At 58.0% G+C, this 115,343-nt stretch carries 106 protein-coding genes, 4 tRNA genes, 3 rRNA genes and 1 pseudogene (2 of these 114 running past the window's edge); 53 read left to right on the forward strand and 61 right to left on the reverse strand.

Features of this window, described 5'->3' with window-relative positions; translation table 11 throughout:
• Positions 1-33 carry the start of a Na(+)-translocating NADH-quinone reductase subunit A gene (locus tag KB890_RS09440; RefSeq protein ID WP_002889702.1) on the reverse strand. The gene continues 1,311 nt to the left of window position 1, outside the view, so the window shows 33 of its 1,344 coding nt (coding positions 1-33); the start codon lies at positions 31-33; the stop codon falls past the left edge of the window.
• A gap of 411 nt (positions 34-444) precedes the next feature.
• Here KB890_RS09440 and dpaA point away from each other — a divergent pair, with 411 nt between their 5' ends.
• A complete protein-coding gene (gene dpaA, locus KB890_RS09445) occupies positions 445-1,185 on the forward strand; it encodes a peptidoglycan meso-diaminopimelic acid protein amidase (RefSeq protein ID WP_002889699.1) in 741 nt (246 codons plus the stop codon).
• Here dpaA and KB890_RS09450 read toward each other — a convergent pair.
• Positions 1,156-1,923 (reverse strand): class II glutamine amidotransferase, encoded by a 768-nt coding sequence (locus KB890_RS09450; protein WP_002889696.1) that lies wholly within the window; start codon positions 1,921-1,923, stop codon positions 1,156-1,158. The genes dpaA and KB890_RS09450 overlap by 30 nt on opposite strands.
• Before the next feature lie 74 nt (positions 1,924-1,997).
• Positions 1,998-2,579, reverse strand: coding sequence for a D-sedoheptulose 7-phosphate isomerase (gene lpcA / locus KB890_RS09455; protein ID WP_004145825.1), 582 nt, complete (start codon positions 2,577-2,579; stop codon positions 1,998-2,000).
• Between the two features lie 239 nt (positions 2,580-2,818).
• Here lpcA and fadE point away from each other — a divergent pair, with 239 nt between their 5' ends.
• Positions 2,819-5,263 carry an acyl-CoA dehydrogenase FadE gene (gene fadE / locus KB890_RS09460; RefSeq protein WP_002889690.1) on the forward strand — a complete coding sequence of 815 codons (2,445 nt, stop codon included), beginning with the start codon at positions 2,819-2,821 and terminating at the stop codon, positions 5,261-5,263.
• Positions 5,264-5,440: 177 nt separating this feature from the next.
• Positions 5,441-6,211, forward strand: a complete 771-nt coding sequence (locus KB890_RS09465; RefSeq protein ID WP_004178673.1) for an amidohydrolase — start codon at positions 5,441-5,443, stop codon at positions 6,209-6,211.
• A gap of 30 nt (positions 6,212-6,241) precedes the next feature.
• Here the strand turns inward: KB890_RS09465 and eamB are convergent, their stop codons facing one another.
• A complete protein-coding gene (gene eamB / locus KB890_RS09470) occupies positions 6,242-6,832 on the reverse strand; it encodes a cysteine/O-acetylserine transporter (RefSeq protein WP_004178672.1) in 591 nt (196 codons plus the stop codon).
• A gap of 103 nt (positions 6,833-6,935) precedes the next feature.
• On the opposite strand from eamB, the gene KB890_RS09475 reads away from it, so the two are divergent.
• Positions 6,936-7,817: a LysR family transcriptional regulator gene (locus KB890_RS09475; protein WP_020323781.1), complete on the forward strand. Its 882-nt coding sequence runs from the start codon at positions 6,936-6,938 to the stop codon at positions 7,815-7,817.
• 59 nt (positions 7,818-7,876) lie between these two features.
• Here KB890_RS09475 and KB890_RS09480 read toward each other — a convergent pair.
• Together KB890_RS09480 and dnaQ are read right to left on the reverse strand one after the other, a co-directional pair.
• A tRNA-Asp gene (locus KB890_RS09480) sits at positions 7,877-7,953 on the reverse strand.
• Positions 7,954-8,086: 133 nt separating this feature from the next.
• On the reverse strand, positions 8,087-8,818 hold the full coding sequence (dnaQ, locus tag KB890_RS09485) for a DNA polymerase III subunit epsilon (RefSeq protein ID WP_004152034.1): 732 nt from the start codon (positions 8,816-8,818) through the stop codon (positions 8,087-8,089).
• Between the two features lie 64 nt (positions 8,819-8,882).
• Here dnaQ and rnhA point away from each other — a divergent pair, with 64 nt between their 5' ends.
• Positions 8,883-9,350 carry a ribonuclease HI gene (gene rnhA / locus KB890_RS09490; protein WP_002889686.1) on the forward strand — a complete coding sequence of 156 codons (468 nt, stop codon included), beginning with the start codon at positions 8,883-8,885 and terminating at the stop codon, positions 9,348-9,350.
• Here rnhA and KB890_RS09495 read toward each other — a convergent pair.
• Positions 9,347-10,069, reverse strand: coding sequence for a class I SAM-dependent methyltransferase (locus tag KB890_RS09495; RefSeq protein WP_002889685.1), 723 nt, complete (start codon positions 10,067-10,069; stop codon positions 9,347-9,349). The genes rnhA and KB890_RS09495 overlap by 4 nt on opposite strands.
• Before the next feature lie 32 nt (positions 10,070-10,101).
• Here KB890_RS09495 and gloB point away from each other — a divergent pair, with 32 nt between their 5' ends.
• Positions 10,102-10,857 (forward strand): hydroxyacylglutathione hydrolase, encoded by a 756-nt coding sequence (gene gloB, locus KB890_RS09500; protein WP_004145833.1) that lies wholly within the window; start codon positions 10,102-10,104, stop codon positions 10,855-10,857.
• A 71-nt stretch (positions 10,858-10,928) separates the two neighbouring features.
• Positions 10,929-12,296 (forward strand): murein transglycosylase D, encoded by a 1,368-nt coding sequence (gene mltD, locus KB890_RS09505; RefSeq protein ID WP_002889632.1) that lies wholly within the window; start codon positions 10,929-10,931, stop codon positions 12,294-12,296.
• Positions 12,297-12,353: 57 nt separating this feature from the next.
• Here the strand turns inward: mltD and KB890_RS09510 are convergent, their stop codons facing one another.
• The 3 genes from KB890_RS09510 to KB890_RS09520 all read right to left on the reverse strand — a co-directional run bounded on the left by KB890_RS09510 (position 12,354) and on the right by KB890_RS09520 (position 15,306).
• Positions 12,354-13,124, reverse strand: a complete 771-nt coding sequence (locus KB890_RS09510) for a class I SAM-dependent methyltransferase (protein ID WP_004178668.1) — start codon at positions 13,122-13,124, stop codon at positions 12,354-12,356.
• A gap of 91 nt (positions 13,125-13,215) precedes the next feature.
• Positions 13,216-14,013, reverse strand: coding sequence for an endonuclease/exonuclease/phosphatase family protein (locus KB890_RS09515; RefSeq protein WP_002889629.1), 798 nt, complete (start codon positions 14,011-14,013; stop codon positions 13,216-13,218).
• A gap of 102 nt (positions 14,014-14,115) precedes the next feature.
• Positions 14,116-15,306 carry an MFS transporter gene (locus KB890_RS09520; protein ID WP_004178665.1) on the reverse strand — a complete coding sequence of 397 codons (1,191 nt, stop codon included), beginning with the start codon at positions 15,304-15,306 and terminating at the stop codon, positions 14,116-14,118.
• A 104-nt stretch (positions 15,307-15,410) separates the two neighbouring features.
• Between KB890_RS09520 and yafC the strand changes: the two genes are divergently transcribed.
• On the forward strand, positions 15,411-16,316 hold the full coding sequence (gene yafC / locus KB890_RS09525) for a DNA-binding transcriptional regulator YafC (protein WP_002889616.1): 906 nt from the start codon (positions 15,411-15,413) through the stop codon (positions 16,314-16,316).
• Between the two features lie 45 nt (positions 16,317-16,361).
• Here yafC and dkgB read toward each other — a convergent pair whose 3' ends face one another.
• The 8 genes from dkgB to gmhB form a co-directional block, all read right to left on the reverse strand.
• Positions 16,362-17,165: a 2,5-didehydrogluconate reductase DkgB gene (gene dkgB / locus KB890_RS09530; RefSeq protein WP_004178664.1), complete on the reverse strand. Its 804-nt coding sequence runs from the start codon at positions 17,163-17,165 to the stop codon at positions 16,362-16,364.
• A 164-nt stretch (positions 17,166-17,329) separates the two neighbouring features.
• Positions 17,330-17,406: transfer RNA gene (locus tag KB890_RS09535), tRNA-Asp, on the reverse strand.
• Positions 17,407-17,463: 57 nt separating this feature from the next.
• Positions 17,464-17,579, reverse strand: a 5S ribosomal RNA gene (gene rrf, locus KB890_RS09540).
• Positions 17,580-17,768: 189 nt separating this feature from the next.
• A 23S ribosomal RNA gene (locus KB890_RS09545) occupies positions 17,769-20,670 on the reverse strand.
• Between the two features lie 177 nt (positions 20,671-20,847).
• Positions 20,848-20,923 (reverse strand) — tRNA-Ala (locus tag KB890_RS09550).
• 105 nt (positions 20,924-21,028) lie between these two features.
• Positions 21,029-21,105: transfer RNA gene (locus KB890_RS09555), tRNA-Ile, on the reverse strand.
• Positions 21,106-21,176: 71 nt separating this feature from the next.
• A 16S ribosomal RNA gene (locus tag KB890_RS09560) occupies positions 21,177-22,716 on the reverse strand.
• The 16S, 23S and 5S rRNA genes sit together here with 3 tRNA genes alongside, the layout of an rRNA operon.
• Positions 22,717-23,084: 368 nt before the next feature.
• Complete coding sequence (gene gmhB / locus KB890_RS09565; protein ID WP_002889452.1) at positions 23,085-23,651, reverse strand: D-glycero-beta-D-manno-heptose 1,7-bisphosphate 7-phosphatase; 567 nt, start codon at positions 23,649-23,651, stop codon at positions 23,085-23,087.
• A 188-nt stretch (positions 23,652-23,839) separates the two neighbouring features.
• On the opposite strand from gmhB, the gene metN reads away from it, so the two are divergent.
• From metN to KB890_RS09600, 7 genes are all read left to right on the forward strand, one after another.
• Positions 23,840-24,871 carry a methionine ABC transporter ATP-binding protein MetN gene (metN, locus tag KB890_RS09570; protein ID WP_002889450.1) on the forward strand — a complete coding sequence of 344 codons (1,032 nt, stop codon included), beginning with the start codon at positions 23,840-23,842 and terminating at the stop codon, positions 24,869-24,871.
• Positions 24,864-25,517: a methionine ABC transporter permease MetI gene (locus KB890_RS09575; protein ID WP_002889448.1), complete on the forward strand. Its 654-nt coding sequence runs from the start codon at positions 24,864-24,866 to the stop codon at positions 25,515-25,517. The genes metN and KB890_RS09575 overlap by 8 nt, the downstream gene beginning before the upstream one ends.
• Before the next feature lie 43 nt (positions 25,518-25,560).
• The gene (gene metQ / locus KB890_RS09580; protein WP_002889445.1) at positions 25,561-26,376 is read left to right on the forward strand and encodes a methionine ABC transporter substrate-binding lipoprotein MetQ; all 816 of its coding nucleotides are present in this window, start codon (positions 25,561-25,563) and stop codon (positions 26,374-26,376) included.
• 107 nt (positions 26,377-26,483) lie between these two features.
• A complete protein-coding gene (gene rcsF, locus KB890_RS09585; protein ID WP_002889443.1) occupies positions 26,484-26,891 on the forward strand; it encodes an Rcs stress response system protein RcsF in 408 nt (135 codons plus the stop codon).
• A complete protein-coding gene (tsaA, locus tag KB890_RS09590; protein ID WP_004178661.1) occupies positions 26,888-27,595 on the forward strand; it encodes a tRNA (N6-threonylcarbamoyladenosine(37)-N6)-methyltransferase TrmO in 708 nt (235 codons plus the stop codon). Before rcsF ends, tsaA begins: the two co-directional genes overlap by 4 nt.
• 112 nt (positions 27,596-27,707) lie before the next feature.
• Positions 27,708-29,426 carry a proline--tRNA ligase gene (gene proS, locus KB890_RS09595; RefSeq protein ID WP_004151928.1) on the forward strand — a complete coding sequence of 573 codons (1,719 nt, stop codon included), beginning with the start codon at positions 27,708-27,710 and terminating at the stop codon, positions 29,424-29,426.
• Between the two features lie 59 nt (positions 29,427-29,485).
• The gene (locus KB890_RS09600; RefSeq protein ID WP_020324043.1) at positions 29,486-30,328 is read left to right on the forward strand and encodes a YaeF family permuted papain-like enzyme; all 843 of its coding nucleotides are present in this window, start codon (positions 29,486-29,488) and stop codon (positions 30,326-30,328) included.
• Positions 30,329-30,459: 131 nt separating this feature from the next.
• Here the strand turns inward: KB890_RS09600 and nlpE are convergent, their stop codons facing one another.
• From nlpE to KB890_RS09615, 3 genes are read right to left on the reverse strand one after another with little or no spacing between them, the layout of a single operon-like run.
• Positions 30,460-31,158 carry an envelope stress response activation lipoprotein NlpE gene (nlpE, locus tag KB890_RS09605; protein WP_002889435.1) on the reverse strand — a complete coding sequence of 233 codons (699 nt, stop codon included), beginning with the start codon at positions 31,156-31,158 and terminating at the stop codon, positions 30,460-30,462.
• 42 nt (positions 31,159-31,200) lie between these two features.
• A complete protein-coding gene (arfB, locus tag KB890_RS09610) occupies positions 31,201-31,614 on the reverse strand; it encodes an alternative ribosome rescue aminoacyl-tRNA hydrolase ArfB (protein ID WP_002889433.1) in 414 nt (137 codons plus the stop codon).
• Positions 31,611-32,156: a YaeQ family protein gene (locus tag KB890_RS09615; protein WP_002889431.1), complete on the reverse strand. Its 546-nt coding sequence runs from the start codon at positions 32,154-32,156 to the stop codon at positions 31,611-31,613. The genes arfB and KB890_RS09615 overlap by 4 nt, the downstream gene beginning before the upstream one ends.
• Positions 32,157-32,352: 196 nt before the next feature.
• Between KB890_RS09615 and KB890_RS09620 the strand changes: the two genes are divergently transcribed.
• Positions 32,353-32,553, forward strand: coding sequence for a YaeP family protein (locus KB890_RS09620; protein ID WP_002889429.1), 201 nt, complete (start codon positions 32,353-32,355; stop codon positions 32,551-32,553).
• Positions 32,540-32,800: a Rho-binding antiterminator gene (gene rof, locus KB890_RS09625; protein ID WP_002889424.1), complete on the forward strand. Its 261-nt coding sequence runs from the start codon at positions 32,540-32,542 to the stop codon at positions 32,798-32,800. The genes KB890_RS09620 and rof overlap by 14 nt, the downstream gene beginning before the upstream one ends.
• Positions 32,801-32,813: 13 nt before the next feature.
• Here rof and tilS read toward each other — a convergent pair whose 3' ends face one another.
• From tilS to rpsB, 20 genes are all read right to left on the reverse strand, one after another.
• Positions 32,814-34,127 (reverse strand): tRNA lysidine(34) synthetase TilS, encoded by a 1,314-nt coding sequence (gene tilS / locus KB890_RS09630; protein ID WP_004178654.1) that lies wholly within the window; start codon positions 34,125-34,127, stop codon positions 32,814-32,816.
• Positions 34,128-34,180: 53 nt separating this feature from the next.
• Positions 34,181-34,570: a VOC family protein gene (locus tag KB890_RS09635; RefSeq protein ID WP_002889387.1), complete on the reverse strand. Its 390-nt coding sequence runs from the start codon at positions 34,568-34,570 to the stop codon at positions 34,181-34,183.
• A gap of 46 nt (positions 34,571-34,616) precedes the next feature.
• Positions 34,617-36,770, reverse strand: coding sequence for a lysine decarboxylase LdcC (locus KB890_RS09640; protein ID WP_004194933.1), 2,154 nt, complete (start codon positions 36,768-36,770; stop codon positions 34,617-34,619).
• A 113-nt stretch (positions 36,771-36,883) separates the two neighbouring features.
• Positions 36,884-37,843, reverse strand: a complete 960-nt coding sequence (gene accA / locus KB890_RS09645; protein WP_004145855.1) for an acetyl-CoA carboxylase carboxyl transferase subunit alpha — start codon at positions 37,841-37,843, stop codon at positions 36,884-36,886.
• A 12-nt stretch (positions 37,844-37,855) separates the two neighbouring features.
• Complete coding sequence (gene dnaE / locus KB890_RS09650; RefSeq protein WP_004177353.1) at positions 37,856-41,338, reverse strand: DNA polymerase III subunit alpha; 3,483 nt, start codon at positions 41,336-41,338, stop codon at positions 37,856-37,858.
• A gap of 17 nt (positions 41,339-41,355) precedes the next feature.
• Complete coding sequence (rnhB, locus tag KB890_RS09655) at positions 41,356-41,955, reverse strand: ribonuclease HII (protein ID WP_002889376.1); 600 nt, start codon at positions 41,953-41,955, stop codon at positions 41,356-41,358.
• Complete coding sequence (lpxB, locus tag KB890_RS09660; RefSeq protein ID WP_004178649.1) at positions 41,952-43,103, reverse strand: lipid-A-disaccharide synthase; 1,152 nt, start codon at positions 43,101-43,103, stop codon at positions 41,952-41,954. The genes rnhB and lpxB overlap by 4 nt, the downstream gene beginning before the upstream one ends.
• Positions 43,103-43,891, reverse strand: a complete 789-nt coding sequence (lpxA, locus tag KB890_RS09665; RefSeq protein WP_004178647.1) for an acyl-ACP--UDP-N-acetylglucosamine O-acyltransferase — start codon at positions 43,889-43,891, stop codon at positions 43,103-43,105. The genes lpxB and lpxA overlap by 1 nt, the downstream gene beginning before the upstream one ends.
• A 3-nt stretch (positions 43,892-43,894) precedes the next feature.
• Entirely contained in the window at positions 43,895-44,350 is a 456-nt protein-coding gene (gene fabZ / locus KB890_RS09670) for a 3-hydroxyacyl-ACP dehydratase FabZ (RefSeq protein ID WP_004145858.1), read from the reverse strand.
• A 105-nt stretch (positions 44,351-44,455) separates the two neighbouring features.
• Complete coding sequence (gene lpxD / locus KB890_RS09675; protein WP_002889327.1) at positions 44,456-45,481, reverse strand: UDP-3-O-(3-hydroxymyristoyl)glucosamine N-acyltransferase; 1,026 nt, start codon at positions 45,479-45,481, stop codon at positions 44,456-44,458.
• Between the two features lie 3 nt (positions 45,482-45,484).
• Positions 45,485-45,970, reverse strand: a complete 486-nt coding sequence (gene skp / locus KB890_RS09680; protein ID WP_004178645.1) for a molecular chaperone Skp — start codon at positions 45,968-45,970, stop codon at positions 45,485-45,487.
• Between the two features lie 121 nt (positions 45,971-46,091).
• Positions 46,092-48,521, reverse strand: coding sequence for an outer membrane protein assembly factor BamA (gene bamA, locus KB890_RS09685; protein WP_004145860.1), 2,430 nt, complete (start codon positions 48,519-48,521; stop codon positions 46,092-46,094).
• A gap of 31 nt (positions 48,522-48,552) precedes the next feature.
• A complete protein-coding gene (gene rseP / locus KB890_RS09690) occupies positions 48,553-49,905 on the reverse strand; it encodes a sigma E protease regulator RseP (RefSeq protein ID WP_004177358.1) in 1,353 nt (450 codons plus the stop codon).
• A gap of 11 nt (positions 49,906-49,916) precedes the next feature.
• The gene (cdsA, locus tag KB890_RS09695; protein WP_002889318.1) at positions 49,917-50,774 is read right to left on the reverse strand and encodes a phosphatidate cytidylyltransferase; all 858 of its coding nucleotides are present in this window, start codon (positions 50,772-50,774) and stop codon (positions 49,917-49,919) included.
• Between the two features lie 12 nt (positions 50,775-50,786).
• Positions 50,787-51,545, reverse strand: coding sequence for a (2E,6E)-farnesyl-diphosphate-specific ditrans,polycis-undecaprenyl-diphosphate synthase (ispU, locus tag KB890_RS09700; RefSeq protein WP_002889316.1), 759 nt, complete (start codon positions 51,543-51,545; stop codon positions 50,787-50,789).
• A 237-nt stretch (positions 51,546-51,782) separates the two neighbouring features.
• Complete coding sequence (ispC, locus tag KB890_RS09705) at positions 51,783-52,985, reverse strand: 1-deoxy-D-xylulose-5-phosphate reductoisomerase (RefSeq protein WP_004178642.1); 1,203 nt, start codon at positions 52,983-52,985, stop codon at positions 51,783-51,785.
• 228 nt (positions 52,986-53,213) lie between these two features.
• Positions 53,214-53,771, reverse strand: coding sequence for a ribosome recycling factor (frr, locus tag KB890_RS09710; protein WP_002889308.1), 558 nt, complete (start codon positions 53,769-53,771; stop codon positions 53,214-53,216).
• Positions 53,772-53,921: 150 nt separating this feature from the next.
• On the reverse strand, positions 53,922-54,647 hold the full coding sequence (gene pyrH / locus KB890_RS09715; RefSeq protein WP_002889306.1) for a UMP kinase: 726 nt from the start codon (positions 54,645-54,647) through the stop codon (positions 53,922-53,924).
• A 150-nt stretch (positions 54,648-54,797) separates the two neighbouring features.
• Positions 54,798-55,649 carry a translation elongation factor Ts gene (tsf, locus tag KB890_RS09720; protein WP_004151930.1) on the reverse strand — a complete coding sequence of 284 codons (852 nt, stop codon included), beginning with the start codon at positions 55,647-55,649 and terminating at the stop codon, positions 54,798-54,800.
• A gap of 119 nt (positions 55,650-55,768) precedes the next feature.
• Positions 55,769-56,494 (reverse strand): 30S ribosomal protein S2, encoded by a 726-nt coding sequence (gene rpsB, locus KB890_RS09725; RefSeq protein ID WP_002889299.1) that lies wholly within the window; start codon positions 56,492-56,494, stop codon positions 55,769-55,771.
• A gap of 322 nt (positions 56,495-56,816) precedes the next feature.
• Here rpsB and map point away from each other — a divergent pair, with 322 nt between their 5' ends.
• From map to KB890_RS09745, 4 genes are all read left to right on the forward strand, one after another.
• A complete protein-coding gene (map, locus tag KB890_RS09730) occupies positions 56,817-57,611 on the forward strand; it encodes a type I methionyl aminopeptidase (protein ID WP_002889297.1) in 795 nt (264 codons plus the stop codon).
• A gap of 57 nt (positions 57,612-57,668) precedes the next feature.
• The gene (gene glnD / locus KB890_RS09735; RefSeq protein WP_022631279.1) at positions 57,669-60,332 is read left to right on the forward strand and encodes a bifunctional uridylyltransferase/uridylyl-removing protein GlnD; all 2,664 of its coding nucleotides are present in this window, start codon (positions 57,669-57,671) and stop codon (positions 60,330-60,332) included.
• Positions 60,333-60,362: 30 nt separating this feature from the next.
• Complete coding sequence (dapD, locus tag KB890_RS09740) at positions 60,363-61,187, forward strand: 2,3,4,5-tetrahydropyridine-2,6-dicarboxylate N-succinyltransferase (protein ID WP_002889295.1); 825 nt, start codon at positions 60,363-60,365, stop codon at positions 61,185-61,187.
• A gap of 107 nt (positions 61,188-61,294) precedes the next feature.
• Positions 61,295-61,681 carry a DUF3461 family protein gene (locus KB890_RS09745; protein ID WP_002889292.1) on the forward strand — a complete coding sequence of 129 codons (387 nt, stop codon included), beginning with the start codon at positions 61,295-61,297 and terminating at the stop codon, positions 61,679-61,681.
• A 118-nt stretch (positions 61,682-61,799) separates the two neighbouring features.
• Here KB890_RS09745 and cdaR read toward each other — a convergent pair whose 3' ends face one another.
• The 3 genes from cdaR to dgt all read right to left on the reverse strand — a co-directional run bounded on the left by cdaR (position 61,800) and on the right by dgt (position 66,206).
• Positions 61,800-62,957 carry a DNA-binding transcriptional regulator CdaR gene (cdaR, locus tag KB890_RS09750; RefSeq protein ID WP_002889289.1) on the reverse strand — a complete coding sequence of 386 codons (1,158 nt, stop codon included), beginning with the start codon at positions 62,955-62,957 and terminating at the stop codon, positions 61,800-61,802.
• 166 nt (positions 62,958-63,123) lie between these two features.
• Positions 63,124-64,557, reverse strand: coding sequence for a serine endoprotease DegP (degP, locus tag KB890_RS09755; RefSeq protein WP_002889286.1), 1,434 nt, complete (start codon positions 64,555-64,557; stop codon positions 63,124-63,126).
• Between the two features lie 134 nt (positions 64,558-64,691).
• Positions 64,692-66,206, reverse strand: coding sequence for a dGTPase (gene dgt / locus KB890_RS09760; RefSeq protein ID WP_004145871.1), 1,515 nt, complete (start codon positions 66,204-66,206; stop codon positions 64,692-64,694).
• An 83-nt stretch (positions 66,207-66,289) separates the two neighbouring features.
• Here dgt and mtnN point away from each other — a divergent pair, with 83 nt between their 5' ends.
• Genes mtnN through KB890_RS09775 form a run of 3 tightly spaced genes read left to right on the forward strand, consistent with a single transcriptional unit; the run spans position 66,290 to position 68,441 of the window.
• Positions 66,290-66,988: a 5'-methylthioadenosine/S-adenosylhomocysteine nucleosidase gene (gene mtnN / locus KB890_RS09765; protein ID WP_002889282.1), complete on the forward strand. Its 699-nt coding sequence runs from the start codon at positions 66,290-66,292 to the stop codon at positions 66,986-66,988.
• Complete coding sequence (gene btuF / locus KB890_RS09770) at positions 66,981-67,781, forward strand: vitamin B12 ABC transporter substrate-binding protein BtuF (protein ID WP_002889279.1); 801 nt, start codon at positions 66,981-66,983, stop codon at positions 67,779-67,781. Before mtnN ends, btuF begins: the two co-directional genes overlap by 8 nt.
• Positions 67,782-67,817: 36 nt before the next feature.
• Positions 67,818-68,441 (forward strand): TRIC cation channel family protein, encoded by a 624-nt coding sequence (locus tag KB890_RS09775; RefSeq protein WP_004178633.1) that lies wholly within the window; start codon positions 67,818-67,820, stop codon positions 68,439-68,441.
• A 71-nt stretch (positions 68,442-68,512) separates the two neighbouring features.
• Here KB890_RS09775 and erpA read toward each other — a convergent pair whose 3' ends face one another.
• Both erpA and clcA read right to left on the reverse strand, forming a co-directional pair.
• Positions 68,513-68,857, reverse strand: coding sequence for an iron-sulfur cluster insertion protein ErpA (erpA, locus tag KB890_RS09780; RefSeq protein ID WP_002889275.1), 345 nt, complete (start codon positions 68,855-68,857; stop codon positions 68,513-68,515).
• An 81-nt stretch (positions 68,858-68,938) separates the two neighbouring features.
• Complete coding sequence (gene clcA / locus KB890_RS09785; protein ID WP_004194884.1) at positions 68,939-70,357, reverse strand: H(+)/Cl(-) exchange transporter ClcA; 1,419 nt, start codon at positions 70,355-70,357, stop codon at positions 68,939-68,941.
• A gap of 180 nt (positions 70,358-70,537) precedes the next feature.
• On the opposite strand from clcA, the gene hemL reads away from it, so the two are divergent.
• Together hemL and KB890_RS27680 are read left to right on the forward strand one after the other, a co-directional pair.
• Entirely contained in the window at positions 70,538-71,818 is a 1,281-nt protein-coding gene (hemL, locus tag KB890_RS09790; protein WP_002889272.1) for a glutamate-1-semialdehyde 2,1-aminomutase, read from the forward strand.
• Positions 71,819-71,827: 9 nt separating this feature from the next.
• Positions 71,828-71,959, forward strand: coding sequence for a hypothetical protein (locus KB890_RS27680; protein WP_020324422.1), 132 nt, complete (start codon positions 71,828-71,830; stop codon positions 71,957-71,959).
• On the opposite strand, the gene fhuB is transcribed toward KB890_RS27680, so the two are convergent.
• The 5 genes from fhuB to mrcB form a co-directional block, all read right to left on the reverse strand.
• Positions 71,956-73,938 (reverse strand): Fe(3+)-hydroxamate ABC transporter permease FhuB, encoded by a 1,983-nt coding sequence (fhuB, locus tag KB890_RS09795; protein ID WP_004178629.1) that lies wholly within the window; start codon positions 73,936-73,938, stop codon positions 71,956-71,958. The two genes, KB890_RS27680 and fhuB, sit on opposite strands and share 4 nt — an antisense overlap.
• On the reverse strand, positions 73,935-74,825 hold the full coding sequence (fhuD, locus tag KB890_RS09800) for a Fe(3+)-hydroxamate ABC transporter substrate-binding protein FhuD (protein WP_004178627.1): 891 nt from the start codon (positions 74,823-74,825) through the stop codon (positions 73,935-73,937). The genes fhuB and fhuD overlap by 4 nt, the downstream gene beginning before the upstream one ends.
• Entirely contained in the window at positions 74,825-75,622 is a 798-nt protein-coding gene (fhuC, locus tag KB890_RS09805; RefSeq protein ID WP_002889212.1) for a Fe3+-hydroxamate ABC transporter ATP-binding protein FhuC, read from the reverse strand. The genes fhuD and fhuC overlap by 1 nt, the downstream gene beginning before the upstream one ends.
• Positions 75,623-75,667: 45 nt before the next feature.
• Positions 75,668-77,875 (reverse strand): ferrichrome porin FhuA, encoded by a 2,208-nt coding sequence (fhuA, locus tag KB890_RS09810; RefSeq protein ID WP_004178624.1) that lies wholly within the window; start codon positions 77,873-77,875, stop codon positions 75,668-75,670.
• 233 nt (positions 77,876-78,108) lie between these two features.
• Positions 78,109-80,661 carry a bifunctional glycosyl transferase/transpeptidase gene (mrcB, locus tag KB890_RS09815; protein ID WP_002889208.1) on the reverse strand — a complete coding sequence of 851 codons (2,553 nt, stop codon included), beginning with the start codon at positions 80,659-80,661 and terminating at the stop codon, positions 78,109-78,111.
• 390 nt (positions 80,662-81,051) lie between these two features.
• On the opposite strand from mrcB, the pseudogene KB890_RS27575 reads away from it, so the two are divergent.
• Positions 81,052-81,123, forward strand: a pseudogene (locus KB890_RS27575) (hypothetical protein); the annotation flags it as partial.
• A 125-nt stretch (positions 81,124-81,248) separates the two neighbouring features.
• On the forward strand, positions 81,249-81,623 hold the full coding sequence (gspS, locus tag KB890_RS09820) for a type II secretion system pilot lipoprotein GspS (protein WP_004194926.1): 375 nt from the start codon (positions 81,249-81,251) through the stop codon (positions 81,621-81,623).
• A 38-nt stretch (positions 81,624-81,661) separates the two neighbouring features.
• On the opposite strand, the gene gspB is transcribed toward gspS, so the two are convergent.
• A complete protein-coding gene (gene gspB / locus KB890_RS09825; RefSeq protein WP_004178622.1) occupies positions 81,662-82,219 on the reverse strand; it encodes a type II secretion system assembly factor GspB in 558 nt (185 codons plus the stop codon).
• A gap of 256 nt (positions 82,220-82,475) precedes the next feature.
• Complete coding sequence (pulA, locus tag KB890_RS09830; protein WP_004178620.1) at positions 82,476-85,784, reverse strand: pullulanase-type alpha-1,6-glucosidase; 3,309 nt, start codon at positions 85,782-85,784, stop codon at positions 82,476-82,478.
• 184 nt (positions 85,785-85,968) lie between these two features.
• On the opposite strand from pulA, the gene KB890_RS09835 reads away from it, so the two are divergent.
• Genes KB890_RS09835 through KB890_RS09900 form a run of 14 tightly spaced genes read left to right on the forward strand, consistent with a single transcriptional unit; the run spans position 85,969 to position 97,709 of the window.
• Positions 85,969-86,106 carry a hypothetical protein gene (locus KB890_RS09835; protein WP_020324418.1) on the forward strand — a complete coding sequence of 46 codons (138 nt, stop codon included), beginning with the start codon at positions 85,969-85,971 and terminating at the stop codon, positions 86,104-86,106.
• Complete coding sequence (gene gspC, locus KB890_RS09840) at positions 86,091-86,933, forward strand: type II secretion system protein GspC (RefSeq protein ID WP_004177377.1); 843 nt, start codon at positions 86,091-86,093, stop codon at positions 86,931-86,933. Before KB890_RS09835 ends, gspC begins: the two co-directional genes overlap by 16 nt.
• A gap of 9 nt (positions 86,934-86,942) precedes the next feature.
• Positions 86,943-88,916: a GspD family T2SS secretin variant PulD gene (gene pulD, locus KB890_RS09845; protein WP_004194880.1), complete on the forward strand. Its 1,974-nt coding sequence runs from the start codon at positions 86,943-86,945 to the stop codon at positions 88,914-88,916.
• Complete coding sequence (gspE, locus tag KB890_RS09850) at positions 88,913-90,406, forward strand: type II secretion system ATPase GspE (RefSeq protein WP_004145888.1); 1,494 nt, start codon at positions 88,913-88,915, stop codon at positions 90,404-90,406. The genes pulD and gspE overlap by 4 nt, the downstream gene beginning before the upstream one ends.
• Before the next feature lies 1 nt (position 90,407).
• Positions 90,408-91,622, forward strand: coding sequence for a type II secretion system inner membrane protein GspF (gspF, locus tag KB890_RS09855; RefSeq protein ID WP_004177382.1), 1,215 nt, complete (start codon positions 90,408-90,410; stop codon positions 91,620-91,622).
• 20 nt (positions 91,623-91,642) lie between these two features.
• Complete coding sequence (gspG, locus tag KB890_RS09860) at positions 91,643-92,065, forward strand: type II secretion system major pseudopilin GspG (protein WP_002889054.1); 423 nt, start codon at positions 91,643-91,645, stop codon at positions 92,063-92,065.
• Positions 92,065-92,580: a type II secretion system minor pseudopilin GspH gene (gene gspH / locus KB890_RS09865; RefSeq protein ID WP_004194939.1), complete on the forward strand. Its 516-nt coding sequence runs from the start codon at positions 92,065-92,067 to the stop codon at positions 92,578-92,580. The genes gspG and gspH overlap by 1 nt, the downstream gene beginning before the upstream one ends.
• A complete protein-coding gene (gspI, locus tag KB890_RS09870) occupies positions 92,577-92,942 on the forward strand; it encodes a type II secretion system minor pseudopilin GspI (RefSeq protein ID WP_002889025.1) in 366 nt (121 codons plus the stop codon). The genes gspH and gspI overlap by 4 nt, the downstream gene beginning before the upstream one ends.
• A complete protein-coding gene (gene gspJ, locus KB890_RS09875) occupies positions 92,939-93,535 on the forward strand; it encodes a type II secretion system minor pseudopilin GspJ (protein WP_004178612.1) in 597 nt (198 codons plus the stop codon). The genes gspI and gspJ overlap by 4 nt, the downstream gene beginning before the upstream one ends.
• On the forward strand, positions 93,532-94,518 hold the full coding sequence (gene gspK, locus KB890_RS09880; protein ID WP_004178610.1) for a type II secretion system minor pseudopilin GspK: 987 nt from the start codon (positions 93,532-93,534) through the stop codon (positions 94,516-94,518). The genes gspJ and gspK overlap by 4 nt, the downstream gene beginning before the upstream one ends.
• Positions 94,505-95,698, forward strand: coding sequence for a type II secretion system protein GspL (gspL, locus tag KB890_RS09885; RefSeq protein ID WP_004194919.1), 1,194 nt, complete (start codon positions 94,505-94,507; stop codon positions 95,696-95,698). The genes gspK and gspL overlap by 14 nt, the downstream gene beginning before the upstream one ends.
• A complete protein-coding gene (locus KB890_RS09890; RefSeq protein WP_004145896.1) occupies positions 95,691-96,176 on the forward strand; it encodes a type II secretion system protein M in 486 nt (161 codons plus the stop codon). The genes gspL and KB890_RS09890 overlap by 8 nt, the downstream gene beginning before the upstream one ends.
• On the forward strand, positions 96,166-96,912 hold the full coding sequence (locus KB890_RS09895; RefSeq protein ID WP_004178605.1) for a type II secretion system protein N: 747 nt from the start codon (positions 96,166-96,168) through the stop codon (positions 96,910-96,912). The genes KB890_RS09890 and KB890_RS09895 overlap by 11 nt, the downstream gene beginning before the upstream one ends.
• Positions 96,909-97,709, forward strand: a complete 801-nt coding sequence (locus KB890_RS09900; RefSeq protein ID WP_004145898.1) for a prepilin peptidase — start codon at positions 96,909-96,911, stop codon at positions 97,707-97,709. The genes KB890_RS09895 and KB890_RS09900 overlap by 4 nt, the downstream gene beginning before the upstream one ends.
• A gap of 47 nt (positions 97,710-97,756) precedes the next feature.
• Here KB890_RS09900 and hrpB read toward each other — a convergent pair whose 3' ends face one another.
• Positions 97,757-100,186, reverse strand: coding sequence for an ATP-dependent helicase HrpB (hrpB, locus tag KB890_RS09905; RefSeq protein ID WP_004177388.1), 2,430 nt, complete (start codon positions 100,184-100,186; stop codon positions 97,757-97,759).
• Between the two features lie 72 nt (positions 100,187-100,258).
• On the opposite strand from hrpB, the gene thpR reads away from it, so the two are divergent.
• The 9 genes from thpR (at position 100,259) to panD (ending at position 107,254) form a co-directional block, all read left to right on the forward strand.
• Entirely contained in the window at positions 100,259-100,795 is a 537-nt protein-coding gene (gene thpR / locus KB890_RS09910) for an RNA 2',3'-cyclic phosphodiesterase (RefSeq protein ID WP_004177389.1), read from the forward strand.
• Positions 100,795-101,511, forward strand: a complete 717-nt coding sequence (sfsA, locus tag KB890_RS09915) for a DNA/RNA nuclease SfsA (RefSeq protein ID WP_020324420.1) — start codon at positions 100,795-100,797, stop codon at positions 101,509-101,511. The genes thpR and sfsA overlap by 1 nt, the downstream gene beginning before the upstream one ends.
• 162 nt (positions 101,512-101,673) lie before the next feature.
• Complete coding sequence (gene dksA / locus KB890_RS09920; protein ID WP_002888845.1) at positions 101,674-102,129, forward strand: RNA polymerase-binding protein DksA; 456 nt, start codon at positions 101,674-101,676, stop codon at positions 102,127-102,129.
• A gap of 59 nt (positions 102,130-102,188) precedes the next feature.
• Entirely contained in the window at positions 102,189-103,070 is an 882-nt protein-coding gene (gluQRS, locus tag KB890_RS09925; protein WP_004145903.1) for a tRNA glutamyl-Q(34) synthetase GluQRS, read from the forward strand.
• Positions 103,071-103,132: 62 nt separating this feature from the next.
• The gene (gene pcnB, locus KB890_RS09930; protein WP_071526609.1) at positions 103,133-104,527 is read left to right on the forward strand and encodes a polynucleotide adenylyltransferase PcnB; all 1,395 of its coding nucleotides are present in this window, start codon (positions 103,133-103,135) and stop codon (positions 104,525-104,527) included.
• Complete coding sequence (gene folK / locus KB890_RS09935; RefSeq protein ID WP_009485787.1) at positions 104,524-105,003, forward strand: 2-amino-4-hydroxy-6-hydroxymethyldihydropteridine diphosphokinase; 480 nt, start codon at positions 104,524-104,526, stop codon at positions 105,001-105,003. The genes pcnB and folK overlap by 4 nt, the downstream gene beginning before the upstream one ends.
• A 120-nt stretch (positions 105,004-105,123) precedes the next feature.
• Positions 105,124-105,915, forward strand: coding sequence for a 3-methyl-2-oxobutanoate hydroxymethyltransferase (gene panB, locus KB890_RS09940; protein WP_002888841.1), 792 nt, complete (start codon positions 105,124-105,126; stop codon positions 105,913-105,915).
• Positions 105,916-105,926: 11 nt separating this feature from the next.
• Complete coding sequence (gene panC, locus KB890_RS09945) at positions 105,927-106,781, forward strand: pantoate--beta-alanine ligase (protein ID WP_002888835.1); 855 nt, start codon at positions 105,927-105,929, stop codon at positions 106,779-106,781.
• Between the two features lie 92 nt (positions 106,782-106,873).
• Positions 106,874-107,254, forward strand: coding sequence for an aspartate 1-decarboxylase (gene panD, locus KB890_RS09950; RefSeq protein ID WP_002888834.1), 381 nt, complete (start codon positions 106,874-106,876; stop codon positions 107,252-107,254).
• 35 nt (positions 107,255-107,289) lie between these two features.
• Here the strand turns inward: panD and KB890_RS09955 are convergent, their stop codons facing one another.
• From KB890_RS09955 to KB890_RS09970, 4 genes are all read right to left on the reverse strand, one after another.
• Positions 107,290-108,543 carry a polysaccharide deacetylase family protein gene (locus tag KB890_RS09955; RefSeq protein ID WP_004145907.1) on the reverse strand — a complete coding sequence of 418 codons (1,254 nt, stop codon included), beginning with the start codon at positions 108,541-108,543 and terminating at the stop codon, positions 107,290-107,292.
• Positions 108,544-108,601: 58 nt separating this feature from the next.
• Positions 108,602-109,042: a PTS sugar transporter subunit IIA gene (locus tag KB890_RS09960; RefSeq protein WP_004177394.1), complete on the reverse strand. Its 441-nt coding sequence runs from the start codon at positions 109,040-109,042 to the stop codon at positions 108,602-108,604.
• A 122-nt stretch (positions 109,043-109,164) separates the two neighbouring features.
• Positions 109,165-109,935 (reverse strand): ABC transporter permease, encoded by a 771-nt coding sequence (locus KB890_RS09965; RefSeq protein ID WP_002888827.1) that lies wholly within the window; start codon positions 109,933-109,935, stop codon positions 109,165-109,167.
• Positions 109,932-110,858 carry an ABC transporter ATP-binding protein gene (locus KB890_RS09970; protein ID WP_002888823.1) on the reverse strand — a complete coding sequence of 309 codons (927 nt, stop codon included), beginning with the start codon at positions 110,856-110,858 and terminating at the stop codon, positions 109,932-109,934. The genes KB890_RS09965 and KB890_RS09970 overlap by 4 nt, the downstream gene beginning before the upstream one ends.
• A gap of 184 nt (positions 110,859-111,042) precedes the next feature.
• On the opposite strand from KB890_RS09970, the gene can reads away from it, so the two are divergent.
• On the forward strand, positions 111,043-111,705 hold the full coding sequence (can, locus tag KB890_RS09975; RefSeq protein WP_002888821.1) for a carbonate dehydratase: 663 nt from the start codon (positions 111,043-111,045) through the stop codon (positions 111,703-111,705).
• Between the two features lie 59 nt (positions 111,706-111,764).
• Here the strand turns inward: can and hpt are convergent, their stop codons facing one another.
• A complete protein-coding gene (gene hpt, locus KB890_RS09980) occupies positions 111,765-112,301 on the reverse strand; it encodes a hypoxanthine phosphoribosyltransferase (RefSeq protein WP_002888819.1) in 537 nt (178 codons plus the stop codon).
• Between the two features lie 4 nt (positions 112,302-112,305).
• Positions 112,306-112,425 carry a hypothetical protein gene (locus tag KB890_RS09985; RefSeq protein ID WP_012542835.1) on the reverse strand — a complete coding sequence of 40 codons (120 nt, stop codon included), beginning with the start codon at positions 112,423-112,425 and terminating at the stop codon, positions 112,306-112,308.
• 80 nt (positions 112,426-112,505) lie between these two features.
• Here KB890_RS09985 and KB890_RS09990 point away from each other — a divergent pair, with 80 nt between their 5' ends.
• On the forward strand, positions 112,506-114,896 hold the full coding sequence (locus KB890_RS09990) for a glucose/quinate/shikimate family membrane-bound PQQ-dependent dehydrogenase (RefSeq protein ID WP_002888816.1): 2,391 nt from the start codon (positions 112,506-112,508) through the stop codon (positions 114,894-114,896).
• Positions 114,897-114,979: 83 nt separating this feature from the next.
• Here the strand turns inward: KB890_RS09990 and cueO are convergent, their stop codons facing one another.
• Positions 114,980-115,343, reverse strand: the 3' portion of a protein-coding gene (gene cueO / locus KB890_RS09995) for a multicopper oxidase CueO (RefSeq protein WP_004894197.1). 1,235 nt of this gene lie beyond the right edge of the window; the window shows 364 of its 1,599 coding nt (coding positions 1,236-1,599); its start codon lies beyond the right edge, outside the window — the gene reads right to left on this strand; it ends in the stop codon at positions 114,980-114,982.

The following is a 115,343-nucleotide window of genomic DNA, read 5'->3' on the forward strand; positions in this document are numbered from 1 at the left end:
GGGCAAATCCAGCCCTTTCGTGATTTTAATCATATCGTTAGCAGGTATCCGTAACCTCAACCCCGACGCAGGTCAGGGCCAGCTTATTGACAGAATGGCAGAGAAGAAAGGGCGAAACGGCGCCAGTAGCGCTCAGGACGGAAGAGAAGCATACTTTCTTACTCTGATGATGAACCGGCGCAAGTGTAACATTTCGTGAGCGGCGGCTGTAGCGCAAGGGGCGATAAGTGCTTCTAAAATGCGAGCTATTGCGCAAAGTTCTCACTGTGTTTTCGTCGCTGGCAGGGTATAAAGTGAGGCTGATTTGTAAACGCCGCCACGTCGCCCTTGCGAAAAAATGCCGTGATGCTAATGTGAGCGCTCTAAATCCAGAAAACTCTGATTTCGGGTCTCTCTTGCCGTCCTGGCAATGTGGCTATTTTGTTTTATCAAGGAACAAGCAGTATGCGCAAAATCGCATTATTTATTGCGATGCTTCTGTTGCCGTGCGTGTCATTTGCCGGGCTGCTCAGCAGCAACAGCCCGACGACGCCGGTAAGCAAAGAATATAAGCAGCAATTAATGGGTTCACCGGTTTACATTGAGATCTTTAAAGAAGAGCGCATGCTCGACCTTTACGTCAAAATGGGTGAAACCTACCAGCTCCTCGACAGCTACCGGATCTGCAACTACTCCGGTGGCCTCGGTCCGAAACAGCGCCAGGGCGATTTCAAGAGTCCGGAAGGGTTCTATAACGTCACCCGCAGCCAGCTCAAACCCGACAGCCGCTTCTATAAAGCGATAAACATCGGCTTCCCGAACGCCTACGATCGCGCCCATGGTTATGAAGGGAAATACCTGATGATCCACGGCGACTGCGTCTCAGTCGGCTGCTACGCCATGACCGACAGCGGTATCGATGAGATCTTCCAGTTCGTGACCGGCGCTTTAGTCTTCGGCCAGCCAAGCGTGCAGGTGAGTATCTATCCGTTCCGCATGACCAACGCCAACATGGAACGCCACAAATACTCCTACTACGCGGATTTCTGGAAACAGCTCAAGCCTGGCTATGACTATTTCCAGCAGACCCACAAACCGCCGGTCGTATCAGTGACCGACGGCCGCTATGTGGTGAGCAAGCCGCTCAGCCACGAGGTTGTCCAGCCGCAGCTGGCCTCAAACTACACGCTCCCCGAGACAAAATAACGCCCACTCGCCTGGCATGATCTTATGCCAGGTTTCATTGGCCGTCAGCGGCTGCGTGGCGATAACCGTGACCACATCGTTGGGTGTGGTCTCGCGTTGAAAGTCGATCTCCACATCCTGGTCCAGCAGTTTTGCCACGCCGAACGGCGCTCGCCGGGTGATCCAGTGCAGATTGGTCGAGCAGAACGCCATTACGTAGCGCCCGTCCGACAGCAGCATGTTGAACACCCCTTTCTCACGTAGTTCACCCGCGAGGGTGGCGATATACTTGAAAACGCCCAGCATATTGCCCGGCGTGCGCGGATAGCGCTCGGTTAAACGGTGCAGCAGCCAGCAAAACGCTTTTTCACTGTCGGTTTCACCTACCGGATGAAAATTACCGGTTTTCAGCGACTTATAGCCTTTTAGCTGCCCATTGTGCGCATAGGTCCAGTTGCGCCCCCACAGTTCGCGGGTGAAGGGATGGGTGTTCTCCAGGGCCACCCTCCCGCGGTTGGCCTGACGAATATGGGCGACGACGGAACAGGACTTAATGGGGTAATCCTGAACCAGTTTCGCGATCGGCGACTGAAAGCTCGGCTGGGGATCCTTGAATGTGCGACAGCCTTTACCTTCATAGAAGGTGATGCCCCAGCCGTCTTTATGCGGCCCCGTCCCGCCGCCGCGCTGCACCAGCCCGGTAAAGCTAAAACAGATATCGGTTGGCACATTGGCGCTCATCCCGAGCAGTTCGCACATAGATCACCTCACCCTCACAAATCACGACGGCGCCGGAGCGAGGCCACCGTCAACAGTACACACTCACCTGCCTGTTAGCCTTTCGCCATCTCTTTTTCGATCAGCATAATCAGAATGTGGATCACTTTGATATGGATCTCCTGGATGCGGTCGGCGTAGCCAAAGTGCGGCACGCGAATTTCAACATCAGCGCTACCGGCCATTTTACCGCCGTCTTTACCGGTCAGGGTGATCACTTTCATCCCCTGCGCCCGCGCGGCCTCAATGGCCTTAATCACGTTGCCGGAGTTGCCAGACGTGGAGATACCGAGCAGCACATCGCCTGCGCGGCCAACGGATTCAACGTAGCGGGAGAACACATACTCATAGCCAAAATCATTGCTCACGCAGGAGAGGTGGCTGACGTCGGAGATCGCGATGGCCGGGTAACCCGGGCGGTTTTCGCGATAACGTCCGGTCAGCTCTTCCGCAAAATGCATCGCATCGCAATGGGAACCGCCGTTACCGCAGGACAGCACTTTCCCACCCGCCTTAAAGCTATCCGCCAGCAGGACAGCGGCACGCTGGATAGCATGGATATTGGCTTCGTCCTGCAGAAAGTTAGCCAGCGTTTCCGCGGCTTCGTTCAGTTCGTTACGAATAAGATCCTGGTACATGAGGATAATCCTTCAGTATGAGTGGAATAACCCCGGCAGTGTACCGGATAGCCGTCGAAGCGAGAAGCAGCAGGCAGCGTTATCCCTCGCTCTTTTGATTTTATGTGCCGCTTTTGCATACAACAATGTGAGCAAGGTTGTAATTATTTTGTAAACACATTGCTAAATAAAAACGCATGCACTACAACCAATACATCACAAGTGGTCAGACCTCCTACAAGATCAGGGAGCATTTCTCTATGATGATTTTGAGTATTGTTGCAACCGTCGTTTTACTCGGCGCGCTCTTCTATCACCGGGTCAGCCTGCTGCTCAGCAGCGTGATTTTGCTCGCCTGGACCGCGGCGCTCGGCGCGGCCGGAGTGTGGAATATCTGGCTGCTGCTGCCGCTGGCGATCATACTGTTGCCGTTTAACTTTGCGCCTATGCGTAAATCCATGATTTCCGCACCGGCGTTTCGCACATTCCGCAAGGTGATGCCGCCGATGTCGCGCACGGAAAAAGAAGCCATCGACGCCGGCACCACCTGGTGGGAAGGCGATCTGTTTCGCGGCAATCCTGACTGGCAAAAGTTACATAACTATCCGCAGCCGCGGCTGACCGCCGAAGAGCAAGCTTTCCTCGACGGCCCAGTTGAAGAAGCCTGCCGGATGGCTAACGACTTCGCCATCACCCACGAAATGGCCGATTTGCCGCCGGAGCTGTGGGCCTATCTGAAAGAGCACCGCTTCTTCGCGATGATTATTAAGAAAGAGTATGGCGGACTTGAGTTTTCCGCTTACGCTCAGGCACGAGTACTGCAGAAACTCTCTGGCGTCTCCGGCATCCTGGCGATCACCGTCGGCGTCCCGAACTCGCTGGGCCCGGGCGAACTGCTGCAGCATTACGGTACCGAAGAACAGAAGAATCATTATCTGCCGCGTCTGGCACGCGGCCTGGAAATCCCTTGCTTCGCTCTCACCAGCCCGGAAGCGGGCTCTGACGCCGGCGCCATCCCGGATACCGGCGTGGTGTGCATGGGCGACTGGCAGGGTCAACAGGTGCTGGGGATGCGCCTGACCTGGAACAAACGTTATATCACGCTGGCGCCTATCGCCACCGTGCTGGGGCTGGCTTTCAAACTCTCTGACCCGGATCGTTTGCTGGGCGGAGAAGAAGAGCTGGGTATCACCTGCGCGCTGATCCCCACCTCCACCCCGGGCGTGGAAATCGGCCGTCGCCACTTCCCGCTGAATGTGCCGTTCCAGAACGGTCCAACCCGCGGCAAAGATATCTTCGTGCCTATCGATTACATCATCGGCGGCCCAAGCATGGCCGGTCAGGGCTGGCGCATGTTGGTTGAATGTCTATCGGTCGGCCGCGGTATTACTCTGCCGTCCAACGCCACCGGTGGTCTGAAATCCGTTGCCATGGCGACTGGCGCTTACGCCCATATTCGCCGCCAGTTCAAAATCTCCATCGGCAAAATGGAAGGGATTGAAGAGGCGCTGGCGCGTATCGCCGGTAACGCCTATGTGATGGACGCTGCGGCGTCGCTGATCACCTACGGCATCATGCTCGGCGAGAAACCTGCAGTGCTGTCCGCTATCGTGAAATATCACTGCACCCACCGCGGCCAGCGCTCCATTATCGACGCGATGGATATTACCGGCGGGAAAGGCATTATGCTGGGCGAAGGCAACTTCCTCGCCCGGGCCTATCAGGGCGCGCCTATCGCCATCACCGTGGAAGGCGCAAACATTCTGACCCGCAGCATGATGATCTTCGGTCAGGGGGCGATTCGCTGCCATCCGTACGTACTGGAGGAGATGGCCGCCGCGCAGAATAATGACCTGAACGCTTATGACAAGCTGCTGTTCAAACACATCGGCCATGTCGGCAGTAATAAAGTGCGGAGTTTCTGGCTGGGCCTGACCGGCGGGCGCACCAGCAGCGCGCCGACCCGTGACGCCACCCGTCGCTACTATCAGCAAATGAATCGTCTGAGCGCCAACCTGGCACTGCTGTCAGACGTCTCAATGGCGGTGCTCGGCGGCAGCCTCAAGCGACGCGAACGTATCTCCGCCCGTCTGGGGGATGTGTTAAGCCAGCTGTATCTGGCCTCGGCGGTGCTGAAACGCTATGACGATGAAGGACGCAATGAAGCCGATCTGCCGCTGGTTCACTGGGGGGTACAGGACGCGCTGCACCAGGCCGAGCAAGCCATTGACGATCTGTTGGACAATTTCCCGAACCGTCTGGTGGCAGGCGTAATGCGCCTGGTCATCTTCCCGACCGGCCGTCATCATCATGCGCCGTCGGATAGGCTGGACCACCAGGTCGCCAAAATTCTGCAGGTGCCCAGCGCCACGCGCTCCCGCATCGGCCGCGGTCAGTATCTGACGCCGAGCGAGCATAACCCGGTAGGCCTGCTGGAAGAGGCCCTGCTGGAAGTGATGGCGGCCGATCCTATCCACCAGCGGATCTGCAAAGAGTTGGGTAAAAATCTGCCGTTCACCCGTCTGGATGAGCTGGCCCACAACGCGCTGGCCAAAGGATTAATCAGTCAGGATGAGGCCGCCATTCTTACCCGTGCAGAGCATAGCCGTCTGCGCAGCATTAACGTCGACGACTTTGCGCCAGAGGAGCTGGCGACAAAGCCGGTAAAGCTGCCGGAAAAAGTTCGTAAAGTTGAAGCTGCATAATAAAACCACTACCACATCACACGCCGGGCGGGGAACTTTCCCCGCCTTTTTTCGCCCTCTCCTCCCCTTTCGTTTCCATCAGTAGCATTTTTTTAACAAAATATTCCGCGGACCGCCGCGCGGCTGATATGGTGTTACAGTTAACCTAACCCCCTCATGAGAATGGAGTTGACCATTGTGCCTGGCCTGAAAATTTCGCTGTTGCAACAACCGCTGGTCTGGATGGACGGCCCTGCCAACCTGCGCCATTTTGATCGCCAACTGGAAGGAATCACCGGGCGCGATGTGATTGTTTTACCAGAGATGTTTACCACCGGCTTTACCATGGAAGCGGCAAAACAGTCTTTACCCGAGGCCGACGTGGTGGAGTGGATGCATGCCCGGGCTGCGCAATCCCAGGCGCTGATTGCCGGCAGCGCTGCGCTGCAAACTGAACACGGCGCTGTTAACCGCTTCCTGCTGGTCGAGCCTGACGGTACGGTGCACCATTATGATAAACGGCACCTGTTCCGTATGGCCGATGAACATCATCACTATGAGGCCGGAAACCAGCGCGTGGTCTTTGAATGGCGTGGATGGCGGATCCTGCCGCTGGTCTGTTACGACCTGCGCTTTCCGGTATGGTCGCGTAATCAGAACGACTATGATTTGGCGCTGTATGTCGCCAACTGGCCGGCGCCGCGCTCGCTGCACTGGCAGTCGCTGCTGATCGCCCGCGCGATTGAAAACCAGGCCTATGTCGCCGGCTGTAACCGGGTTGGCACTGACGGCAACGGCCATCATTACCGCGGCGATAGTCGGATTATCAATCCCCAGGGGGAGATTATCGCCACCGCCGATCCGCATCAGGCCACTCGTCTTGATGCCGAGCTGTCGCTGAGCGCCCTTCAGGAATATCGTGAAAAATTCCCCGCCTGGCGCGATGCCGATCCTTTCACGATCGGCTAATCACCCTTCGGGAGCCGCTGCGCTCCCTTTTTATTCCACCACGATCCGCACAGCACAGTAGACCAATAACGCAGCCAGCATCCAGTTCAGTTGCCGCCCGTACAGCAAAAACAGGCGTTGAAACAGATGCCCCGCCAGCGCCCAGCACAGATTTCCCAGCGCGCCAATCGCCGCCAGCAGCAGACTCACGCTGATAAGCCAAACAGGCTCGCGAGTAACGGGCAGAACAAAGGTAGAAAGCGCGGTGATGCCATACAGAATAATTTTAACGTTGACGAACTGTAGCCCCAGACTTGCCCAAAAGCCTACCGGTTCTACACTCGGCGTCCCTGTCGCCGGTTTGCTTTTGGCAATCTGCCAGGCCAGCCACAGGATGTACGCCGCGCCAATCCATCCCAATACCAGGGTAAAGCGTGAGTCGAGTTCAACCAGCGAAAAGGTTAAAGCCGCGCAAATCAACATAGTGATAATAAACCCGACGCTCATCCCGGCCAGCACCCGCAGGCTGCGGCGTAGACCATGGGAGGTGACGCTGCTCAGCGCCAGGATATTGTTGGGCCCGGGTGTCAGGGCGGTGATCAAAGTGTAAGTTAAAAAGGCGCTAATCAGGGTAGGTGTCACGGGTTTTCTCCTCTTGTCTGGCAGACACTACCCGAAGCTGATAATTTAAAAAAATGAATATTTTTTCATTCTCGCTTCGATAATATCGATACAAAGAGGAAATATGGATCTGCGACGCTTCATCACCTTCAAAACTGTTGTCGAAGAAGGTTCCTTTCTGCGCGCGGCGCAGAAACTATGCTGCACTCAGTCCACCGTGACTTTTCATATCCAGCAGCTGGAGCAGGAGCTTGCCATCCCGCTGTTTGAGAAAATCGGCCGGCGGATGTGTCTCACCGCCGCCGGTAAGAAGGTCCTGCCGCATGTCTACGACCTGACTAAAGTGATGGCCTCGATACGTCAGGCGGCACGCCAGGACGATGAGCCCGGTGGCGAACTTCGCGTCGCCACTGGCGAAACGCTGCTGGCGTATAAAATGCCGCGGGTGCTGCAGCGTTTTAAGCAACGCGCTCCGAAAGTGCGCCTGTCGCTGCAGTCGCTCAACTGCTACAGCATCCGCGATGCGCTGCTTGCCGACGAGGTCGATTTGGGGGTGTTTTACCGGGTGGGTAACGATGACGCGCTCACGATAATGGAGCTTGGCCAGCAGTCGCTGGCGCTGGTCGCATCGGTCGAGCAGGCGCAGGTAGACTTCATGCGCCCGCGGCAGCATATCCCGCTGAGCTTTATCATCAACGAACCCCAGTGCGTGTTCCGGCAGATTTTTGAAAGCACCCTGCGCCAGCGCGAAATTACTCTGGAGAACACCATTGAGCTGTGGAGTATTGAGAGTATCAAGCAGTGCGTGGCGGGAAATCTGGGAGTGAGTTTTCTGCCACGCTTTGCGGTGGAGGACGAGCTCAAGCGCGGGACGCTGGTTGAGCTGCCATTCAGCGAGACGCCGTTGACGATCCATGCGCTCTGCGCCCACCATGCCGGGAAGGCTATCAGTCCGGCGATGCGGGTATTTATGCAGTGCATGCAGGAGGAACAAGAGGTGCGCTGAAATTCGGCGACGAAAACGACGAAAGCCTGAATCATTGCTGACTCAGGCTTTCTGAATAGTGGCGGAACGGACGGGACTCGAACCCGCGACCCCCTGCGTGACAGGCAGGTATTCTAACCGACTGAACTACCGCTCCGCGTTGTTGTTCCGTTGGGAACGAGGCGAATATTACGGATTCCCCTCTACCCCGTCAACGCTTTTTCTACCATTTTGAATCGTTTGCTGCAAAAATCACCCAACCGCCTATTTTTAATTCATTTTAGTGGCTATCAGGCACGCCACAGGCAGCTTCCGCCTTTCTTTTGTACCAGGTCGAGGCGGGATTCATGGTTCGCCAGTTCTTCATCTGAGGCATAAACCACGCGTAACTGACTGCCGGCGCGGACGACGCGCTGAATTCCCATCTCTCCCGCCTGCTGCTGGCTTTCGCCTTCCATAGAGAACGCCATCGAAGTCTGGCCGCCGGTCATCATCAAATAGACATCGGCAAGGATCTGGGCATCGAGCAACGCCCCGTGCAGCGTACGCTTGCTGTTATCTATTTCGTAACGCGAACATAGCGCATCGAGGCTGTTGCGCTTGCCTGGAAACATTTTCCGCGCCAGCGCCAAACTGTCGGTGATTTTACAAAAGGTCTCGGTTTTTCCGATGCCGCGGTTTAGCTTACTGAATTCATAATCCATAAAGCCGATATCGAACGAGGCGTTATGGATCACCAGCTCCGCGCCGCGGATGTAATCCATAAACTCATCAGCCACGTCGGCAAAGGTAGGTTTATCCAGCAGGAACTCATCGGCGATCCCGTGTACGCCGAATGCTTCAGGATCCACCAGCCGATCGGGCTTCAGATAGACGTGAAAATTGTTACCGGTCAGGCGGCGGTTGATCACCTCCACGGCGCCGATCTCAATGATCTTGTGTCCTTCGTAGTGTGCCCCGATCTGGTTCATACCGGTGGTTTCGGTATCGAGAACAATCTGGCGCGTAATTGCAGTGCTCATAGCGGTCATTTATGTCAGACTTATCGTTTACAAATCGATTTCAATTACAGGAAGTCTACCAGAGATGCTCAAACAGGTAGAAATTTTCACCGACGGCTCTTGCCTGGGTAATCCAGGACCTGGCGGCTACGGCGCCATCATGCGCTACCGCCAGCACGAAAAAACCTTCAGCGCTGGCTACCGTCTGACCACCAATAACCGCATGGAACTGATGGCGGCAATTGTTGCCCTGGAAGCGTTAAAAGAGCATTGCGAAGTGGTGCTCAGCACTGACAGCCAGTATGTTCGTCAGGGGATCACCCAGTGGATCCACAACTGGAAAAAGCGCGGCTGGAAAACGGCAGAGAAAAAGCCGGTGAAAAATGTCGACCTCTGGCAGCGGCTGGACGCCGCGCTTGGCCAGCATAAAATTAAATGGGAATGGGTAAAGGGCCACGCCGGCCATCCTGAAAATGAACGCTGCGACGAGTTGGCGCGCGCGGCGGCCTCCCACCCCACACTGGACGATGTCGGCTACCTGCCTGAGAGTTAATTCTGCCCTTTGCGCCACTGCCGGGTGGCGCCCACCGCCGGCCGCAGCTGAGTTTTCGCTTTGCCGGATTTCATCGGATTGAGCGTCAGCGGAATGGTCCGTTTGCGGGCGACAATCAATTGCAAACAGCCCAGCGCCGGCAGATGGGTGCTCAACAATTTGCCGCCATGGCGCGACCAGGGCAAAACCTGGTAACGTCCATAGTGCAGCACTTCAAAGTTGAGCAGCGCCAGCCAGTCCAGCTGGCGCATCAGCGTAAACATACGGCTATTATAAGGCGTTCCTTTGCGCAGGACCGGCACCAGCTTACGCAACCCCATCAGGCTCACCGGATTAAACCCGGTCAGGATCATCCAGCCATCATCGATCAGTACACGATCGGCTTCCCGCAGCAGACGATGCGGATCGCTACACCACGGCAGGGTGTGCGCCAGCAGGCAGGCGTCAACGGACTTTTCGGCAAAGGGTAAATGCAGCGGGTCAGCCCGGACCTGCATTGGATTTCCCGCCAGCGAGACATTCACCTGGTGCGAGATGGCGCAAGCTTCGGTATTGATTTCCGCGCTCAGATTGCCAATCTTAAGCAGATGAAAGCCATATAATTTAGCCAGCCACGGTTTCATCTGCTGCTCCAGCGTTTCGCGATAGTATTCGCCCCACGGCATACTGGACCAATGCTCAGGCGCTGTCACTGTGTGAGGTATCCTTGCCGGCTTCATTGCCACCTTCCGCTACGCTTTAGAGGTAATTTATGAATCTTATCAGTATTCCCGCGTTTCAGGACAACTACATCTGGGTTCTCAGTGAGAATAACGGCCGCTGCATCATCGTAGATCCAGGCGAAGCCGCGCCGGTTCTGGCAGCCATCGAGGAAAACCAGTGGCAGCCCGAGGCTATTTTATTGACCCATCATCATCAGGATCACGTCGGCGGCGTAAAACAATTACGTGAAAAATTCCCTTCTATAGTGGTTTACGGGCCGGCGGAAACCCAGGATAAAGGCGTCACTCAGGTGGTAGGCGATGGCGATCGGCTGTCAATTCTCGGGCACGATTTTTCCATTTTCTCTACGCCAGGTCACACATTAGGACATATCTGTTACTACAGCGAACCTTATCTGTTCTGTGGCGATACGATGTTTTCCGGCGGCTGCGGAAGGCTGTTCGAAGGTACAGCAGAGCAGATGTATCAATCATTTATGAAAATTAACGCCCTTCCTGAAGAAACCCTCATATGTTGCGCACATGAATATACGTTAGCGAATATGAAGTTTGCATTGAGTATCCTGCCAGATGATAGGGACATAAACGATTACTATCATAAAGTTAATGAGTTACGTGCAAAAAAACAAAAAACACTACCCGTAACTCTGAAAAATGAGCGGCGTATAAATTTATTTTTACGCGTAAATGATATTGATTTAATTGATAAAATTAACAAAGAAACAAATTTGCAACACTCTGTGGCGCGATTTGCATGGTTAAGGTCAAAGAAAGATGACTTCTGATATTTAATTCTTGTCATCGGCCAACTTCGCCGTTATCCTTGGTCGTCTTTTAAGCAACTATTGACACACACATGAAGGCACGAGCGATATTACTCGCCTCTGTCCTGCTGGTGGGGTGCCAGGCGTCTAAGCACGATGGCACCGTCGAACAGCGAGCACAGAGCCTTTCTGCGGCTGGTCAAGGGGAAGCAGGCAAGTTCACAAGTCAAGCGCGCTGGTTAGATGATGGAACCTTCTACGCGCAAGACCAGGATCTGTGGACTTCCATAGGCGACGAGCTAAAGATGGGAATACCGGATAATCCCCGGATTCGCGAACAGAAACAGAAGTACTTAAGAAATAAGAGCTATCTCCACGATGTAACTTTACGGGCAGAGCCGTATATGTACTGGATAGCCGGGCAGGTTAAGAAACGTAACATGCCAATGGAACTGGTATTACTACCCATAGTGGAGAGCGCTTTTGACCCACACGCGACGTCTGGCGCCAATGCCGCAGGCATTTGGCAGATCATTCCGAGCACAGGGCGCAATTATGGTTTAAAACAGACCCGCAGTTACGATGCGCGTCGTGATGTCGTCGCGTCTACTACCGCGGCGCTGGACATGATGCAACGTCTGAACAAAATGTTCGACGGCGACTGGTTGTTAACGGTCGCAGCCTATAACAGCGGCGAAGGCCGGGTCATGAAGGCAGTAAAAGCGAACCGTTCGCGTGGCAAACCCACCGATTTCTGGTCGCTGTCTCTGCCGCATGAAACGAAAATCTACGTCCCGAAAATGCTGGCATTGAGCGACATTCTCAAAAACAGCAAACGTTACGGCGTAAAGCTGCCTACGGCTGATGAAAGCCGTGCGCTGGCGCGCGTTCGCCTCGACAGTCCGGTTGATATTTCTCAGCTCGCGGACATGGCCGGTATGCCGGTCAGCAAGCTGAAGACGTTCAATGCGGGCGTAAAAGGGTCAACGCTGGGCGCGAGCGGGCCAAAGTACGTCATGGTGCCGCAGAAGCACGCCGCACAGCTGCGTGAATCGCTGGCCTCTGGCGACATTGCCGCCGTGCAGCCGACGCAGCTCGCGGACAATACGCCGCTGACCAGCCGTAGCTATAAGGTGCGTTCCGGCGACACCATTTCCGGGATAGCTTCCCGTCTTGGTGTGACGACCCGCGATCTGCAGCAGTGGAATAACCTGCGCGGCTCTGGATTAAAGGTTGGGCAGAATCTGGTTATTGGCGCAGGCAGCAGCGCCCAGCGTCTGGCGAACAACAGCGATAGCATCACCTATCGCGTTCGTAAAGGCGATTCGCTGTCGAGCATCGCCAAACGTCACGGCGTTAATATTCGTGACGTGATGCGCTGGAACAGCGATACCGACAACCTGCGCCCAGGCGATCAGCTAACGTTGTTTGTGAAAAACAGCGATCGACCAGAGTCCTGATACCTCTGGTTCGACAAAAAGGCACCGACTTCCCCGGTGCCTTTTTTATTGCCTAAATTAAACTGCTTTATGCGCTTCGAACAGAATGGTATCGCTGGTAAACGATCCGTCCTCCTGTAACTCGAAGTACGCTTTGACCTCCGCCGAAGCGCTCTGCTGATATAAGCGAATCGCCTCCACCAGCGGCTCAGGAGTACGCATCCGCGCCACCCATGGACTGAACTCCAGCGGCAGGCGATCGGTCAACAACTGGTTAACCACCAGCCCCGCTTCAGTCGCCAGCGTCAACCACTCGCCGCTGGAATAATTACGCACATGCGAGGTGTCGCGCAGGGCTTCCACCGTCTGCAGCCAGACATCACGTACCGGATGACCCGGCGACATCACGTCCATCACGATAATCACCCCGCCCGGCTTGAGAACACGTTTCACCTCACGCAGCGCCTGGCCAACGTCATGCCAGTGGTGAGCAGAGTAGCGGCTAATCACCACATCAAAGCTGGCATCAGCGAACGGCAGCGTTTCGGCGTACCCCTGCTGGGTCACGATATTGCTAAAACCTTTCTCCTTTGCCGCGGCGGCAACGACCTCCAGCATCTGGCTCGATAAATCATAGGCGGTCACCTCGGCAACCTGTCCCGCCGCGGTAAAGCTGGCGTGCCCTGCCCCGCAGCCCATATCCAGCACTTTCGCCTGAGGAAAATCAGCCAGCCGTTCCGCCAGCCGCTGCAGATCGCGACCAGAGGCGTGTACGGCGCTGGTCAGATAGGCGCTGGCCTGGGAGCCGAACTGCTTTTCGACATTGTCATGGTGAGAGCGTGTTGTCATGTTGTCTTGTCCTTACGGTTTTTTTTGAGTAATAAAAGGCAGCACCATGCATGCGCAGGCCTGCCCCATGGCAGGCCTGACCAACCTTAAATTAATCAGGCTTGCCGGGACTGAATTCGACTAGTAGCGGGTTGTGGTCGGAGGCGCGGGTCACCAGCACGGAAGCATCGTGCACGCTTAACCCACGGTAGAACACAAAATCGAGGGGACGACCAAACGCGCGGCGGCGCTGATCGTCTGAGAAACGAACTTCGCGTAACGACATCTCACGCGCAAAGCGGTACAGCGCATTCATCCGCGGCCGGCTCCAGGCATTGAAGTCGCCGGCCATGATCACCGGCCCGCTGTGATGGGCGATCTGATCGCCAATTGGCAGCAGCTGTTTGCTGTAGACGTCGACGCCAAGGCTAAAGTTGACGGCATGGATATTGACTACCATCAACAACCGCGCATCGGGCAGCGGATAGACCGTCACTAATGCTGATTTCGGCAGGCGCAAAATAGGCTCACGCTCGCGCAGTGGGCAGCAATAGATGGGGTGCGCGGAGGCCAGCGTCATTACGCCGGAAGGATGCTGCGGCAATACCAGCGCCGGCACCTGATCGGCGGCCAGATAGTTTGAAGTCGCGAACCGGACCAGTTCTGGGGTGGTTTGCGCCTCCTGCAACAGGACCAAATGCGCATCTTTGCCGAAATTTTTGAGGACCGACTGCCACTCTGCGCGCTGCTGCTTGAAGATATTCCATACCAGCACGCGGATCTTCTCATCGCTGCTTAATGGCGTACCGGCGGGATAAACCGGACTTACGCCCGCAAACGCCCCCGGAGGCAATATTCTCTCCGCAGGTTGTCCGGCGACATAGCGCATGGCGTAGGTGTTCTTTCGCAATTTGGGCATTAATCCTCGATAACAGAAACCAGCCCGACGACGACTGGTTATTCTGTTATAGGGATTTTCCCATACACTTTCAATGCAAATTGCGAGAAACCCTTAGCCTTCGGGAGAAAGCGCTGCCGAACGGCGTGGCAATTTATCTAAACGTCCGCTCAGGACCACCAACAGCAAAGCGACCAGCACAATCATCGCGCCAATCCACGGCGTCTGCGCCAGACCGTACCGCTCGACCGTCTGTCCGCCGACGATGGACCCCAGAGCAATGCCGACGTTAAAGGCGGCAATATTCAGGCCGGAAGCGATGTCGACAGCCCCCGGGGTATACTGCTCTGCTTTTTGCACCACATAGACCTGCAGACCCGGCACGTTGCCGAAGGCGAAAACGCCCATCACCAGCACTGTCGCCAGCGCGGCATAGTGAACGCTGGCGGTCAGCTGGAAGACCAGCAGCAGTAGCACCAGCGCGGCGAAGATAAACTTCAGCGCGGAGACGGCGCCATGCTTATCGGCCAGTTTGCCGCCCCACACGTTACCTATAGCCACCGAGACACCATAGCCCAGCAGGATCCAGCTCACCGCTGACGGGCTGAAGCCGGCCAGCTCCTGCATCATCGGCGCCAGGAAGGTAAAAGCGGTAAACACGCCGCCATAGCCCAGCGCGGTAATGGCGTAGATCATCAGCAGGCGCGGATGGGTTAATACTTTCAGCTGATCGCGCAGGCTGGCGCTGGCGCGGCCCGGAATATTATTCGGCACCAGAAGCAGACTGCTGATTAGCGCAATCACCCCGAGAATCGATACCGCGAGGAAGGTTTCCCGCCAGCCGAAATGCTGGCCAATAAAGGTGCCAAAGGGAACGCCGGTCACCAGCGCGACCGTCAGGCCACCGAACATAATGGCGATGGCCGAGGCTGCTTTCTCTTTTGCCACCAGGCTGGTGGCGATTGTCGAGCCGATAGAAAAGAACACGCCGTGCGCCAGACCAGTTAGCAGTCGCGCCAGGATCAGCGTTTCATAGCCAGGGGCCTGCCAGGCCAGTATGTTACCCGCCGTAAACAGCACCATCAGCGCCAGCAGCAGCTGTTTACGCGGCATACGCCCGGTCAACGCCGTCAGTACCGGGGCGCCGATCGCCACGCCCAGCGCGTAGATAGAGACCAGCAGTCCCGCCGAAGGCAGGGAGATAGAGAGTTGCTGAGCAATGCTCGGGACCAGGCCGACAATCACAAATTCAGTGGTGCCAATTGCGAAGGCACCGATGGTTAAGGCAAATAGCGCCAGTGGCATAATTTACTCCGTAGCATCAGGATTAAGATGACACGTAGTATGAAGGGTTGTATAAATAACAAAAACTATCAAAGTATCAATAGAATTTTGCTATAGGTGCAATAATGAGAGCCACATCAGAGGAGATCGCCATCTTTGTGGCGGTGGTGGAAAGCGGGAGTTTCAGCCGGGCGGCCGAGCAGCTCGGACAGGCCAACTCCGCCGTCAGCCGAGCGGTCAAAAAGCTGGAATCAAAGCTAGGCGTAAGCCTGCTCAATCGGACCACCCGCCAGCTCAGCCTGACAGAAGAAGGCGAGCGCTATTTTCGCCGGATGCAGGTGGTCTTGCAGGAAATGGCGGCGGCAGAGAACGATCTGCTGGAGACGCGCACGACGCCGCGGGGCCTGCTGCGGGTTGATGCCGCGACGCCGGTGATGCTGCATTTTCTCATGCCGCTGGTGAAGCCATTTCGCGAGCGCTACCCGGAAATGACGCTGTCGCTCGTCTCGTCTGAGACGTTTATCAATCTGATTGAACGGAAAGTGGATGTGGCCATTCGGGCCGGGACCTTAACGGATTCCAGCCTGCGCGCCCGACCGCTGTTTACCAGCTATCGTAAGATCGTCGCCTCGCCCGACTATGTCGCGCGCTACGGTATGCCGCAGCATCCATCCGATCTGAAACAGCATCACTGCCTCGGCTTCACCGAGCCGGTATCGCTGAATACCTGGCCGGTCTCCTGTTGCGATGGCCAGCTGTTAGAGATCGAAGCGGCGGTGTCATCCAATAGCGGCGAAACGCTCAAGCAGCTGTGCCTGACCGGCAACGGTATTGCCTGCCTGTCGGATTACATGGTGGATAAAGAGATTGCCAGCGGAGAGTTTGTCGAGCTACTGGCGGATAAGCGCTTACCGGTGGAAATGCCTTTCAGTGCCGTCTATTACAGCGACCGGGCGGTCAGCACTCGCATCAGGGCATTTATTGATTTTCTGAGCGACCACGTAAAACAGCTCCCGAAGGAGCTGTCGTAATACCTTCTCGGGCGGCAGGGTGAACGGCATACCGGTAGCGAGTGATTAATCCCACTGCGGCGCCAGACCTTCCGGGCTCACCAGCCGATCGTTGCAATCCAGCGCAGCGATCGCCTGTCGATCTTCATCATCCAACTGCAGATCCAGCGCCTTCAGGTTGCTGGCCAGGTTATCACGCTTCGTCGAGGACGGGATCACCGCGTACCCCTCGCCCATCGCCCATGCCAGGATAACCTGCGCCGGAGTCGCATTATGTTTCGCCGCGATACGGGCAATCACTTCATCTTTCAGCGCCTTACCATAAGCCAGCGTCATGTAAGAGGTGATGTGGATGCCGTGCTCACGTGCCCAGTCGACGACTTTGCTGTTTTGCAGATACGGCGAGAGTTCAATCTGGTTGGTCGTAATGTTTTCAGCGCCAACGGCGGCAATCGCGCGCTCCATCAGTGGAATAGTGAAGTTGGAGATACCAATCTGACGGGTAAGACCCAGCTTCTTCGCTTCCATCAGGGCTGCCATAAACTCTTCAACGGCAACCGCATCGTTCGGTGACGGCCAGTGGATGAGCGTCAGGTCAACATAGTCCGTGCGCAGCTTCTGCAGACTTTCTTGCAGGCTGGCGATGAGTTTGTCTTTGCTCAGGTTCTCGATCCAGATTTTGGTAGTGATGAACAGCTCATCACGCGGCACGCCGCTTTCGGCGATAGCCTGACCCACCGCGGCTTCGTTGTCATAGATTTGCGCGGTGTCGATAGCACGATAGCCCAGCTCCAGCGCGGTTTTTACGGATGCGATAACAACATCATCTTTCAGACGGAAGGTGCCAAGACCAAATGCAGGGATTGCCATGATTTTCCTCGTTATTTCTTCATTTCGGTTAACGGATGAAATTATGGCTGATGGTGTGGAGGGGAAAAAGAGCGATTAATGCAGAGGATTTTTGCTGAATTAGCAATAATAGAGAACAGATCAAACAAAAAAGCCCTGAGCAAATGCTCAGGGCTCTTAATAAGTGGCGGAACGGACGGGACTCGAACCCGCGACCCCCTGCGTGACAGGCAGGTATTCTAACCGACTGAACTACCGCTCCACCGAATTTCTTCGCTTTATTACCACCGGTTGTCACCCCGGCTTACTGCAATTTGATGCCTGGCAGTTCCCTACTCTCACATGGGGAGACCCCACACTACCATCGGCGCTACGGCGTTTCACTTCTGAGTTCGGCATGGGGTCAGGTGGGACCACCGCGCTAGTGCCGCCAGGCAAATTCTTTGTGCTCGTCCTGTGTCTTTTGCGCTCATACTGCGTTGGCTGCTCTCGCGAGTGTCAGTCACATACTTATGTATGCTCCTTCCATCGCGTCGTTTGCCGCCTTGTCTCAGCGCAAAATCCTTCGGACTCTGAATCAGAGCTGAAAATTCTCTCAATCCGCCAAAACATCTTCGGCGTTGTAAGGTTAAGCCTCACGGTTCATTAGTACCGGTTAGCTCAACGCATCGCTGCGCTTACACACCCGGCCTATCAACGTCGTCGTCTTCAACGTTCCTTCAGGAGACTTAAAGTCTCAGGGAGAACTCATCTCGGGGCAAGTTTCGTGCTTAGATGCTTTCAGCACTTATCTCTTCCGCATTTAGCTACCGGGCAGTGCCATTGGCATGACAACCCGAACACCAGTGATGCGTCCACTCCGGTCCTCTCGTACTAGGAGCAGCCCCCCTCAATTCTCCAGCGCCCACGGCAGATAGGGACCGAACTGTCTCACGACGTTCTAAACCCAGCTCGCGTACCACTTTAAATGGCGAACAGCCATACCCTTGGGACCTACTTCAGCCCCAGGATGTGATGAGCCGACATCGAGGTGCCAAACACCGCCGTCGATATGAACTCTTGGGCGGTATCAGCCTGTTATCCCCGGAGTACCTTTTATCCGTTGAGCGATGGCCCTTCCATTCAGAACCACCGGATCACTATGACCTGCTTTCGCACCTGCTCGCGCCGTCACGCTCGCAGTCAAGCTAGCTTATGCCATTGCACTAACCTCCTGATGTCCGACCAGGATTAGCTAACCTTCGTGCTCCTCCGTTACGCTTTAGGAGGAGACCGCCCCAGTCAAACTACCCACCAGACACTGTCCGCAACCCCGGTAAGGGGCCAACGTTAGAACATCAAACATTAAAGGGTGGTATTTCAAGGTTGGCTCCACGCAGACTGGCGTCCACGCTTCAAAGCCTCCCACCTATCCTACACATCAAGGCTCAATGTTCAGTGTCAAGCTATAGTAAAGGTTCACGGGGTCTTTCCGTCTTGCCGCGGGTACACTGCATCTTCACAGCGAGTTCAATTTCACTGAGTCTCGGGTGGAGACAGCCTGGCCATCATTACGCCATTCGTGCAGGTCGGAACTTACCCGACAAGGAATTTCGCTACCTTAGGACCGTTATAGTTACGGCCGCCGTTTACCGGGGCTTCGATCAAGAGCTTCTCCTTACGGATAACCCCATCAATTAACCTTCCGGCACCGGGCAGGCGTCACACCGTATACGTCCACTTTCGTGTTTGCACAGTGCTGTGTTTTTAATAAACAGTTGCAGCCAGCTGGTATCTTCGACTGGTCTCAGCTCCACCCGCAGGGGCTTCACCTACACACCAGCGTGCCTTCTCCCGAAGTTACGGCACCATTTTGCCTAGTTCCTTCACCCGAGTTCTCTCAAGCGCCTTGGTATTCTCTACCTGACCACCTGTGTCGGTTTGGGGTACGATTTAATGTTACCTGATGCTTAGAGGCTTTTCCTGGAAGCAGGGCATTTGTTACTTCAGCACCGTAGTGCCTCGTCATCACACCTCAGCCTTGATTATCCGGATTTGCCTGGACAACCAGCCTACATGCTTAAACCGGGACAACCGTCGCCCGGCTAACATAGCCTTCTCCGTCCCCCCTTCGCAGTAACACCAAGTACAGGAATATTAACCTGTTTCCCATCGACTACGCCTTTCGGCCTCGCCTTAGGGGTCGACTCACCCTGCCCCGATTAACGTTGGACAGGAACCCTTGGTCTTCCGGCGAGCGGGCTTTTCACCCGCTTTATCGTTACTTATGTCAGCATTCGCACTTCTGATACCTCCAGCAACCCTCACAGGTCACCTTCGCAGGCTTACAGAACGCTCCCCTACCCAACAACACATAGTGTCGCTGCCGCAGCTTCGGTGCATGGTTTAGCCCCGTTACATCTTCCGCGCAGGCCGACTCGACCAGTGAGCTATTACGCTTTCTTTAAATGATGGCTGCTTCTAAGCCAACATCCTGGCTGTCTGTGCCTTCCCACATCGTTTCCCACTTAACCATGACTTTGGGACCTTAGCTGGCGGTCTGGGTTGTTTCCCTCTTCACGACGGACGTTAGCACCCGCCGTGTGTCTCCCGTGATAACATTCTTCGGTATTCGTAGTTTGCATCGGGTTGGTAAGTCGGGATGACCCCCTAGCCGAAACAGTGCTCTACCCCCGAAGATGAGTTCACGAGGCGCTACCTAAATAGCTTTCGGGGAGAACCAGCTATCTCCCGGTTTGATTGGCCTTTCACCCCCAGCCACAAGTCATCCGCTAATTTTTCAACATTAGTCGGTTCGGTCCTCCAGTTAGTGTTACCCAACCTTCAACCTGCCCATGGCTAGATCACCGGGTTTCGGGTCTATACCCTGCAACTTAACGCCCAGTTAAGACTCGGTTTCCCTGCGGCTCCCCTATACGGTTAACCTTGCTACAGAATATAAGTCGCTGACCCATTATACAAAAGGTACGCAGTCACACCCGAAGGTGCTCCCACTGCTTGTACGTACACGGTTTCAGGTTCTTTTTCACTCCCCTCGCCGGGGTTCTTTTCGCCTTTCCCTCACGGTACTGGTTCACTATCGGTCAGTCAGGAGTATTTAGCCTTGGAGGATGGTCCCCCCATATTCAGACAGGATACCACGTGTCCCGCCCTACTCTTCGAGTTCACAACCTGTGCATTTTGGTGTACGGGACTATCACCCTGTACCGTCGGACTTTCCAGACCGTTCCACTAACACACAAGCTGATTCAGACTCTGGGCTGCTCCCCGTTCGCTCGCCGCTACTGGGGGAATCTCGGTTGATTTCTTTTCCTCGGGGTACTTAGATGTTTCAGTTCCCCCGGTTCGCCTCGTTAACCTATGTATTCAGTTAACGATAGTGCAACGAATTGCACTGGGTTTCCCCATTCGGACATCGCCGGTTATAACGGTTCATATCACCTTACCGACGCTTTTCGCAGATTAGCACGTCCTTCATCGCCTCTGACTGCCAGGGCATCCACCGTGTACGCTTAGTCGCTTAACCTCACAACCCGAAGATGTTTCGTAAAACATCATCGTGTCGCGAAAATTTGAGAGACTCGAACACACATTAACTGTGTGTCGTTTCAATTTTCAGCTTGATCCAGATTTTTAAAGAGCAAAACTTCGCAGTGCACCTTTTCAGGTTCACTCTGAAGTTTTCTTGTGTTCTCAGTAAAGATGGTGGAGCTATGCGGGATCGAACCGCAGACCTCCTGCGTGCAAAGCAGGCGCTCTCCCAGCTGAGCTATAGCCCCATCGAATGAATCTCTTTAACCTTAATTCGTTTTCGGGCGCGGCGTGGTGAAGCGAAGCATACTGAAGTATGCGAGCTTTGCCACAACAAAGCACGAGAGCGAATTTGGTAGGCCTGAGTGGACTTGAACCACCGACCTCACCCTTATCAGGGGTGCGCTCTAACCACCTGAGCTACAAGCCTGCAGAGATTACTTACTGCTCTATTTTCATCAGACAATCTGTGTGAGCACTACAAAGGCAGGTTCTTTAAGGTAAGGAGGTGATCCAACCGCAGGTTCCCCTACGGTTACCTTGTTACGACTTCACCCCAGTCATGAATCACAAAGTGGTAAGCGCCCTCCCGAAGGTTAAGCTACCTACTTCTTTTGCAACCCACTCCCATGGTGTGACGGGCGGTGTGTACAAGGCCCGGGAACGTATTCACCGTAGCATTCTGATCTACGATTACTAGCGATTCCGACTTCATGGAGTCGAGTTGCAGACTCCAATCCGGACTACGACATACTTTATGAGGTCCGCTTGCTCTCGCGAGGTCGCTTCTCTTTGTATATGCCATTGTAGCACGTGTGTAGCCCTGGTCGTAAGGGCCATGATGACTTGACGTCATCCCCACCTTCCTCCAGTTTATCACTGGCAGTCTCCTTTGAGTTCCCGGCCGGACCGCTGGCAACAAAGGATAAGGGTTGCGCTCGTTGCGGGACTTAACCCAACATTTCACAACACGAGCTGACGACAGCCATGCAGCACCTGTCTCACAGTTCCCGAAGGCACCAATCCATCTCTGGAAAGTTCTGTGGATGTCAAGACCAGGTAAGGTTCTTCGCGTTGCATCGAATTAAACCACATGCTCCACCGCTTGTGCGGGCCCCCGTCAATTCATTTGAGTTTTAACCTTGCGGCCGTACTCCCCAGGCGGTCGATTTAACGCGTTAGCTCCGGAAGCCACGCCTCAAGGGCACAACCTCCAAATCGACATCGTTTACGGCGTGGACTACCAGGGTATCTAATCCTGTTTGCTCCCCACGCTTTCGCACCTGAGCGTCAGTCTTTGTCCAGGGGGCCGCCTTCGCCACCGGTATTCCTCCAGATCTCTACGCATTTCACCGCTACACCTGGAATTCTACCCCCCTCTACAAGACTCTAGCCTGCCAGTTTCGAATGCAGTTCCCAGGTTGAGCCCGGGGATTTCACATCCGACTTGACAGACCGCCTGCGTGCGCTTTACGCCCAGTAATTCCGATTAACGCTTGCACCCTCCGTATTACCGCGGCTGCTGGCACGGAGTTAGCCGGTGCTTCTTCTGCGGGTAACGTCAATCGGTGAGGTTATTAACCTCACCGCCTTCCTCCCCGCTGAAAGTGCTTTACAACCCGAAGGCCTTCTTCACACACGCGGCATGGCTGCATCAGGCTTGCGCCCATTGTGCAATATTCCCCACTGCTGCCTCCCGTAGGAGTCTGGACCGTGTCTCAGTTCCAGTGTGGCTGGTCATCCTCTCAGACCAGCTAGGGATCGTCGCCTAGGTGAGCCGTTACCCCACCTACTAGCTAATCCCATCTGGGCACATCTGATGGCATGAGGCCCGAAGGTCCCCCACTTTGGTCTTGCGACATTATGCGGTATTAGCTACCGTTTCCAGTAGTTATCCCCCTCCATCAGGCAGTTTCCCAGACATTACTCACCCGTCCGCCGCTCGTCACCCGAGAGCAAGCTCTCTGTGCTACCGCTCGACTTGCATGTGTTAGGCCTGCCGCCAGCGTTCAATCTGAGCCATGATCAAACTCTTCAATTTAAGTTTGATGCTCAAAGAATTAAACTTCGTAATGAATTACGTGTTCACTCTTGAGACTTGGTATTCATTTTTCGTCCGAGGACGTTAAGAATCCATGTCACTTTGAGTGCCCACACAGATTGTCTGATAAATTGTTAAAGAGCAGTTGCGACGCGCTTTAGCGCTCTGTCGCGAGGTGGCGTATATTACGCTTTCCTCTTTCAGAGTCAACCCGTTTTTCAGGATTTTTCTCTGCAACCGAACCGGCTGTTTGTGTGAAGTGATTCACATCCGCCGTGTCGATGGAGGCGCATTATAGGGAGCTCTCCGGGAATGACAAGCGGAAAAATACAATTTTATTTCAACCGCTCATCTTTTAAACGCAACGCTTATTTTTGCTGCTTTTTAATCGCCGCCGGCAGCTCTGCCAGGCTATTTAGCACCCAATCCGCCGCTTTTTCCGCTTCTTCAGTCAGGGGTTTACCGGTGCGCACCAGTACTTTAGTCCCGACATCCGCAGCCGCTGCCGCCTGCATATCTTCCAGTTTGTCCCCTACCATATAAGAAGCAGCCATATCGATATGCAGATAGTCGCGGGCGGAAATCAGCATCCCCGGATGCGGTTTACGACAATCACAGGTCTGGCGGTACTCCTCAACCGCACCCTGCGGGTGATGCGGGCAATAGTAGATACCGTCGAGGTCGACGCCGCGGTCTGCCAGAGACCAGTCCATCCATTCGGTCAGCGTTTCAAACTGGGCTTCGGTAAATTTACCGCGGGCAATACCGGACTGGTTAGTGACCAGCACCAGCGCGTAGCCCATCTCTTTTAGTTCGCGCATCGCGTCAATGACGCCATCGATAAATTCAAAATTGTCGATTTCGTGGACGTAGCCATGATCGACATTAATAGTGCCGTCACGGTCGAGAAAAATTGCGGGTACTGACTTTGCCACCGGTTTGCTCCTGAAAAAGACTAGTGCCGCTAGTATCGCATGTTTCCGCATGCAAGAAAGTGCTCATTATAAAGAGTCAGATTGATTTAGACGTCTGGATGCCTTAACATCCATTTCATTGCCAGGCATCGCCTGGATACGGCAGAAGAAAATGCCACGGCAAACGGCTAAACGATAATAAATAACTGATGATTAAACTTTCCAATATCACCAAAGTATTCCAGCAGGGGAATCGCAGCATTCAGGCGCTGAATAACGTCAGCCTGCATGTCCCTGCCGGACAGATTTACGGCGTCATCGGTGCCTCCGGCGCCGGTAAAAGTACGCTGATTCGCTGCGTGAACCTGCTGGAGCGCCCGACCGAGGGCAGCGTACAGGTTGACGGTCAGGAACTGACTGCCCTGTCGGAGAAAGAGCTAACCCGCGCTCGCCGTCAAATTGGCATGATTTTCCAGCATTTTAACCTGTTGGCCTCGCGGACCGTTTTCGGCAACGTGGCATTACCCCTGGAGCTGGATAACACGCCGCAGGCTGAAATCAAACGCCGTGTCACGGAGCTGCTGGATCTTGTCGGTCTGGGTGATAAGCACGACAGCTACCCGGCCAACCTCTCCGGCGGCCAGAAACAGCGCGTGGCGATTGCCCGCGCGCTGGCCAGCAATCCTAAAGTATTGCTGTGCGATGAAGCCACCAGCGCCCTGGATCCGGCCACTACCCGTTCCATTCTCGAACTGCTGAAAGACATTAACCGTCGTCTGGGGCTGACCATCCTGTTGATCACCCATGAAATGGACGTGGTTAAACGTATCTGCGACTGCGTGGCGGTCATTAGTAATGGTCAACTGATCGAGCAGGACACCGTGAGCGAAGTCTTCTCCCATCCGAAGACGCCGCTGGCTCAGCAGTTTATTCAGTCCACTCTGCACCTCGATATTCCGGATGACTATCAGGCGCGCCTGAAACCTACCGCCACAGCGGATAGCGTACCGATGCTGCGCATGGAATTTACCGGCCACTCCGTCGATGCGCCGCTGCTCTCTGAAACCGCGCGTCGCTTCAATGTGAATAACAACATTATCAGCGCGCAGATGGATTATGCCGGCGGGGTGAAGTTCGGCATCATGCTCACCGAAATGCACGGTACACAGGAAGACACTCAGGCGGCCATCGCCTGGCTGCAGGAACATCATGTAAAAGTAGAGGTATTGGGTTATGTCTGAGGCAATGATGTGGCTGCTGTTGCGCGGCGTATGGGAAACGCTGGCAATGACTTTTGTCTCTGGCTTCTTCGGTTTTGTCCTCGGCCTGCCGGTGGGCGTGCTGCTGTACGTTACCCGTCCGGGGCAAATCGTCGCCAATGCCAAACTGTACCGCACGCTGTCGGCGCTGGTGAATATTTTCCGCTCCATCCCGTTCATTATCCTGCTGGTCTGGATGATTCCGTTTACCCGCGTGATCGTCGGTACCTCTATCGGCCTGCAGGCAGCGATTGTGCCATTAACAGTTGGCGCCGCGCCGTTTATCGCCCGCATGGTGGAGAACGCCCTGCTGGAAATCCCCACCGGCCTTATTGAAGCCTCCCGCGCGATGGGTGCCACGCCGCTGCAGATCGTGCGCAAAGTCCTGCTACCTGAAGCATTGCCGGGTCTGGTCAACGCCGCCACCATCACGCTCATCACGCTGGTGGGTTATTCCGCAATGGGCGGCGCGGTGGGCGCCGGTGGCCTGGGTCAGATTGGTTATCAGTATGGCTATATTGGATATAACGCCACCGTGATGAATACCGTACTGGTATTGCTGGTTGTTCTGGTTTATTTAATTCAATTCTCTGGCGATCGCATCGTCCGGGCTGTGACTCACAAATAACGTTATTGGCAGACAACACTCATTCTTACAGGAAGGAAATAACATGGCCTTTAATTTCAAAACTTTTGCGGCAGTTGGCGCGTTAATCGGTTCTCTGGCGCTGGTGGGTTGCGGTCAGGATGAAAAAGATCCGAATCATATTAAAGTCGGCGTTATCGTCGGGGCGGAACAGCAGGTCGCTGAAGTTGCACAGAAAGTAGCAAAAGAGAAGTATGGCCTTGACGTAGAACTGGTGACCTTCAACGATTACGTTCTGCCGAACGAAGCGCTGAGCAAAGGCGATATCGACGTGAACGCCTTCCAGCATAAACCGTATCTCGATCAGCAGATTAAAGACCGCGGCTATAAGCTGGTGGCTGTCGGTAACACCTTCGTCTACCCGATCGCGGGTTATTCGAAGAAAATCAAATCGCTGGACGAACTGCAGCCGGGCTCACAGATCGCCGTCCCTAACGATCCGACCAACCTCGGTCGTTCTCTGCTGCTGCTGCAGCAGGTAGGTCTGATTAAACTGAAAGACGGCGTGGGCCTGCTGCCGACCTCGCTGGACATCGTCGAGAACCCGAAAAACCTGAAGATTGTTGAACTGGAGGCGCCGCAGCTGCCGCGTTCCCTGGACGATGCGCAGATTGCGCTGGCCGTTATCAACACCACTTACGCCAGCCAGATTGGCCTGACCCCGGCGAAAGACGGCATCTTTGTTGAAGGTAAAGAGTCTCCTTACGTGAACCTGATTGTGGCGCGTGAAGACAATAAAGATGCTGAGAATGTGAAAAAATTCGTTCAGGCTTACCAGAGCGATGAAGTTTACGAAGCAGCGAACAAGATCTTTAACGGCGGTGCCGTGAAAGGCTGGTAATCTTTTCTCACCGTAATATCATTCAGGACGGGCTTCACGCCCGTCTTGTCATTTATGCAAGCACCTGATTCAATAACGCCCTGTTTTTTATTCATTGAGGAAATACTATGCGTGCTTTACCGATCTGTTTGTTAGCACTCATGTTAAGCGGTTGTTCCATGCTAAGCAGATCTCCCGTTGAGCCTGCTCAAAGCACTGCAACCCCGCCAGTTAAATCTGAGCCGAGCAAACCGCGCGCCACCCGCCCGGCCCCAGTACGTATTTACACCGATGCGTCAGAGCTGGTTGGTAAACCGTTCCGCGATCTGGGTGAAGTATCTGGCGAGTCCTGCCAGGCTTCGAATCAGGATTCTCCGCCGAATATCCCCACCGCGCGCAAGCGCCTGCAAATTAATGCCGCGCGTATGAAAGCCAATGCCGTCCTGCTTCACCGCTGCGAAGTGACCAGCGGTACGCCAGGCTGCTACCGTCAGGCCGTTTGCCTGGGTTCAGCGCTTAACGTCTCGGCGCAATGAGCGCATTTCAGTTCGCGCAGATAGGCGTCATCCGTTCGCCGTATAAAGAGAAGTTTGCCGTTCCTCGCCAGCCAGGCCTGGTGAAACACGGCGGCGGAGAACTCCATCTGGTCGCGCCCTATAACCAGGCCGACGCCGTGCGTGGCCTGGAGAGCTTCAGCCATCTGTGGATCCTGTTTGTGTTTCATCAGACAATGGAAGGCGGTTGGCGTCCGACGGTGCGACCTCCCCGACTGGGCGGCAATGCGCGGATGGGCGTCTTCGCCACCCGTTCAACGTTTCGCCCTAATCCCATCGGCATGTCGCTCGTTGAGCTCAAGGGCATTCGCTGTCAGAAAGATCAGGTAATACTGGAACTCGGCAGCCTCGATCTCGTCGACGGGACGCCGGTGGTTGATATCAAACCGTATCTTCCTTTCGCCGAAGCCCTGCCGGACGCCAGCGCCAGCTATGCACAGCAGGCGCCGCTGGCGGGTATGAACGTCAGCTTTACGCCGGAAATAGACGCACAGTTACTCACGCTGGAAAAACGTTACCCACATATCAAAGCGTTTATCCGCGAGGTGCTGGCGCAGGATCCGCGTCCGGCCTACCGAAAAGAGGAACAAGCGGGAAAAACGTATGCCGTCTGGCTGCTGGATTTCAACGTCCGCTGGCGGGTGATTGCCTCCGGTTTTGAAGTCTTTGCCCTCGAAGCGCGCTAATTTTATTTTCCTCTCTTTTGGCATCTTTGCCACACTGGTAAACTAAACCACTTTTTTTGTTTCAGGCTGGGCAACCAGCCTGTTCCGCTCGTTTAACTGGAACCGTTACAACATGCGTACTAGCCAATATCTGCTCTCCACTCTGAAGGAGACACCTGCCGACGCCGAGGTAATCAGCCATCAGCTGATGCTGCGCGCCGGGATGATCCGCAAGCTGGCCTCCGGGTTATACACCTGGCTGCCGACCGGCGTGCGCGTCCTGAAAAAAGTCGAAAACATCGTGCGTGAAGAAATGAACAACGCCGGTGCGATCGAGGTGTTAATGCCGGTCGTTCAGCCATCTGAACTGTGGCAGGAGAGCGGGCGCTGGGAGCAGTACGGCCCGGAACTGTTGCGCATTGCCGATCGCGGCGATCGTCCGTTCGTCCTCGGCCCAACCCACGAAGAGGTCATTACCGATCTGATCCGTAACGAGCTGAACTCCTATAAACAGCTGCCGCTGAACTTCTATCAGATCCAGACCAAATTCCGCGACGAAGTACGCCCGCGTTTCGGGGTGATGCGCTCCCGTGAATTCCTGATGAAAGATGCCTACTCTTTCCATACTTCGCAGGAATCGCTGCAGGAAACCTACGACGCGATGTATGCCGCTTACAGCAAAATCTTCAGCCGTATGGGGCTGGATTTCCGCGCGGTACAGGCTGACACCGGTTCTATCGGCGGCAGCGCCTCTCATGAATTCCAGGTGCTGGCGCAGAGCGGCGAAGACGATGTGATCTTCTCCGACAGCTCCGACTACGCGGCAAACATCGAGTTTGCGGAAGCCGTTGCGCCGAAAGAGCCGCGCGCAGCCGCCACCCAGGAGATGACCCTGGTCGATACGCCGAACGCCAAAACCATCGCCGAGCTGGTGGAGCAGTTCAACCTGCCGATCGAAAAAACCGTGAAAACTCTGCTGGTGAAAGCGGTTGAAGATAGCGCTTCCCCGCTGGTTGCCCTGCTGGTGCGCGGCGATCACGAGCTGAACGAAGTGAAAGCGGAAAAACTGCCGCAGGTCGCCAGCCCGCTGACCTTCGCCACCGAAGAAGAGATCCGCGCCCTGGTGAACGCCGGTCCGGGCTCCCTGGGCCCGGTGAACATGCCGGTTCCGGTGATTATCGACCGTACTGTAGCGGTGATGAGCGATTTCGCCGCTGGCGCCAATATCGATGGCAAACACTACTTCGGCATCAACTGGGACCGCGATGTCGCGACGCCGGAAGTGGCCGACATCCGTAACGTCGTCGCCGGCGACCCGAGCCCGGACGGTAAAGGTACCCTGCTTATTAAGCGCGGTATCGAAGTGGGTCATATCTTCCAGCTGGGGACGAAGTACTCCGAGGCGATGAAAGCCGCGGTCCAGGGCGAAGATGGGCGTAACCAGATCCTGACCATGGGCTGCTATGGTATCGGGGTGACTCGCGTGGTAGCGGCGGCGATTGAGCAGAACTTTGACGATCGCGGTATCGTCTGGCCGGATGCGATTGCGCCGTTCCAGGTGGCGATCCTGCCGATGAACATGCACAAGTCTTACCGTGTGCAGGAGCTGGCGGAGAAACTGTACGCCGAGCTGAGCGCCCAGGGTATTGAAGTGCTGATGGACGATCGTAAAGAGCGTCCGGGCGTGATGTTCGCCGATATGGAGCTGATCGGTATCCCGCACACCATCGTGCTGGGCGATCGTAACCTCGACAACGATGATATCGAATACAAGTATCGTCGCAACGGTGAGAAGCAGCTGATTAAGACCGGAGATATTGTGGAATATCTGGTTAAAGCGATAAAAGGCTAACACCCACCTCAGGGCCCTGAACGGATGTCAGGGCCTTTTTTTTTACAAGGACAGTACCAATGACTGCACATCTCCTCCGCAGCGGACTGCTTACTTTTGCCCTGCTCCTGCTTACCGCCTGTACCCTGGACGTCGGCCGCAGCTCGCCTTCCACATCTGCTGCCGATGACCATTCATCATCCTGGGCTGTTACCCTCCAGCGTCAAAGCTCGATTGCCGGCAGCGGACTGCGCGAAATCGCCGAAAGCGACCTGCGCTCCGGCGACCTGCTGTTCTCCTCCAGCCTGGGCGTCACATCGCTTGGGATCCGCGCCTTCAGCGCCTCTTCCGTAAGCCACGTCGCGCTGTATGTTGGCGAAGGTCAGGTTGCGGAAGCCACCGGCGCCGGCGTACAAGTGATTAGCCTTCAGCAGGCGCTGGCGCACAGCGATAAACTCTTTGCTCTCAGGGTGCCTGACCTGACGCCGGACCAGGCGACGGCGATGAAAAGTTTTGCCTGGCAGGTCAAAGACAGCGGGTATAACTATCGCGGCATTATTCAGTTTATCCCTTATATGGTCACCAAACCGCTCTGCTCGCTCAACCCCTTCTCACGAGACTTTCGCCAGCAGTGCGTCAGCGGCCTGGCCAAAGCGCAGCTGGGCGATGCGGCAAGCGGCGACAAGAAAGCGTGGTTTTGCTCGGAGTTTGTCAGCGAGGCCTTTGTCCGAGCCGGGCATCCGCTGACGCTCGCGCAGACGGCGTGGATCAGTCCTTCCGATCTGCTGCACATGCGGGAAGGAGACGTCGCCACGTTTAAACCCGAAACGCAGCTCCAGTATGTCGGGCATTTGAAACTGGGAGTTTATCTTCAGGCCGGTAAGCTGGTGGGGCTGAACAAACCGAAGGACGGTGCGGAGTAAAGAAACGATTGACGCTTTTCCACCAGCCAGATCCACGCTCACTCTTGATGTGACAGGGCTAATAACAGGAGGAAGTAGGTGGTACTGCGCGGGATCATCCCCTGCCCGTTACCCGGACAGGGGCCTGACAATCAATGGCTGCAGTCTTTACCGGGAATAAATTTGCCGGCTTGATCCGTCATCAGCGTTTTCATCATCTCGCCGGTATCCGGGTTCGCTTCGAGAGTAAAGTGCCCTTCTACCACCAGCAGTACCGGGCGAGTATCGGTCCCGCGCGCGGCGGCATAATCCCGTTCAAGCTGGGCATTGTTCGCCACCGCGACGCGTTTACCGGTCGCACAATCGGTAAAGGTTGCCGCATCGGCCATATAGAAATACATGCCGCGCATCGCCATCGGCGTCGTCGGCAGGCTGGCCTTCACTGGCTCCAGGGTATAGTTGAGAGGAGACTGAATGGGGCTTCCGTTGCGGTCGAGCATCTCCAGCTTGTCGCCTTTCGCGCGAAAGTAAGATTTCTCGCCCTTGCTGTTGGTCAGCACCAGCTTATCCGCGGTACGTGCCCAGGTGCCGTACGAGGCAAAGGATGACGGCTCACGACGGGCGCCCTGGTAGTGCTCATTCATCACCCAGGTCCCGTCTTTTTCCAGGAACAGCGAGGTGTCGATACCTTCGCAATCCGCGCAAGGCAGCACGCCTCGCCAGCTTTGCTGCATCGGCTTGAGCTCTTCCATCGCCGCTGGCTGGACCGTGTCAGTCTCGGCGCGATGGTTACAACCAAACAGCGCGAACAGCGAACAGGCCGCTATCACGGAGAATACGATTTTCTTCACTTTGCTTTCCTTATCATCCATTTCACCCGTTCGCCGACGCCTTCACTGGCGAACTTTCCCACGCAGCGCCTTGACTGAGGACTTCTGTGCCTTGGAAGCAAGGCGTCGCTCTTTCGATGCCCGAGTCGGTCGCGTCTCCCGGCGACTTTTTTGCACTGCGGTTAATTCTTTAATAAGGGCCACCAGCCGGGCGATCGCCGCTTCACGGTTCATCTCCTGGCTGCGGTATTCCTGAGCCTTAATGATAACCACACCGTCAGCAGAAATTAAGTGGTGGCTGGCGGCGAGCAGGCGCTCTTTGTAAAACTCCGGCAGGCTTGAAGCTTTAATATCAAAGCGCAGATGGATCGCCGTCGACGCTTTGTTCACATGCTGCCCCCCTGCTCCCTGGGCGCGAATGCCTGACAAGACGATCTCGTCGTCGGCGAGGGCTACGCTGCGGCTAATAGTAATCATGCCGACGCTTGCCAGGCGGTAAGCTGAATTTCCAGATTATTCCGAGCGTCGGATAACCAGATACTGCCCTCCTGCAGAGTGGCCTGCAGCGTCATGGTACGGTCGGCAAAGGCGCTAAGCAGTGCCAGTTGCGCATCATCAAGATACCAGATGGTCAGCTTCGGGTACGCCGCAAGCTTGCTCTGATTCTGCTGCCACCAGATTTCAGCTGCCCGGCTATTATAAGCAAACAGCGCCACCGCCTGCGCCCGTGAGCAGGCTTTCTTAATCCGCCGCTCATCCGGCAGACCCAGTTCGATCCACAGATCGACCCCGAGATGATCGTTAAGCAGCCACAGCTCCGGCTCGTCATCCGACGACAGACCGCGGGTAAACTGTAGCCGTTCATCGGCATATTTGATCCATGCCAGCAGGCGCAGCATCATGCGCTCCTGGGTTTCTGACGGATGCTGAGCCAGCGTCAGGTTAGCATCCAGAAACTGGTTGCGATCCAGATCGGCTACATTTACCGCAGCTTTATATATTGTCGCTTTCAGCGCCATGAATAAACTCCTGAAAAGAATGGCGTACATTGTAGCGAAACTGGCGGCAAAAGGCTGTCGTCAATCGCAGCAACCTGTTTCATCCTGCTGAAATTGCTTAAATGACTATGATATAGTTCCCTTGCTAAACAGAGTTTATCTTCGTAGGCTTAAACTTGCATCCCACGGTTGAGTCAGAACGCTGACAGGAGGGCATGTGGACCACTATTGTGAGTTAATACGCAAGCGGTATGCGGAAATAGCCAGCGGAGACTTAGGGTATATCCCGGATGCGCTGGGTTGCGTGTTGAAAGTATTGAATGAGATTGCGGCGGATGAGGCCCTTTCGGAGTCAGTCAGGGAAAAGGCCGCTTATGCGGCAGCAAACTTACTGGTGAGCGATTATGTCAATGAATGATACTTATCAACCCATTAACTGCGATGATTACGACAACCTGGAGCTGGCCTGCCAGCATCACCTGGTGCTGACGCTGGCGCTGAAGGATGGCGAACAGCTGCAGGCAAAGGCCAGCGATCTTATCTCGCGAAAAAATATCGAGTATCTGGTGGTCGAACTCGCCGGCAACGTCCGCGAGCTGCGCCTGGATAAAATCGCCAGCTTCAGTCACCCGGAAATCGGCACCGTGGTGGTGAGCGAATCCTGAATCAAAAACGGGCTTAATCGCCCGTTTTCCTCCACATCAGCCTGACCCCTTCCCCGTCCTTCACTTCACCTTCTGTGGTCACAAACAGATCGTCCGCTGCGGCAATCGGCGTTTCGCCGTAAAACAGCAGCGGCGTGGTGTCTCGTCGCCACGGAGCAACGCCCAGCTCCTGCCAGAGCTTCTTAAGCTTGCGTCCGCCATGGCGCCCGACAATATGCAGGTGGCCGCTGGCGCGAAAGCGGACGGTGACCGGCTCATCCGCCGACGGCGGGCGCAGCCTGCCGCCGGGCTGCAGCGTCAGCTCGCCGAGACCGTCCGCCAGCCGCAGCGGCTGGCGCCAGTCGGGCCAGCGCTGAACGCTGTCCGTCTGACCGGGAAGATACTTCACCCAGTACAAACGCTGTTGAAAACGGCGGACGGTAAATTCCCCCAGCCGCAGACAGGGGCTGGCATCTTCCCGCGCCAGCGCCACCTCGTGCCAGAGGCGCTCAGGCACCTCGCGGGCGGGCATCGGCGCCTGCTGCCCGGCGAGCCAGCGACGCAGCAGCGCCGCTCGGCGCGGCGGACTCATCGTCGCCAGCGGCGCGATAGCCAGCGAGCCATCTTCGGCCACCAGCGACGCCAGCTCCGCCGCCAACATCTCGTCCAGCAGTTGTTCCTGCTCGGCGCACAGGCTGGCGCTGCGGGCGACGGCCTCGCTAAAGTGCGGCCAACGCTCGCGCAGCACCGGGATCACCCGCAGGCGCAGGAAATTGCGGTCATAGGTATCATCCTGATTACTCTCATCTTCGATCCACGACAGCTGATGGGCGAGCGCCCACTGGCGTAGTGATTCGCGGGTTTCATTGAGGAGAGGACGCAGCAGTCGACTGCCGGCAAAGGCAGAGGATGGCGCCATCGCCGACAGGCCGGTAGGACCGCTGCCGCGTTTTAACGCCAGCAGCAGGGTTTCGCACTGATCGTCCTGGTGCTGGGCGGTCACTAACACCTCGCCGGCATTGAGCGTATCCTGAAAGGCCTGATAGCGCGCCGCACGAGCGTGGGCCTCGACGCCCAGCCCTCCCCGGGCTAACGTCACGTGATGCACCACCAGCGGCACCTGCCACTGCTGGCAAATCTGCCGACAATGCGCCACCCAGTCGTCTGCGTGGGCGCTAAGGCCGTGGTGAACATGCACCGCCCGCAGCGTCAGCGAGGGATCCTGTTCCCGCAGCAGCACCAGCTGATGCAGAAGAACCGTCGAGTCCAGACCGCCGCTGAAGGCCACCAGCAGCTGGCGATGGGGATGAAGCGTATGCGCAATATCAGCCGTCATATCCACGAACATACCGAGAAGTGATGGCCCGGCACGTTACCGGGCCAGGGCCGCGCTGGCAAGATTTACTGCTGATATATTTCCAGCGGCAGGTCGTCCGGATCGCTAAAGAAGGTAAAGCGTTTACCGGTAAAGGGATCGACACGAATCGCTTCGCACTCCACGCCATGCGCGGTGAGATGGGCTACCGCGGCGTCGATATCATCCACGCTAAAGGCCAGATGACGCAGCCCGCAGGCTTCCGGACGACTGGGGCGGGCTGGCGGAAACGGGAACGAGAACAACTCAATTACATACTCGCCGTTGAGCGCCAGATCGCCTTTCCAGGAATCGCGCTCGGCGCGATAAAACTCACTTTGCAGCGTAAACCCCAGAATATCGCAATAGAACGCTTTACTGCGGGCGTAGTCGGTCGCAATGATGGCAATATGGTGAACCCGTTTCAAACCCAGCATGGTTAAACTCCTTCTGTTAAGCCAGCCACGTTACTCGTGCGCGCCGTTAACGCGCAAGCCTTTCGTCATTTTTTAAGACTCGTACCCGATACACACCGTCCTCATCGCGCTTGGCGCCGTGAATATCGGTCTCAAAGCCCGGGTAATGACGGCCGATAGAGCAAAGCATCAGCAGAAAATCGAGCACCGCCCGGCTTTCCTCGGTGATCATCTCTCCCGGCATCAGCAGCGGAACCCCCGGCGGATAAGGGAGGATCATGTTGGCCGAAATCCGCCCCACCAGGTTCTCCAGTTCAATAGTTTCCACCTCCCCCTTGATCTGGCGCTGCCAGGCGTGATGCGGCGTCATTTTCATTTCCGGCAGGACGTCAAAGGCGCTGAGCATCAGCTGCGGCAGCTGATGCTGACGGATCAAGCGGTGGATCCCCTGCGCCAGATCCTGGATCCGCATGTTGCGGTAGAAGTCGGGATCTTCGGCGTACAGATCCGGCAGCATATTTTTCACCCGCAGATTGAGATCGTAGGCGCGTTTAAACTCGGTCAGGCCGCGCAGCAGCCCCATCGCCCGGGTTTTATCGATGCCGATACTGAACAGGAACAGCAGATTGTAGGGGCCTGTTTTCTCTACCACCACGCCCCGCTCGTCGAGGAACTTCGCCACCAGCGCCGCCGGGATCCCCTCTTCATCCATATTCCCCTGCTCGTCCATGCCCGGCGTCAGAATGGTGACCTTCACCGGATCGAGATACATATGATCCGCATCGGCATCTTTGAAACCGTGCCAGTCCTCGCCCGGCGCTACCGGCCAGCACTCGGCTTTATCCACGGCATCCGGCTGCCAGATATCAAAGAACCAGCCGTCCGACTCCTCGCGCAGTCGCTGCACCTCTTTGCGGAAGTCCAGCGCCCGCTCAATGGAGCGCTGGATCAGACGTTTACCGGAGTTGCCGCGCAGCATCGCCGCCGCGGTCTCAATCGACGCGACGATGGGGTAGCTCGGCGACGTAGAGGTATGCATCATAAAGGCTTCGTTAAAGGTCTCTTCATCATAGTTGCCTTTAATGTGGATCAGCGAGGCCTGCGACAGCGCGGCCAGCATCTTATGCGTCGACTGCGTCTCGAAGATGACTTTCCCGGGGATCCGCTCCCCGCTCATACCGCTTTTCCCCTGATATATCGGATGGAAATGGGTATAGGGCACCCAGGCGGAATCGAAATGGATCGACGGGACATCGAGCGTCTCCTTAAGCCAGGTGGTGTTATAGAGCAGACCATCGTAGGTGGAGTTGGTGATCACCGCATGCACGGGCCACTGCGCCCCGCCCGTGTCGCGCACTTTCTGCTGAATGCTGTCGCGGGTAAATTCGCGCCGGGGGATACCGCCGAGGATCCCCAGCGCGTTGCGGGTCGGCTTCAGCCACAGGGGAACCACATCGCTCATCATCAGCAGGTGGGCCAGCGATTTGTGACAGTTACGGTCAATCAGCAGGGTGCTGCCGGCGGGCGCCGAGTACATGCCGACAATTTTATTGGACGTCGAGGTGCCGTTGGTCACCATATAGCTTTGCTCGGCGCCAAAGGCGCGCGCGATATACTCCTCCGCCTCCAGGTGCGGGCCGGTATGATCCAGCAGGGAGCCCAGCTCGGTGACCGAAATCGAGACATCCGCCTTCAGCGTATTCCCGCCAAAAAAATCATAGAACAGGCAGCCCACCGGGCTTTTCTGATAGGCGCTGCCGCCCATATGGCCCGGCGTACAGAAGGTATATTTTCCCTCCTGGACATAGTTGAACAGCGCGCGGGTAAACGGCGGAGTGATATTCTCCAAGTACTCGCGGGTGTACTGCCCAATGCGGGTGGCGATCTCTTCGGAGAGTCCCAGCGCATATTCGAAGAACCACAGCGTCATGCGCAAATCCTGACTGCTGACATCCATCGTCGAGTGGGCGTTAATAAAGGCGTACAGAGGAAGGTATTCATTGAGCTGATTGATATCGCTGCACAGATCGACGCTGTATTCATCCCAGTCGAAGATCACCCCGCAGATGCGCGGGTTGTGCTCGATAAACTGCAGCAGGTCGGCGCTGTTTTGCGGCCAGATGGTCTGGAAGCCCTGGCGCTGCAGCGCCGCTTCCAGTTCTTTGATCGGCTCGTCTTTGTGGTAGACGCCGTGAGGCCCCATGATGGCGATGATATTCACGCTTTCCTCCTGGTATTCACCTAAGTCAAGCATCATAGCAATCCCCCGGGCGCATCGCACATAAAAAAAGGGCCGGAAAATCCGGCCCTTAGTGTTAAGTCCTGACGAAAAAGTTAAGCGTAACCGTAGCTCATCAGACGCTGATAACGGCGGTTCAGCAGCTCTTCTTCGCTGAGCAGATCGAGGTCGGCCAGGTCTGCCAGCAGCTGCGCCTTCAGGCTTGCCGCCATCGCTTCCGGGTTGCGGTGAGCGCCGCCCAGCGGTTCCGGAACGATAGAATCGATCAGCTTCAGCTCTTTCAGACGCGGGGCGATAATGCCCATTGCTTCCGCAGCCAGCGGCGCTTTATCCGCGCTCTTCCACAGAATGGAGGCGCAGCCTTCCGGCGAAATGACCGAATAGGTGCTGTACTGGAGCATGTTGACCTTGTCGCCCACGCCGATCGCCAGCGCGCCGCCGGAGCCGCCTTCACCGATTACGGTGCAGATAACCGGCACGCTCAGACGCGACATCTCACGCAGGTTGCGGGCGATCGCTTCCGACTGGCCACGCTCTTCCGCGCCGACGCCCGGGTAGGCGCCCGGGGTGTCGATAAAGGTGATGATCGGCATTTTAAACCGCTCAGCCATCTCCATCAGGCGTAGCGCTTTGCGGTAGCCTTCCGGCGCCGGCATCCCAAAGTTGCGGCGAATTTTCTCTTTGGTTTCACGACCTTTCTGGTGGCCGATGATCATCACCGGACGACCGTCAAGACGCGCGATACCGCCGACAATCGCTTTATCGTCAGCGAAGGCGCGGTCACCGGCCAGTTCGTCAAATTCGTCGAACGCCAGGCGGACATAATCCAGGGTGTAAGGACGGCGCGGGTGGCGCGCCAGTTGCGCAACCTGCCATGCACCGAGATCGGCGAAGATTTTGCGCGTCAGCTCTACGCTTTTCTCACGCAGACGATGCACTTCTTCGTCGATGTTAATATCCAGTTTCTCATCCTGACGGCTTACCGCAGTCAGGGAATCGATTTTCGCTTCCAGCTCTGCAATCGGCTGTTCAAAATCTAGGAAATTCAGACTCATAGTATTCCTGTATTAGTCAAACTCCAGTTCCACCTGCTCCGAGCCGATAAGGCCCCGCAGATCGTTAAGTAAACGATCGCTCGGAGAGACGCGCCATGTTGCGCCGAAACGCAACCGCGCGCGTGCATCCGCCCTCTGATAGTAGAGGTGCACTGGAATGGTTCCCGAACGGTGGGGTTCCAGAGACTGACGGAGTCGGTTTAAAAGCTGGTCATCAATTTGCCTGTCCGTCAGCGAGATAGCAAGCCCGCGAGCATATTTTTCCCGGGCTTCGTCAATGTCCATGACTTCACGGGCGGTCATTTTAAGCCCCCCGCTAAAGTCATCAAAGCTGACCTGTCCGCTGACGATAAGTATGCGGTCTTTTTCCAGCAACTGCTGATATTTATCCAGCGCGTCGGTGAATAACATCACTTCCAGCCGCCCGGAACGGTCATCCAGGGTACAGATGCCGATACGATTGCCGCGCTTGGTGACCATTACCCGCGCCGCAATCACCAGCCCCGCCGCCGTGGTGACTTTCCCACGTTCGGTCGGATGCATGTCTTTGAGCCTCACGCCGCCGACGTAGCGCTCAATCTCCTTCAGATACTGGTTAATCGGGTGTCCGGTGAGGTATAGCCCCAGGGTCTCCCTTTCACCATCCAGCACCACCTGCTCAGGCCATGGCTGGCAGCTGGCGTAGGATTGCTCAATTTGCTCGGGCTCTTCCGCCAGCACGCCGAACATATCAGCCTGGCCGATGGCCTCGGCTTTCGCGTGCTGGTCAGCGGCTTTCAACGCATCGCCCAGCGAATTCATCAGCGCCGCGCGATGTGGGCCGAGACGATCGAACGCCCCGGACATAATCAGCTTTTCCAGCACCCGACGGTTGAGCTTTTTAATATCGGTTCGCGCGCAGAGGTCGAACAGCTCGCGGAAATAGCCGCCATTGTTGCGCGCCTCAATAATCGCTTCGATCGGTCCTTCGCCGACGCCCTTGATGGCGCCAATGCCGTAGACGATCTCGCCATCGTCGTTGACGTGGAAATGGTACAGGCCGGAGTTAATATCCGGGGGCAGGATTTTTAGCCCCATTCGCCAGCACTCATCCACCAGGCCAACCACTTTCTCGGTGTTGTCCATATCCGCGGTCATCACCGCCGCCATAAACTCGGCCGGGTAGTGCGCCTTAAGCCACAGCGTCTGGTAGGAGACCAACGCGTAGGCGGCGGAGTGCGATTTGTTAAATCCGTAACCGGCGAATTTCTCCACCAGGTCGAAGATTTTCATCGCCAGTTCGCCGTCAATGCCGTTTTTCTTCGCCCCATCCTCAAAGATAGAACGCTGCTTGGCCATCTCCTCCGGCTTTTTCTTACCCATCGCACGACGCAGCATGTCCGCGCCGCCGAGGGTATATCCGGACAGCACCTGGGCAATCTGCATGACCTGTTCCTGATACAGGATGATGCCGTAGGTTGGCTCCAGCACCGGTTTCAGGCTTTCATGCTGCCACTGCACGTCCGGATAAGAGATCTCCTCGCGGCCATGCTTACGGTCGATAAAGTTATCTACCATCCCCGACTGCAGCGGGCCCGGGCGGAACAGAGCCACCAGCGCGATCATATCTTCGAAGCAGTCCGGCTGCAGGCGTTTAATCAGATCTTTCATGCCGCGCGATTCAAGCTGGAAGACCGCGGTGGTTTCCGAGCGCTGCAGCATGTCGAAGCTTTTCTTGTCATCCAGCGGGATGGCGGCGATATCCAGCGGCCCTTCGCCGTTCTTCTCACGGCGCTTGTTGATCATCTCCAGCGCCCAGTTAATGATAGTGAGCGTACGCAGACCGAGGAAGTCGAATTTCACCAGCCCGGCGTATTCCACGTCGTTCTTATCAAACTGGGTAACCGGATGCAGCCCCTGCTCATCGCAATACAGTGGCGCGAAATCGGTGATTTTGGTTGGAGCGATAACTACCCCACCGGCATGTTTACCGGCGTTTCGCGTCACCCCTTCCAGCTTACGCGCCATGTCGATCAGCGCTTTCACTTCCTCGTCCGCCTCGTAGATCTCCGGCAGCTGCGGCTCGGCCTCAAAGGCTTTCGCCAGCGTCATGCCCGGATCGGGCGGCACCAGCTTGGAGATACGATCGACAAATCCGTACGGGTGACCCAGCACGCGACCGACATCGCGGATGACCGCTTTCGCCGCCATGGTACCGAAGGTGATGATCTGCGATACCGCGTCGCGGCCGTACATATCCGCCACGTGCTCAATAACCTGGTCGCGTTTCTCCATGCAGAAGTCAACGTCGAAGTCGGGCATCGAGACACGCTCCGGGTTAAGGAAACGTTCGAACAGCAGGTCGAATTCCAGCGGGTCAAGATCGGTGATCTTCAGCGCGTAGGCCACCAGCGAACCGGCGCCGGAACCGCGTCCCGGGCCAACCGGCACGCCGTTATCCTTCGACCACTGGATAAACTCCATCACAATCAGGAAGTAGCCCGGGAACCCCATCTGGTTGATAACCTGGAGCTCAATATCCAGACGCTGGTCATACTCCGGGCGCTTTTCAGCACGGACGGCAGGATCCGGGAAGAGGAATTCCAGCCGCTCTTCCAGACCCTCTTTCGATTTCATGACCAGGAAATCTTCCGTGGTCATATCGCCGGTCGGGAACTGCGGCAGGAAATATTCGCCAAGCCGCACGGTGACGTTGCAGCGCTTGGCAATTTCAACGCTGTTCGCCAGCGCTTCCGGAATATCGGCGAACAGCTCGCACATCTCTTCCTCGCTGCGCATATATTGCTGCGGCGAGTAGTTGCGCGGCCGTTTCGGGTCGTCGAGCGTAAAGCCGTCGTGGATCGCGACGCGGATTTCATGGGCGTCGAAATCGCTGGTGTCGAGAAAGCGGACATCGTTGGTCGCCACCACCGGCAGGCCGCGCGCTTCCGCCAGCGCCACGGCGGCGTGGAGATAGGCCTCTTCATCCTGTCGACCGGTACGGATCAGCTCCAGAAAATAGCGGTCCGGGAAATGCTCTTCGTAGAAGGCGACGCACTGTTCAACCAGCGGCATATTGCCGCGGATCAGGCTGACGCCGACGTCACCTTTCCGGCCGCCGGAGAGCAGAATCAGCCCTTCCTGATGTTCCACCAGCCAGTCGCGATCGATCCACGGCCCCAGGGCGCCGTAGCCGCGCTGATAGGCGCGGGAAATCAACAGGGTCAGGTTCTGGTAGCCGGTGTTGTTCGCCGCCAGCACGGTCAGCTCGGTAAATTCGTCGCCGAGCAGGTCGCACTGCACGTGAAAGTCGGCGCCGACGATCGGCTTAATCCCCGCGCCGTGTCCCGTCCCGTAGAACTTCACCAGTCCGCAGAGGTTGGTGAAATCGGTGATCGCCAGCGCTGGCATGCCAAGCGAGGCCGCCTTCTTCACCAGCGGCCCGGTCTTTGCCAGCCCATCGATCATGGAATAGTCGCTGTGCACCCGCAGGTGTACGAAACGTGGTTCAGCCATCTTTAGATCCCGGTGACTTAGTTGGACGCCAGGCCCAGGGCACGCTTCACCGGGCCAAAACTGCGCCGGTGATGCTCTGTTGCGCCGTGTTCCTGCAGCTTCTGCAGGTGAACAGCGGTGGGATAGCCTTTATGCTGGGCAAATCCGTAGTGGGGAAATGCGAGGTCCAGCGTGGCCATTTCGGCGTCACGAGTGACTTTTGCCAGAATAGACGCTGCGCTGATTTCTGCCACCCGGCTGTCGCCTTTCACCACCGCCTGGGAGGGCATCGGTAGCGACGGACAGCGGTTGCCATCGATCAGGACAAACTCAGGAACAATGCTCAGGCCGGCGACGGCGCGCTGCATCGCCAGCATAGTGGCATGCAGAATATTCAGCTCGTCGATTTCGTGCGGCTCGGCGCGCCCCAGGCTCCAGCACAGCGCTTTCTCTTTAATCTCATCGAACAGCGCCAGACGACGCTTCTCGCTGAGTTTTTTGGAATCATTCAGACCCACAATCGGCTTCGCCGGATCGAGGATCACCGCCGCGGTCACCACCGCGCCAACCAGGGGGCCACGCCCGACCTCATCGACGCCGGCAACCAGATGGGTATGCGGATAGACGAACTCCATCATTGTTTTGCTAACTCCAGTACGGCGTCCGCCGCCTGCTCATCGGCGTTGCAGCGGATCTGCTGATGCAGGGCGCGGAACGTCTCATGCATCTCATGGCTGGTTTTGCCATCGGCCAGCAGCGGCTGCAGAGCGGCTGCCAGCGCCTGGGGCTCGCACTCATCCTGCAGCAGCTCTTTAACCAGTTCGCGACCGGCCAGCAGGTTCGGTAACGAGACGTAGTCGGTTTTTACCAACCGCTTCGCCAGCCAGAAGGTGAACGGCTTCATCCGGTAGCCAACCACCATCGGGCATTTCGCCAGCATACACTCCAGCGCTGCCGTCCCGGAGGCCAGCAGCGCGGCGTCGCTGGCGATCATCGCATCGCGCGCCTGACCGTCCAGCATATGCACGATCATACCCGGCGCCGTCTCAGCTTTAATACGCTCAAACTGCTCCCGCCGTTTAGCATTAACCAGCGGCACCACCACCTGCAGATCGGGATAGGTGGCGCGCAGAAGCTGCGCGGTTTTCAGGAAGTCGGCGCTAAGCATTTCGACTTCCGCGCCGCGGCTGCCGGGTAGCAGAGCGAGGCAGCGCACGCTGTGCGGGATCCCTAACCGGTCGCGCGCAGCGCCTTTGTCAGGATCCAGCGGCATCGCATCCGCCATGGTATGGCCAATAAAGCGGCAGGGGACGTTAAATTTGTCATAAAACGCTTTTTCGAAAGGCAGAAAGGCTAGCACCAGATCGGTGGATCTGCCGATTTTGAAAACGCGTTTTTGTCGCCAGGCCCAGACCGACGGGCTGACGTAGTGAATGGTTTTGATGCCCTGCTTTTTCAGATTTCCTTCGAGGGTGATATTAAAGTCAGGGGCGTCGATGCCGACGAAGACATCGGGACGCAGCTCGCCGAAGCGGCGGGTCAAATCGGCGCGAATATGGAGTAAGCGACGCAGGCGACCGAGCACTTCAACAATGCCCATCACCGCCAGCTCTTCCATTTCATACCAGGCTTCGCACCCTTCCGCCTGCATTAGCGGCCCCGCCACGCCGACAAAGCGCGCATTCGGGATGCGTGCTTTAAGCGCGCGGATGAGACCAGCGCCTAGAATATCGCCGGAGGTTTCTCCGGCGACCAGGGCAATCGTCAGGGGACGCTGTTCAGCCATTAACGAATCAAGCCGCGGGTAGAACGAGCGAAGAAATCGACAAACGGCTGAACCTCAGGATGCTGAGCAGCCAGTTCGGCGATTTCCGGCTTGGCTTCTTCCAGCGTTTTGCCGCTGCGGTACAGCAGTTTATACGCGTTGCGGATCGCGGTGATTGCTTCCCGGCTGAAGCCGCGGCGTTTCAGTCCTTCGATGTTAACGCCGAACGGCGTCGCATGGTTGCCCTGGGCAATTACGAACGGCGGAACGTCCTGCGCCACGCCGGAGCAGCCGCCAACCATAACGTGTGAGCCAATGACGCAGAACTGATGCACCGCCGTCATGCCGCCGATAATGACATAATCATCCAGCGAAACATGGCCCGCGAGCGTCGCGTTATTGGCCAGAATGCAGCGATCGCCAAGCGTACAATCGTGCGCCACGTGGGCGTTGATCATCAGCAGGTTATCGTTGCCCACCTTTGTTAATCCACCGCCCTGTACTGTGCCGCGATGAATGGTGACGCTTTCGCGAATGCGGTTGCGATCGCCAATTTCCACCCGGGTCGGTTCGCCAGCATATTTCAGATCCTGGTTAACTTCGCCGATGGAAGCGAACTGATAGATCTCATTGTCACGGCCGATTTTGGTGTGGCCGTTAACGACAACGTGAGACTTCAGCACGGTGCCTTCGCCGATTTCGACGTTAGCGCCAACAATACAAAACGGACCAATGTGGACGTTAGCGCCAATCACGGCGCCTTCTTCTACAATGGCGGTAGGATGAACAAAAGCGGTTTTATCAATCACGTATCAGGCCTCCCGGCTACGCGCACACATCATCGTCGCTTCGCAAACCACTTTACCGTCAACCAGCGCAACGCCTTTGAAACGGGTCAGGCCGCGGCGGGTTTTCTCGAAAGTGACTTCCATAATCATCTGATCGCCTGGTACTACCGGGCGTTTGAAGCGTGCTTCATCGATACCCGCGAAGTAGTACAGCTCGCCTGGTTCCAGTTTTCCGACGCTTTTGAACGCCAGAATCCCGGTGGCTTGCGCCATTGCTTCCAGAATCAGGACGCCCGGCAAAATCGGCTTACCAGGGAAGTGCCCCTGGAAAAACGGCTCGTTTACAGAAACATTTTTTACTGCGCGCAGAAAACGACCTTCTTCAAAATCCAGCACGCGGTCTACCAGCAGGAACGGGTAACGGTGAGGCAGAAGTTCCAGAATCTCTTCAATGTGCAGAGTATGAGTGTCAGTAGTCAAAATACTCTTCCTGTCTAAATGTACTAAAAGGCAATAATAACACGGCCTGCGGCAATCTTTTAGCGAATGCAACAGGCCGGAAATGTCATGTGACCAAATGATGAATTAGTCTTGTTGATTAACCTTGCGCTCAATCGCTTTCAGGCGCTTGCTCATCTCGTCAATATTCATCACCAGCGCAGCGGTTTTACGCCACGCCTTGTTCGGCTGCAGCGGAATACCGGAGGAATATACGCCAGGTTCGCTGATAGGACGCATCACCATCCCCATCCCCGTGACGGTGACCTTATCGCAGATTTCCATATGGCCGTTAATCACGCTGGCGCCGCCAATCATGCAGTAGCGGCCAATTTTCAGGCTGCCCGCCATGATAACGCCGCCAGCGACCGCGGTATTGTCGCCAATCACCACGTTATGCGCAATCTGGCACTGGTTATCAATGATAACCCCGTTGCCAATCACGGTATCGTCCAGCGCACCACGGTCAATCGTGGTGCAGGCGCCAATCTCCACGCGATCGCCAATAATGACGCGACCCAACTGCGGGATCTTTACCCAGTTACCGCGATCGTTAGCGTAGCCGAAGCCATCCGCGCCAATCACCGTGCTGGACTGAATCAGGCAATTCTCGCCGATCTCAATCTCATGGTAAACGGTCACATTAGCCCACAAACGCGAGCCGGCGCCTATTTTCGTATTTTTCCCAACGAAGCAGCCTGCGCCGATAACTACGTTATCGCCCAGCACTACGCCGGATTCGATAACCGCGTTGGCGCCGATGGCAACGTTGCTACCCAGCTTCGCCGACGGATCGATGACCGCGCTCGGCGCGATATCCTGAGCCGGCTGCGGCGTGGTATCAAGAATTTGAGCCATGCGCGCGTAGGTCAGGTAGGGGTTACGCACTACCAGCGCGGCGCTATGGGCAAAAGGTAAATCATCCTGCGTCATCACAACGGCAGAAGCCTGGCAAGCGGCCAGGTGCTCACGGTACTTAGGGTTGACCATGAAAGTGATTTGGCCCGTTTTCGCGCTCTGCATGGACGCAACGCCGGTGATGACGATATCGCCATCACCGTGTAATTCTGCATCCAACTGCTGCGCGAGATCAGCCAGTCGAATTGAAGGCATTACTTATTTAACCTGTTTCAGCACATCAGCGGTGATGTCTTTTACATCGCTGCTGTTATATGCAACGGCATTCGCGTCAACCACCAGATCGATGCTCTGATCTTTCGCTACGCTCTGTACGGCAGTCTGGATACGGGTAACCAGTTTGCCACGCTCTTCGTTGGAACGACGTGCGCGATCCTGTTCAAACGCCTGCGCTTTCTGGGAGAAGGTCTGGCGCTGAGCCATCACGTCTTTTTCCAGTTTGGTACGTTCGGCGCCCGGCTTCATGGACTGCAGACGCTGCATTTTGGATTGCAGGTCGCCTTCCATACGCTGCAGTTCGCTAGCGCGGCCTTTGAACTCGTTTTCCAGCGTGTTGGAAACGCCAGTTTTCTGGGCAACCTGTTGGAACAGGCTGTTCATGTTCACCAGGGCAATTTTATCTGCCGCCTGAGCGGAAGTTACCATTGCCAAACCCAGACCTGCAGCTAATAACCACTTTTTCACAATAAACTCCTTACCATCCCATGAGTACCCAGGGGTACCGTTATTTGCGTGGCGAGGCGATAAACGCGTTATCGCCTACAGTCAGCGCTATACTGCACTTGCATTCCGTTGCCGCCAACAATTACCAGGTTTTACCAATGTTAAACTGGAACTGTTCGGCTTTGTCTCCATCGTACTTTTTGAACGGTTGGGCGTAGGAGAAGACCAACGGCCCCAACGGCGACATCCACTGTACGGCAATACCCGCAGACATACGGATGTTGCTCGGATCGCTGTAATCCGGATAACCAGCGTACGCGCTCGAATCCCAGTGAGTATCCCATACGGTACCCATATCCCAGAAGACGGAAGTACGGACCGAGTTCGCATATTTGTCACTAATAAACGGCGTCGGGGTAATCAGCTCAAGGCTGGCCACCGCCATCGCGTTACCGCCCACCGCATCATCGGATTTACACGGTGCTGATTCGGTGCTCTTACATTCATTATCGTAACTATCGTCATCATCATGACGACTGCTTGCCGGGAAGTACACCGCCTTCGGACCAATGGTGTTCGACTGGAAGCCACGCACGGTGCTGGAACCACCGGCATAGAAGTTCTCATAGAACGGCATCTCTTTGCCGCCGATACCATCGCCATAACCAAAGCGCGTACGACCCAGTACTACCCACTGATGATCGTTGTCGATCGGCACGTAGGTCGCGGTATCCAGCGTCGCTTTGTAGTACTCGTTGTCTGAGCCCGGAATGGTCACCTTACCGTTCAGGTTGACGCGCGAACCTTCCGTTGGGAAGAAGCCGCGGTCAAGCTTGTTATAGGTCCAACCGTAGTTGAAGGTGAAGTCATTCGCACTGAACGAGTTCCGGTCGTTGGTGTTGTCCGGATACTGGCCCATCGAGTTAAGGTAACGCCACATTGCCACCTGCGGCTGCATATTGGACAGGGAGTTATGCACATAACCGACGCCGGCGCGCAGCGTGTTGTATTCATTGACCGGGAAGCCCAGCGTAATGTCTGTACCATAGCTTTTGTTGGTATAGTCAGACAGATCCGCATCGTTCGCATCAAAGTCATTATAGAAGACACGACCGCCGAGGCTTACACCGTCTACGGTGAAGTACGGGTTGGTCACCGACAGCTCGGTATAGGTCTGGTAGTCGTTTTTGGTACCGTTGATCCCGACAGCATAGCCAGTACCTAACCAGTTATCCTGCTGAACGCCCGCCTGGAAGCTGACGCCGCTCTCGGTGCCGTAGCCGATACCGAAGTTGAAGCTACCGGTGTTACGCTCTTTCACCTTGTAGACAACGTCGACCTGGTCCGGGCTGCCCGGCACGCGCTGGGTATCAGTGTCCACCGTTTCAAAGAAACCTAAACGGTTGAGACGGTCTTTACCCTGATCGACGAGGTCGCTCCCCAGCCATGCGCCTTCCATCTGGCGCATTTCGCGGCGCAGTACGGCATCTTTAGAGGTGTCGTTGCCTTCGAAGCGAATTTTACGCACGTAATAACGGTTGCCTGCGTCGACGTTAACGTGCAGCTTAACGGTTTTATCGCTGTCGTTGATCTCCGGCTGCGACTGCACGCGCGGATAGGCGTAACCATAACGACCCAACAGTTTCTTGATGTCGTTTTCCATCTTGGTCACTTTCGCGCCGTTGTACAGTTCGCCTGGCTCAACTTTAGTCAGCGCTTCGATTTCCGCGGAATGGCCAGCGAGGTTGCCCGTCACCTGCACTCCGGAAAATTTGTACTGATCGCCTTCGGTGATGTTGACGGTGATGTAGATCCCTTTCTTATCCGGCGTCAGGCTGACCTGGGTAGAATCGATGTTGAAACGGGCATAGCCGCGATCCAGGTAGTAGCTGCGCAGGGTTTCAAGGTCGCCCGCTAGCTTCTGCTTCTGGTATTTACGGTCGCCGACCACGTTCCACCACGGCACCTCATCGCGCAGCTGGAAGTGGGAGATCAGCTCATCGGTCGAAAACGCATGGTTGCCGACGATGTTGATCTGTTGAATTTTTGCGGAGACGCCTTCCTGGAAGACCAGCTTCAAATCGACACGGTTACGCGGCAGCGGCGTAACGACTGCTTTGACGCTGGCGCTGTATTTACCGACGCTGTAGTAGAAGTCTTCAAGACCCTTCTCGATATCCGCGATGGTCGTGCGGTCAAGCGACTCGCCCACCCGAACGCCTGAGGCCTCAAGGTTCTGCTTGAGCATGTCATCTTTCACCGACTTGTTGCCGGAGAAGGTGATGCTGGCGATCGTCGGACGCTCTTTCACCTGCACCAGCAGGGTATCACCATCGCGCAGGACGCGGACGTCCTCGAAGTTGCCAGTGGCAAACAGCGCGCGAATAGTGTTACTGATATCATCGTCGGTCACCGTATCGCCAGGACGCACTGGCATACTGAGGAGGGCCGCACCAACAGCGACACGCTGCAAGCCTTCGAAATGAATGTCCTTCACCACGAACCCTTCAGCACCGTATACAGTCGCGCTGCTAAACAGCAGCGACGCTATGAGCAACTTTTTCATCGCCATCGTTATTATGCGTTCTTCCTAACAAACTCTCTTATAACCGAGAGAAATCATTGAAAAGTGCAAGCCCCATTAACAGCACCAGCAGTATTGAGCCAATGCGATAACTAAAGTCTTGAACTCGCTCGGATACCGGCCCGCCCTTCAGCTTTTCAATCGCTAAAAACAGCAGATGTCCCCCATCCAGTACGGGTAGAGGGAACAGGTTGATGATTCCGAGGTTCACGCTAATCAGCGCCAGGAACATCAGATAATAAATCAACCCAAACTCCGCTGACATTCCAGCCCCCTGAGCGATAGAGATCGGCCCACTGAGGTTGTTCAGTTTGACATCACCGGTTATCAATTTACCCAGCATCCTGACCGTCAGCGACATCAGCTGCCAGGTTTTATCCGTGGCTTCAGCGATGGCGGCAAACGGTCCGTACTGACGTACTGTCTTGTATTCTTCAGGCAGCGGGATGACCTTTGGCACCACCCCTGCGAACCCTTCCGCCTTACCTTTCACCGTTTTCGCATCCGGCGTCAGGGTTAACGGCAACGCACTCCCCTGCCGTTCAATCTCCAGCGCCAGCGCTTTGCCCGGATTATCGCGCACCAGATTAACAAACGTCATCCACTGCGTTAACGGTTGACCATCGACTTTAACGATCCGGTCGCCCGCTTGCAAACCCGCTTTCTGGGCTGCCGATCCCGCCTGAACCTCAGCCAGCACCGTATCAATCTGCGCGCTGCGCGGCTGGATCCCCAGCGAGGTCACGGGATCTTGCTTGTCTGGCTCAAACGACCAGTGCCGCAGATCGACGATTTTATCCTGGCGCTGATTGGTCCCGAAAGGGGCGACGGTAACTATTGTTTGCGGGTTGCCGATTTTGGCCACCAGCTGCAGACGCACCGCATCCCAATCAGGCGTTTCGATACCATCTATCGCTTTAAGTTCCGTTCCTTTTGCAATTTGTGCTTGCGCGGCAACCGAATTGGGCGTTATTTCACCCACCACCGGCCGCACGCCGGGAACGCCGATGATAAAGACCAGCCAGTAAGCAAAGATAGCGAAAATGAAGTTAGCGATGGGGCCGGCGGCAATCACCGCCGCACGCTGACCGACGGTTTTATTGTTGAAGGCGTAGTGACGCATCTCCGGCGCCACCGCTTCAACACGCTCATCCAGCATCTTGACGTAGCCGCCCAGTGGGATCAGGGCGATGACGAACTCTGTGCCCTGCTTATCCATCCGCCGCCACAGCGCTTTGCCGAAGCCGATAGAAAAACGCTCAACCCGGATACCGCAGCGGCGCGCCACCCAAAAATGGCCAAACTCATGCACCGTAATCAGTACGCCAAGCGCAATGATAAAAGCCGCCAGATTCCAGAGCACGCTCAGCATATAACCTTCCGTCAAATCGTCCTGAAGACCAACAGTAGCAGACAGGCGAAGACCGGTACCGCCGCCGTCAGGCTGTCGATACGATCGAGAATACCACCATGTCCGGGAATCAAGTGCCCGCTATCCTTAATGCCGGCCTCGCGCTTAAACATACTTTCCGTCAGGTCGCCCAGCACCGAAGCCAGGGCCGCCACCACCGAACAGACCAGCAGCACCGTCGGCGTGACGTCAAGATGGGCCCACACGCCGTAGGCCCAGGAAATCACCGCTGCGGTCAGCAAACCGCCAAAAAAGCCCTGCCAGGTTTTACCCGGTGAGACCTTCGGCGCCAGCTTGTGCTTGCCAAACATTTTACCAAACATATAGGCGCCAGAGTCTGCGCCCCATACCAGGATCATGACGTACAGCAGCCACAGCGCGCCGCTATAGTGGTTATCGGCATAGTGCCAGGCGCGCAGCGCCAGCATGCCCCAGAAAAACGGGACGATGGTCAGGATGCCGAAGATGAGGCGCAGCACCTTAGAGTGGCGCCAGAATGCCGCCGAGGCCGGGTATGAGAGCACCAGCAGTAACGCGACGATCCACCAGGCAAAAGAGGCCCATAGCGACCCTTCAACCATCGGTTGATGAACGTCATAATGGTATTCAGGCAGCAGAAAAAGCATCGCCGCCAGCAGAAGGCCGCACAGCACCGCCAGCCAAACCCGCTGCGACGTCGAGGTAAAACCGCTCAGTTGTCCCCACTCCCAGGCGGCGAGCATACAGACCACCAGGGTGACGATAGCAAAGCCCATCGGCGGCAATAAAAACAATGCCGCAATGACGATGGGGATTAAGACGAAAGCAGATATCAGGCGATACTTCAGCAAAAGTGACCCCCATCAGGCATGACTGCCACCCGGCTCAGTGCCGCCGAAACGACGCTCTCGATTAACAAAGGCATGGAGTGCACCTTCAAAGTCCTGTTCAGCAAAATCGGGCCAAAGAACATCCGTAAAGTAAAGTTCGGCATAGGCAATTTGCCAAATCAGAAAGTTACTTATTCGGTGCTCTCCCCCGGTCCTAATAACTAAATCAACGGGAGCCAGTTCATGCATGCAGACCTGCTGACTCAGCATGTCTTCCGTGATCTGCTCAGGCAGCAGCGTCCCGTCCTGTACCTGTTTCGCCAGCAAACGAACGCCCTGGGTAATATCCCAGCGACCGCCGTAATTGGCTGCAATATTCAGCGTTAAGCCGGTATTGTTTGCGGTTAGCGCTTCCGCTTTGCGGATCCGCTCCTGCAGGCGCGCATTGAAGCGCGTGGTGTCGCCAATAATCCGCAGACGCACATTGTGTCGGTGCAGGCTTTTGACTTCGCTATCCAGCGCCCAGACGAACAGTTCCATCAGCGCACTGACTTCCTGAGCCGGACGGTTCCAGTTTTCGCTGCTGAACGCGTATAACGTTAACGCCTCAATCCCATTATTCGCCGCGAAGGAGACCGCGCGACGCACGGATTTCGCCCCGGCCTTATGCCCGAAAGCGCGAATTTTACCTTGCCGTTTCGCCCAACGGCCGTTGCCATCCATAATAATGGCGACATGACGGCAGCCATGGGTGGGCGATATTTCGCTGACAGTTTGATTAGCAGACAACATCACGCGTTTTAAGTCCATAATAAGGATTAACTAGCCACCAAACAGAGGCCACCGGGCCGCGCTGGATACGCATTTTTATCCGGTGCCGGGGCTGCAGCCAATCGCAGAGAACAACCAAAAGCTTTACGCAAAAAAGCCGTGTTTTGTCACGGCCACCGTAATCTTTAACAACAAAATGCAACGATCGGGTGGCGCAGACTATATCACCGAAGCCTTGCGCCCACAAATATCACCGCGTTACGCCTGCGCAACCAACCGCTGCAGCTGCTGGTGAGCGATTGCGCGCGCCTCGGCGTCGATAACCAGAACATCATCAATGCTTTGCGGCTCCTGCAGGTCCATCTTATCCAGCACCGCCAGGTTAACCGCCGCAATATCGGTAAAGCGGATATCGCCATGCAGAAACGCGGCAACCGACTCTTCATTAGCCGCATTCAGCGTCGTGGTCGCGGCCTGGCCGACGTCAAACGCGTCCATCGCCAGCTTCAGGCACGGATATCGCGTATAGTCCGGCGCGGAGAAGCTCAGATTGCTCAACTGACAGAAGTCCAGCGGTTTAACGCCGGAATTCAGTCGCTGCGGCCAGCCCATGGTATGGGCGATCGGCGTACGCATATCCGGCTCCCCAAGCTGGGCCAGCACGCTGCCATCCTGATAGCGAACCATCGAGTGGATCACCGACTGCGGATGGATCAGCACTTCCATCTGCTGGGCCGAGGCGTTAAACAGCCAGCGCGCTTCAATATATTCCAGGCCTTTGTTCATCATCGTGGCCGAATCGACGGAGATCTTGCGCCCCATCGACCAGTTGGGATGACGGCAGGCCTGATCCGGGGTCATCGCCGCCAGTTCAGCCACGGCCGTCTCGCGGAAAGGCCCACCGGAGCCGGTCAGCAGGATTGACGAGACGCCATTCCGGGCAAGATCAGCGTATCCCAGATGCTGCTGAATTGTCTCCGGCATACTCTGAAAAATAGCGTTATGCTCGCTATCGACCGGTAGCAATCGCGCCCCCGACTGTTGCACCGCCTCCATGAATAAGCGACCGCAGGTCACCAGCGATTCTTTATTCGCTAACAATACCGTTTTCCCGGCGCGGATCGCCGCCAGCGTCGGCACCAGTCCCGCCGCGCCGACGATTGCCGCCATGACCTGATCGACCTCATCCAGCGCCGCGACCTCGGCCGCCGCCTGCTGGCCGCTTAGCACCTCGGTGCGACAGCCATGCTCATGCAGACGGGTGCGCAACCGCTCAGCGCTTTGCGCATCGTCCATCACCGCGTAACGGGGGGTAAATTCCAGGCATTGTTCAACCATACGGTCAACGTTTTTCCCCGCGACCAGCGCGGCGACGGAAAAGCGACCAGGGTTATGGCGCACCACGTCCAGCGTGCTACAGCCAATGGAGCCGGTCGAACCGAGAACGGTTAATTGCTTCATGAGACGTCCAGAAGAGTGGAAACAGAATAAAAAGCAAAACGCCGCCAGCAAGCCCCTACGCAGCAACTATCGGGGATGAGACGGCGGCATTAGGCCTTCAACTAAGCGCTAAAGGCTACAAGGCCAGCGGTTGCAACGCAATCCCGAGAATTGAGCGTACAGTCTTCTGTACGGCGTTTCAGATTTTACTCAGGCCAGAGCCTGTCTGGCCCGAGTAAGGGCAGAGCATTAGAACTGCATCAGTTCCGCTTCTTTGTCTGCCAGCGCCGCGTCAACTTTTTTGATGGCGGCGTCAGTCATTTTCTGCACGTCATCCTGAGAACGGCGATCGTCATCTTCGCTGATCTCTTTTTCTTTCAGCAGCGCTTTGACTTTATCGTTGGCGTCACGGCGAACGTTACGCACGGCAACGCGCGCCTGCTCGGCTTCACCACGCACGATCTTGGTCAGGTCTTTACGACGCTCTTCGGTCAGCGGCGGCAGCGGGACACGAATATCGCTGCCGGCAGAGCTTGGGTTCAGACCGAGGTCTGACGCCATGATCGCTTTTTCAACGGCCGCGGACATAGAACGGTCAAAGACGTTGATTTTCAGGGTACGGGAGTCTTCGACGGTGACGCTGGCCAGCTGGCGCAGCGGGGTCGGAGTACCGTAGTATTCAACAACAATCCCGTCCAGCAGGCTCGGAGAAGCACGACCCGTGCGAATTTTGCTGATTTGGTTTTTGAATGCTTCGACGCATTTTTCCATGCGGATTTCAGCATCTTTTCTGATATCGCTAATCACGTTACGAATCCTTGAAAGCTTGTCTCAGTCAGACCAGACGGGGCACCCGTCGGAAAATGAGCTAAGTATAGTCAGATTTAATGAAAATCACCGGGCAATATCCCCGCGAAAGTAAAGCGGAATATTACCCGGATTTGGCGCTGACGGGAATTATTCCGTGATCAATGTGCCTTCTTTTTCGCCCATCACCACGCGACGCAGGGCGCCAGGTTTGTTCATGTTGAAGACGCGAATCGGTAATTTATGGTCACGCGCCAGGGTGAAGGCCGCCAGATCCATGACTTTCAGCTCTTTTTCCAGAACTTCGCTGTAGGTCAGCTGATCGTACATGGTGGCAGAAGGATCTTTTGCCGGGTCAGCGGTGAATACGCCGTCAACCTTGGTGGCTTTCAGCACCACATCGGCTTCAATTTCGATACCGCGCAGGCAGGCTGCGGAATCGGTGGTAAAGAACGGGTTGCCGGTACCAGCGGAGAGGATCACTACGCGGTTGTTGCGCAGCAGGCTGATCGCCTCTGCCCAGCTGTAGTTGTCGCATACGCCGTTCAGCGGAATGGCGGACATCAGACGAGCGTTCACATAGGCGCGGTGGAGCGCATCACGCATTGCGAGGCCGTTCATGACCGTTGCCAGCATGCCCATGTGGTCGCCCACAACGCGGTTCATACCCGCTTTCGCCAGACCAGCACCACGGAACAGGTTACCGCCACCAATTACTACGCCAACCTGAATACCCAGCTCAACCAGCTCTTTGATCTCCTGAGCCATGCGGTCAAGTATGCTTGCATCAATACCGAAGCCTTCTGAGCCCTGCAGCGCTTCGCCACTTAATTTCAGCAGAATACGTTTGTAGACGGGTTTTGCATTGGTAGCCATGTTTCTTTCCTGAGACTGTCAACGAATGAGATGTGTTAATTCCGGCGACATTGTATGTCGCATTTCAGCGCGGCCACTATAAGCAGTTGGCTGAATTTACAAAATGGGCGCAAAAAGAAGCCGCCCTCAGGCGGCTCCTTTTTTTAAAAATTAAGACTGCTTGGACATCGCAGCAACTTCTGCTGCAAAGTCAGTCTCAACTTTCTCAATGCCTTCGCCCACTTCAAAGCGGATGAAGCCAGTCACGTCAGCGTTGTGCTCTTTCAGCAGCTGGCCAACAGATTTGCTCGGCTCCATAACGAAAGGCTGACCAGTCAGAGAAACTTCGCCGGTGAATTTCTTCATGCGGCCTTCAACCATTTTCTCTGCGATTTCTTTCGGCTTACCGGACTGCATCGCGATGTCCAGCTGAACCTGGTACTCTTTCTCTACCACTTCAGCAGACACGTCTTCCGGCTTAACGAATTCCGGCTTGCTTGCAGCAACGTGCATTGCCAGCTGCTTAACCAGCTCTTCGTCAGCGCCTTTAGCGGCAACCAGAACGCCGATACGCGCACCGTGCTGGTAGCTGCCCAGAACGTCGCCTTCCAGAACAGCGATACGACGGATGTTGATGTTCTCGCCGATTTTAGCAACCAGCGCAACACGTTCTTCTTCGAACTGCGCTTTCAGAACTTCAACGTCGGAGATTTTACCTGCAACAGCGGCGTCCAGTACTTTGTCGGCAAATGCCTGGAAACCACCATCTTTAGCAACGAAGTCAGTCTGGCAGTTAACTTCCAGAATGTAACCGTAGTTGCCTTCGATTTTGGTTTTGATCACGCCGTCAGCAGCCACGTTGCCTGCTTTCTTCGCCGCTTTGATCGCGCCGGATTTACGCATGTTTTCGATTGCCAGCTCGATGTCGCCATTCGCTTCAGTCAGCGCTTTTTTGCAATCCATCATGCCTGCGCCAGTACGTTCGCGCAGCTCTTTTACCAGGGAAGCGGTAATTTCAGCCATTCTAAAATCCTCGGGAGATGTGGATACTGCCCGGCCAACGGCCAAACAGCGTAAATTGAAAAAAGGGGCCGATAATGGGCCCCTATTCATACACGGTACTAATAAGGGCTTAAACCTTATTATTCAGCTTCTACGAAGCTTTCTTCCGCCTGAGAAGCCAGGTCCTGAGAGCGACCTTCACGAACGGTAGCAGCAACAGCGCCCAGGTACAGGCTTACTGCGCGGATTGCATCGTCGTTACCCGGGATAACGAAGTCTACGCCGTCCGGATCAGAGTTGGTATCAACGATAGCAAATACCGGGATGCCCAGGTTGTTTGCTTCTTTGATAGCGATGTGCTCGTGGTCAGCGTCGATAACGAACAGTGCGTCCGGCAGGCCGCCCATATCTTTGATACCGCCCAGGCTGTTTTCCAGCTTGTCCAGCTCACGAGTGCGCATCAGCGCTTCTTTCTTGGTCAGCTTGTCGAAAGTACCGTCCTGGGACTGAGTTTCCAGGTCTTTCAGACGTTTGATGGACTGACGAACGGTTTTCCAGTTAGTCAGCATACCGCCCAGCCAGCGATGGTTCACGAAGAACTGATCGCAGCTCAGAGCAGCGTCTTTTACCGCTTCGCTTGCAGCGCGCTTAGTACCAACGAAAAGGATTTTACCTTTACGAGCAGCGATCTTGTTCAGTTCAGCCAGAGCTTCGTTGAACATCGGTACGGTTTTCTCAAGGTTGATGATGTGAACTTTGTTACGCGCGCCGAAGATGAAAGGCTTCATTTTCGGGTTCCAGTAACGGGTCTGGTGACCGAAGTGAACACCAGCCTTGAGCATGTCGCGCATGGAAACAGTTGCCATGTTTAAAACCTCTATAGATTAAATTGGGGTTATGCCTCCACGTATCCCATATTACCGACCCCGAAGGGCACCCCGGAATATGTGCCGATACGTGTGTGTTATTACACAAAGTGAGCTATGTCGCTTACGTCCATCCTTGTGTATCTGAGATGGAACGGAAGTCCGGCGCGCTTTATACCACAAAATCCATCCAGACACCAACTCTTGTTGACGTCGCGTGCTGTTAATGATTCTCAGTTTGGCACCAGCCTGCCCGGACTGTTACCATTGACAGGACTTACTCTATTATTGTCGAAAATATCGACACTGCTGGACATACTCCATGGCTATCTCTATTAAGACATCTGAAGACATCGAAAAAATGCGCGTTGCCGGCCGCCTGGCCGCCGAAGTGCTGGAAATGATCGAACCCTACGTCAAACCGGGCGTCAGCACCGGCGAACTGGACCGCATCTGTAACGACTATATCGTTAACGAGCAGAAGGCCATTTCCGCCTGCCTCGGCTATCACGGCTATCCGAAATCCGTCTGCATTTCGGTCAATGAAGTGGTCTGTCACGGTATCCCTGATGACGGCAAGCTGCTGAAAGATGGCGATATCGTGAATATCGACGTGACCGTCATTAAAGATGATTTCCATGGCGATACCTCCAAAATGTTTATCGTTGGCAAACCGACGATTCTCGGCGAGCGCCTGTGCCGCATCACTCAGGAAAGCCTGTACCTGGCGCTGAGAATGGTGAAGCCAGGCATCAACCTGCGCACCATCGGCGCGGCGATCCAGAAATTTGTGGAAGCCGAAGGTTTCTCCGTGGTTCGCGAGTACTGCGGGCACGGTATCGGCCGCGGCTTCCATGAAGAACCTCAGGTGCTGCACTACGATTCGCCGGAGACCAACGTCGTACTCAAACCAGGCATGACCTTCACCATCGAGCCGATGGTCAACGCCGGTAAAAAAGAGATCCGCAGCATGAAAGACGGCTGGACGGTGAAAACCAAAGACCGGAGCTTGTCTGCGCAGTACGAGCATACTATTGTGGTGACAGACAACGGCTGCGAAATTCTGACGCTACGCAAGGATGACACCATCCCGGCGATAATCTCGCACGATGAATGATGAAAAGCCGGCGCCCGCCGGCTTTTTTATTAGATAGTTTTTTCTTATGGTGACGCGATGAGCAACTTATTACCTGACACAGCCTCCCCTCTCCTGCCCGTCCCGCCGGAACACCCGGTGAGTTGGCCGCAGGGCGATCTGAACTGTGCCGCAATCAAGGCGCACATCGATACCTTCCAGCACTGGCTGGGCGAGGCGTTTGACTCCGGCATCGTCGCGGAGCAGCTCATCGCGGCGCGCACCGAATTTATCGACCAGTTGCTGCAGCGATTATGGATCGCCTGCGGTTTTGAATCTGTCAGCGACCTGGCGCTGGTCGCCGTCGGCGGCTATGGCCGTGGCGAACTGCACCCGCTCTCAGACGTCGATCTGCTGATCCTCAGTCGTAAAAAACTGCCGGACGACCAGGCGCAAAAAGTCGGCGAACTGCTCACCCTGCTGTGGGACGTCAAGCTGGAGGTAGGCCACAGCGTACGCACCCTCGAAGAGTGCCTGCTGGAAGGTCTCTCGGATCTGACCGTTGCCACCAACTTAATCGAATCGCGCCTGCTGATCGGCGACGTCGCGCTGTTCCTTGAACTGCAAAAACATATTTTTAGCGACGGCTTTTGGCCATCGGAAAAGTTCTTCGCCGCCAAGGTCGAAGAGCAGAACGTCCGTCATCAGCGCTATCATGGCACCAGCTATAACCTCGAGCCGGACGTGAAAAGCAGCCCCGGCGGCTTGCGCGATATCCATACGCTACAGTGGGTGGCTCGCCGCCATTTCGGCGCCACCTCAATGGATGAGATGGTCGGCTTCGGCTTTCTGACCGAAGCCGAGCGCAATGAACTCAATGAGTGTCTGCATCAGCTGTGGCGCATCCGTTTCGCGCTGCATCTCGAACTCACGCGCTATGACAACCGTCTGCTTTTCGACCGCCAGCTCAGCGTGGCCCGCCGGCTAGGCTATGAAGGCGACGGCAACCAGCCGATTGAACACATGATGAAGGACTTCTTCCGCGTTACCCGCCGGGTGAGCGAGCTGAATCAGATGCTGCTTCAGCTGTTTGAGGAGGCTATCCTCGCCCTGACCGAGGATGAAAAACCACGCCCGATCGATGATGATTTCCAGCTGCGCGGCACCCTTATCGATCTGCGTGACGACACGCTGTTTATTCGCGAACCGCAGGCCATTCTGCGCATGTTTTATATCATGGTGCGCAATAGCACCATCACCGGCATCTACTCAACAACGTTGCGCCATCTGCGCCACGCCCGCCGTCATCTCACCCAGCCGCTGTGCTATATCCCGGAGGCGCGCACGCTCTTTCTTAGTATGCTGCGCCATCAGGGGGCGGTAAGTCGCGGGCTGCTGCCGATGCATCGCCACAGCGTACTGTGGGCCTATATGCCGCAGTGGTCGCATATCGTCGGCCAGATGCAGTTCGACCTGTTTCACGCCTACACCGTCGATGAACACACCGTCCGGGTGATGCTCAAGCTGGAAAGCTTTGCCAAAGAAGAAACCCGCAGCCGCCACCCGCTGTGCGTGGAGCTGTGGCCGCGCTTAACGCACCCGGAGCTGATCTTAATTGCCGCCCTGTTCCACGACATCGCCAAAGGGCGCGGCGGCGACCACTCGATCCTCGGCGCGCAGGATGTGCTGAAGTTTGCCGAGCTGCACGGGCTGAACTCGCGCGAAACGCAGCTGGTCGCCTGGCTGGTGCGTCACCACCTGCTGATGTCGGTCACCGCCCAGCGGCGCGATATTCAGGATCCGGAGGTGATTAAGCAGTTCGCCGAGGAGGTGCAAACGGAAAATCGTCTGCGCTATCTGGTGTGTCTGACCGTCGCCGATATCTGCGCCACCAACGAAACCTTATGGAACAGCTGGAAGCAGAGCCTGCTGCGTGAACTCTATTTCGCCACCGAGAAGCAGCTGCGTCGCGGCATGCAAAGCACCCCGGACATGCGCGAACGAGTGCGTCACCATCAGCTGCAGGCGCTGGCCCTGCTGCGGATGGACAATATTAATGAAGAGGCGCTGCATCAGATCTGGAACCGCTGCCGCGCCAACTATTTCGTGCGACATACGCCGACGCAGCTCGCCTGGCACGCCCGCAACCTGCTGCGCCACGATCTGAATAAGCCGATGATCCTGCTGAGCTCGCAGGCCACCCGCGGCGGTACGGAGATTTTTATCTGGAGCCCGGATCGCCCTTACCTGTTCGCCGCGGTGTGTGGCGAACTTGACCGTCGCAACCTCAGCGTCCACGACGCGCAGATCTTCACCACCCGCGACGGTATGGCGATGGATACCTTTATCGTCCTTGAGCCCGACGGCAGCCCCCTTTCCGCCGACCGCCACGAGGCGATCCGCCAGGGGCTGGAGCAGACCATCACTCAGCGCAGCTGGCAGCCTCCGGCCCCGCGTCGTCAGGCGGCAAAGCTACGCCATTTTTCCGTGGACACCGAGGTGAATTTCCTGCCGACCCATACCGACCGAAAATCGTTTCTGGAGCTGATAGCGCTCGACCAGCCCGGGCTGCTCGCCCGCGTCGGGCAGGTGTTCGCCGACCTCGGGATATCGCTTCACGGGGCGCGAATTACGACAATTGGTGAGCGAGTAGAAGATTTATTTATAATCGCCACCGCCGACCGGCGTGCCCTTAATAATGAGCTGCAACAAGAAGTGCAACAACGGTTGACAGCGGCCCTCAATCCAAACGATAAAGGGTGACGTATTTTTTTTAGTGAATGGAAAGAAACAATGCAGCAGTTACAGAACGTTATTGAGTCCGCTTTCGAGCGTCGCGCCGACATTACGCCGGCTAATGTGGATACCGTGACCCGCGAAGCGGTTAACCAGGTTATCGCCCTTCTTGATTCCGGCGCGCTGCGCGTCGCTGAGAAGATCGACGGTCAGTGGGTGACGCATCAGTGGCTGAAGAAGGCGGTACTGCTCTCTTTCCGTATTAACGATAACCAGGTTATCGATGGTGCGGAAAGCCGCTACTTCGATAAAGTGCCGATGAAATTCGCTGACTACGACGAAGCGCGTTTCCAGAAAGAAGGTTTCCGCGTGGTGCCGCCGGCCGCCGTGCGCCAGGGCGCGTTCATCGCCCGCAACACTGTGCTGATGCCGTCCTACGTTAACATCGGCGCCTACGTTGACGAAGGCACCATGGTTGATACCTGGGCCACCGTCGGCTCCTGCGCACAGATCGGTAAAAACGTGCATCTGTCCGGCGGTGTCGGCATCGGTGGCGTACTGGAGCCGCTGCAGGCGAACCCGACCATCATCGAAGATAACTGCTTCATCGGCGCGCGCTCTGAAGTGGTTGAAGGGGTGATTGTCGAAGAAGGCTCCGTCATCTCCATGGGCGTTTACCTCGGTCAGAGCACCAAAATCTACGATCGCGAAACCGGCGAAGTCTTCTACGGCCGCGTACCGGCTGGCTCGGTGGTAGTCTCAGGCAACCTGCCGTCGAAAGATGGTAAATACAGCCTGTACTGCGCGGTGATTGTGAAGAAAGTCGATGCCAAAACCCGCGGCAAGGTCGGCATTAACGAACTGCTGCGCACCATCGACTAAAGCAAATAAAAAGCGGGAGATATCCCGCTTTTTTTATATTTGATGCTGGCGAAAATGGATTTTTTCGTTAATTATTCAATGGTTATGATGCTATCAAAGGTACCGTTATGTACGATAATCTGAAAAGTCTTGGCATTACCAACCCTGATGAGATCGATCGCTATAGCCTGCGGCAGGAAGCTAACAACGACATTCTGAAAATCTATTTTCAGAAAGACAAAGGCGAATTCTTCGCCAAGAGCGTGAAGTTCAAATATCCGCGTCAGCGCAAAACCGTCGTCGCCGACGGCGTCGGCCAGGGCTACAAAGAGGTCCAGGAGATCAGCCCCAATCTGCGCTACGTTATCGACGAGTTAGATCAGATCTGCCAGCGCGATCGCACTGAAATCGATCTCAAGCGTAAAATCCTCGACGATTTACGCCATCTGGAAAGCGTGGTCACCAATAAGATCAGCGAAATCGAAGCCGATCTGGAAAAGCTCACCCGTAAGTAAGAGCATCCCGGCGGCGCGTTGCCTGGCCGGGCTGGTGGTCTCTATCCACTCCAGACAGCATGCATCGTCCAGGCCGGGTATGGCGCGTCGCTACCCGGCATTTTTTTGCCTCCACGTCTTAGCGTTGTTCGTCCAGCTGCAGCGCGATATACAGCAGCAGCCTGTCGTCAAAGCTACCGAGATCCAGGCCGGTCAGCTCCGAGATACGGTTCAACCGGTACTCCAGCGTATTGCGATGAATAAACAGCGCCTTTGACGTCGCCAGCGGCTGCACGTTATGGCGAAACCACGCCTGCAGCGTCCGCCGCAGCAGCCCGTTGTTGTCCATGGCCTTCAAACGCGCCAGCGGACGGGCCAGCTCATTGGCCTGCCAGCCGCCGCGCAGGCTGTCAAGCAGCACCGGCAGCATTAGATCCTGATAGAAATAACTGCGGCTCTCCGGCATCCGCTGCTTGCCAACCATCATCGTCGTCCGTGCGGTACGGTAAGAGCGGGCGATACTTCCTGGGCCGGTGAAGAAATTGCCCAGCGCCACGCGAAAGCGCAGCTGGCCATTCTCTTTCATCCTGGCGATAAGCTGCTCGACGCGCCGGACGTGATCGTCAGCGTCCCAGCGGCCAAAGCTGTTCAGCGCCGGTTTCAGCACCACCATTTCCGTGAGCGAGACAATGGCCACCAGATTATTGCGATCGGGGGTGGTCAGCGCGTTCTGTAACTGTTGCAGTTCCGCCATCGCGCTGTCCACGCCGAGCTGACCGCTGTCTACCTCAATCATCGCCACCACGCGCGGCTGATTGAGATCGATGCCTAAACGCTGAGCCCATTCGTTCAGCGCCGGGGTATGCTCTTCCGCCTGAATCAGGTTCATCACCAGCTCTTCGCGCAGACGGCTGTCCTGGGCCAGGAGATGCATCAGCCGCGACTGCTCCAGCATCATCTCTGCTGTCATGCACACCAACTCGCCATATTTTCGCAGCGACTCCGGCTCGCCGGTCAGGCCGATCACCCCGACGATCTCCCCCTCCAGGCGCAGCGGCAGGTTAATCCCCTGGCGAACCCCGTGCAGATGGCGAGCGACCGCGTCGTCGATATCCACCACCCGCCCCTGGGAGAGGACCAGCAGCGCACCTTCGTGCAATTCACCAATCCTTTCCCGATCGCCGCTGCCGATGATCCGCCCGCGGGCATCCATCACGTTGATATTGGTATCGATGATGCGCATGGTCCGCGCCACAATATCCTGCGCCATTTTGGTATCAAGATGCCAGCCAGCCATGTAGTCCTCCCCTTTGCTGGGCACCAGCATAAAAGAGTCATCGTCGCGCTGCATTGTGCATTTGCACTAAGCCGGGGTGAGATATGTGGAGTTGTGGGGGCGGTCACAGAACGAAAAAAGCCCCTGCCCTCGGCGAGGGAAGGGGCTGGGAAGCGAGCGCTGGCGGTTACTGCAACAGCAGATAGATAGAGGCGTCGCCGCGCTGAATGTTCAGCGCCAGTACGGACGGTTTGGCGTCGAAGATTTTCCGCAGATCGGCGATGTTTTTCACCGGCTGCTGATTCGCCCCGACGATGACGTCGCCTTTCTTGAGGCCAATCTGTGCCGCCGGGGTACCGGCTTTCACATTATTGACCACCACGCCCTTATCCTGACCCTTATTGCTCATTTCCGCCCCTTCAATCCCGTTGAAGATGGTGCTGGAGTCAACCTGGGTCTGGTTGCTCTGCTGCAGTTCGACGGTCACGGTCACCGGTTTGCCGTCGCGCAGCAGACCAAGCTCAACTTTGCTGCCGATAGGCATGGTGCCGACCTGGGCACGCAGCGCGGCGAAGCTGCTGATCGCTTTCCCGTTGAGGGAGGTGATGACATCGCCGGCTTTAATGCCCGCTTTTGCGGCCGCCGAACCTGGCATTACCTGGCTGACGAAGGCCCCACGCTGGGCATCGACTTTCATCGCTTTCGCCAGCTCAGAGTTCAGTTCGGTGCCCATAATGCCGAGCTCACCGCGTTTCACCTGGCCATATTTCACCATCTGCTCGGTCAGGTTTTTCACCATGTTGCTCGGGATAGCAAAACCGATACCGATGTTGCCGCCGTCCGGCGCCAGAATGGCGGTGTTGATACCGATCAGCTCGCCGTTGAGGTTCACCAGCGCACCGCCGGAGTTCCCGCGGTTAATCGCCGCATCGGTCTGGATAAAGTTTTCGTAGTTTTCCACGTTGAGGCCGCTACGGCCCAGCGCGGAGACAATCCCGGAGGTCACGGTTTCGCCCAGACCGAACGGGTTGCCGATAGCCACGGTGTAATCACCGACGCGCAGCGCATCGGAGTCGGCAAGCTTAATCGCCGTCAGGTTTTTTGGATCCTGAATCTGAATCAGCGCGATATCAGAGCGCGGATCTTTGCCGACGACTTTGGCATCAAACCTACGGCCATCGCTCAGCTGAACCTTAATCGTGGTGGCGTTGTCCACGACGTGGTTGTTGGTCACCACATACCCTTTGGCGGCATCAATGATGACGCCGGAGCCCAGCGCCATAAATTTCTGCTGCTGGCCGCCGTCAGGCTGACCGCCCTGTCCGCCGCCCTGGCAAAACGGCGAACTCTGGAAAGGAGACCCATCCTGGCAGAACGGCGAATTATCGCCAAAGAACTGCTGGAAGTTACGTGGCATCCGTGGGGTATTAACGGTGGTGCTACCTTCAACGTTAATGCTCACCACCGACGGCATCACCTTCTCCAGCATCGGGGCCAGGCTTGGCATCTGCTGTGCATTAGTGGCCGAAGATGCCGTTTCTGCCGCGCTCGCAGAGAGCGGGGACAACGCCAGACCTAAACTCAGAGCCAGTGCACTCATTGCTAACGTGGTTTTTTTCATCAGTTTCAATCTCAATATCAGGTAACGAAAGTTGCTGTGTACGTGACTATCAGAGTCGTTTTATAACGCTAAGTTCCGGAATTAAGTTTCTGGAAAAAGTAAAAATTTATTGTCCATCTTTACAAAACTCCAGCCTATTCCACCGCCATGAGTCGCCGATATTCATCCCACGCATACAAATCCGTCATCCCGCTGATATAGTCCTGAATCAGACGGCAGCGATAATAGTATTCCATCAGCGCAAATTCGGGCGCCGTACGCGCCAGTTTATTTACCGCTTCAACATAGGCCAGCCGGTGACGGGTCGAAAGTTTCTGATACAGCCGGGAGGCAATGGGTAAACGTCGTACCCGCTCCTGCGCTACTAATTCGCTGAAATCCTCCAGCGATAATTTCAGCAGCGGCTGATAGATATCCAACAGGCCGCTGATCACCCGGTAGCCCTGCAATTCCAGCTGCTCAACATCCGGATGGCTAAAGACCTGTTTCATCGCCACATTTTTATAGAGTTCCAGTAGCTGACTGCAATCGCTGTCGTCCTCCAGCAACGCATGATTAAAGTCCCCGGTGAAGATTGCCGGCAGGTTGTCAATAAATCGGCGCGCCGCGTAGGGCACCAGCTTATTCAGCGTATTCACCCGCAAATACATAAAAAACTGATCTTCCGCGCTCTGCTTCAGATAATTGGCTCGCGATTTCTCCCAGGCATTTTCTACTACCTGCGAAAATAACGAGCCTTTTTCATGACTGCCCCAGGCGTCGTAAAGATGCTGATAGAGCTGTTCTGCGCTAAAAATACGTTTTTCCACCGCGTCCTCGAGATCCGCGACGCAATATGAGATGTCATCCGCAGCCTCCATAATCCAGGTTAATGGAAACCGATTGTAAGGCGCGAGATCCAGTTCTTTACGCAAACGCGCGACATACTCTTCTTCGGCTAAATAATAGCCAGGTTTCTTCATTAAATAACTGTGGCTGGCCGGCGTCTCCTCAGACCACCACGCCGGACGAGTATATTTCAGGATACATCCCACCTGCGCCCAGGTCAGGTTCATACGCATTAGCGTATGGACCAGACGAATGCCCTGCGCGTTGCCCTCAAAGCTGCAGAGATCCTGGCGCACTTTACGGCGCAGCGCATTAAGCGATGTCTCTCCGTCATGCAGGCGTAAGGCCTGCACTTCGCAGCGATCGTCGGTCAGCGGCTGCCCGAGCGCATCGCCGGGCGCCAGGCGCTGACGGAACCAGTCGTTAATCGCCGCTTCGCCAAAATGGCCAAACGGGGGATTGCCGATATCGTGCATCAGGCAGGCCATCTCCACCACGCTCTCGAATGGCCCGGTCAGCTCTTCCAGGCCATACTCTTCCAGCAGCCTCAGCTCTTTCAGCCGGCTCAGCACCTCTTTGGCGATATAGCGCCCCACCTGCTGCACCTCCAGCGAGTGGGTCAGGCGAGTGCGCACCGCCGCGTTGCGCTCGAGCGGGAAGACCTGAGTTTTTTGCTGCAGGCGGCGGATTGCCGGCGAGTTGACGATCCGTCCCCGATCGCTTTCAAAGATCCGCAGGATGTCGCGCTCCGTCTCCACCCGCGGCGGCGAACGGAAGCGTCGACGCCAGTTTATCTTGTTGCGAAAATCAATCTTTGCCATAGCCTCTCCCGCGCGAGCAATACGCTTCCCCTTAAGCGCATGATAGACTATGCAACTAAACCTGACACATCGCGAGTAAATCTATGAAAATTGGCATTATTGGCGCTATGGAAGAGGAAGTTACCCTTCTGCGCGACAAAATCGAAAACCGCCAGACCATCACCATTGGCGGAAGCGAAATCTATACCGGCCAACTTCACGGCGTTGACGTCGCTCTGCTGAAGTCTGGTATCGGAAAAGTAGCGGCGGCGATGGGCGCGACCCTGCTGCTGGAGCGCTGCCAGCCTGACGTGATCATTAATACCGGTTCTGCCGGCGGCCTGGCGTCGACGCTGAAGGTCGGCGATATCGTCGTCTCCGATGAAGCGCGCTACCACGACGCCGACGTCACCGCCTTCGGCTATGAATACGGCCAGCTCCCTGGCTGCCCGGCGGGTTTTAAGGCGGATGAAAAACTGGTGGCCGCCGCAGAGAGCTGCATTAAAGCGTTAGATCTCAACGCCGTTCGCGGCCTCATCGTTAGCGGGGATGCCTTCATTAACGGCTCTGTCGGTCTGGCGAAGATCCGCCATAATTTCCCGCAGGCGATCGCCGTGGAAATGGAAGCGACCGCCATCGCCCACGTCTGCCATAACTTTAAGGTTCCCTTCGTGGTGGTTCGCGCTATCTCCGACGTGGCCGACCAGCAGTCCCACCTCAGCTTTGAGGAGTTCCTTGCGGTCGCCGCCAGACAGTCCACCCTGATGGTGGAGAATCTGGTACAGAACCTGGCACGTGGCTAAGTCGCTATCCTTCGCGCTTGCCGCGCTGCTGTTACTCGCCCCGGCGTGGCTGCTGGCCGCGCCGCGGGTGATCACCCTCTCCCCCGCCAATACCGAACTGGCCTTTGCCGCCGGGATCACGCCGGTCGGCGTCAGCAGCTATTCCGATTATCCTTCGCAGGCCAAAACGATCGAACAGGTTGCCAGCTGGCAGGGAATGAACCTGGAACGCATCGTGGCGCTCAAGCCAGACGTGGTGCTGGCCTGGCGCGGGGGCAATGCCGAACGCCAGGTTAACCAGCTGCAGTCTCTGGGTATTCACGTCCTGTGGGTACAGACCTCGACCATAGAAGAGATCATCGCTACCCTGCGTGAGCTGGCGCAGTGGAGCCCGCAGCCGGAAAAAGCACAGCAGGCGGCGCAGGCGATGCAGCAGGAATACGATGCGTTGAAAGCGCGCTATGCCAACGCGCCGAAGAAACGCGTCTTCCTCCAGTTCGGCTCCGCACCGCTGTTCACCAGCGGCCCCGGTTCGATTCAGGATCAGGTGCTAAGGCTTTGCGGCGGCGAGAATATCTTCGCCACCAGCCGCGTTCCCTGGCCGCAGGTGAGCCGCGAACAGGTGCTGGCCCGCCAGCCGCAGGCGATCGTGGTGACCGGGGATGCCAGCCGCATTGCCGAAGCGCAGCGCTTTTGGCAACATCAGCTCACCATTTCGTTGATTGCGTTACACAGCGACTGGTTTGAACGCGCCGGCCCACGTATTATCCTCGCCGCCAAACAACTTTGTGCGGCGCTTGACCAGGTAAAATAATCATCCGGCACACCGGATGTTCAGTGGGAATCAACGATGCTTGTCTATTGGCTGGATATTATTGGCACAGCTGTCTTCGCGATCTCCGGCGTACTGCTGGCCGGAAAACTGCGTATGGACCCATTCGGCGTGCTGGTGTTAGGGGTAGTGACGGCGGTAGGCGGCGGGACCATCCGCGACATGGCGCTGGCGAATGGCCCGGTATTCTGGGTCAAAGATCCCACCGATCTGGTGGTGGCGATGGTCACCAGCATGCTGACCATCCTGCTGGTCCGCCAGCCTCGCCGGCTGCCGAAATGGATCCTGCCCGTTCTTGATGCCGTCGGTCTGGCGGTGTTTGTCGGCATTGGCGTCAATAAAGCTTTTCTCGCTGGCAGCGGCCCGCTGGTCGCGGTGTGCATGGGGGTGGTGACCGGCGTCGGCGGCGGGATTATTCGCGACGTGCTGGCGCGGGAAATTCCTATGATTCTGCGTACCGAAATCTACGCCACCGCCTGTATCGTCGGCGGTATTGTCCACGCCACGGCACACGACACCTTTCATCTCTCGCTGGAGAATTCGGCAATGATGGGGATGGTGGTCACCCTGGTAATTCGTCTGGCGGCTATTCGCTGGCATCTGAAGCTGCCGACGTTTGCCCTGGACGATAACGGTCGGTAATAAAAGCAAAACGGTAACCTTAAGGTTACCGTTTTTAGGGTTTGCTCCCTCCCGCTGGGGGAGAACTCGCTTTAAACGCTGAACGAGGAGCCGCAGCCGCAGGTGCTTTTCGCGTTCGGATTGGTCACGATAAAGCGCGAACCTTCCAGCCCTTCGGTATAGTCGACCGAGCCGCCGACCAGATACTGCAGGCTCATCGGGTCAACCACCAGGCCGACGCCCTGTTTCTCAATGGTCATATCCCCTTCGTTCACCTGATCGTCAAAGGTGAAGCCATACTGGAAACCGCTGCAACCGCCGCCGGTGATATACACGCGCAGTTTCAGGTTCGGATTATCTTCATCCGCAATCAGGTGTTTTACTTTATTGGCTGCGGCTTCGGTAAACTCCAGCGGCAACGCTACGTCATCACTCATTTTCTGCTCCCATTGATACTTCCGGCCGGTTAAAGAATAACCGGACCTTTTGAGCCATTATCTAATACCCTGGTAAATCGTTCAAGTATTCTCCCGGGGAGCCTGCTGCGCTTTTGCCGCCTGCTCGGCTTCCTGCTTCGCCAGAGTACGCTGCAGAATGGTCGAATACAAAGGCTTACCGCCGAGGAATTGCGCCAGTAGTGTTGCGCCAAGGCAGGTAATAATCATTGGCAAAATGAGCTGATAGTTATCGGTCATCTCCAGCACCAGCACGATCCCGGTCAGCGGCGCACGCACCGAGGCGGCGAGCAGCGCCCCCATGCCGGCAATCGCGAAGGTGCCCGCATCGAGATGGTAGGCCGGAAACAGCGGAATAGCCGCCATGCCGAACGCCGTGCCCAGCAGCGTGCCGAGCGCCAACATAGGCGCGAAAATGCCCCCTGGCGCGCCGGAAGAGAAGCAGATCAGCGTGGTCAACACGCGGGCAATAAAGATAAACAGCAGCAGTCCGACGGAGAAGTTACCGGCAGCGGCGATAGGGATCAAGTTAAAGCCACCGCCCACCGCGGAGGGCTGCATCAGCCCCAGCAGACCGCAGAGCCCGCCGATTAATCCGCCAATCAACACCCATTTTTTGATGTTGCCGCCGTGGATGCGCTGGAACAGATCCTGAGTGCGCAGCACCAGAAAATTAAACAGCGGGCCAAAGCAGCCAAACAGCATGCCCAGCACCAGATACAGCCATAGGGTATTTACCGGGGCGTTGCTTAGTTTACCCACCTCAATGATCGCCGCTTCGCCGTTGAAAATGCGAAACACAATGCTCGACATGATCACGCCGGTAAACACCGCTTTAATGGAGATCAGGTTGTAGCGGAACTGCGGGCGCATCTCTTCGATGATAAACAGAATACCGGCCAGCGGCGCATTAAAGGCCGCCGAAAGCCCCGACGCCGCACCGGTCGCCAACAACGTATGCCGCGCTTCCGGACTGCGCATGCGGAAAACGTCCAGCACCATGCGCCCAATGTTGCCGCCAAGCTGTACCATCGGTCCTTCACGACCCAGCACCATCCCGGCGCCAAGGGTCCCCATGCCGCCAACGAATTTCACCGGCAGCACGCGCCACCAGCGCACCGGCCGCAGCTCCTCCAGCGCGCCCTCAATTTCCGGAATCCCGGAGCCGCCGGCCTCCGGCGCAAAGCGACGCACCAGAAAATAGCCGACCATCGCCAGCAGCGCCGACAGGATAAACGCCAGCGGCCAGACCAGATACCAGTGGTCCGCCACCTGCGCCAGCGCGCCGATCCGCTGGTTCTGCACCCAGTTCACGCTCTTTTCAAAGGCGACGCCCACCAGCCCCGCCAGCGTGCCGACCACTGCCGCCATAAACAGCACCGCCAGCGGCGTTTTATCGCGTTGAATCAGACGGCGCACCGCATCGCCGCGACGCACCCGCACAAACTGATGTGCTTCAAAAGAGGGAGTTTCTGCTTTCATGCCGTTATCAATTATTGGTAATACAAATGAAGAGAGCGGCATTTTAGCCGTCCCGGCGCGCTGCGTCGTCAAAAAAATGCCCTTGCGGCACATTGTTTCAATTGGGCAAAACTTTCATAACCATCCTGGAATAACTTAGAATAGCCGATAAAACATTTTTCACGAACCAGGACCCTGGCCATGAGCAAATCTGAAAATCTGTACCACGCTGCGCGCGAACTGATCCCCGGCGGCGTTAACTCGCCGGTGCGCGCTTTCACCGGTGTCGGCGGCACACCGCTGTTTATCGAACGCGCGGATGGCGCTTACCTCTATGACGTGGATGGGAAAGCCTATATCGATTATGTCGGTTCCTGGGGTCCGATGGTGCTGGGCCACAACCACCCGGCTATCCGCAATGCGGTGATCGAGGCGGCATCCCGCGGCCTGAGCTTTGGCGCGCCGACCGAAATGGAAGTGAAAATGGCGGCCCTGGTGACCGAGCTGGTGCCGACCATGGATATGGTGCGGATGGTGAACTCCGGTACCGAAGCCACCATGAGCGCCATTCGCCTGGCGCGCGGATTCACCGGTCGCGACAAAATCATTAAGTTCGAAGGCTGCTACCACGGCCATGCCGACTGCCTGCTGGTGAAAGCCGGTTCCGGCGCGTTGACCCTCGGCCAGCCGAACTCGCCGGGCGTCCCGGCCGATTTCGCCAAACATACCCTGACCTGCACTTATAACGACCTCGCCTCGGTGCGCGCGGCGTTCGAGCAGTATCCGCAGGAGATCGCCTGCATCATCGTCGAGCCGGTGGCCGGAAATATGAACTGCATTCCGCCGCAGCCGGAATTCCTGCCGGGCCTGCGCGCCCTGTGCGACGAATTTGGCGCCCTGCTGATTATCGACGAAGTGATGACCGGCTTCCGCGTGGCGCTGGCAGGCGCTCAGGCTTACTACGGCGTGGAGCCGGATCTGACCTGTCTGGGGAAAATCATCGGCGGCGGGATGCCGGTAGGTGCCTTCGGCGGCCGCCGTGAGGTAATGGACGCTCTGGCGCCCACCGGTCCGGTCTATCAGGCGGGCACCCTCTCCGGCAACCCGATCGCCATGGCGGCTGGCTTCGCCTGCCTGAACGAAGTGGCGCAGCCGGGGGTCCATGAAACCCTGACTGAACTGACTAACCAGCTGGCGCAAGGCCTGCTGGATGCGGCGCGTGACGCTGGGATCCCGCTGGTGGTCAATAACGTCGGCGGCATGTTCGGCATCTTCTTTACCGATGCCGAAACCGTCACCTGCTATCAGGACGTGGTGAAGTGCGACGTTGAACGCTTCAAGCGCTTCTTCCATCTGATGCTGGAGGAAGGCGTGTACCTGGCGCCGTCAGCGTTTGAGGCCGGCTTTATGTCCGTGGCCCACAGCGAAGAAGATATCGACAACACCATCGACGCCGCGCGTCGGGTATTTGCCAAGCTGTAAGGTGCTTGAATGCCTGGTGGCGCAGGGATTTTCCCGGAGGAGGCGCATTGCGCCTTATCCGGGGCTACCAAATCGCACAGCGCTGTAGCCCCGGTAAGCGATAGCGCCACCGGGGATGTTGAAGCCATCCAGGACCGTTAGCGACTCTGCTTTCTCAGCAAATAAATAAAGTAAGGCGCGCCGATAAAGGTCGACAGTAGCCCCGCCGGGATCTGATACGGGAACATCATCATCCGTCCGCACCAGTCGGCGAAGACCAGCAGCAGCCCGCCAGTCAGCCCTGAAATCACCATATGCGGTAGGGTTCGCCGGAAGCCCATCATCCGCGCGATATGCGGCGCCATCAGCCCGACAAAGCTCAGCGGGCCGATGGTCAGCGTCGCCGCCGCCGTCAGGCAGGCCGCCAGCAGCAGCAGAACAATCCGCGATGACGTCAGCGCCATGCCCACCGCTCGCGCCGCCTCCCCGCCCAGCGGCAGGATGGTTAACCAGCGACGACAGAGCGGCGCCAGCGCCAGCAGCGCCAGCATTACCGCGCCGCTACGCACTACCCTCTCCGGCGTCGCACTATATGTCGACCCCGAGATCCACGTCAGGATCTGCGCCATACGCGGATCGCCGCTGGCCTGCAGCATCATCAGCAGCATAGTGAAGGCGGTGCTCAGCGCCATCCCCGCCAGCAGCATCCGATGCGGCGAGAAGCCGCCGCGCCCGGCGGCGAGCATAATGATCAGCAAGGTGGCCGCCGCGCCAAGGCTGCCGGCCGGCAGCAGCCAGCCAAAGGCGTCGCCAGGCACGAAGAACAGCATCAGCACCACGCCAAAAGCCGCGCCGGAGCTGATGCCCAGCACTTCCGGGCTGGCCATCGGGTTGCCGGTCAGGCGCTGGATAATACAGCCGGCGACCGCCAGCATGACCCCGGCGAACAGGGCCGACAGTACCCGCGGCCAGCGCCAGGGCAGGAGTTGCTCCAGCAGATCGCCGTGGGCCCACAGCCAGCCGTGGGCATCGCGACCAAAGGCCAGCGCCACGCTCACCGCCAGCAGCAGCAACGCGACGCCTGCGAGAACAAACCATTGCACATAATAGCGCTCAGGCTGCACATTATCGCCGCCGTTCATCACCGGGGCGCTGATGCTGCGCAACCGCGGCAGCAGCCACAGCAGCAGCGGCGCGCCAATCAGGGCGGTGACCGAGCCAGTGGAGACTTCCCGCCATACCCGGCTCAGCCAGAGGATCACCTGATCGGAAAGCCACAGGAGCAGCGCGCCGATCAGCGCCGCCAGCAGCAGCCGCGCCAGCAGCCGACGGGCGCCAAGCATTTTCGCCAGCAGCGGCGCGAACAGGCCGATAAAGCCGATAATCCCTACCGCGTTCACCAGCAGCGCGCTGATGACGATCGCCAGCGTCAGGGCGCCGAGGCGCGCCAGGGACAGCGCCAGCCCGAGGTTACGCGCCACCCCGTCATCGAGCCCCATCAGGGTCAGCGGCCGCAGCAGCAGCAAGGTGAGTATTGCCCCGCCAAGCAGCTGCGGCCACAGGCGCTGCGCCACGCTCCAGTCGGTCTGCGTCAGCGTCCCGGTGCTCCACAGGAACATGCTTTGCAGCTGGTCGTGATGGAAAATCACCATCAGCTGGTTAAGCGCGCCACAGTAAAGGCTGACCACCAGCCCCGCCAGGATCAGCGTTACCGGCGACAGGCGCTTGCCCCACGAGACGCCAAACACCAGCGCGCCCACCAGGCTGGCCCCGGCCAGCGCGGCGAATTGCGACGCCAGCACGCCGGGAATAGCCCATAACGTGGTGACCGTTATCCCCAGCTGCGCGCCGGTGGCGACGCCAAGGGTGGTCGGTTCCGCCAGCGGATTACGCAGCACCTGCTGGAACAGGACGCCAACCAGTCCCAGCCCGGCGCCCACCAGCAGCGCAACAGCCAGTCTCGGTAACAAACTGTAATGAAACAACATTTGGGCGATATCATCGACATCCGGCTGCCACAGCGCCTGCCGCCACTGCGCATAGGGCAAGGCGACATTGAGGTTGACGATGCTCAGCGCGAAGGCGACGCCCAGCAGCCCGGCCAGCAGGATAATAGCTAACGGCGAGAGACGCGTATTCATGCCGGTCTCCCCTGGGCATCAGCCAGCACGCGGGCAAAATGCATCGCTGACAGCGTCGCGCCGTAGAACCAAACCGCCGGAACGCGCTGGAAGCGGCCCGCGCGCACGAAGGGCATCGCCTGCCAGAGCGGCGTCGCCAGCAGTTGAGCCATATCTCGCTCATTGCCATGGTCGAAACAGATGACATCGGCTTCGTTAAATGCCGCCAGCCTGTCGATGCCAACGCTAACGCTTCCCCAGAATGCCGCTTCGCCGTGCCAGGCGTTTTTAATACCAAAGCGATCAAGCACCTCCTGGAACAGGCAGTTTTCGCCAAACACCAGCACGTGGCGGGGATCGAGCAGAGAGATCATCAGCAGCGGACGATCGCCGCGCCCGGCAAAACGCGGACGCAGGCTCTCCATCAGCGCGTCGAACTCCGCCAGATGGCGCTTCGCCTGCTGCGTTTTGCCCAGCAGATCGGCCATTTCCAGTAGCGAACGCTGGGCCATCGCCAGCGGCCGTTTGCCGTCGCTGAAGGTGAAACCGCGGCCGGGCGCGATACGCGCCAGCTTCTCCGGCGACGGGCCGTAGCCCGCCGACCAGACGATAAACGACGGTTTCATCTGCGTCAGCAGTTCAAGGTTGGGTTCGGTACGCAGACCAACATCGATCACCGAGTCGGGCAGCGCGGGTTCGTTCACCCACAAGCGATAGTTGGGAATATCGGCCACGCCATAGGGCGTCACGCCGAGCGCCAGCAGCAGCTCCGCGGGCAGCCACTCCAGGGCGACCACGCGCTGCGGGTCGACGTCGGCCGCCTGCGCGCCGCGCATCTGCCACAGCAGCGGCGAGAGCGCCATCGCGATCAGCAGGCGGCGTCGGGTTATCAGAGTTGGGTTCATCATCAATAGACAAAGCTTACCGGCGCCGCACCGGCCGGGTGTGGCAGGATCCCCATCGGGATGCCGTAGATCTGTTCCAGAGTGTCGCTGCGCATCAGTTCCGCCGGCGTCCCCTGAGCAATCATTTCTCCGCCGCGCAGGGCCACCAGATAGTCGCAATAGCGGGCCGCCATATTAATATCGTGCAGGACGGCGATCACCGTCAGGCCGCGCTGCTGGCTGAGACGATGCACCAGCGCCAGAACATCGACTTGATGAGCAATATCCAGCGCCGAGGTGGGTTCATCGAGCAGCAGGCAGCGACTGTCCTGCGCCACCAGCATGGCGATCCACGCCCGCTGGCGTTCACCGCCGGAGAGGCTGTCCACCAGACGATGAGCGAGCGGCTTCAGCCCCACCAGCGCAATCGCCTCTTCTACTTTCTCACGATCCGCTGCGCCAAAGCGACCCAGCGCGCCGTGCCATGGATAGCGGCCGATCGCCACCAGCTCGCGCACCGTCATACCTTCGGCCGGCGGCAGCTGCTGCGGCAGATAGGCCACTTTGCGGGCAAAGGCTTTGCTGCCCCAGCTCTCCAGCGGCTGCCCGTCCAGCAGCACTTCGCCTGCGGAGGGCGGCTGATGACGGCCAAGCATTTTCAGTAACGTCGATTTGCCGGAGCCATTATGGCCGATCAGGCCTGTGACTTTTCCGGTCGGGAAGGTGAGCGAGAGCGGATGGAGCAATGTGCGGCCAGGCACACGGAAAGTGACGCGATCCAGCGCGAAGGTGGTTTCTGCGTGCGGAGTCTGTTCCTGCATAGCGATAACCTGATAGAGGGCGCGGCGAACCGCGCCCGTAGGTGGTTAGAAACGGAAGGTGGCGGTGGCGACGACCTGACGTCCGGCGCCCCAGTAGCAGGCGTATTCGCTGTAGCAACTGGAGACATATTCGCGGTCGAACAGGTTGTTGACGTTGACGCCGACCGACGATCCCGGCAGGCCAAAGCGCGCCAGATCGTATTTCACCGTCGCATCCATCAGCGCATAACCGGCCACACTAAAGGCATCATTTTTCTTACCGGTGCTGGTGTCATTTTTGTAGTAGCTGACCGTTGAACCGATATAGCGCGCCCCGGCCCCAATCGTCAGACCGCTCAGCGCGGTTTCGTGGAAGGTATAATCCGCCCACAGGGAGGCCATGTTACGCGGCACTTCCGCCGGACGTTTGCCGTTGAACACCGTATCGTGAGTGTACTCCGCATCGGTGTAGCTGTAGGCTGCGGTGACGTTAATATTGGCGTTCACCGCCGCCTTCGCCTCCAGCTCAAGGCCGCGGGAGCGGATCTCGCCGGTCTGGATGCTGAACGCCTGGTTAGCCGGATCAGCCGTCAGGTTCTTGTCTTTGGTCAGCTGATAGACCGCCGCGGTGACCACCACCGGCATATCTTTCGGCACGTATTTCACGCCGGCTTCATACTGCTTACCGCGCGACGGATCGAACGGCTGGCCGCGGCTGTTGGAACCCGATACCGGTTCAAACGATTCGCTGTAGCTGAAGTACGGCGAGATGCCGTTATCGAACAGGTAGTTGATGCCGCCGCGCCAGCTGAACTGCTGGTCGTGATTCTCCGCCAGGCTGTTGGTGGCGCGGGTTAACGTTGAGGTCGTGGCGTAATCGTAACGGCCGCCCAGGGTCATCACCCATTTATCCCACTCCATCTGATCCTGCGCGTACAGGCCGGTCTGCTCCATCCGGTTGAGGACCGCGTACGGGAAGGTGACCTGAATATTCGGATTGCCGTACTGCGGATTGCTCATACTGATAGGATCCGCCGTCCCGTAGTCGGCATCCACATCGTTACGCATCCGCGAGTAGTCCACGCCGGTCAGCAGCGTATGGCTGACCGCACCGGTGGCGAAATCAGACTGCAGCTGGGTATCGACGGTGAAGGTGTTCAGGTGCTCGTCGGAGCGCACGTAGGCGCGATTCATGTAGCCCGGCGCGACATAGCCGTTGCCGTATACGGAACGATAGAGCGTATGCACATCGGCATAGCGCAGGTTCTGCCGCACGGTAAAGGTGTCATCGAACTGATGGGAGAAGCTGTAGCCCACCATCTTCTGGCGGCGGGAGATTTTATTATCGGACTCGCCTTCGTTGAAATCGGTCGGCAGCTTGTGCGCCTTACCGTTGGCGTCGTAATACGGCACCACGGTGCCTTCGCGCGGCAGCCAGCCGTAGTAGCCCGCATCCGGGTCATTCTGGAAGTTGCTCAGGAAGGTGAAGTCGGTTTTATCGTCCGGACGCCAGCTAAAGGAGGGCGCCACCGCGTAGCGAGTCGATTTCGCCATCTGCTGCTGGGCATCCTGACTGCGGCCAAGGCCGGTCAGGCGATACGACCAAACGCCGGCATCATCAATGGCGTCGCTAAAGTCAAACCCGGTCTGCCACAGATTGTCGGTGCCCATCTTAAACTGCACTTCTTTCAGCGGCTCGGTAGTCGGGCGCTTGCTGACCATGCTGACGATACCGCCCGGGTTGCTGTTGCCGTACAGCACCGAGGTTGGCCCGCGCATCACTTCCACACGCTCGAGGAAGTAAGGATCCATGGAGACTTCAGAGTAGTTATTCCCCTGCAGCTTCATGCCGTCCAGATACTGGTTGGTGTTGACGGTCGTCGAGGTGGTGAAGCCGCGAATGGTGACCACGTCATAGGTGGTCGAACTGCCGCGAGTGGAGAAGACGCTGGGCGTATAGGAGAGCGCCTCTTTTACCGTCGTCGGCTGGCGCATCTCCATCTCCTGGCGCGTCACCACCGACACAGACTGCGGCGTTTTTTCAATCGGGGTATCGGTTTTGGTCGCCGTGGCGGAGCGTTTTGCCGCGATAGTCGGCGCCGGTCCCCAGGCGCTTTCCTGGGCGGCCGGGGCGGCAACGACGGTGATGGTTTCTTCTTGCTTCGGTTGTTCTGCTGCCTGTGCGTAGACAGACATGCCGCTAACCGCCGTGGCTACTACAGCTGCGACTTTACGCAGCGAGTGATTTGGCTGAGCAGTTTTTGGACGCGCCATGGGTATATCTCTGATGAAAGTGAATGATAACGTAAACGAGAATTATTATTATGACGGGCGATATAATAGGCGAAACGTCGAAGGCAAGGCAAGCGATATGCCTGTCGCCGCCGGTCGAAGGCTGAATTAATAACCAGATAGTTATTATGGAGTTAAAGAGCCGTTAACTTTTTTACAGGCATAAAAAACCCCTTAATACTTTCGTATTAAGGGGTCTGGTCGTGCGGTCAAAATCAGTTACTGCCGAACATATCCTTGATCCAGCCCGCGACGCCGTCGCTCTTTTCCTGCTGCTTCGGCGGCTGTTGCTGCTGTTGCTGCTGCGGCGGCGGTTGCTGCCCGGACTGATTAAACGGATTTTTCGCTTCCTGTTGCTGCAACTGCTGCTGTTGCATCATTTCGCCCTGACGGCACAGCGCATCCGGCTGCGTGGTCCAGACCGGCAGCGAACGCATACCGCCGCTGCAGACGAAGTTGCCGTTGCTGTCCACGCCCATATCAACCACGTCTTCCGGCACCGTCAGCACCAGCGGCGTTGGCGTCTGGTTCGCCAGATAGCGCTGGTAAATCGACATCGCGCCGCTGGCTCCGTACAGTTTGGTCGGCTGGTTATTGTCGCGCCCCACCCAGGTGATGGTCACCTGACTACCGTCGATGCCGGCGAACCAGGTATCGACGTTATTGTTGGTGGTCCCGGTTTTCCCCGCCAGATGCAGGCCCGGATACTTCGCCCCCAGCTGACGCCCCGTACCGCGCTGCACCACCTGCTGCATAGTCCACAGCGTCATGTAGGCCGCCTGGGCAGGCACCGCGCGCTCCGCCTGCGGATAGCTCTGGTAGAGCACAGTGCCATCTTCGGCAATCACTGACCGCAGCGCGGAAAGCGGCGCACGGTTCCCACCGCTGGCGATGGTCTGGAAGGCCTGGGCCACTTCAATCGGCGTCAGGTTCAGCGCGCCAAGCAGCATCGACGGCACCGCGTTGAGCTGATTCTTCGGCGCCCCCAGTTTAGTCCAGGTATCGACTACCGCCGGCAAGCCCAGCGCCATCCCGAGGTTAACCGTCGGGACGTTCATCGAGCGAGTCAGGGCATCGACCAGCATCACCTGACCGCTGAAACGACGATCGTCGTTCTGCGGGGACCACGTCTGACCGTTGGACAGGCGAATCGTCACCGGCGCATCGGCGATCCAGGTATTCAGGCGATACTGATTCGGCTGGCTCAGCGCGGTCAGATAGGTCGCCGGCTTGGCCAGAGAACCAATCGATCGGCGGGCCTGCATCGCGCGGTTATAACCGGCGAACTGCGGCTCCGCGCCGCCGACCATCGCCCGCACTTCGCCGGTGAAGCGGTCAACCACCACCATGGCGGTTTCCAGGTCTGCCAGCTTACGCTGTTTCTTCAGAACCGGGATCCCTTCGGAGGCCGCTTTTTCCGCCGCATCCTGCGCCACCGAGTCGAAAGTGGTGAAGATCTTCACGCCGGAGAGATCTTTCACTTTATCGCCCAGCTTCGCCTGCAGTTCCTGACGAACCATCTGCATAAACGCCGGCTGCGGTGAAATCACCCCGCCGCGCGGCTGCACGCCCAGCGGACGGGCGCTGAGCATGTCGTACAGCTCCTGGTCGATAACCTGCTGCTGCTGCAGCAGACGCAGCACCAGATTGCGTCGTTCAAGGGCCAGTTTCGGGTTACGCCACGGGTTATAGACCGACGCCCCTTTCACCATCCCCACCAGCAGCGCCTGCTGGTCGAGGCTCAGCTCTTCCACCGGACGGCCGAAGTAATACAGGCTGGCCAGCGGGAAGCCGCGAATTTCGTTATCGCCGCTCTGGCCGAGGTACACCTCGTTCATATACAGCTCAAGGATGCGATCCTTGCTGTAGCGGGCGTCGACGATCAGCGCCATATACGCTTCGTTGGCTTTACGCCAGTAGGAGCGTTCGCTGGAGAGGAACAGGTTTTTCACCAGCTGTTGGGTCAGGGTACTCGCCCCCTGCACCGTTCGGCCTGCCGTCAGGTTCGCCAGCACCGCGCGGCCGATGGAGTAGAGACTGATCCCATCGTGCTCATAGAAGTGGCGGTCTTCGGTCGCCAGCAGGGTATCCACCAGCAGATCGGGGAAGCCGCTGCGCTTCACGAACAGGCGCTGCTCGCCGTTCGGCGACTGCAGCATGGTGATAAGACGCGGATCGAGGCGGAAGAAACCGAACTGGCGGTTATTATCCATATTCTCGATGGTCTCAAGATGGTCGCCGTCGAAGGTAAGACGCGCGCGCACCTGCCCTTCCTTACTGTCCGGGAAATCGAACGGACGACGGATCATCTCGATGCTGTTAGCCTGCACGGTATATTCGCCGGGGCGCGTCATCGCGCTGACCTGGCGATACTGCGTGGCGTTGAGCAGACGCACCATCTCGTTTTTGCTGATCTGCATGTCCGGCTCAAGGTTGACCATCCGGCCATAGACCGCGGCCGGCAGCTCCCAGACTTTACCGTCAATGCGGCTGCGGATTTTCTGGTCGAGGTAGACGCCATAGGCGGCAATCAGCACCGCGAAGACAATCCCCAGCTTGACCAGCAGCCACAGCCAGCTGCGCTTCCGACGAGGCTTGCCACCTTTGCCTTTGGCTTTTCTCGGCACCGGTTTCTCATCCTCATAATCATCGTCATCATACTCGTCGTCGTAGTCCTCTTCCCGGACCCGGCGACGGGTGACTTTCTGTTTAGTCGGACGTGAGGGTCTTCCCTTACGTCCGATAGGCTCGCGGTCATCTCCCGCCATGCTTTTTCTCCGCAACGTTCAGGCGCAAAGGCCTGATTCTCAATACTTCCCCTGTTCAGAGGAAGAAGAAATCTCTCAAATTAACGTCCAGGCTGCTTATCCTTCGGACGACAACCTGCTGGCAGGCAGGACGCGCCGCCAGCCTTTCAGAGGGTTGGCTTGCTTCATGTTACATGATACTAACAATAAAAATTCACCATAAAATCATTGGGTTAAACGCATCATCGGCAGAATAAGTCAGAACATAGCACGTAATGTTCAGGGCATACAGGATAGCACTAAAATGCGACATTCTTAACCAGCATTTTACCTCCTGCGCACGTAACAAGATGGGAAAGAGTATGTTTTTTAATAACATAAAAAACGGCGCGCTTCCTGCCGGTCAACGCAGTGGCATCATCCGCGGATGAAAATATATTTTCCCAGCGCCAACGTTTATTATTGATAAAAGTAAAGTCGATTTAGCGCCTTTCCGTTGATAAAAATGAGAGCCTGTTAACATTTATGCAGAATAATATTTTATGATGACACCAGGTAAATATTTGTTAAACTAGCGGCCAGTGATTCATTATTTTGATTACTCTATGATGCGTATTCCGCTTATATTTCCGCTTTGCATGGTAGCCCTTCTCTCTGGCTGCCAACAAAAACCCGCCTCAACGCTCAGCCCGGCTATCAGCAGCCAGGCGCAGCTCGAGCAGCTCTCGTCCGTGGCGGCCGGGACGCGCTATCTCAAGAATAAATGTAATCGTAGCGATCTCCCCGCTGATGAAACGATATATCGGGCAGCGGTGAATGTCGGTAAAGCGCGCGGATGGGGAAATATTGACGTGGCGACGTTAAGCCAAAATAGCGACCGGCTTTACCAACAGCTATTACAGGACAGTACCCCGGAAGCCACACAGTGCAGTCAATTTAATCGTCAGCTCGCGCCATTTATTGCCAGCTTGCGCAGCGACTAAGCGAAATATCCTCAGCGCGCCGGTTATTGTGCGCGCTTTTATTCCTCTTTCGGCTCCTCGTCAATTTTTCCGCCCGGCCAGTCCTCCAGCGCCGCGAGGGTAAAGGTCGTGCCGTTGAAGCTGAAGATCGTCACATCCTGCTGGATCTGCTCCACCACCAGGTTCGGCAGGGGTGAATCGCCCTCCGTCCACGCTTTGCCGTTTAACACAATGCTGCGCTTTTCCGGTCGCGAGGCATAGACATGGGCGCTGTAGCGCAGAGGCGGCAGCGTATCGCTGTCCACTTCCGGCACCGCGGGCGCGCTGGCTTTTGCCGCCGGCGGCGGCGTCTTTGGCGCGGCCTCTCCGGCAGCGGTTAACGGCAGAAGCGCCGCATGCGCCACCGGCAAGGGCAGCGTTTGCGGCGGTGCCGGGTGACGCCACTGCTCGCCGCCAAACCAGCCGAGCGCGATAAATAATCCGGCGTACAGCGGGATAATCCAGCCGGGGATCTGCACCATCCGACCGCGGCTCACCGGCGCATCATCCAGCGAGGACGGCGGCTGATGCGCCACCAGAGGCGGGATGCCTCTTTCACTGTCATCACGAACAATCACAACCGTCTCCTGTTCCCTCACGATAACGAGAAGGCGCCCTTACGGATGCCCCAGACTGCTGACAAAGTGCAATCTTCAGGAAGTGCCCGGCGGCGCTACGCTTGCGCGGGCCTACAGATAACTGCATAACTGTTTGAAATTGCAATCTTTCGTAGGCCGGGTAAGGCGAAAGCCGCCACCCGACAGAAAGGCGAGCACAATAACGAAACAGGTTTGTCATCAGCCAGAGGCGCCCTTACGGGCGCCCTACGTTATGTTATTTACTGCTCACCGGCAGGCCAGCGCCCTGCGACTCGCCCTGCGGCAACTCGAGAACGGCAACCGACCAGGCCGGCAGCGTGACCGAACCGTCAGCGGCAACCTGCACGCCGCTCGCCAGCGACCGGTCGCCCGCCGCCTGCTGAATAGCGCTCAGCTGGAGCGATGTGCCGGCGAAGTCCTGCAGCGTCCGGCTTTCCGGCGCGGCGTTGATCGCCACCACGATGCCGTCGACACGGCTGTCCAGACTGGCGCCAGCCTGCATCCCGTCATCGATGGTCATCACCAGCAGACCCGTCTGCTGATCGGCGCCAGTATTGCGGAAGTCCACGCGCTTCATCACCGTCGCGCCGTCGCCGAGGGTAAACAGCGGAGACGATTTACGCAGCGCGGTCAGCTCCTGATAAAACGCGGTCATCTGCTTAAGCTCGGCTTCGCCCGGGGTAGCCACCCAGTCCTTCACGCGGGCGATAATGTCATAGTTGCTGCCATCATCGCTGCTGCGCGGCATACCGACGTTGTAGTTGTTGTCCTGCAGGGAGTAGTCCACGCGGTTAAACCAGTCGCCGGAATCATACGAATCGCGGGTAAAGGATTTAGAGCGCAGCAGCTCCGAGCCCTGCTGGTCAAAGGCGATCCCCTGGCCGAGCATCACCGTCGCCAGCGACACCGCCTGCATCCGGACGCGGGTATCGAGATCCGCCTCCTGAGCGGCTTTATAGCTGATCATGTCCCACAGCGTCTGGTTATCGTGTTTTGACACATAGTTCACGACTTCCGTCGGATCAGCCGCATAGCCGCCTGGCGCGCCGTTATAGTCAATCTCGCTGCCTCTCTTCACCGCGCCGTCTTTGTCGATCAGCACAAAGTCCGCAAGGTTACCGGCCATGCCGAGACGGGTCAGATCGGCGAGGTGGCGCGCCTGATCGTCGCTCAGGGTGGTCAGCTCATTCGGCAGAACGCCAGCCCCGCTGCCCACGCCCTGGTTCTGGCGTAATGCGTCACCGGAGTCGAACGGCCCGCCGCCGCGCACGGCGTCGCGCAGACGATCGGAGAACGTGCCGATCCCGGTGCCTTTGAGATTGATTTGCGAGGCAATTTCAAAGCGATCGCTCTGGTTGGAATCCCAGCCTTCGCCAAAGAAGTAGATATCCGGGTTCAGCGCTTTAATGCGTTCCCAGGCCGAGAGGATCTGCGCTTTCGGGTGGTAGCCCATCAGGTCGAAGCGGAAGCCATCGATCTTATAATCGGTGGTCCATACCGCCAGTGAATCGGCGATAAGCTTGGCGAACATCCGGTGCTCTGGCGCCGAGTCGGAGCAACAGGTAGCCGATTCCACGCTGCCGGTGGTTTCGTTCAGACGCTGGTAGTACCAGGGGACGATCTTATCCAGTACCGAGGTGCGATCGGTCGGGCCGGCGGCGTTGGTGTGGTTGTACACCACGTCCATAATGACGTTCATTCCCAGATCCTGCTTGATCGCCTGAATCATGGTGCGGAACTCTTTAATGCGCGCCGTGCCTTCCGGATCGGTGGCGTAGGATCCTTCCGGCACCGTGTAGTGGAACGGATCGTAGCCCCAGTTATAGGAGTCGGTCTGCGCCACCAGCGTATTCAACGCCTGCACCTGCGGGTTATCCTTACTGTCGTTCTGCTTCAGCTGGGTCAGCACCTCTTCGACCGTCGAACCGCTGTCGCAATAGCCCGCGAACTCGCTGCTCTTCACCGCGCTGTTGATCTCGCACAGGCGACTGAACGGCTGCTGAATATCGGCGACTTTGTCGCTGAACTCATTGACCGTCGCCAGATCGAAGACCGGCAGCAGCTCAATATGGGTCACGCCCGAGGCCGACAGCTGTTTCAGATGCTGGACCATATTGCTCTCCTGGGCGGTGAGCGCCAGATACTTACCGCGCAGTTCGGCGGGAACGGTTTGATCCCAGGCAGAGAGATCGCGAATATGCGACTCGTGGATCGTCATTTTCGCCAGGTCGGCTTTGGTTTTCTGCGCGTGCGGCATCGTCAGCCCGTCCCAGCCTTCCGGCTTCAGCGCGCTGTCGTTCAGATCGACCACCTGGCTGTACTCCGAGTTGGTCGACAAACTGTGGGCGTAGGGATCGGTCACTTCGTACTGCTCGACTTTACGCGACTGCGGGTGGTAGACCGTCATCGCGTAGCGGTAGAAGGCGCCCTTCAGGTCGCTTCCCCCCTGCCAGGACCAGGCGCCGGAGGCGCTGTCGCGGGTCATCGGGTGACTGGCTATCACTTTCTTGTCCGCGCTATAGATCACCAGCTCGACCTGCTGCGCCGTGGGTGCCCAGACGCGGAAGGTCACGCCGCTATCGGTTAGCTGGGCGCCGTAGCTCAGCGCCTCGGCGGCGGCGGCATAGGTATCGTCCAGCACGCCGGCGGTCTGTACCTGGGTGGCGGAGCTCAGGATCCCGTCGCTTTCGGCGGATATCGCCACCGTCTCGCCCTGCAGCAATTCATCGACGTTGACATCATCCGGCAGCTTAAAGGCAGGATAGCTGGCGAGATGCGGGAAGCGCATGCTCACCTGCTGACTGACGGTGGTGGGAGTCAGCTTGACATACTTATCGGTAAATTCGCCGTTACTGTCGGCGGCCACCTTACTGCTGTGGCTGTAATAGAGGCGCACAATGGGTTTATTTTCCCCGCCCGGCCACAGCAGGGTGGTTTTATCGACCCAGTGCGCATCGGCCAGCGCCACGCCAAAGGCGGCGCGGAAGGCGTCGGCGCGGGAGTCATAGACCGCGCTGTTGCCAGCGATGACCGATACCGTCCGATCGGTGAAATCACTGAAAGAGACGCGCAGGTCGCTGTCGATAAGCTTATTGGTGCCATCGCGGACGATAACGTTGATGCATCCGCTCTCTTTAGTCAGCGGGATCACCCAGTAAGGGCCATATTTGTCGCTGCCGGTCGGCGTGGTGCTGACATCATTCCAGTCAGCCACCGGCGCGCTCAGCGCGTCACAGGTTTCGTTGTTCCATAAATAGAGGTTTTTCGTCGCATAGTCGGCCGGCGTGCTGCTGGTGATGCCGGCGATATCGACGAGATGAATGACAGCCTGCCTGGCGGAAGCCTGCACCGCTTCGCCTGGGACGGCAACGTCCGGTAAGCGGACGACGACATCCTGCGGGTCGGGCGTGCCGGGAGTGCCTGGGTTGCCAGGATTGCCTGGTGAACCCGGTGAGCCAGAGGTAGAAGAGGAAGAGCTGTTATCACAGCCACTCAATAATACTAACGATCCAAGAAATAGGGCATGACAGGTATATCTGAGCATTCGATAGTCCCTAATATGCTTATTAAATTATAAAAGGTAAGAAAGGATGAATATCTTTACAGCGCGCTAATTAGATATTTTTGCTTTCCCAGGCGCAATCATCCCCCACAAATGAGCGGGGGGCGTAGGAAGCCGGGGGAGTAAATCAATAAAGGGAATGACGACCCGAAACCGCAAACTGATTATGATTCGCCACGCTTATCGCCACTCTCCGGCAATAACTAATTCAAAAGCCAATAATCACCTACCTGTTTCGGTAGGGTATTACGCCAACGTGCAGAAAAATAAATTAGCAAAGGAATTAAAATGCCAGTTTCTGTGATGAGGTTAACAAATATAAATAAAGGGATAATTAAATTATTACCACAAATTGTGACGCTCATCATATTAATAACCGCTATCCCACAGCTGGCGAAATTAACCTGGCGCGTGGTATTCCCTGTGAGTCCTGAGGATATTTCCGCCCTACCGTTAACCATGCCTCCGGCGGCAGATCCGGAATTAAAAAATGTGCGGCCCGCATTTACCCTGTTTGGCCTGGCGGTGAAAAATAGCCCCACGCCAACGGATGCTGCCAGTCTCAATCAGGTGCCGGTTTCCAGCCTGAAGCTACGCCTGGCCGGGCTACTCGCCAGCAGCAACCCGGCGCGCTCCATCGCTATTATCGAAAAGGGAAATCAGCAGGTTAGCCTTAGCACGGGCGATCCCCTCCCAGGGTATGATGCGCGGATCGCCGCCATTCTGCCTGACCGGATCATCGTCAACTATCAGGGGCGCAAAGAGGCCATTTTATTATTTAACGACAGTCGCGCGCCGTCGCCGCCGCCCACCGCCGCGGGCAACCCGCCCCTCGTGAAGCGACTCCGCGAACAGCCGCAAAATATCCTCACTTATTTATCTATTTCGCCGGTACTCAGCGGCGACAAACTGCTGGGTTATCGGCTGAACCCAGGCAAAGACGCCTCGCTGTTTCGCCAGTCCGGCCTGCAGGCAAATGATTTGGCGATTGCCTTAAACGGCATCGATTTACGCGACCAGGAGCAAGCGCAACAGGCGCTGCAGAATCTGGCCGACATGACCGAAATAACGCTAACCGTTGAGCGGGAAGGCCAACGACACGATATTGCTTTCGCGCTGGGGGATGAATAATTGCCAACCATGAAACGCCTGCGAAAAATGCTGCCTGCGCTGCTGATATTAACCCCGCTGCTATTTTCTCCGGCCGCCGCGGAGGAATTTTCCGCCAGTTTTAAAGGCACCGATATCCAGGAATTTATCAATACCGTCAGCAAAAACCTGAATAAAACGGTGATTATCGATCCCAGCGTACGCGGCACTATCACCGTGCGCAGTTACGATATGCTCAATGAAGAACAATATTATCAATTCTTCCTCAGCGTGCTGGATGTATATGGCTTCGCCGTGATCAATATGAATAACGGCGTGCTAAAAGTGGTCCGCGCCAAAGACGCCAAGACCTCGGCCGTGCCGGTCGCCAGCGCGGCCGCGCCGGGCGAAGGCGATGAAGTGGTCACCCGGGTGGTGCCCCTGACCAACGTCGCCGCCCGCGATCTCGCCCCGCTGCTCCGCCAGCTGAACGATAACGCTGGCGCCGGCAGCGTGGTCCATTATGAGCCCTCCAACGTACTGCTGATGACCGGCCGCGCGGCGGTTATCAAACGCCTGCTGACCATTGTCGAGCGCGTCGACAACGCCGGGGATCGCAGCGTGGTGACCGTGCCCCTTTCCTGGGCCTCCGCCGCGGAAGTAGTCAAACTGGTTACCGAGCTTAATAAAGATACCAGCAAGTCGGCGCTGCCGGGCTCGATGGTGGCGAACGTGGTGGCCGATGAGCGCACCAACGCGGTACTGGTGAGCGGCGAACCAAACTCGCGCCAGCGCATCATCGCCATGATCAAACAGCTCGACCGCCAGCAGGCGGTACAGGGTAACACCAAAGTGATCTACCTGAAGTACGCCAAAGCCGCCGATCTGGTGGAGGTTCTGACCGGGATCAGCAGCTCGCTGCAGAGCGACAAGCAAAGCGCCAGGCCAGTGGCCGCGATCGACAAAAATATTATTATCAAAGCCCACGGCCAGACCAACGCCCTGATCGTCACCGCGGCGCCGGACGTGATGAACGATCTTGAGCGGGTGATCGCCCAGCTCGATATCCGCCGCCCGCAGGTGCTGGTGGAGGCGATTATTGCCGAAGTGCAGGATGCCGATGGCCTTAATCTCGGTATCCAGTGGGCAAACAAAAACGCCGGCATGACGCAGTTCACCAACAGCGGTTTGCCGATATCGACGGCTATCGCCGGTGCCAACCAGTACAACAAAGACGGTACCATCAGCAGCTCGCTGGCCAGCGCCCTCGGCTCGTTTAACGGTATCGCCGCCGGCTTCTATCAGGGGAACTGGGCGATGCTGCTCACCGCCCTCTCCAGCAGTACCAAGAACGATATTCTGGCCACCCCCAGCATCGTCACCCTCGATAACATGCAAGCCACTTTTAACGTCGGCCAGGAAGTTCCGGTATTAACCGGCTCGCAAACCACCTCCGGCGACAACATCTTCAATACCGTCGAGCGCAAAACCGTCGGCATTAAACTGAAGGTGAAGCCGCAGATTAACGAAGGCGATGCCGTGCTGCTGGAGATTGAGCAGGAGGTATCGAGCGTTGCCGACTCGGCCTCCAGCACCAGCAGCGATCTCGGGGCGACCTTCAATACCCGGACGGTGAATAACGCCGTGCTGGTCGGCAGCGGCGAAACGGTGGTGGTTGGCGGGCTGCTGGATAAAACCGTCACCGATACCGCTGACAAAGTGCCGCTGCTCGGGGATATCCCGGTGATCGGCGCCCTGTTCCGCTCCGACAGCAAGAAAGTGTCGAAACGCAACCTGATGCTGTTTATCCGCCCGACCATCATTCGCGATCGCGATGAGTACCGCCAGGCTTCTTCCGGCCAGTACACCGCCTTCAACAATGCGCAAACTAAACAGCGGGGTAAAGAAAGCAGCGAAGCGTCGCTCAGCAACGACCTGCTGCATATCTATCCGCAGCAGGAGACCCAGGCTTTCCGCCAGGTCAGCGCCGCCATTGACGCCTTCAATCTCGGAGGCCGCCCATGACGCCAGCCGCCGAACGCCGTCCGCTGTTGCCCTTCGCCTGGGCCCGCGCGCACCATCTTGTGCTGCTCAGCGACGGTGAACGCTGCGAAGCGCTGTGCCGCCCCGATACCGCCGCCCGGGCGCTGCTGGAAGCGCGCCGCCTGGCGGACGGCCCGATGCGCGTCAGCCGTCTGGCGCCGGACGCGTTCGAGAAAGTGCTGGTGCTCAGCTATCAGCGTGATTCGGCGGAGGCGCACCGCATGATGGCCGACATCGGCAACGAGCTCGACCTCTATACCCTCGCCGAAGAGCTGCCGGACACCGACGATCTGCTCGACAGCGAGGACGACGCGCCGATCATCCGCCTGATCAACGCCATGCTCACCGAGGCCATCAAAGAGAAAGCCTCGGATATTCATATCGAAACCTACGAGCGCCATCTGCAGATCCGCTTTCGCGTCGACGGCGTGCTGCGCGAAATTCTGCGCCCGCAGCGGCGGCTGGCCGCCCTGTTAATTTCGCGCATCAAGGTGATGGCCAGTCTGGACATTGCCGAAAAGCGGGTCCCTCAGGATGGCCGCATGGCGCTGCGCATCGGCGGGCGAGCAATCGACGTGCGCGTCTCCACCCTGCCCTCCAGCCACGGCGAACGCGTCGTCCTGCGTCTGCTGGACAAAAACAGCGTCAACCTGGATCTGCTGACGCTGGGCATGCCGCCCGCCCTGCTCGATCGGGTCGATGCGCTGATCGCCCGCCCGCACGGCATCATCCTGGTCACCGGTCCGACCGGCTCCGGGAAAAGCACGACGCTCTACGCCGCCCTCAGCCGCCTCGACGCCCGGGAGCGCAACATCATGACCATTGAAGATCCGGTGGAGTATGAGCTGGAGGGCATAGGCCAGACCCAGGTCAACGCCAAAGTCGAGATGACCTTCGCCCGCGGCCTGCGTGCCATCCTGCGCCAGGATCCGGACGTAGTGCTGGTGGGCGAAATCCGCGATGGCGAAACCGCCCAGATCGCCGTTCAGGCCTCGCTGACCGGGCACCTGGTGCTGTCGACCCTGCACACCAACAGCGCGCTGGGCGCCATTTCCCGTCTACAGGATATGGGCGTGGAACCTTTTTTACTCTCCACCTCGCTGCTGGCGGTGATGTCGCAGCGGCTGGTGCGCCAACTGTGCCCACACTGCCGTCAGCCCTGGCAGGCGGATGCCAACACCGCCCGGCAGATGGCGGTCCCGGTCGGCGCGCGGTTGTGGCAGCCCAAAGGCTGTCCGGAGTGTAATTTCATCGGCTATCGCGGGCGTACCGGGATCCATGAACTGCTGCTAATCGACGATCGCGTGCGCGCCGCCATCCACCGCGGCGAGAATGAGATCACCCTGATCCAGCAGCTGGGGCCAGCCTGGCAAACCCTGCGTCATGCCGGACGCGACAAAGCGCTGGCGGGGATCACCAGCTGGGAGGAGGTGATGCGGGTCACCGAACAGCAAACGACGGAAAGCGTCTAAGATGGCCCTGTTTCGCTATCAGGCGCTGGACGCGCAGGGCAAAACCCGCCGCGGCCTTCAGCAGGCCGACTCCGCCCGCCACGCCCGCCAGCTGCTGCGGGACAAGGGCTGGCTGGCGCTGGAAGTGACAACTGCCGACCCGGCGCGGCGACTGTGGGCCGGCGGATCCCTTACCCGGCGTACCAGCGCCGGTGATTTAGCCCTGCTCACCCGCCAGCTGGCGACTCTGGTTGCCGCCGGGATCCCGCTGGAAAAGGCGCTCGATGCCGTCGCCCAGCAGTGCGAAAAGCCGTCGCTAAGAACGTTAATGGCCGGGGTGCGCAGCAAAGTGCTCGAAGGCCACTCGCTGGCGGAGGCGATGCGCGGCTATCCCGCCTGCTTCGACGGGCTGTTCTGCGCCATGGTGGCGGCCGGCGAAACCTCCGGCCATCTCGACGGCGTACTGAACCGGCTTGCTGACTATACCGAGCAGCGCCAGCAGCTCCGCGCCCGCCTGCTGCAGGCGATGATCTACCCCATCGTACTGACGCTGGTCGCTATCAGCGTGATCGCCATTCTGCTCTCCACCGTAGTCCCGAAAGTCGTTGAGCAGTTTGTCCATCTTAAACAGGCCCTGCCCTTCTCTACCCGGCTGCTAATGAGCCTGAGCGACATCGTGCGCAGCGCGGGCCCCTGGCTGGCGCTGCTGTCGTTACTGGCGCTGCTGGCGCTGCGCTATCTGCTGCGCCAGCCCGCCCGGCGGCTCGCCTGGGACCGGGCGCTGCTGCGCCTGCCGGTCATCGGCCGCGTGGCCCGCAGCGTCAACAGCGCGCGCTACGCCCGCACCTTAAGCATTCTCAATGCCAGCGCAGTGCCGCTGCTGCTGTCGATGCGCATCAGCGCCGACGTCCTCAGCAACGCCTGGGCGCGCAGCCAGCTGGCGGCGGCCAGCGAATCGGTACGCGAAGGCGTCAGTCTGCATCGGGCGCTGGAATCCACCGCCCTGTTTCCGCCGATGATGCGCTACATGATCGCCAGCGGCGAACAGAGCGGCGAACTGACCGCCATGCTGGAGCGCGCGGCGGAGAACCAGGACCGGGAGCTGAGCGCGCAGATCCAGATGGCCCTCAGCCTGTTTGAGCCTCTGCTGGTGGTCACCATGGCCGGCATGGTGCTGTTTATCGTGCTGGCCATCCTGCAGCCGATCCTGCAACTGAACACCCTTATGAGTATGTAACTGTATTAATGGAGAAAACTATGCAACGGCAACGCGGTTTCACGTTACTGGAAATTATGGTGGTGATCGTCATTCTCGGCATTCTCGCCAGCCTGGTGGTGCCTAACCTGATGGGCAACAAGGAGAAAGCGGACCGCCAGAAGGTGGTCAGCGATCTGGTGGCGCTCGAGGGAGCGCTGGACATGTATAAACTCGACAACAGCCGCTACCCCAACACCGAACAGGGACTGCAGGCGCTGGTGACCGCCCCGGCCGCCGAGCCGCACGCCCGCAACTACCCGGAAGGCGGCTATATCCGCCGTCTGCCGCAGGACCCGTGGGGAAATGAGTATCAGCTGTTAAGCCCGGGTCAGCATGGCGCCATCGACGTCTTCAGCGTCGGCCCGGACGGGATGCCCGACACCAATGACGATATCGGCAACTGGACCCTCGGGAAGAAATAGTGTCTCAGCGCGGTTTCACCCTCCTGGAGATGATGCTGGTCCTGCTGCTGATCGGCGTCAGCGCCAGCATGGTGCTGCTGGCGTTTCCCTCCGCCCGCACCCAGGAGGCCACACAGATCCTGGCGCGCTTTCAGGCGCAACTGGATTTTGTCCGCGAGCGCGGGCAGCAAACCGGTCAGCTCTTCGGCATTATCATCCACCCTGAGCGCTGGCAGTTTATGCGCCTGCAACCTGCCGACGATAGCGCCCCGGCGGCGGCTGACGACCGGTGGGGCAACGCGCAGTGGCTGCCGCTGCAGGCCGGACGCGTCGCCACGGCGGAAACCCTCCCGCGGGCCAGGCTGACGCTGCGCTTTCCCGACGGCCAGGCGTGGACGCCGGGCGAGCAGCCCGACGTGCTTATTTTTCCCGGCGGTGAAGTCACGCCGTTTCAGCTGCGGATTGACGCCGCGATGGGCATCAACGTCGACGCCCAGGGCGACAGCCAGCCGCTGGCGGCGCGGGAGCAGCCATGAAGCGTGAAGCCGGAATGACGCTTATCGAAGTGATGGTCGCGCTGGTGATTTTCGCCCTCGCCGGCCTGGCGGTGATGCAGTCCACCCTGCAGCAGACGCGCCAGCTCGGGCGTATGGAAGAGAAAATCCTCGCCAGCTGGCTGGCGGATAACCAGCTGGTGCAGCTGCGGCTGGAGAAACGCTGGCCTGCCCTCAGCTGGTCTGAAACCACCGTGGAGGCCGCCGGGACGCGCTGGTTTGTCCGCTGGCAGGGAGTGGAAACCGCGCTGCCGCAGCTGCGGGCGCTGGACGTGGAGGTCCGGCGGCAAAAAAGCGATCCCGCGCCGCTGGCCACCCTGCGCACCTGGGTGACGCCGCCATGATAACGAAAATGCGCGGTTTCACTCTGATTGAAACGCTGCTGGCGCTGGCTATCCTCGCCGTCCTCAGCGCCGCCGCCGTGATGGTGCTGCAGAACGTCATCCGCGCCGATGGCCTGACCCGCGAGAAAAGCCAGCAGATCGCGGCCCTCCAGCGCGCCTTTCGCCAGATAGCCGACGATGTCACCCACATCATTCCCCGTCGCGCCAGAAACAGCGACACGTTTTTCTTCGCCGGACGTTTCCAGTTGCAGAGCGACGACTGGGGACTGGCCTTCAGCCGCAGCGGCTGGCCAAACCCGCTGGGGATCCTCCCGCGCTCGGAGATCCAGAACGTCAGCTACCGTCTGCGCCAGCAGCAGTTTGAACGTCTGAGCTTCGATCAACAGGATCCGCTGACCGGCAGCCAGCCGACGGTCCGGGTGCTGCTGCGCGAGGTCACGGCGTTTCGCCTGCGGTTTTACGCCGACGGGCGCTGGCAGGAAACCTGGGACCGCCCGCAGAGGCTGCCGCAGGGGCTGGAGATCACCCTGACGCTGGCGAACAGCGGGGAGATAACCCGCCTGTTTTTACTCACCCCGGGAGGCGGCCAGTGATAAATCGGCAACGCGGCGTCGCGCTCCTGATGGTGCTGTTCATCCTCGCCCTGATGATGATCCTCGCCAGCGCCATGACCGAGCGCACCGCGGTCATGTATCAGCATACCGCCGTGACCCTCGATAATTTGCAGGCCAGATGGTACGCCCTGGCGGCGGAAAACATGGCCGCCGCGCTGCTGCAACGCGATGCGCTGGACTCGCCCAGTCAAACGAATCTGGCGCAAACCTGGGCGCAGGAGGGGCGCCGTTTTACCCTCGACGATGGCGAAATCCGCGCCACGATCCGCGACGGGCACGCCTGCTTCAACCTCAATGCTATTGACCATCGCGCGGATGAGGCTGGCGACGGAACGCCCTACCCGACCGACGTCTTCGTTCGGCTGCTGGCGCTGCTCGGCGAGCCGCCGCTGCGCGCCAGCCAGATCGCCGCCGCCCTTGGCGACTGGACGGACAGCGACGGCCAGCCGCGGCTGAACGGGGCGGAGGACGAGGTCTATATGGCGCAAACCCCGGGCTATCTCGCCGCCAACCAGCCGATGCAGGATGTCAGCGAGTTGCGCCTGCTGGCCGGGATGGACGCCGCGCTCTATCAGCGCCTGCTCCCCTTCGTCTGCGTCCAGCCGGATGACGCGCTGCAGGTCAATGTCAACACCCTGCGCCCCTCCCAGGCCGCCCTGCTGGTGGCCCTCTTTCCCGGCGATCTGACGCTGCAGGAGGCGCAACAGCTGCTGCACAACCGCCCGCGAACCGGGTGGAGCAGCGTCGCCGCCTTTCTCGCGCAGCCGACGCTGCAGAAAACCGATACCACGCTTGCCCGTCCCTGGCTGACGGTGCACAGCGCACGCTTTATCGCCGCTTTTACCGTGGTGACTGGCAATCTCCGCTTTCAGCTGCACAGCGTCCTGCAACAATCGGGGCGCACGTTTACCGTCGTCCAGCGGCGATATGGACTCTCTATGGTGGTCGATGAACAAGATTAATGCTTCTCCCCAGGCCATGCTGATCGTGCGCCTCGCCGCCGCGCAGGCGCCGCTGCACTGGCAACTCTTCGCCCCCGGCGAGCCGCACCACGAGGCCAGCGGCCGGTGGCCGACTGACGACGCCAGCCCTTTCCCGGCGCTGGCTGAGCAGTACCCGGCCTGGGTGCTGATCCCGGCCAGCGACTGCGCGTTTCACTCGCTCACCCTACCGGCGGGCCTGCGTAAACCGCCGCTGCAGGTGGCCCCGTTTCTGCTGGAAGAGCAGCTGGCAGACGATGTGGAAGCCACCCATTTTGCTCTGCTCCACCGCCAGCAGGCCCAGTGCGAGATCGTCGCCGTACAGCGGCAAAAAATGCGCGACTGGCTGGCGCGCTGCGAATCGCTCTCCTTACAGCCCCTGGCGTTGACGCCCGACGTGCTGGCCCTGCCCTGGCAACCGCCGGCGTGGAGCGCGGTGCAGGTGGACGAGCAGTGGCTGATCCGCCACCAGCCGTGGGGCGGCATGGCGGCGGAAAACGTCTGGCTGACGGAGCTGCTGCAGAGCGAGGCGGAAGAGCACGTCATCGACAGCTATTCGCCGCCGCCCGCGGCGCCGGGCGTCTGGCGGGAGCAGCCTGCGCAGACATTGCTGACACTTGCCGCACGCCATCCGGCAGCGCAGAAACTCAGTCTGCTGCAGGGGGAGTTCGCCGTCCGGCGGCGGTCTGCGCAGGCGAGCTGGCGTCCGGCGCGGTATGCCGCGCTGGCTCTGGCGTTACTGGCAGGGGCAAACAGCGTGCTGGACCATCGCGATCTGGCGCGTCAGGCCGAGGCGGCGCAACAGGCCAGCCGGGCCTTCTATCACCGCTGGTTTCCGACGGAGAAAAAGGTGATTAACCCGCGACTGCAGATGCAGCAGCACCTGCAAACCCTCACCCGTCAGGCGCAGCATGCCCCCCTCGTCGACCGCCTCAGCGCCTTGCAAAACATCCTCAGCGAAACGCCGGGGATCCGTCTGCGAGCGCTGAGCTGGGATGCCGCGGGCAATCGTCTGCAGCTGGATATCGCCGCGGTCTCTTCCCGGGCGCTGGAGCAGTTTACCCAGCGGGCGCAGCCGCGGTTTCGCGTCCGGCCGGGCGACATGATCACGAAACCGGATAGCATTGAGGGACAACTGACGCTGGAGGAAAACGATGGCTAATCTGCTTATCTGGTGGCGGCAGCGCACGCCGTCGGAGCAGCGCCTGTTGCTTGGTCTGACAGGGCTGCTGGCGGCATGCGCCTTCTGGTATGGGCTGTGGCAGCCCTGGCGAGCCCGCGAGGCGCAGTGGCGGCAAACCCTGGTGAAAGAGCAGGCCAGCCTGCGCTGGATGACGGAGCAGGCTCCGCGCCTGCAGCAGCTCAGCCAGCAGCCCGCGCCGGCGGCAAAAGAGGCGCTCACCGCGCTGGTGATGCGCGAGGCGGCGAGCCACGGACTGACGGTCGTCCGCCTGCAGCCGCAGGGAAAACGTCTGCAGATCACCCTTCAGCCCTGCGCTTTCCAGGCGCTGATCGACTGGCTGGACGCTCCGGCGATGCGCGGCGTCAACGCGATCTCGCTGTCCGTGACCGGGCAGCCATCGCGGCCCGGCTGGGTCACGGTCAACCATCTGCTGCTGGAGCGCGACGATGAAGGCTAACTGGATCGCGGGCGGACTGCTGCTGGTCCTCTATCTGTTGTGGCTCACCGCCACCGCTCCGGCGCGCCTGCTGGCTCCCATGCTGCCGCCCGGCGTACAGGTGGGGCAATTTAGCGGCAGCGTCTGGCGCGGCGCGGCGCAACCGGTCTACTGGCATGGGGAACGGCTTGAACGACTGGCGTGGTCGCTGACCCTGGCGGGCTGGCAGGTCTCTCTCAGCGATCCCCGCGGCGTGATGGGTCAGGCCCGGCTGTGGGGCCTTCGCGATCTGCGCCTACAGGAGGGGCGGCTCACCGCCCCCGCCAGCCTGCTCAGCCGCTGGTTGATGTCGACTATGCCCGTCAAGGCCGCGGGGGAGGTCACCTTCAGCCTGACCGAAGGGCGGTTCAGCGACGGACGCTGCCGGCATATCATCGCCGGAGGCGCGCAGTGGCGGCAGGCCCGACTGCACTCTCCGGTCGGCAGCCTGGAGCTGGCCCAGGTTAATGGCACCTTCCGCTGTACGGAGGACGGCGCCGTGGCGCTGACTCTCCGTCAGGACTCTCATCAGCTGAGCCTCAGCGGCCAGGGGACTCTGTCGCCCGATGGCCGCTATCTGTTTCGCGGCACGCTACAGCCCCGGCAGGGGATGCCGCCGCTGCTGGCGCTGCTGGTCACGCGCCCGACAGCGAATAACGCCCCGGGCCCGACGCCGTGGCAGCTGCAGGGAAAATGGTTACCACAGGAGCAAAAATGACGACACTAGCCGCGTTATCGCTGCACTTTCCCTTTGTCTGGTATGGCTTTCTACTGCTGTTCGGCCTGGCGCTGGGCAGCTTTTACAATGTGGTGATCTATCGTCTGCCGCGCATGTTGACCCAGACCGCGGACGACGAGCGGATAACCCTCAGCACCCCGGGCTCTTCATGCCCGCAGTGCCGCCAGCCGATCGCCTGGCGGGACAATATCCCGCTGCTCAGTTTCCTCTGGCTGGGCCGTCGCGCCCGCTGCTGTCAGGCGCCCATCGCGTGGAGCTATCCGCTGACCGAGCTGGCCACCGGCCTGCTGTTTATCCTCGCCGGAGCTTTGCTGGCGCCGGGCCTGCCGCTGGCGGGCGGCCTGGTGCTGCTCTCGTTCCTGCTGATACTGGCGCGGATTGACGCCCGGACCCAGCTGCTGCCCGATCGCCTGACTCTGCCCCTGCTGTGGGCCGGGCTGCTGTTCAATCTTAACGAGGTGTACATTGCCCTGCCGGATGCGGTCGCCGGGGCGATGGCCGGTTATCTGGCGCTGTGGTCGGTCTACTGGCTGTTCCGCCTGCTGACCGGGAAAGAGGCGCTGGGCTATGGCGATTTTAAGCTGCTGGCGGCGCTGGGCGCCTGGTGCGGCTGGCAGGTTCTGCCGCAGGTGCTGTTGCTCGCTTCGGCCAGCGGGCTGGTGTGGACCCTACTGCAACGCCTGTGGACCCGGCAGTCGCTGCAGCAGCCGCTGGCCTTCGGCCCCTGGCTGGCGCTGGCCGGCGGGGGTATTTTTCTCTGGCAGCAGATGGTCTAGCGTTTGCGATCCGACTGGCCGGGCAGGATGCCGCCCGGCAGCGGCGGCTACGAGTATTTTTTGCTGCGGCGGGTCGGGGCGGCGTTGGCCGGATCGTCCGGCCAGACGTGCTTCGGATAGCGTCCCTTCATCTCTTTCTGCACCTCGCGGTAGCTCCCTTGCCAGAAGGCGCTCAGATCGCGGGTGATCTGCAGCGGACGCTGGGCAGGCGACAGCAGCTCCAGCACCAGCGGCACCCGCCCCTCGGCGATCACCGGCGTCGTGGCCTCGCCGAACATCTCCTGCATACGCACCGCCAGCGCTGGCGGGTTCTCCGCATGGTATCGGATCGCCAGGCGGCTGCCGGTCGGCACGGTATAGTGCGTCGGCAGCTCGCGATCCAGCTTCTGGCGCAGCGGCCATGGCAGCCAGTCCTGTAGCGCCTGACGCAGATCCAGCGCCTTCAGCGCCCGCAGGGAATGAACGCCGTTCATCTGCGGCAGCAGCCATGTCTCCAGCGAGGCCAGCAGCGAAGCGTCATCCACTGCGGGCCATGCCTCTTCCGGCAGCCACTGCGCCGCACAGTGCAGCCGCAGGCGCAGCTGCTCAGCCTCTGGCGTCCAGTTGAGCACCCCGAGGCCTTTCTCACGAATACCGTTGAGCATCGCCTGATGCAGCTCTGCCTCAGAGGGCTTCGCCAGCGGCTGGGTCTTGATCACCAACTGGCCGATCACCGTCCGCCGCCAGGCTTTCAGCGTCCCCTGCGCTTCATCCCACTCCACCGTGTCGGAACTTTTCGCCAGTTCAGGGCGGGCGGCGATCAGCTCGCCGATTTCCACTGGCAGAGCCAACAGCATGCGGGCATCCGGCGAAGCGCTGCCCTGCAGCAGCAGCGGAGCGATAAGCCATTCATGACGGCCCAGCGCGTCGTCGGCGTCCAGCATCGCGCCCATGCCGTTCGCCAGCTGGTAGCGCCCCTCCTGACCGCGGCGGCGGGCGATGCGATCGGCGAAGGCCGACGCCAGCAGCCCCGCCATTAGCCCGGCATCGGGCTGGCCGCCGCGGCGGGCCAGGCGTTTCATCAGCTGCTGCGCTCGCTGCTGCCAGTTGGCCTGCTGACGGGAAAAGACGGCCCCCAAATCCACCAGTCCGCCGCGCGGCGGCTCCTCGAGGATCGCCGCCAGCTTTGCCGCTGTCGCCGCCTCGTCATCGGTCTGCGCGGCGGCCAGCATCGCCGCCAGCCGCGGCTCGTTGCCAAGCGCTGCCATTTTGCGGCCAAACGCCGACAGCCGCTCGCCGTCCAGCGCCGACAGCGCCTCCAGCAGGCGACGCGCGGCGGCCAGATTGACCGCGGGCGGCTGATCCAGCCAGGCCAGCGCGGCCGGATCGTGGCAGCCCCACTGCAGCAGCTCCAGCAACAGCGCCGACAGATCGCTGTGCAGGATCTCCGGCTCGCTCTGCGCCGCCGCCCGTTCCGCCTGTTCTTTGCCGAGCAAATGCAGGCAGATCCCCGGGGAGAGACGACCGGCGCGTCCGGCACGCTGCGTCATCGATGCCTGGCTGATGCGCTGCGTCACCAGCCGGGTCAGGCCGGTGCGCGGGTCAAAGCGGGCGACCCGCTCCTGGGCGCTGTCGACCACCAGGCGGATCCCCTCGATGGTCAAACTGGTCTCGGCAATATTGGTGGCCAGCACCACTTTGCGCTTCCCGGCCGGCGCCGGGAGGATCGCTTTGCGCTGTTCGCTTAAGGGCAACGCGCCATACAGCGGGCAGAGAATGACATCCTCCGCCACGCGCTCCGTCAGCTGTTCCAGAACGCGCTGGATCTCGCCGACGCCGGGCAGAAACAGCAGCATCGATCCCTGTTCATGCCGCAGGAGCTCCGCCGCCGCTACCGCCACAGCCTCATCAAAACGCTGGTGCGCGGAGAGCGGGCTGAAGCGACGCTCCACCGGATAAGCGCGCCCCTCCGAGACCACCACCGGCGCCTCCGGCAGCAGACGCTGCAGGCGATCGTTATCGAGGGTCGCCGACATGATCAGCAGCTTGAGATCGTCACGTAACCCCTGCTGGACGTCGAGCAGCAGGGCCAGGGCCAGATCCGCCTGCAGGCTGCGCTCGTGAAACTCATCGAGGATCACCAGCCCCACGCCCGTCAGCTCCGGATCGCGCTGGATCATGCGCGTCAGGATCCCCTCCGTAACCACCTCCAGGCGGGTCTGCGGTCCGACGCAGGTTTCGGCGCGCATGCGGAAACCCACGGTCTCCCCCGGCTTTTCGCCAAGCAGTTCAGCCAGCCGCTGCGCGACATTACGCGCCGCCAGGCGCCTCGGCTCGAGCAGGATAATGCGTCCCGCGATGTTGCCCTCGGCGAGGATCTGCAGCGGCAGCCAGGTCGACTTCCCGGCGCCGGTCGGCGCGTTGAGCAAAACCTGCGGCGCATGCTGCAGGGCGGATAACAGTTCTGGAAGGACAGCGGCAACCGGCAATGAGGACACAAAAGGCTCCGGGGGTTAACATTCAGGGGTTCGCATTGTAGCATCCCCCTAATTCATTACCGAGTCTCTATCATGTCTGAGCCGAAAAGGCTGTTTTTTGCGCTTGAACTGCCGTCTGCCGTCCAGAAGCAGATTGTCCAGTGGCGGGCAACGCACTTCCCCGAAGATGCCGGCAGGCCCGTCGCGGCGGATAATCTTCATCTGACGCTGGCGTTTCTCGGCGAGGTGAGCGCGGAAAAACAGCGGGCGCTGGCCGCTCTCGCTGGCCGGCTGCGCCAGCCGGGCTTTACCCTGACGCTGGACGATGCCGGACAGTGGCTACGTTCGCGAGTGGTGTGGCTCGGAACCCGCCAGCCGCCGCGCGGCCTGCTGCAGCTCGCCAGCATGTTGCGCGCTCAGGCGGCGCGCAGCGGCTGCTATCAGAGCCCGCAGCCGTTTCACCCGCATATTACCCTGTGGCGCGATGCTCGCCAGGCGGTGCCGATCCCGGCCCCCGGCTTTCGCTGGACATTTCCGGTGAACGAGTTCGTGCTCTATGAGTCCAGCTTTAGCCGTGGGCGCACGCGCTACACGGCGCTGGAACGTTATCCGTTTGATAAGGAAAGTTGATGCAGTTTGATCCGCCGTTGCAGCCCGCCATTTTGCTTAAACGTTACAAACGATTTCTTGCTGACGTGGTCACCCCCGATGGCCGCGAGCTGACGCTCCACTGCCCGAATACCGGGGCGATGACCGGCTGCGCCGCCCCGGGCGACACCGTCTGGTATTCCACCTCAGACAATGCGAAGCGCAAATATGCCCACTCCTGGGAATTAACTGAAACCCAGCAGGGCGCAGTTATTTGCGTCAATACGCTGCGCGCGAATTCTTTGGCGAAAGAGGCGATTTCCGCCGGAATAATTCCTGAACTTTCAGGCTATAACCAGCTGAAAAGCGAAGTGAAATATGGCGAAGAGAATAGCCGTATCGATATTATGTTACAGGCAGATGACCGACAAAACTGCTATATTGAAGTGAAATCGGTTACGTTGGCGGAGAAAGAATACGGTTATTTTCCCGATGCGGTGACCACGCGCGGTCAGAAGCATCTGCGGGAACTGATGGCCGTCGCGGCAAATGGCGACCGCGCGGTGATTTTATTTGCCGTCCTGCATTCGGCAATTGACCGTTTTTCTCCCGCGCATCATATTGATGCCAGATACGCACAGCTGTTAACAGAAGCCCAGGACAAGGGGGTGGAAATTCTCGCCTGGAAAGCGGAACTTTCTACGACGAGGATGACTCTGAATAAGCCGATCGCCGTGGTGTTAAACCCCGGTAAATAAGTGGCTAAATAGTGTTCGGGTCGCAAGCGCGAATACGCTTTTCTTCACAGGGTTGTCAAGTGTAACGTTTAGATAATTGCTATCCGGAAAAGCATCTGCTATTTATAGCGGCCTGATTTTCCCCCACATGGGGATCGATAGTGCGTGTTAAGGAGAAGCAACATGCAAGAAGGGCAAAACCGTAAAACATCGTCCCTGAGTATTCTCGCCATCGCTGGGGTGGAGCCGTACCAAGAGAAACCGGGCGAAGAGTATATGAACGAAGCCCAGCTGGCGCACTTCAAGCGTATTCTTGAAGCATGGCGTAATCAACTCAGGGATGAAGTGGATCGCACCGTATCGCACATGCAGGATGAAGCAGCTAACTTCCCGGACCCGGTAGACCGTGCCGCCCAGGAAGAAGAGTTCAGCCTGGAACTGCGTAACCGCGACCGCGAACGTAAACTGATCAAAAAGATCGAGAAAACGCTGAAAAAAGTTGAAGACGAAGACTTCGGCTACTGCGAATCCTGCGGCGTGGAGATCGGCATTCGCCGTCTGGAAGCGCGTCCGACAGCGGATCTGTGCATTGACTGCAAAACCCTGGCGGAAATTCGCGAAAAACAGATGGCGGGCTAATCCCCTGCTGCCTCACTCTCTGGCGGGAGTCTCTCCCGCCTGGTTCTGTTGTCCGTACCATGACTGACTCACGCTATATAGGGCGCTTCGCCCCCTCCCCCTCCGGCGAACTCCACTTCGGCTCTCTGATCGCCGCGCTCGGCAGCTACCTGCAAGCCCGCGCGAACCAGGGCATCTGGCGTGTTCGTATTGAAGATATCGACCCGCCGCGCGAAGTCCCCGGTGCCGCCGATACCATCCTGCGCCAGCTTGACCACTACGGTCTGCACTGGGATGGCGACGTGCTGTGGCAGTCGCAACGGCACGAAGCCTACCGCGAGGCGCTGACGTGGCTGGGCGAGCAAGGGCTGAGCTATTACTGCACTTGCACCCGCGCGCGGATCCACGCCGTGGGCGGGATCTACGACGGCCACTGCCGCGACCTCGGGCTGGGGGCGGAAAACGCCGCGCTGCGCCTGCGCCAAACCCGTCCGGTGCTGCAGTTTAGCGACCGTCTGCGCGGCACGCTCATCGCCAATGAGCCGCTGGCGCGTGAGGATTTTATTATCCACCGTCGCGACGGGCTGTTCGCCTACAACCTGGCGGTGGTGGTCGACGACCACTTTCAGGGGATCACCGAGATTGTCCGCGGCGCAGACCTGATTGAGCCGACGGTGCGGCAGATTTCGCTGTATCAGCATTTTGGCTGGCAGGCGCCGGATTACCTCCATCTGCCGCTGGCTCTCAATGGCGACGGCAATAAACTCTCTAAACAAAACCACGCGCCGGCGCTGCCGGAAGGCGATCCGCGCCCCGAAATCGTCCGGGCGCTCCGCTTTCTGAATCAGGCGATCCCCGAGGAGTGGCAGGCCCTGAGCATCGATGATTTACTCGCCCAGGCCGTCGCCAACTGGCAGCCGGCGAAAATCGAGCATTCTCAAATGGCTCCCGCTGAGCTATGATTAGCCGCTATTTTTACACTGTACAGTTGATCTGAAGTCCGTCTGACACTACGAGGTGCACCATTTTTACCCGAGTCGCTAATTTTTGCCGTAAGGTGCTAAGCCGTGAGGAGCGCGAGGCAGAAGCCGCCGTCGAACCAACGCCTATGACGGTGATCCCGCGTGAGCAGCATGCTATTTCCCGCAAAGATATCAGTGAAAACGCCCTCAAGGTCATGTACCGCCTCAACAAGGCGGGCTACGAATCCTGGCTGGTCGGCGGCGGCGTCCGCGACCTGCTGCTTGGCAAAAAGCCAAAAGATTTTGACGTTACCACCAACGCCACGCCGGATCAGGTACGCAAGCTGTTCCGCAACTGCCGTCTGGTTGGGCGACGTTTCCGCCTGGCGCATGTGATGTTCGGGCCGGAAATCATTGAGGTCGCCACCTTCCGTGGCCATCACGAAGGGCATACCACCGATCGCGTCACCTCCCAGCGGGGCCAGAACGGCATGCTGCTGCGCGACAACATCTTCGGCTCGATCGAGGAGGATGCCCAGCGTCGCGACTTCACTATCAACAGCCTCTATTACAGCGTGGCGGACTTTACCGTTCGCGACTACGTCGGCGGCATGAAGGATCTGCAGGACGGCGTGATCCGTCTGATCGGCAATCCGGAAACCCGCTATCGCGAGGATCCAGTGCGCATGCTGCGCGCGGTGCGCTTTGCTGCCAAGCTCAATATGACCATCAGCCCGGAAACGGCTGAACCGCTGCCGCGCCTGGCCGCCCTGCTCCACGATGTGCCTCCGGCGCGTCTGTTCGAAGAAGTGCTCAAGCTGCTGCAGGCCGGGTATGGCTACCAGACCTACATGCTGCTGCGGGAATACAGCCTGTTCCAGCCGCTGTTCCCGACCATCACCCGCTACTTTACCGAGCGCGGCGACAGCCCGATGGAGCGGATCATCAGCCAGGTGCTGAAGAATACCGATACCCGCATTCATAACGATATGCGCGTCAATCCGGCCTTCCTCTTCGCGGTGATGTTTTGGTATCCGCTGCTGGAGACGGCGCAAAAAATCGCTCAGGAGAGCGGCCTGGCGTACTACGACGCCTTCGCCCTGGCGATGAACGATGTGCTGGACGAAGCCTGCCGTACGCTGGCGATCCCTAAGCGCATCACCACCCTTATTCGTGATATCTGGCAGCTGCAGCTGCGCATGTCCCGTCGTCAGGGCAAACGCGCCTGGAAGCTGATGGAGCATCCGAAATTCCGCGCCGCCTATGACCTGCTGGAGCTACGCGCCGGCGCCGAGAACAACCACGAACTGCAGCGCCTGACCAAATGGTGGGGCGAATTCCAGGTCGCCGCGCCGCCGGCGCAAAAAGATATGCTCAACGACCTCGGGGACGATCCGGCGCCGCGCCGTCGTCACCGTCGTCCGCGCAAGCGCGCGCCGCGCCAGGGTAGCGCATGACTCTGGTCTATATCGCTCTTGGCAGCAACCTTGCTTCTCCACTGGAGCAGGTACAGGCGGCTATCCGCGCCCTGGGCGAAATTCCGCACAGCCGCGTGGTCGCCGTCTCTTCGTTCTACCGCACGCCGCCGCTGGGCCCGCAGGATCAGCCGGACTATCTCAACGCCGCCGTTGCGCTGGAAACCGCCCTGCCCCCCGAGACGCTGCTCGATCATACTCAGCGCATCGAACTGCAGCAGGGGCGAGTGCGCAAAGCCGAACGCTGGGGGCCGCGCACGCTGGACCTCGATATCATGCTGTTTGGCGATGCTGTCATTAACAGCGAGCGCCTGACCGTTCCGCACTACGATATGAAAAACCGCGGCTTTATGCTCTGGCCGCTGTTCGAGATCGCCCCGGACCTTCACTTTCCTGACGGCCCGGCGCTGCGCGCCGTGCTGGATAATCTCGGCGCGGCAAAGCCCGCCAGCTGGTAATCCCCTCTTCCTTTTTTAGCATTTGCGGCGATCGTCGTAATCGGTTGCCCAAAATCATTGCCCCTCTGAATGCTGCTGTTAGAATGCCGGTTAATATGACTTTCATCATCAGGAAATGTTATGAAACCGACCACCATTGCCCTGCTGCAGAAATGCAAACAGGAAAAGAAGCGCTTTGCCACCATTACCGCCTACGATCACAGCTTCGCGAAGCTGTTCGCCGATGAAGGCATAAATGTGCTGCTGGTAGGCGACTCGCTGGGAATGACGGTGCAGGGTCACGACTCCACCCTGCCGGTTACCGTGGAAGATATCGCCTATCACACCCGCGCCGTCCGCCGCGGCGCGCCAAACAGCCTGCTGCTTGCCGACCTGCCGTTCATGGCCTATGCCACCCCCGAGCAGACCTTTGCAAATGCCGCCATCGTGATGCGCGCTGGCGCCAATATGGTCAAACTCGAGGGCGGCGCCTGGCTGGCCGACACCGTGAGGATGCTGGCGGAGCGCGCGGTGCCGGTTTGCGGCCATCTTGGCCTGACGCCGCAGTCGGTGAACGTATTCGGTGGGTATAAAGTGCAGGGTCGCGGCGATGCGGCGCAGACCCTGTTTGAAGACGCGTTAGCGCTGGAGGCGGCGGGTGCGCAGCTGTTGGTCCTGGAGTGCGTGCCGGTTGAACTGGCGAAGCGCATCACCGACGCTCTGACCATTCCAGTGATCGGCATCGGCGCGGGCAATGTCACCGACGGGCAAATCCTCGTGATGCATGACGCTTTCGGCATTACCGGCGGCCACATTCCTAAATTTGCCAAGAATTTCCTTGCCGAAGCGGGCGACATCCGCGCCGCGGTGCGGCAGTATATTGCCGAAGTCGAATCCGGAGTCTATCCGGGCGAAGAACACAGTTTCCATTAAGGAGTCTTGTTGTGCTGATTATTGAATCCGTACTGCTGCTGCGGCAGCATATCCGCCGTCTGCGTCAGGAGGGTAAGCGTATCGCGTTGGTCCCGACGATGGGCAACCTGCATGATGGTCATATGAAGCTGGTTGATGAAGCCAAAGCCAGTGCGGACGTGGTGGTGGTCAGTATTTTCGTCAATCCGATGCAGTTTGACCGCGTCGACGACCTGGCGCGCTACCCGCGCACCTTACAGGATGATTGCGAAAAGCTGAACAAACGTCATGTCGACTTTGTCTTCGCGCCGACGCCGGCGGAAGTGTACCCCCAGGGTACTGAAGGCCAGACCTACGTCGACGTTCCGGGATTATCCACCATGCTCGAAGGCGCCAGCCGCCCGGGCCATTTCCGCGGCGTGTCGACCATCGTCAGTAAGCTGTTCAACCTTGTTCAACCAGACGTCGCCTGCTTCGGCGAGAAAGACTTCCAGCAGTTGGCGCTGATCCGCAAGATGGTCGCCGATATGGGCTACGACATTGAGATCATCGGCGTGCCGATCGTCCGCGCGAAAGATGGCCTGGCGCTGAGTTCGCGTAACGGCTACCTGACCGCCGACCAGCGCAAAATCGCGCCTGGTCTGTATAAAGTGCTGAGCGCGGTGGCGGAAAAGCTGGCCGCCGGCGATCGGCAGCTCGATGAGATCATCGCTATCGCTGAACAGGAGCTGAATGAGAAAGGCTTCCGCGCCGACGACATTCAGATCCGCGATGCCGACACCCTGCTTGAGCTGACCGATGCCAGCCAGCGCGCGGTGATCCTGATGGCCGCCTGGCTGGGGCAGGCTCGCCTGATCGACAACCGGATCGTCACGCTCGCTCAGTAGACAGCGGGTAAAAATCGGGCAATACTGCCCGGGCTTTTCTCAGGGCGGGCGCCGTGTCCGCTCTGCTACATTAAGGTTGAAGGGTAGAAGTTATGATGCGTAATATGCTGCAGGGCAAGCTCCACCGCGTAAAAGTCACGCAGGCGGACCTGCACTATGAAGGTTCTTGCGCCATTGACCAGGACTTCCTGGATGCGGCCGGTATTCTGGAGAATGAAACTATTCACCTCTGGAACGTCACCAACGGCAACCGTTTCTCCACCTACGCCATTGCCGCCGAGCGGGGCTCCCGGATCATCTCCGTTAACGGCGCCGCCGCGCACTGCGCCAGCGTCGGCGATATTTTGATCATCGCCAGCTTCGTTACCATGTCGGACGAAGAGGCGCGCAGCTGGCAGCCTAACATCGCCTACTTCGAAGGCGACAACGAAATGAAGCGCCAGGCGAAAGCTATTCCGGTACAGGTCGCCTGATGGCCGCGACGCTGCGCTCAGGCGCAGCGTCGGTATTACCCCTGCGGCTGGTTACTGATCAGCCGCGACATCGTCTCCAGCGAATCCGTGCGTAAGATATATAACCGCTTTAACAGAAACGGATTGTCCCCCGGCTTCACCTTCCCACGCACCGTCGTTACCGCCATATGAAACCCGGCGTCATTCGCCGCCTGCACCGCCGTAGCGTTATAGCCGCCGAAGGGATAGGAAAGGTAGAGAACGTGCGGATTAAACTGGCTCAGCGCCCGGCGCGAGCGGGCGAAATCAAACAGAATATTATGGTAATTGCGACTGAATAAAATCGGCCGCCGGCCGGCGTCAACCCGATGCAGGAAGTGAGTATGCGACTGAATATCAAAGACGTCCTGGATCTGGCGTAGCTCGGAAATGCTCATAAACTGCAGGGATTTCGGATCCCACTTCTGCGGATGGCGCTTAATACGCGAGGAGATAATAAACGCGGTGGCATGGAAACCGTACTGTTTCAGCACCGGATAGGCGTAGCGGTTCACCGATTTCAAGCCATCATCGAAAGTGATCGCCACCGCCCGCGCCGGGAGATTGATTTTATTACGCACATAGCCTTCCAGCTGATACAGGGTCAGCGTGGTATAGCCCTGATCGCGCAGCCAGGTCATCTGATTCGTGAAGGCGCGAACCGAGGTGGTGGTCGACGTATGACGAAAACGGGTGTTCTCTTCATCGCGCAGAATATGGTGATAGGTCAGCACGGGAATACCGTGATCCTCCTGCGCGTCCAGACTACTGACCCACGCCAGCCGGTCGCCAATGCGGATCTGAAACCAGGTCTGATTGAGCCGGTCCTTCAGCTTGCTGAGGATCGGATAGCGCAGATTGTTGGCCAGCGTGCCGAACGGCGCGCTGCTTACCGAGGGAGCGTCATAGAGCGGTGTATCTTTCCAGGTGAGTAAATTTTGGTTACTCAGCGGTTTATTAAGATCCCCCAAACGGTCCTCCACCCGCTGCTTGCCCTGCACCGGCTCGAGATGCCCTTTATCAATAAACCCGGTGCCAAAGCCGAAACGAAACTCATAGTAGTCAGCCGCCGTCGGGACGACTGCGAGGATCTGCCCGGCACGAACATTGCCGACGCTGACCACATGGTTTCCCACCTGCGCCCAGATGACCGCGTCTTCGGTGGTTTGCATATAGCGCACAGCCTTTCCCTGCTGGCTAAGCAGGCTGGCGGAGGCGCTGAGTGAGGTCAGGAAAAGAAGCAGGGTCAAAAATCGGGCAAGCATACGCATCAAACCGTTATACCATCAACGGCGGTTATTGTAACAAAAGCGGTATCTGTCCCGCTGCTTAATTTCCCCAGGCATCATGGCGCAACCGGAACGGGGGGTTCTTCTGCTGCTGATGCCACAGGCTGCTCACCATCGGCCCGCCCGCGCTGACGATCGCCTGGCGAAACGCCACGCTGCTTAACGTGCCTCGCAGGAGATACATTCGCTCAAGGAGTGGATAGCTGACGCCGGAGATCACTTCGCAGTGGGTATGTTTGTGGCTCATCAGCGCCGCGGCCCGATAAGGCGCCGCACCGGTTTTGTCAGTGAGAAAAATGACCCCGTCCCCGGAGTCGGTGGCATGCAGCGCATCGCACATCATCCGGCTCAACATATTACTGCTGAGATTGCGCCAGTAATTGACCGCCCGGCACTGGGCCAGCGGACCAAACTTTTGTTCAAGACGATCCAGCATCTCCTGCGCCAGCTCATCGTGACAGGTAATGACCCATCCGAGCATGCTTCCCTCCTTAGCCAGCGAATAATGTAGCAAGGTGAAGATGACGTATCGGTGATGGGAGTCAAAGATAAGCGGTTAGCGCTTCGCATATTTACTTCAGGAAGCGCTAACCATGATGAGTATCAGCTACGCAGGCCGCGACCGCGCTGAATTAACGACCAGCACAGCAGATAGAAGGCGACAATGAACACCACCAGCACGGCGAAGGTGGTCGCCAGCGGGACGTCGTTGATACCGAGGAAGCCGAAGCGAAAACCGCTGATCATGTAGACGATGGGGTTCAGATGCGACAGCCCCTGCCAGAACGGCGGCAGCAGGGTCAGCGAGTAGAACACCCCGCCGAGATAGGTCAGCGGCGTCAGCACAAAGGTCGGGATCAGGCTAATGTCATCGAAGGTCTTGGCAAACACTGCGTTCAGCAGCCCGGCCAGCGAGAACAGCACCGCGGTGAGGAGCAGCGTCAGGGCGACAAACAGCCAGGAGTGAACCTGGAACGGCACAAAGAATAGCGACACCGCGGTCACCAGGATACCTACGCACAGTCCTCGCGCTACCCCGCCGCCCACGTAGCCGGCGATAATCACATGCGTCGGCACTGGCGCCACCAGCAGCTCTTCAATATTGCGCTGAAACTTGGCGCTGAAGAAGGATGAGGCGACGTTGGCGTAAGCGTTAGTGATCACCGCCATCATGATCAGGCCTGGGACGATAAACTGCATATAGGTAAAACCATGCATCTCACCAATACGCGAGCCGATCAGGTTGCCAAAGATCACGAAATACAGGGTCATGGTGATCACCGGCGGCACCAGCGTCTGTACCCAGATGCGCATAAAACGGTGGATCTCTTTGGTCCAGATGCTTTTCAGCGCGACCCAATAAAGCTGCATCATGCTGATTCTCCTTTTCGCTCATGCACCAGCGTGACAAACAGCTCTTCCAGACGGTTGGCTTTGTTACGCATACTCAGTACCTGCACCCCCTGGGCGCTCAGCTGCGCGAAGACGCTGTTAATTCCCTGCTCACGCAGAACCTCCACTTCCAGCGTCGAGGTATCGACCAGCTGGTACTGGTAGCCTTCGAGCTTCGGCACCGGGCTTTTTGGCGCGAGGTCAAGAATAAAGGTCTCTGACTTCAGCTTCGACAGCAGCGCTTTCATCGAGGTGTTTTCCACCAGCTCGCCGTGCTGGATGATGCCGATGTTGCGACATAGCATTTCGGCCTCTTCGAGATAGTGGGTGGTCAGGATAATGGTGGTTCCGCGATCGTTGAGATCCTTGAGAAAGCCCCACATCGAGCGACGCAGTTCAATATCGACGCCGGCGGTCGGTTCGTCGAGGATCAGCAGCTTCGGCTCATGCATCAACGCGCGGGCGATCATCAGGCGACGCTTCATCCCGCCGGAGAGCATCCTCGCGCGTTCGTTGCGTTTTTCCCACAGGTCGAGCTGTTTTAAATACTTTTCACTGCGGGAAAGGGCTTCTTTACGCTCAACGCCGTAGTAGCCCGCCTGGTTAACGACGATCTGCTGCACGGTTTCGAACGGGTTGAAGTTAAACTCCTGCGGCACCAGGCCAAGCTGGCGCTTGGCATTGACGACGTCTTTCTCCAGATCGTAGCCAAAGACATTGACCTGACCAGAGGTTTTGTTCACCAGCGAGCTGATGATGCCGATGGTCGTGGATTTTCCGGCCCCGTTCGGGCCCAGCAGGGCATAAAAATCCCCCGCTTCGACCTGCAGGTCGATCCCCCGCAGCGCCTGAACCCCGCCGGGATAGGTTTTTTTGAGCTGTTTTAATTCCAGAGCAATGGTCATTAAATATCTCTTCTCGTGTCGTGACACGTCATTAACCCGCCTGACTCACGTTTGCGCTGGACCGGCGCTGACGCCGCCAACACATCTGCAGCCTGAAGTATCACGGGTTAAGATGGTTTTAAAAAAGGTGAGCTTACCCTATATTAGCGCAACGCACTTACTTGGTTACAGGCCGATAACGTCCATGAATGATATAGATACACTCATCAGCAACAATGCACTATGGTCAAAAATGCTGGTGGAAGAGGACCCCGGCTTTTTTGAGAAACTGTCGCAGACGCAGAAACCGCGCTTCCTGTGGATTGGCTGTTCGGACAGCCGCGTTCCCGCTGAGCGACTCACCGGCCTGGAGCCTGGCGAACTGTTCGTGCATCGTAACGTAGCGAACCTGGTGATCCACACCGATCTCAATTGTCTGTCGGTGGTGCAGTATGCCGTCGATGTCCTGGAAGTCGAGCACATTATTATCTGCGGCCACTACGGCTGCGGCGGCGTGCAGGCGGCGGTGGAGAACCCGGAGCTGGGGCTTATCGACAACTGGCTGCTGCATATCCGCGATATCTGGTTTAAGCACAGCTCGCTGCTCGGTGAAATGCCAGAGGAGCGCCGTCTGGATACCCTTTGTGAACTGAACGTGATGGAACAGGTGTACAATCTGGGACATTCGACGATTATGCAATCCGCGTGGAAGCGCGGACAGAAGGTGACCATCCACGGCTGGGCTTACGGGATTCACGACGGACTGCTGCGCGATCTGGATGTCACCGCTGTGAGCAGGGAAACCCTCGAACAGCGCTATCGCCACGGGATCTCCAACCTCAAGATCAAGCACATCAACCACAGATAGCCTTCAGACTTCGCCACCCTGGAGAGCGCGGCGCGCGCTGTCCAGAGTGGGATATCCCCTTACTCGTCCAGCAGGGTGACTTTGCCGATATACGGCAGATGGCGGTAGCGCTGAGCATAGTCGATACCGTAGCCCACCACGAACTCATCCGGAATCGCGAAACCGACGTATTCAACCGGGACGTTCACTTCGCGGCGGCTGGGTTTATCAAGTAGCGTACAAATGGCCAGCGATTTCGGCTCGCGCAGGCTGAGGATTTCGCGAACTTTAGACAGGGTATTGCCGGAGTCGATGATGTCTTCCACGATCAGAACGTCTTTACCACGGATGTCTTCATCCAGATCTTTAAGGATTTTCACATCACGAGTGGTGGACATGCCGCTGCCGTAGCTGGAGGCAGTCATAAAATCGACTTCATGCGGCACCTGCACTTCACGGCACAGGTCGGCCATGAACATAAACGAGCCGCGCAGCAGCCCCACCAGCACCATTTCGCTGCCGCTGTTCTGATAATGTTCGTTGATTTGACGACCCAGTTCCGCGATACGCGCTTTGATCTCGGATTCCGGGATCATCACTTCTACAGTATGTTTCATAATACTAACCATTTGATTCTAAATATAAATCATCAAAGCCGCTGCTTTCGCCCCGACGATGACCGGCAAGCCATCCAGTATACCAGCAAAAAGAAATCTTCGGTGCAGGGATTAATAAAGCCATATTTGTGATTCCGATCACACTTGTTAAATCCTATAATTAATTGCAGTTAAAAAATTTAACAAACACATGAGTAACTTTTTATGGCTGAAACAAAGTCTCAACAATCAAGGCTCCTGGTGACGCTGACTGCGCTATTTGCAGCGTTCTGCGGCCTCTATCTATTAATCGGCGGGGCATGGCTGGTCGTGCTTGGCGGCTCCTGGTACTACCCTATCGCCGGGCTGGTGATGCTGGGCGTGACCGTAATGCTGTTCCGCGGCAAGCGCGCTGCGCTGTGGCTGTACGCCGCGCTGCTGCTGGCGACCATGATCTGGGGCGTCTGGGAAGTTGGTTTCGACTTCTGGGCGTTGACGCCGCGTAGCGATATCCTCGTCTTCTTTGGCATCTGGCTGATCCTGCCCTTTGTCTGGCGTCGTCTGCCGGTGCCTTCCGCTGGCGCCGTTGGCGCGCTGGTCGTCGCCCTGCTGATCAGCGGCGGCATGCTGACCTGGGCTGGTTTTAACGACCCGCAGGAAGTCAACGGCACCCTGAGCGCCGACGCTACGCCGGCCGCACCGATTTCCACCGTCGCCGACGGCGACTGGCCGGCCTATGGCCGTAACCAGGAAGGCCAGCGCTTCTCCCCGCTGAAGCAGATTAACGCCGATAACGTGAAGAACCTGAAGGAAGCCTGGGTGTTCCGCACCGGCGACCTGAAACAGCCGAACGATCCGGGTGAAATCACTAACGAAGTGACGCCGATTAAAGTCGGCGATACGCTCTTCCTGTGTACCGCTCACCAGCGCCTGTTTGCGCTGGACGCCGCCACCGGTAAAGAGAAGTGGCATTTTGACCCGCAGCTGAACGCCGATCCGTCGTTCCAGCACGTCACCTGCCGCGGTGTTTCTTATCACGAAGCGAAAGCGGATAACGCCCCTGCCGACGTCGTCGCCGACTGTCCGCGCCGCATTATCCTGCCGGTGAACGATGGTCGCCTGTTCGCGGTAAACGCCGACAACGGTAAGCTGTGCGAAACCTTTGCTAATAAAGGTATTCTCAATCTGCAGACCAACATGCCGGTCACCACGCCGGGCATGTATGAACCCACTTCACCGCCGATCATCACCGATAAAACCATCGTGATTGCCGGCGCGGTCACCGATAACTTCTCTACCCGCGAGCCGTCAGGCGTGATCCGCGGCTTTGATGTGAATACCGGTAAACTGCTGTGGGCCTTCGATCCGGGTGCGAAAGATCCGAACGCCATCCCGAGCGATGAACATCACTTCACGCTCAACTCGCCGAACTCATGGGCGCCTGCCGCCTACGACGCTAAGCTGGATCTGGTCTATCTGCCGATGGGCGTGACCACTCCGGACATCTGGGGCGGCAACCGTACGCCGGAGCAAGAGCGTTATGCCAGCTCGATTGTGGCACTGAACGCCACCACTGGTAAGCTGGCCTGGAGCTATCAGACCGTCCATCACGATCTGTGGGATATGGACATGCCTTCCCAGCCGACGCTGGCTGATATTGAGGTCAACGGCAAAACCGTACCGGTCATCTATGCCCCAGCGAAAACCGGCAACATCTTCGTGCTGGATCGTCGTAACGGCGAGCTGGTGGTCCCGGCGCCGGAAAAACCGGTTCCGCAGGGCGCTGCCAAAGGTGATTACGTTACCAAAACCCAGCCCTTCTCCGATCTGAGCTTCCGTCCGAAGAAAGATCTGACCGGCGCGGACATGTGGGGCGCCACTATGTTCGACCAGCTGGTGTGCCGCGTGATCTTCCACCAGCTGCGCTATGAAGGTATCTTCACCCCGCCGTCTGAGCAGGGCACCCTCGTCTTCCCGGGTAACCTGGGGATGTTTGAATGGGGCGGTATCTCCGTCGATCCGAACCGTCAGGTGGCTATCGCCAACCCGATGGCGCTGCCTTTCGTCTCAAAACTGATCCCGCGCGGGCCAGGCAATCCGATGGAGCCGCCGAAAGATGCGAAAGGCTCTGGTACCGAGTCCGGCGTGCAGCCGCAGTACGGCGTCCCGTACGGCGTAACGCTGAACCCGTTCCTGTCGCCGTTCGGCCTGCCGTGCAAACAGCCGGCCTGGGGGTATATCTCCGCCCTGGATCTGAAAACCAACGAAGTGGTATGGAAAAAACGTATCGGTACTCCGCAGGACAGCCTGCCGTTCCCGATGCCGGTTAAACTGCCGTTTACCATGGGGATGCCGATGCTGGGCGGTCCGATCTCCACGGCCGGTAACGTCCTGTTCATCGGCGCGACTGCAGATAACTACCTGCGCGCGTACAATATGAGCAACGGCGAGAAGCTGTGGGAAGCCCGTCTGCCAGCCGGCGGTCAGGCGACTCCGATGACCTACGAAGTGAATGGCAAACAGTATGTTGTCATCTCTGCCGGCGGTCACGGCTCGTTCGGTACCAAAATGGGCGATTATATTGTCGCCTATGCGCTCCCGGATGACGCCAAATAAAACGCAAAACGGCAACGAAAGTTGCCGTTTTTTTTGGTGTTCCGTCCTTCTTCCCGTAGGGGATGGCAGCAGGTCGCAGAGACTTAAACCGTGAACCCCAACATCATCCCGGTGTCTTCATGTTCCAGCAGGTGGCAGTGGGCCATATAGGCAAACTCCTTCGGCGCCGGATGATCAAACTTCACTAATACTTCACTCACGTCCCCTTCCACACGAACGGTGTCTTTCCAGCCGCGACGATGCGCCGCTGGCGGCTTGCCGTTTTCGCTGAGGATACGGAACTGGGTGCCGTGGATATGGAACGGATGCAACATCATGTCGCCCTTACCAGAAATCACCCAGCGCTCATACTGGCCTCTGGCGGCGGCAAACATCGGCTCATTCATGTCGAAGGCTTTGCCGTTGATGCGGTTGGCGTTATGGAAATCAAAGCCCTTGCCTGACGAC

This window comes from Klebsiella sp. P1954, assembly GCF_018199955.1.
GTDB classification, from domain to species: Bacteria; Pseudomonadota; Gammaproteobacteria; order Enterobacterales; family Enterobacteriaceae; genus Klebsiella; species Klebsiella pneumoniae.

Coding starts and splice junctions, on each gene's coding strand:
- dpaA (WP_002889699.1), top strand. CDS start 445: ATGCGCAAAATCGCATTATTTATTGCGATGCTTCTGTTGCCGTGCGTG.
- KB890_RS09450 (WP_002889696.1), bottom strand. CDS start 1,923: ATGTGCGAACTGCTCGGGATGAGCGCCAATGTGCCAACCGATATCTGT.
- lpcA (WP_004145825.1), bottom strand. CDS start 2,579: ATGTACCAGGATCTTATTCGTAACGAACTGAACGAAGCCGCGGAAACG.
- fadE (WP_002889690.1), top strand. CDS start 2,819: ATGATGATTTTGAGTATTGTTGCAACCGTCGTTTTACTCGGCGCGCTC.
- KB890_RS09475 (WP_020323781.1), top strand. CDS start 6,936: ATGGATCTGCGACGCTTCATCACCTTCAAAACTGTTGTCGAAGAAGGT.
- dnaQ (WP_004152034.1), bottom strand. CDS start 8,818: ATGAGCACTGCAATTACGCGCCAGATTGTTCTCGATACCGAAACCACC.
- rnhA (WP_002889686.1), top strand. CDS start 8,883: ATGCTCAAACAGGTAGAAATTTTCACCGACGGCTCTTGCCTGGGTAAT.
- KB890_RS09495 (WP_002889685.1), bottom strand. CDS start 10,069: ATGAAGCCGGCAAGGATACCTCACACAGTGACAGCGCCTGAGCATTGG.
- gloB (WP_004145833.1), top strand. CDS start 10,102: ATGAATCTTATCAGTATTCCCGCGTTTCAGGACAACTACATCTGGGTT.
- mltD (WP_002889632.1), top strand. CDS start 10,929: ATGAAGGCACGAGCGATATTACTCGCCTCTGTCCTGCTGGTGGGGTGC.
- KB890_RS09510 (WP_004178668.1), bottom strand. CDS start 13,124: ATGACAACACGCTCTCACCATGACAATGTCGAAAAGCAGTTCGGCTCC.
- KB890_RS09520 (WP_004178665.1), bottom strand. CDS start 15,306: ATGCCACTGGCGCTATTTGCCTTAACCATCGGTGCCTTCGCAATTGGC.
- yafC (WP_002889616.1), top strand. CDS start 15,411: ATGAGAGCCACATCAGAGGAGATCGCCATCTTTGTGGCGGTGGTGGAA.
- dkgB (WP_004178664.1), bottom strand. CDS start 17,165: ATGGCAATCCCTGCATTTGGTCTTGGCACCTTCCGTCTGAAAGATGAT.
- metN (WP_002889450.1), top strand. CDS start 23,840: ATGATTAAACTTTCCAATATCACCAAAGTATTCCAGCAGGGGAATCGC.
- KB890_RS09575 (WP_002889448.1), top strand. CDS start 24,864: ATGTCTGAGGCAATGATGTGGCTGCTGTTGCGCGGCGTATGGGAAACG.
- metQ (WP_002889445.1), top strand. CDS start 25,561: ATGGCCTTTAATTTCAAAACTTTTGCGGCAGTTGGCGCGTTAATCGGT.
- rcsF (WP_002889443.1), top strand. CDS start 26,484: ATGCGTGCTTTACCGATCTGTTTGTTAGCACTCATGTTAAGCGGTTGT.
- tsaA (WP_004178661.1), top strand. CDS start 26,888: ATGAGCGCATTTCAGTTCGCGCAGATAGGCGTCATCCGTTCGCCGTAT.
- proS (WP_004151928.1), top strand. CDS start 27,708: ATGCGTACTAGCCAATATCTGCTCTCCACTCTGAAGGAGACACCTGCC.
- KB890_RS09600 (WP_020324043.1), top strand. CDS start 29,486: ATGACTGCACATCTCCTCCGCAGCGGACTGCTTACTTTTGCCCTGCTC.
- arfB (WP_002889433.1), bottom strand. CDS start 31,614: ATGATTACTATTAGCCGCAGCGTAGCCCTCGCCGACGACGAGATCGTC.
- KB890_RS09615 (WP_002889431.1), bottom strand. CDS start 32,156: ATGGCGCTGAAAGCGACAATATATAAAGCTGCGGTAAATGTAGCCGAT.
- rof (WP_002889424.1), top strand. CDS start 32,540: ATGTCAATGAATGATACTTATCAACCCATTAACTGCGATGATTACGAC.
- tilS (WP_004178654.1), bottom strand. CDS start 34,127: ATGTTCGTGGATATGACGGCTGATATTGCGCATACGCTTCATCCCCAT.
- KB890_RS09635 (WP_002889387.1), bottom strand. CDS start 34,570: ATGCTGGGTTTGAAACGGGTTCACCATATTGCCATCATTGCGACCGAC.
- accA (WP_004145855.1), bottom strand. CDS start 37,843: ATGAGTCTGAATTTCCTAGATTTTGAACAGCCGATTGCAGAGCTGGAA.
- dnaE (WP_004177353.1), bottom strand. CDS start 41,338: ATGGCTGAACCACGTTTCGTACACCTGCGGGTGCACAGCGACTATTCC.
- rnhB (WP_002889376.1), bottom strand. CDS start 41,955: ATGATGGAGTTCGTCTATCCGCATACCCATCTGGTTGCCGGCGTCGAT.
- lpxB (WP_004178649.1), bottom strand. CDS start 43,103: ATGGCTGAACAGCGTCCCCTGACGATTGCCCTGGTCGCCGGAGAAACC.
- lpxD (WP_002889327.1), bottom strand. CDS start 45,481: ATGCCTTCAATTCGACTGGCTGATCTCGCGCAGCAGTTGGATGCAGAA.
- bamA (WP_004145860.1), bottom strand. CDS start 48,521: ATGGCGATGAAAAAGTTGCTCATAGCGTCGCTGCTGTTTAGCAGCGCG.
- rseP (WP_004177358.1), bottom strand. CDS start 49,905: ATGCTGAGCGTGCTCTGGAATCTGGCGGCTTTTATCATTGCGCTTGGC.
- ispU (WP_002889316.1), bottom strand. CDS start 51,545: ATGTTGTCTGCTAATCAAACTGTCAGCGAAATATCGCCCACCCATGGC.
- ispC (WP_004178642.1), bottom strand. CDS start 52,985: ATGAAGCAATTAACCGTTCTCGGTTCGACCGGCTCCATTGGCTGTAGC.
- pyrH (WP_002889306.1), bottom strand. CDS start 54,647: ATGGCTACCAATGCAAAACCCGTCTACAAACGTATTCTGCTGAAATTA.
- tsf (WP_004151930.1), bottom strand. CDS start 55,649: ATGGCTGAAATTACCGCTTCCCTGGTAAAAGAGCTGCGCGAACGTACT.
- rpsB (WP_002889299.1), bottom strand. CDS start 56,494: ATGGCAACTGTTTCCATGCGCGACATGCTCAAGGCTGGTGTTCACTTC.
- map (WP_002889297.1), top strand. CDS start 56,817: ATGGCTATCTCTATTAAGACATCTGAAGACATCGAAAAAATGCGCGTT.
- glnD (WP_022631279.1), top strand. CDS start 57,669: ATGAGCAACTTATTACCTGACACAGCCTCCCCTCTCCTGCCCGTCCCG.
- dapD (WP_002889295.1), top strand. CDS start 60,363: ATGCAGCAGTTACAGAACGTTATTGAGTCCGCTTTCGAGCGTCGCGCC.
- KB890_RS09745 (WP_002889292.1), top strand. CDS start 61,295: ATGTACGATAATCTGAAAAGTCTTGGCATTACCAACCCTGATGAGATC.
- cdaR (WP_002889289.1), bottom strand. CDS start 62,957: ATGGCTGGCTGGCATCTTGATACCAAAATGGCGCAGGATATTGTGGCG.
- degP (WP_002889286.1), bottom strand. CDS start 64,557: ATGAAAAAAACCACGTTAGCAATGAGTGCACTGGCTCTGAGTTTAGGT.
- dgt (WP_004145871.1), bottom strand. CDS start 66,206: ATGGCAAAGATTGATTTTCGCAACAAGATAAACTGGCGTCGACGCTTC.
- mtnN (WP_002889282.1), top strand. CDS start 66,290: ATGAAAATTGGCATTATTGGCGCTATGGAAGAGGAAGTTACCCTTCTG.
- KB890_RS09775 (WP_004178633.1), top strand. CDS start 67,818: ATGCTTGTCTATTGGCTGGATATTATTGGCACAGCTGTCTTCGCGATC.
- erpA (WP_002889275.1), bottom strand. CDS start 68,857: ATGAGTGATGACGTAGCGTTGCCGCTGGAGTTTACCGAAGCCGCAGCC.
- clcA (WP_004194884.1), bottom strand. CDS start 70,357: ATGAAAGCAGAAACTCCCTCTTTTGAAGCACATCAGTTTGTGCGGGTG.
- hemL (WP_002889272.1), top strand. CDS start 70,538: ATGAGCAAATCTGAAAATCTGTACCACGCTGCGCGCGAACTGATCCCC.
- KB890_RS27680 (WP_020324422.1), top strand. CDS start 71,828: ATGCCTGGTGGCGCAGGGATTTTCCCGGAGGAGGCGCATTGCGCCTTA.
- fhuB (WP_004178629.1), bottom strand. CDS start 73,938: ATGAATACGCGTCTCTCGCCGTTAGCTATTATCCTGCTGGCCGGGCTG.
- fhuD (WP_004178627.1), bottom strand. CDS start 74,825: ATGATGAACCCAACTCTGATAACCCGACGCCGCCTGCTGATCGCGATG.
- fhuC (WP_002889212.1), bottom strand. CDS start 75,622: ATGCAGGAACAGACTCCGCACGCAGAAACCACCTTCGCGCTGGATCGC.
- fhuA (WP_004178624.1), bottom strand. CDS start 77,875: ATGGCGCGTCCAAAAACTGCTCAGCCAAATCACTCGCTGCGTAAAGTC.
- mrcB (WP_002889208.1), bottom strand. CDS start 80,661: ATGGCGGGAGATGACCGCGAGCCTATCGGACGTAAGGGAAGACCCTCA.
- gspS (WP_004194926.1), top strand. CDS start 81,249: ATGCGTATTCCGCTTATATTTCCGCTTTGCATGGTAGCCCTTCTCTCT.
- pulA (WP_004178620.1), bottom strand. CDS start 85,784: ATGCTCAGATATACCTGTCATGCCCTATTTCTTGGATCGTTAGTATTA.
- KB890_RS09835 (WP_020324418.1), top strand. CDS start 85,969: ATGATTCGCCACGCTTATCGCCACTCTCCGGCAATAACTAATTCAAAA.
- gspC (WP_004177377.1), top strand. CDS start 86,091: ATGCCAGTTTCTGTGATGAGGTTAACAAATATAAATAAAGGGATAATT.
- pulD (WP_004194880.1), top strand. CDS start 86,943: ATGAAACGCCTGCGAAAAATGCTGCCTGCGCTGCTGATATTAACCCCG.
- gspE (WP_004145888.1), top strand. CDS start 88,913: ATGACGCCAGCCGCCGAACGCCGTCCGCTGTTGCCCTTCGCCTGGGCC.
- gspF (WP_004177382.1), top strand. CDS start 90,408: ATGGCCCTGTTTCGCTATCAGGCGCTGGACGCGCAGGGCAAAACCCGC.
- gspG (WP_002889054.1), top strand. CDS start 91,643: ATGCAACGGCAACGCGGTTTCACGTTACTGGAAATTATGGTGGTGATC.
- gspI (WP_002889025.1), top strand. CDS start 92,577: ATGAAGCGTGAAGCCGGAATGACGCTTATCGAAGTGATGGTCGCGCTG.
- gspJ (WP_004178612.1), top strand. CDS start 92,939: ATGATAACGAAAATGCGCGGTTTCACTCTGATTGAAACGCTGCTGGCG.
- gspL (WP_004194919.1), top strand. CDS start 94,505: ATGAACAAGATTAATGCTTCTCCCCAGGCCATGCTGATCGTGCGCCTC.
- KB890_RS09890 (WP_004145896.1), top strand. CDS start 95,691: ATGGCTAATCTGCTTATCTGGTGGCGGCAGCGCACGCCGTCGGAGCAG.
- KB890_RS09895 (WP_004178605.1), top strand. CDS start 96,166: ATGAAGGCTAACTGGATCGCGGGCGGACTGCTGCTGGTCCTCTATCTG.
- KB890_RS09900 (WP_004145898.1), top strand. CDS start 96,909: ATGACGACACTAGCCGCGTTATCGCTGCACTTTCCCTTTGTCTGGTAT.
- thpR (WP_004177389.1), top strand. CDS start 100,259: ATGTCTGAGCCGAAAAGGCTGTTTTTTGCGCTTGAACTGCCGTCTGCC.
- sfsA (WP_020324420.1), top strand. CDS start 100,795: ATGCAGTTTGATCCGCCGTTGCAGCCCGCCATTTTGCTTAAACGTTAC.
- dksA (WP_002888845.1), top strand. CDS start 101,674: ATGCAAGAAGGGCAAAACCGTAAAACATCGTCCCTGAGTATTCTCGCC.
- gluQRS (WP_004145903.1), top strand. CDS start 102,189: ATGACTGACTCACGCTATATAGGGCGCTTCGCCCCCTCCCCCTCCGGC.
- folK (WP_009485787.1), top strand. CDS start 104,524: ATGACTCTGGTCTATATCGCTCTTGGCAGCAACCTTGCTTCTCCACTG.
- panB (WP_002888841.1), top strand. CDS start 105,124: ATGAAACCGACCACCATTGCCCTGCTGCAGAAATGCAAACAGGAAAAG.
- panD (WP_002888834.1), top strand. CDS start 106,874: ATGATGCGTAATATGCTGCAGGGCAAGCTCCACCGCGTAAAAGTCACG.
- KB890_RS09955 (WP_004145907.1), bottom strand. CDS start 108,543: ATGCGTATGCTTGCCCGATTTTTGACCCTGCTTCTTTTCCTGACCTCA.
- KB890_RS09960 (WP_004177394.1), bottom strand. CDS start 109,042: ATGCTCGGATGGGTCATTACCTGTCACGATGAGCTGGCGCAGGAGATG.
- KB890_RS09965 (WP_002888827.1), bottom strand. CDS start 109,935: ATGATGCAGCTTTATTGGGTCGCGCTGAAAAGCATCTGGACCAAAGAG.
- KB890_RS09970 (WP_002888823.1), bottom strand. CDS start 110,858: ATGACCATTGCTCTGGAATTAAAACAGCTCAAAAAAACCTATCCCGGC.
- can (WP_002888821.1), top strand. CDS start 111,043: ATGAATGATATAGATACACTCATCAGCAACAATGCACTATGGTCAAAA.
- hpt (WP_002888819.1), bottom strand. CDS start 112,301: ATGAAACATACTGTAGAAGTGATGATCCCGGAATCCGAGATCAAAGCG.
- KB890_RS09985 (WP_012542835.1), bottom strand. CDS start 112,425: ATGGCTTTATTAATCCCTGCACCGAAGATTTCTTTTTGCTGGTATACT.
- KB890_RS09990 (WP_002888816.1), top strand. CDS start 112,506: ATGGCTGAAACAAAGTCTCAACAATCAAGGCTCCTGGTGACGCTGACT.